This is a genomic window from Ignavibacteriales bacterium, from assembly GCA_016709155.1.
GTDB lineage: Bacteria > Bacteroidota > Ignavibacteria > Ignavibacteriales > Ignavibacteriaceae > JADJEI01.
The window spans coordinates 403700-519042 of record JADJEI010000001.1; the positions used below are offsets into that span (position 1 = coordinate 403700).

Consider the following 115343-nt stretch of genomic DNA (forward strand, 5'->3'; position numbering starts at 1 on the left):
CACATCTGATATTGAAAGATCGGGATAACCATTTTCGAAGAACCATGGATTCCAGAACCAATTCAGGTTTCTACCGGAAACTTCATTGAATGTATGAAAGAAATCATATGGTATTGGATGCTTACCATGCCAGCGGTTTATATACTCTTTATAAACTTCACCAAATTTTTCTTTACCAAGCATTTTACGAAGAATATCGTATGAAATACCTGGACGCGAATATGCTTGTGTTCTGTAAGTGTTTCCATGAGTTTGATTCGAGGGGGTGACAAGCGGAAGTTCCATTTCATCACCTGCAAAATTTTCATAGCTTCTAACATTCCAGCCGCGCGGAGAATTACCTTCCACCATCCTTTCTTGAATATCAAATGGAATAAATACCGCCATACCTTCATCCATCCATGCATATTTTCGCTCATTGATTCCCATGTAGAAAGGAAAGTACTGATGTGCAAGTTCGTGAGATGTAACTCCAAATGTGCCGGCAAGGGAATTTGTAGATCCATTATTTACAATCATCGGGAATTCCATTCCGCCTGCGCCGTTAAAAACTGTTTGACTTGGAAATGGAAATGGTACACCCGGTAATTCTTTCGAATAATATTCAAGCGATTTCATTGCGAAATATGCAACATCTTTAAAATCTTTTGAAGATGGATTATAAGCTGCAGTAATATAAATTCTTCTTTTAGTTTTGTCATCAACAACAAGACTAAGTGCATCCCACTGATAATGATCACTAATACCAAATGCGAAGTCTGTCACTCCCTGTGCTTTGAAATTCCACATATTCGTAGAACTGGATGAATTAAAAATATTTCCTTCTTTCAAATCCTTTTCAGTTACAATACGAATTACAGAATCACTTTGATGAGCCTTGTTAAATAAGTTAAAATATTTTTCATTCAAGACTTGATTTGCATTTTGAAGTTCACCGGTAGCCCAAATTCCAAAATTATTTGGGACAGTGATGTTTACATCAAAATTGCAAAAATCATTATACATTTCGTGCTGACCTGTGTAGTCAATCATATCCCAGCCATCAATATCATCATAGACAGAAACCTGAGGGTACCAATAAGCAATAAAGTAAGAAGTAGAATCATATTTACCCATGCGAGGGTTTTGCCCGGCAGGAATTTGCACCTCCCATTGTATTTTTATTTGATTACTTGAATTTGGATTTATCGGTTGTGAAAGCAGCACCGCTAAATTGGTTGAGGTATTTCGTACTGAGTCACGACTATTCCAATTAATATTTTTATTATTTATTTGAAACGCTTTCAAAATAACACCATCCGTAATAGAAGCTTCTTCAAGCGTGAAATCTCTTGCGCTTTCTTTTTTATTCATATTTTGATAGAGCCTTATTACAAATCGCTTGAGTGTATCGGGACTATTATTGTAATATGTAATTTCTTCTTCCCCCTTTAGCATTCCTGTAGTAGGATCGAACTTTGCATTGATTTTATAATCAGATGAATTCTGCCAATAACTTTCCCCGGGCTTTCCATCAAATGAGCGTGTGTTTTTGCTGTAAGCATCAAGAATATTTCTTGGGATATAAAATGAGGACTGAGCTGAGGCTGATCCAATTAATAAAATTGATATCAGAACAAAAGAAAAATATTTGAACATGATTTCTCCAGGATAAGATTGTTAAAGATTGTTTTAATCGTCATTGAATAGACTTGTTGATGATTCAGACTTAAACTTTTTTCTGCCAAACCTTTTATATGCTAATTCTGTTACTTCCCTGCCGCGCGGTGTACGGTTTATAAATCCTTGCTGAATCAGAAATGGTTCATAGACTTCTTCAATAGTGCCGGCATCTTCATTAACTGCAACCGAAAGTGTGTTTAGCCCAACGGGTCCGCCGTTGTATTTTTCCATAATTGTAAGAATAATTTCTTTATCCATTTCATCAAGACCAAATTCATCAACTTCGAGAGCAGCGAGTGCAGTTTTAGAAATTTCTATATCAATTGTATCCTTGTTCTCAAAATCAGCAAAGTCACGCGTTCGTCTTAAAAGTCTGTTTGCAATTCGAGGAGTTCCTCTTGAACGCTTGGCAATTTCGACAGCGGCAGCGGCATCAATTTTAATATTTAGAATTTTTGCGGAACGATTCACAATTCCTGTTAAAGTTTCTGAATCATAATAATCTAATCTAAACTTGATACCGAACCGATCACGCAAGGGAGAGGTAAGCATTCCTGCACGGGTTGTTGCACCAACGAGTGTGTATTTCGGTAAACTGATTTGTACTGTTCGTGCATTCGGTCCGCTGTCAATCATAATGTCAAGTTTATAATCTTCCATAGCAGAATAAAGATACTCTTCCACTACAGGGCTTAAGCGATGTATCTCATCTATAAATAATACCGAGTGCTCTTCAAGATTTGTCAATATGCCGGCGAGGTCTCCGGGCTTTTCCATCACGGGACCGGAAGTTACTTTGCATTTTACTCCGAGTTCATTTGCAATAATATTTGCAAGTGTTGTTTTGCCTAATCCCGGAGGTCCGGTTAATAAAACATGATCAAGCGCATCGTTGCGTTTGGAGGCTGCGGAGATAAATACATTAAGGTTGGAGGTGATTTTTGATTGCCCCATAAAATCCTTTAGGAATAAAGGGCGCAATGTTGTTTCGATTATTTTTTCTTCCGGCAGAGGTTCCGGTTGTGTCGAATTAGATTTTCTCATTAAAAATTATGTGACTAATTGTTTATTCTTAAACTTAAATTTATTTAAAACTAATACCATTAAAATCATTGCAGCGACCATCATTGCGGCGATTAACACAGTTATCATCGGTGTTAATTTTTCTCCGAAGAGAACAAATAATCCCGGGTTCCATGCGCTTCCATAAAGTATCATTAAATGAACTACATAAATTAACAAAGTATTTCGACCAAGAAGAATAAATATTTTTGGGATGTTTTCTATTTTGATTGAGATTAGTGAAACTATTCCCGTTAATAAAAGTACAAATCCCATTCGAAATGTAATCGTACTAAGAGTTTCATTCCATGGATGAATATTCCCGACAGGGTAGGGTATCAGATCATTTAAAACAAACGCAATTAACATAAAAACTGCGGCGGCAGTTGAAACGATATAACTGAAACGGGTAGTTTTAAATACCAAAGGATGATTAGCAAGATAACTTCCGAGCACCCCCCCGCAAATAACATAACCCGCCCAGGGAAATAACGGAAATAACGAACCGGTTTTGCTGTAAAAATATGCGGCTATGGGTTCGGGAAAATAATTCAACCAATTTATATCTTCTGTAAATATTGATAGAATAAAAAAAGCCGAGCCAATCATTCCAAAAAAATAGTAATCATTCAATTTTAGTTTTTCAGTTATAAAAGCAAGTATTAAAATGAACAATAACCCGAAGCCGATAAGTTGAAGAACATCAATGGAAATAAAAATATTCCAGCTTTTAGCAGTCACTTCAGAAAAATCTACTATTGTGTAGGTGGGATATTTAAGCAGGTAGCCAAGGCTGACAAGAAGCAGCACCCGTTTAAATCCTTTTTCAACTCTCGGGTTTTTGAAATAAGAAGATTTGTTCAATCTAAACAAATATGTAAAAACACTTCCTGCAGTGAAAAGAAAAATCGGAGCAGTCATACCGCGCATAAATAACCAGACAGCATATACAGGAGAATCTAAATCGCGAAAGGAATTTCCCAAGAGCGCGTCAACCGTGTGCCCTTGAACCATTTGAAGTACGGCAAAAGTGCGTAATAAATCAATAAATATTATTCGATGTTTTTTTTCGGTATGCGTCATTTACATTAATTAAACTTTGCCGTTTGAACGTTTGAAATTACTCAATTTGTTTTAATTATTAAAAAAAGAACTCTCTGAAAAATTGGATTCAACTTTCAGAAGTTTCTAAATGAAGTTGCTTGTCAAATTCCATTTAACCTGGCAAAACTAGTCTTTGATAGATTACAACTTTAAGGGAAATATGGCGCATGTTTTATCGGGTACACCTAATTTCTCTTTAAAATTGCTAACTATTATTTCATTTTTTATAAATCCCTTTATTTTTTTTAAAAAAACCCCCTTTTTTTTAAAAAATCCCTTCTTTTTTTTAAAAAACCCCTCAATTTTTTAAAAAATAACCTTTTTTTTTTAAAAAAATACCATTTTTTTTAAAAAAATATCCATTTTTTAAAAAAAAAAATTTTTTTTTTAAAAAAAAAAATTTTTTTATAAAAAAAAACTTATTTTTTTTTCCTATCAAAAATCACTATCACATTATTTTCGCTTCCTATCAGATCATTTTTGCGAACTATCACATTATTTTCGCTTCCTATCAGATCATTTTCGCGAACTATCACATTATTTTTGCTCACTATCACTTTATTTTACCTCACTATCAAATGGATGTTAGAAAAATAAAGTGATAACTTACATAAATAATTAGATGGGAAGGAAAAATTATCTGACATTTTATAAAAATTAAGAGATGGGAAGTAAAATCAATTAGATAGTTTATGGAAAAATTTCGATAGTGTAGGGAAAGCGATTAGAGACAGTCAAAAAAAAAGTGACCCCGTAAATAACCGGGGTCACTTTTATTAAAGTTAGATGAAAAAAAGATTATTTATCTTTATTTTCGTCATCAACAACTTCGTAAGAAGCATCCTGAACATTTTCCTTCTCGTCTTTTTTAGAAGCTTCAGTCTGCGGTTCTGCCTGCGGACTTCCTTGCGGCTGCCCCCCGGGTTGAGAGTATAACTGCGAAGCTATTTCATTCCAAACCTTATTTAGCGATTCAGTAGCAGCCTTAATTTGTTCGGAGTTATTAGAAGCTAAAGAATCTTCTACTTTTTTAATTTCAGTTTCAAGTCTTGATTTATTATCAGGAGAAATTTTATCTTTCATTTCTTCAATCTGCTTTTTGGTTTGGAATACCAAACTATCTGCCTGATTACGAATCTCAACCGCTTCCTTTTTAGTTTTATCTTCAGCAGCATGTTCTTTAGCATCGTTTTTCATTTTCTCAACTTCATCTTTATTCAAACCGCTCGAAGAAGTAATTCTAATACTTTGCTCTTTACTTGTTGCCTTATCCTTTGCAGCAACATGTAAAATACCGTTTGCATCAATATCAAAAGTAACTTCAATCTGAGGTACCCCCCTTGGAGCAGGCGGAATTCCGTCGAGATGAAATCTTCCGAGAGTTCTGTTATCGGCAGCCATAGCGCGTTCTCCTTGAAGCACATTTATTTCTACCGATGGCTGACTATCAGAGGCAGTTGAGAATATTTCACTCTTCTTTGTTGGTATAGTTGTGTTTGCCTCGATTAACCTTGTCATCATTCCACCCAAAGTTTCGATTCCCAATGCGAGTGGAGTAACATCAAGGAGCAGCACATCTTTTATATCACCGGCTAACACCCCACCCTGGATTGCAGCACCAACAGCAACCACTTCATCGGGGTTTACACCTTTGTGTGGTTCTCTTCCGAATAAATTTTTAACCAATTCCTGAACCATTGGAATTCTGGTTGAACCGCCGACAAGAATAACTTCGCTAATCTGATCCCTGCTTACGCCTGAATCTTTAATAGCCTGTTCGCAAGGTATTTTCGTCCTTTGAACTAAAGTGTCAATCAGTTGTTCAAATTTTGAACGTGAAATATTAAGATTTAAATGCTTAGGTCCATCCTGAGTTGCAGTGATGAACGGCAGATTGACATCTGTGGACATTGAAGAAGATAATTCAATCTTTGCTTTCTCGGCAGCTTCTTTTAATCTTTGAAGCGCCATAGGATCTTTTTTAAGATCAATCCCCTCCTGCTTTCTGAATTCTTCTGCAAGATAATCTATAAGTTGCTGATCAAAATCATCACCACCGAGATGAGTATCGCCATTAGTTGACTTAACTTCGAACACACCTTCACCAAGCTGGAGAATAGAAATATCGAACGTACCCCCGCCTAAATCATAAACCGCTACAATTTCATCTTTATTTTTTTTATCCAATCCATAAGCAAGAGCAGCAGCAGTTGGCTCGTTAATAATTCTTCTAACTTTTAATCCGGCAATTTCTCCCGCATCCTTTGTAGCTTGTCTTTGAGAATCATTAAAGTAAGCCGGAACAGTGATCACAGCTTCTGTAACTTCCTGCCCAAGATAATCTTCAGCAGTCTTTTTCATTTTTTGAAGAATCATTGAACTGATTTCAGGAGGTGAATAAACTCTATCTAAAATTCTAACTCGTGCAGAATTATTATCGCCAGCTACAACCTCGTAGGGTATTTCACTTTTTTCTCTGTCTACTTCTTGAATAACCCTGCCCATAAATCTTTTGATAGAAAAGATTGTATTCTTTGGATTGGTTATCGCTTGTCTTTTTGCAGGCTGTCCAACTAATCTTTCGCCCGATTTTGTAAAAGCAACAACTGAAGGAGTAGTTCTGCCGCCTTCTGAGTTTGGTATTACTACCGGATCGTTACCTTCCATTACTGCTACGCAGGAATTAGTTGTGCCTAAGTCAATTCCAATTATTTTTCCCATTAGTTAATTCTCCTTTTTCTATAATTTATTTTATTATGTTTAGTTATTTGCTGTTCAATTATTCATTTGACTAAGAAAGATGTCAATTTAAACCTCCCAAATTTCTATTTTTGGGTGAATGAAATTCTATGGTTTTCTTTGAATACTTTGCACTCTAAAAGTGATTTAATTTAATCGAATACTTTTGACTGTGTTCGATTATTACAATCAGTGTGCCATAAGAGAAGTTGTAAAATCAACAAATTTTCAATACTTGCGAATTTTAGTCTAAATTTTAGTCGGCAATTATGGCAAGCTAAGTTGAAATCTGGCACAGAAAGCTGAAAGAAACAGCGAATTGACAACTTAAAACAAAATAAAATATAGAGGCTGCTTTGTTTGAAATACAAAAATTTGATATAAAATTAGAGACCGAAAAATCGGCAGAAATTTTATTTATACAGAAGAAATTGATTCCACAAATTCATACCTGATGAATCGAGAATTTTATCCACCCGATGGCACGGTTGTGCTTGCCGAAAAACAATCTAAGGGAAGGGGTCGCAAAGATCGCGCATGGCACAGCCTAAAAGATGTTAATTTAACTTTTTCAATTTTATTGAAGGACAATAAATACCTTAGAACCAATTTCAATCTGATAAACTTTAGTGCTGCTCTATCTGTTGCAATCTCAATAGAAAATTTATACCAGCTTAAACCTGAATTAAAATGGCCTAATGACGTATTAATAGATAGCAAAAAAGTTTCTGGAATCTTGATCGAATCTGCAAGCAAAGGCGATAAAGTCGAGCGGATAGTAATTGGCATAGGACTAAATGTTAATCAAAATATTTTTCAAGGGACGTATAACATTCCACCAACATCTTTAAAATTAGAATTGAACAGGCATATTGATCGGGAAATTCTTCTTGCTGAATTACTCAATCATTTTGAAAATCTCCTTCATAAAACTAAAGTAAAACCCGAATGGATTTTAAATGAATGGAGGAACCGCTGCAGAATGATTGGGGAAAGAATCACAATCATTGAAGGCGAAAAAACTATAACAGGTATATTTGATGATGTTGATGATGATGGATTTCTGATCCTGCGTCGGGGAACTCAAACTCAAAAAATATTTGCCGGAGATGTATCAGCAGCATGATTTTAACGTGCGATATTGGAAATAGCAGAATAAAATTTGGATCTTTTATTGGCGACGAGCTTATTGATTTTCGGGCATATCATAAAATTGAAGATTCAATTAAATTTATTCTTGAGGTGCAGCCTGCTGTTATTGCAATTTCTTCGGTCGCATCTTTTAAATTAAATCAGCTTATAAATGCCGTTAAACCAAAATTTTTATCGAACATTTTTTTTGTTGATAGACATCAACACTTTAATTTAATTATAAATTACAACTCTGCTGCCACACTTGGAATAGACAGAATATGTTCTGCAGAAGGAGCAATCTATCTGCTTCAAAAAGACAAACATTTAAATCAGATATTTGAGAATGATTTTATAATGACAATTGATTTTGGCACAGCAACGACTATTAATCTTGTTAAATTCCCAAATGTTTTTGAAGGCGGCTTAATTATGCCCGGTATGAAATTGATGAGTGAGTCACTTTACAAGCGGACCGAGCAATTACCCGAAATAAAAATTGCAATAACTAACTCAGTAATCGGTAAAACAACGGAAGAAAATATTAATAGTGGAATAATAAATTCTACGGTCGGATTAATTGAAAGAGTAATTCGCAAAATTAAAGATGAATTTAAAGCTGATGTTAAAAAAATATTTATTACGGGTGGAAATGCAAAATTGGTACAGGACAATTTAGATTTCGAATATGAATATTCTGAAGGCTTGGTACTTTATGGAATAAAATCAATTTACGATTTGAACTTAAAAAAAAATTAGAGCTTTAATAATAAATTATCTATTAAACGGGTCTGTCCAATTTTACAGGCAATGAGGATTAAATATTCAGCCCCCTCACATAGGTATTCAGCATCGTTAAAAGTATCTGCCTCTACAATTTTTACATAATTTAATTGAGAAGTTGGAACCGAAGAAATTAACTTTATCATTTCCTCAATCAATTTAAGCGAATTATGTTCACCACGCTCGACTTTACTCTTCACAAGATTCAAGGCTTGCGATAACACAAGAGCATCTTTTCGTTCAGCAGTTGATAAATAAACATTTCTCGAACTCATTGCCAATCCATCAGGTTCACGAACAATTGGGCAGACAATAATTTGCGTATCAAATTTTAAATCGCTAACCATTTTTTTTATTACCGCAGCTTGTTGTGCATCCTTTCTGCCCGAAGAACGCATAATCTGGCTGTACAATATGAAATAGAATTGACACAACAGTTGTGACACCGCGAAAATGTGTCGGACGAAATTCCCCCTCCAAAATTTGTGTCAATGGTCCAACTTCAATAAAGGAAGAAAAACCCGAAGGATAAATTTCATTTACATCAGGATAAAAAAGATAATCAACTTCCAACTTTTCAAGAAGTTTAGAATCCCGGTTAATGTCGCGTGGATATTTCGATAAATCTTCTGTGGGAGAAAACTGAGTTGGATTGACAAAGATAGAAACGAACGTTACATCGCATTTTTTTTTTGATTCTCGAATTAAGGATAGATGACCCTCATGCAGGTAGCCCATCGTAGGAACAAAACCGATGCTTTTGTTCGCAACTTTTAGTGATCTAGCTATTTTTCTAATCTCCGAAGAAGTAGAAAGAGTTTCGATTATAGCCTCAAGTCATATTTTCAAGCAGCGAAAAAATTTTTTCTTTCAGATCTTTTCTATGACAGATCAGATCTACAAAACCTTTTTCCAGCAGAAACTCGGATCGTTGAAAACCATCAGGCAAATCTTTGCCAATCGTTTGCTTAATTACTCGTGGTCCGGCAAAACCAATTAAGGCTTTAGGCTCAGCAATATTAATATCGCCAAGCATAGCATAACTTGCAGTTGTTCCGCCAGTTGTTGGGTCTGTTAACACTGAGATATAAGGAATACCTTTAGCAGCTAATCTTGTTAACCGTGCACTGGTTTTAGCTAATTGCATAAGAGAATATGCCCCCTCCATCATTCGTGCGCCGCCGCTTGCCGAAACAAGTATAAGGGGAATTTCACTTTTAAATGACTTATCAATTAGTCTTGCTATTTTTTCGCCAACTACTGCTCCCATACTTCCACCGATAAATGCAAAATCCATTACACCCAAACAAACTTCCATATTATTTAATTTGCCGACACCCGTCCGAATCGCATCAAACATTCCCGTCTTTTTTATGGTAGCAGCAACTCTTTCATTATATTTTTTAGTGTCAGAAAAATTTAATGGATCGGCTGATCTCATTTTTTTATCCATTTCTTTAAAGCTGGATTTGTCGAGAAGTATATTTATGTATTCAGCACTGCCGATTCTAAAATGATAATCACACTTTGTACAAGTCCAAAGATTCAATTCTAATTGTTTCTTATGAATGATCTCGCCGCAGCCAGCGCACTTCTCCCACATTCCATCGGGGGCATCCTTTTTGTGAGAGTCAGGCGAAATATTTTGTTTCGATCGTTTGAACCAGGGCATGCTTAGCTGCCTTTCTGTACATCTGCATAAATCGTAAGGATTTTCTGCGGTTCTGAAGGGTCATTAGTTGTGATGGTAATTGTTCTGCTCATTTTACCCAAACGGTCCGTCGTATCAAGTTCTACTTTCAGGCTTCCTTTTTCCCCCGGGGCTAATTTTTCACTGCTTACCAACGCCGCAGTGCAGCCACAAGAAGTTTTGATATTCTTAATCAGCAAATCACCCGTTCCAAAATTTGCAATTTTAAAAGTGTACTCAACTTTTTTCCCTTCTTGTACAGCTCCAAAATCATGCTCGGTTTCCGGAACAACAAATTTTGCTTGCAGTTCAGATTTTGCGTCTCCGGTTTTGACATTGCCAACAAATGTTAATTTCATTTCAGGAATATCGAGGTCGTTACTTTGAATGTAAACAAACTTGGTTTGCTTTCCGATTCTTCCTTTTGAATTGAAACTTACTAAAAGATTTGTGGACTCACCCGGAGCTAATAAGCTTTTTTCAGGGCTGGCGGCTGTGCATCCGCAAGAGGCTCTTACATGAGCAATATTCAAAGTATCCCATCCCGCATTTGTAATTATAAATGTATGAGAAACTATTTCGCCCTGAATTATATCTCCAAAATCATATTCGATTGGGGTAACTGTAATTTTAGGGCCTATTGATTGCGAGTATAAAAAAGAAATTGAAAGAATAACAAACAGTAAAATATTTCTTAACATTTTTAATTCCCTTTTATTAAAAAATTTCTAAAATAATTTGGCTCAAGGCTATCTATATCAAGCGACATAAATTTTTCGCCAAAAGCCTTGCACCACTTTGCAACATAAAGCGCATCCGGGGCGCAGACATTTTTTTTATTTGCTGAAGAATAAATCTGAACATTTCCGAAAATCAATTCTTCCTTAAAATTTACAAGTTCATTTAAAGGTAGAATTTTTAATCCGTGTGTAAATATAAAACTCCTGTCTTTAATTTGAAACTGTGCAAAATAGACCTCGTCCTTATTTACTTTATTTGCTATAGAAAATTGAGTGCCTTCAGGAAGATAATCTGATAACTGAAGTGCAATGGCTTCAAATGTCGGAACAGGTACGATCGGAATTGAAAGAGCTGTCGAAATTCCTTTTGCTGCCGCCAATCCAATTCTTAATCCTGTGAAAGAACCGGGACCGGCTGAAACAGCCAAGCATGACACATCTTCTAATTCGAGTGCTGCTTGCTTCATCACAAAATCAATCAGGGCGAATAATTTTTCTGAATGAGAATGGACGAGTTCTATTTTTGCTTCAAAATATTTTGAAGAGGAGAAATAGACGCATACACTGCAAATTTTATCTGAAGTCTCTATTGCCAATATTGGTTTTGAATTTATCATAGCTTACTAAACTCAAATTCTCTTGAAAAATCTTCATTCACCCTGATCGAAATTTCAGTCCTTTTCTTTGGAAGAAGATTTGGAAATAAACTGCCCCATTCAATCAACACAACTGAATTTTCCGCTGTGATATAATCATTAAAACCAATTTCGATCAATTCGTTTTCTTTATTTATTCTGTAAAAATCAAAGTGATAGAAATTAAACCTGGCAGTATATTCATTTACAATTGCGAAGGTGGGGCTACTGACATTTTGAACACCAAAACATTTTAGAAGATGCTTGATGAAGAAAGTTTTCCCGCTTCCAAGTTCACCATTTAATACTACTACCTCTGAATCTGAAATATTTTCAGAATAACTTTTTGCCAACTCAATAGTTTCCATTTCCGACCGACAAACATGCTTTGAGGGAAACTCAACCACCTATTTCGGCTCCATCGTTATAACAGGAAGAATCATTTCTTCCATTGATATTCCGCCGTGTTGAAAAGTATCTTTGTACATTCCAAGATATTTATGATAATCAGTAGGATAAACAAAATAAAAATCTTCCTTTGCAATAATATAATTAATGGTAACACCCCTATCGGGCAGTTTGTATTCGGAAGCATTTTTAATAAACATTGCATGCTTCTCATCAACTTTCAGGTTTCTGCCATATTTAAATCTTAAATTAGCAAGTGCTTCTCTATCGCCTAATACTTTAGCACCGCGCAATGAACGAATGCTCCCGTGATCGGTGGTTACAACAATGCGGCAATTTTTTAATTTTGCTAATGACTTGAAAATTCCAAGCAGCGAAGAATGCATAAACCAACTATTGGTCAAAGAACGATAAGCTGGTTCATCCGGAGCAATTTCTTTTAAGAGATCAGAATCAGATCTTCCATGCGCAATCATATCAAGAAAATTAACAACTACCGTTGTAAGATGCGTATTCTGATACGAAAGGATATCCTGTTCAAAATTTCTTCCAACTTCCGGATCAATTATTTTAATATACTTCAAATCATTTTTTAATTTGATTCTTTTTCTGTCAATCAACCTTTGAAGTAGTTCGCGCTCATGCTGATTCATGCTTCTTTCATCATCAGCCGAGGCGTGATAAATGTCGGGATAATATTTATCAATATCCGATGGAAACATACCTGCAAAGAGTGCGTTACGGGAGTAGGGGGTTGCAGTCGGAAGAATTGAATAGTAATAATCCTTTTCAATTTTAAATAGGTCAATAAGACTTTTTTCCATCACTAACCACTGGTCAAGACGTAAACAATCGAGCACAAAATAAAAGACAGAGTAATCCTGCTTCTGCACCAAATTTAGAACATAGTTTGAAGTAATCTCTGTTGTAAGCAAAGGTCTTTCAGAACTATCTATGTTGTTGACCCACCCTTTGTAGTTCTTCTCCACATATTTTGAAAACTCTTTGTTCGCCTCTTTCTTTTGATCGAACAATGTTTGTTTCAATCCAATGTCAGGATGAAGATCCAATTCAATATCCCAGTCAACCATTTTCAGGTAAAGGTCATTCCATTCAGCAAAATCCATCGGGTTAGTTAACGCCTGCGAAATCTCATTGAAATCCTGCAAGTAATCTTTGGTAACATATTCACCGGTGATTTTTTTCCCTTCCAGAATCTTTTTGCAAACAAGCAAAACCTGGCTTGGGTTTACGGGTTTTGTAAGATAGTCAGTAATCTTACCGCCGATCGCTTCATTCATCAAAGATTCTTCTTCGCTCTTGGTAACCATTACCACTGGAATGTTTGCGTTGATATCTTTTATTCTGCTTAATGTTTCGAGTCCCCCCATCCCTGCCATCATTTCATCCAGAAAAATAAGGTCATAATCATTTTTCCTAACCGAATTGATCGCATCTTCACCATTAGTAACCGTATCAACTTCGTAACCTTTTTCGGAAAGGAAAATTATATGTGAACGTAGAAGTTCAATTTCATCATCAACCCAAAGCAATTTTTTTTGCGGCATTTATTTATCCATTCTGTTTCTAATTAAAAAATAAGGACTACTGAATTGAAATCGTCACATCCAGACCGGCTTCGTTTGTAGTGGTGGGTGGAATTCTGGCTGCTCCTTCCGGTTCAACTGTCGAACGCTTGTAAAAGATTGAAAGTGTAACTTTTGAACTGATCGTGTATTTAATGCGCGGTTCAATCGTTACTCTTGTTGTACCGTCCTGCGGAATTCCTTCTTCAGAAAAAGTATCCATCTCATAGCGAACAGTTGAATTAACTGCGCTTGTATATGAGAAACTAAACTCGATATCGTTCTTTAAAGCAACGCCAAACAAAGGAAGTTCGAATCCTGACTTTGTGTAGCCTGCCGTTATTCCGATATCTTTTGTAAATGTCTCTGTGATATTTCTTGTTGTTACGCCAAGATCATAAATCGCTTTTGTCGAAAATTTTATGCTGCTGGTTAGATTCCTCCCCATAACTCCCCGAATGTAAAATTTAATCCAACCAATGGTGAGAATCCATAATCAATTTTTTGAGATTGGATTTCCTGAATTCCATCAGGATTTATTTTCCAGCCTTCCGAATATCCGGAGGTGTAGGCATGTGTCAGCGAAACTTTAGTAGCAAAGTTTTTGAAAACGCTTAGCTTTTCTAATCCATCCCAGGTTAATGACCAGTTTGGACGCGGAACATATTTTGCCACCTCCTTCAAGAAGCCAAGATTCGAGAAAATAGGAAGACTCTCCATTCCTTTTAAAAATGCAACGGATAGATCTTCGCTCTGGTTTGAAGATAGTGGATTATAATTTTCTGCAACTTTCTTTATACCGCTTTTGAATACCGAGAACACAAGCACAGGCGGGAAGGATAAAAATGAGCGGCTTATCGAGCCTGTTGAAGTTATATTATTAATTGATGCATTTCCAAAATCATCAGTAGAAAGCGAAGTGTTTTTATTCAGCGACCAGCCAACCTGCCAGTTCAAATCTATTTTTGCCCCTTCCCACAACGGACGGGAAGTTTTGAATGTAAAATTATTTTTCTGTGAAAATACATCGCTCAGGTTACCGTGCGGTGCTCGAGGACCAACATCACTGCTAAGCCCGAGCATAAATAAACGAGCCGGTCCGCGATCATATTTATAACTGAATCCCCAGAAATTTCCAAAACCACTGCCTGCAGATTTTATTCCGGATTTTGAAAGACTATTATCCGAAGAAAAATTCATAGTAAAAGTTTCATAATCAAATAACAAAAACTTTGCAACACTGCGAAGAAATAGTAGTGCATTCGTTAATGATGATTTCTTCGGCAAGCCAATTGTAGTAGAATCAATTTCTGCAAACTCTTCATCGAGTTCTAATTCAGAATCTTCCAGATCAATTTCGGTAGAATCTTGTTCCAAAGTTTTACCTTCATTTTCAAGACTTCTCATTATTGCTTCTTCCAGATTTCTGTTCCTGCCTCTTTTATTGCTTTGCTGTGTTTGAGTTTTAATTTGATTTTTTATTTGCTCCTGCTGCTCTAAAATAGTTTGTTGTTCTTCAAGTGATTCCTGGAACAATGGCTCCGTTAATGCCTTCCACCTTAAAGTAACTCCAACTGAAGTGCGGCTCGAATTGCCTGCGCTACGCCCCAAATCAACCTGGCGGAAATCATTATTCCATCTGTATGTTGCGTTGTATGTGGCAGATGAAATTGTAAAGTACTTATTAATATCCCAAAGCGATGGCATTTTGGGAGTTGATTTTAAATCGAAGGATTGAGTATATGAATAGTCGTTACCAAATCCTGTCTGACCAAAAATATCTTTCCATATTTCTTTTTCAGGTCTATCATTGCCAAGTATATCTGTTTCTAAAAATGCAAGTGAAGAATTTATCGTAACATTGTACGAAGTTGAAAGATTCAAAATACCGGCTTCGGTAAGTTTCCAATTGAATTGGAACCCCCTCGTAGCCGTAAAATCTCTCGAAACAATTGGATCAGTAACTGCAGTGCCTTGCGGTCTTGTTACGTTTACGCTTCTGTTTCTCTTAGCTGTTAAACTTGCTGTAAATGACTGTGGCGTGTAATAAACTTTTGCACCTTTGTAATCAGTCAATAACGAAACTATACTGCCAATAAATGGAATGTTTGCCGGTTGAAAGAAATAATCAGAGCTGAAAGTAATTCCATAATTCATACTTGCATTCCATATCCAATTTTTACTTGAGAGGACAGTTGGACTTCTTGAAAAACTCTTATTAAAATTGAATCCAAAAGTCAAAGCATTGAATGAATCTCTGATATACCACGCTTTCGTTGGGAATTTTATTTTAATATTTGATAACGACCAGCTATCGGAAATATTTAGTGTTTGAGTTTCTGAGATTAAGTCTTCCGGCTTTTTTGTGGTTAGTAATGTTGTATCGCCCTGACTTTCTTGCAGACGTTTTGCAGCTTCATCAACCCGAACATCGGTGCCCGGAATAAACAGCGGCTTACCAAGTGATTCGTTGTGGGAGTAATTTAATTTCAAATTACTTTCCGGCAAACTTATCGGCAGCAATTTCAGAATATTCAATTCAGTTGCCACGCCCCAGTTTTTCTGCTCCACCCTGCTGCCAAATCTATCAGCCAGCTTGTGAAAGTATGGGTTAGTCTGACTCATATTCGCATTAACAGAAAGAAGGTCGGCGAATTTTATACCTGTATTAAAGCTATATGCCCAGCCGGGAGAATCATCTGCTCCAATGACTCTCAACTCGTTCACCCATACCTCGCCACTCACGTTTCCGGTATTATTCGGGTTGTTAGTATTAAATATTCCAACTGTTAAAAACTTCACCGAAGTAAGTGATGGGTTTCCTTTAACAGAATAAAGATGACCGATCTTTCCATCAACCGGAACGCTATAAATAAAGTTTATCGAATCTCCCCGCGCCTGTTTAATCGCTGTCAGCTCACTAAATTTTATACTTATTTCATTCCAATCAGGGCGAACAGGCTGCCTATATTCGTAGTAGTTGTTCGTATCGCCGCCAAATCTGAAATAAACTTCAGAAGAATAATTAAGTGAATCTGTTGAAGACACAGAACCCGGTGCAGTATTCATATCGCCGTGAATGAATAACTTCATTTCGGAATAATTAAATACATCCAAAGGTTTAAATAAATATTTAACCCCTTCCCTCTTTTGTCCATCTTCTAAATTTGTAAGAATGAGATTTAGAGATTGTTCATTCGCAAGAATGTTTTCATCGGGTCTCGTTCTATCACGCTCTCTGCTGATACCCGGAGGAATTGTGTAATTCGGATTATCTTCAAAACTTATTGTCGAAATTGCAAGCACAGTGTCTTCGGGAATTAATTTCTGCCACTGACTTCCAACAAGATTAAATTCTGCAAGCCGGAAATGAACCATATCGCTTACACCAGAGACAAACATTCTTATCGTCTCAACATTTGATAAACTTGGACTTCCGACAATTAAAGAAGTATCTTTTAACGGCACGCGGAAAAGATACCAGCCGGCTTCTGTTAATCCCCCACCCTGGATAAATGGATTGCTTGCGGCAGAAGTATCAAGTGGTACTTCGTATCTGAAATAACTGTTCGCCAAATCTACACTTCCGTTTTTATTCAAATCTTCTGTATCCGGGATTCGTCCAATATCTGTAAGCTGCGCATTCCCTTGCGTTCCATTAATACTGAAATAATCAAATAATGTTGGTGTTCCTGACTTCACGAAAACGAAATTGTCTCCGGCAGGATCAGATTTATCACTGCCGTAAGTGGTTCGTTCTACATCGTCAAATAGACCATCTAAGCCCCGGTCTTCATCCTGATAATTTATAAATACATCATTAATGTTTTCAGTGTTCAATGTGTTGTTTGGAATTACATCCTCGCTTATCAAACCAAGATCAATATAAAGTTTGGCATCCGGCGGAGCATTTTGAATTTTCATCCAGAATTCAATAAACTCCACATTCTCTTCAATAAGATTATTTGCAGTTGAAGATAAAATCCTTTGCATACCCCCCCAGCTTTTCGTTGGAGTTGATAAATCAGGGCTGTAGTTATATGTTCCGGGAGTATCAGGCATAAAGACATAATCCATAACTGTAACCTGCTGATCAGATGTAGCAACTTGCTTTCTATCTCCGAAAATTTCTTTAACCTCCACATCAGACGGAGTGACAGTAAACCAAAAACTTTTGCCTTTGTGGATCATTTTATCCGCTCTGCTAAACCCTAACAGGTTCGAAAGAGAGTCAGGGGCACTTAGATCTTTCCAGCCGGTGTAACCAACTCCAATTGGAATTGTTCGCTTGGCGCCTTCGAAGTCATCTATGTAAGCAATGCTTTGCCCGTTGTCAGTACTTATTGTACTTTTCTTTGTATTAGGGTCAGGATTAATGTAAGCATATTCTCCAGCGAGAGTAAATGTTGACATCTCCCGAGTTGAAATTATTTTATCAAGAAGCTTGGTAATAATTGGTAAATCGCCCGACGTAGAAAAATCAACTCCATAAATTGTGTTGCTCAGCGGCTCTTCACCAATTCTGACTTTATCACTCAATGTTTGCTGATTCAAATTCAAAATAGAAAAACCAAGTTTTGTCTTTTGAGAAAAATCGAAAATACCCCGCGCACCAAGCAAAGTTTTTGAAGCAAGCTGAAATAAATCATTCTGTTCATAAGTGACTTTTAGGTTTGCGCCCGGCACCAATGCTGCGTCATTTTTAATTGTTAGCTGTCCGATATTGTAATCTACAGAGTAATCAACATTGGGAGTTAGTTCCCTTCCATCTAAGAGTACTCGGACAGAATTTTCAACAATATTAAATCCAAGTTGATAAATTGAAGTAGCATCACCGGTACTTTTCCCTGTCATCACCCATTTGTCTTTTATCTTTTCCTGCTGAGCAAAAGTTTTTGTGGTATCATAAATCTGCTGGAAATTTAGTGAGTCGGGAATGCTTGCAGGCAAGTCTCTTCCGAAAGGCTGCAGCACCGGAAAAATTATTTCGCCCGTTGTTGGAAGGATTGTTATGCTTGGCAAATAATCAAAAACGTTATCGCCAATATTTCCGGGCGTTGGCTGCTTGCTCTTATCAAGAATATCTAAACCGAAAGCATTAAGCAATCTAACCGCGCCATCTGGAGTTGGAAGATCTGTCACAGGATCTTGCCCTTCAAGTTCATATTTAATATTGAATTCAAAACCATCCTCCTTAATATTTCTCGCTCCGAGAGGATAAATATTTCTTAATTGAAGTTTCCACGCAGTTTTGAATTGTGGTTGAAGGTTTTTTGGTTTAATAAGTTTCAGAACAATTTTCTGAGAAGTATCTGCAGCAGTTGTAGTGATAAAATCACCATAGAAAAAGTCATCTCCACTGCTCGGTGAAAGTCCATCATAACGATAGGCAACTGCAATAATATCCTGTTCATTAATCGTTGAGTTAAAAGTGATATAACCCGTTTCGCGATGCAGAGTATAATCTACCCCTTCTGTCAATAAAAGGAACCTGCCTGTCTCCTCCTGCCCGGGGATTGGATTTGAAAGATCTTCTCTTAAATTATCAGAGTATGAGCCTGCTGTATCAATCGGGCTCAAGTTAATGTACGCATTTGCAAATCTAATCCTGTGTGTAGAGGGGGGTGGGACTTCCATAATACTGATTAAAAATATTTAATACCGGATCGGCATAAATCGTGTCGAGAAAATAGTGATTAGTTGAATACTCGTAAGGTCGAATAGCAAATTCAGTTGCTGTACTTCCGCCGCTTACTTCAACTTCTTTAATTTCACCTTTCTTTTGTGAAGCGATAGTAGTTAATGAAAGCGGACCCATTTTAAATTGTGCTTTAATACCAAACAGAGCTTCACCACCGCCAACCAATGGAGATGTTTGCAGTGAAACGTTTCCAGCCTCTATACTTTGAATTATTTCATCTTCGTACCCGGTGTATTTTATCTTTAGTTGGTTTTCATATTCGAAAGTTCGCTCGGTGTTCCAATCCGCACTGATATTAAGCTTATCGCCGATTGTACCATTAACACTGATCTGTACTTGCTGTTTAAAGTCAGGTTCATTGCGTGTGTTGCCAAGACTCGAAGCAGTAACCCCTTCGGTAGTTTCGTTTCGCCATGCACCGTGTATTTGCACGCTGCCTCCAATCTTCAAACTAATTTTTGGAGGTCCAAAAATACTTAACACACCAACACTCGGAAGTGGAATTTCAAAATCTGTAATATCCTTTATTACATCGCTTAGACTTTTTGTACCTTCTGTAAGTTGATATTCATACCCTATCGTTTCCCACATTTCCCGTTCACGAGTATCAAGACGAAGCTTGATGTATTCTTCAATCGGAAGAGTTAATAATATTTTAGAGGGCTTCCCGGCAATTTCTTCTTTTATCGTTACAAACTTCCCGGTGGAATCAATTTCGATTTTTCTTATGCGCTGATTTGCCTTCGCAAAAAAACTCGACTGCTTTTTTATATTCAACTGTGTGTAGGGAACGTCTTCACGAACATAGTGAAAATATTTTAACCGATTTGTGGAATCAAGTGCCATCGAATCAACTTTAACGGTGTCAAGATTTGTTTTCAGCGAATCGCCTAAATTAATAGTTGAGTCTGTTTTAGATAAGAGTGAGTCGGGTGTTATTTTATCTGTTGAATCTGGCGGGAATAAGAAATCCCCCTTCTTAAAAATAATAGAAAGCGGATTCTCATCTTTAGGTAGAATACTGCCAGTCTGATTTGAGTCTGAGATTTTCAAACCAGATTGAGATTCGGAAACAGGTTTGTCTTGAGTTATGAATTGAAAACATGCCTGAAACCAAATAGATTCATCTACTTGAGATATATGAGGAGAATTAAAACCTAAATTAATACCCGCAAAAAACAGAACGCTTGAAACCCCTGCAATGCGGAAAATCTCCCATAATAATTTTTTCATTCTATCGCTGATGAAGAATACCTTAGAATTAATTAACAAATTTCGTAGAAACTATCTATAACTACTCCTTTAATAATTATGAAAATATTGGCTGAAAAAGTAGACTGAATAAATGAAGGTAATTTTTTTTCACTTAATTTTTACCGCTTAATGTTTCATACGGATTTCTTTTGGAAATTTTTAATATTCGGTTTGTCAATCTTCATGGAAAGTTTATTTTTCAGTGAACGTAATTAATTAAAATTACTTCCAATTATTAAATTATTAATATGATAGAAAGAACCTGAAATGAAATTATCAAATACATTGCTGCTGACCATCGTACTTTCAATAAAATTATTATATCCTCAATCTGATAGCAGCGAAAAAATAAAAACATACTTTGACGTTGCTGATAAAATTGTAAGAACGACCTTGAACGAACAGCCCGGTTACCAATGGCTTGATGAGCTATGTAAAATTGGTCCGCGTCTGAGCGGTTCAAATAATTCATTAACAGCAATACATTGGGCGGATGAAAAGATGCAGTCACTCGGCTTCGACAAAGTTTGGATTCAGCCCGTTATGGTGCCGCATTGGGAAAGGGGCGATATTGAAAAGGCTGTAATCACCGAATCAAATTATTTTTTAGGAAGAGAGCTGCGGGTAATTGCTCTCGGCGGAAGCGTTGGAACAGATGAGGATGGGGTAACCGCAGAAGTTCTTGAAGTTAAAAATTTTGATGAGTTAAAACAAAAAAAAGAATTAGCTAAAGGGAAAATTATTTTTTTCAGTCGTCCGCTCGATATGGGATTGATAAATACATTTGCCGGCTATGGCGGTGCAGTTGATCAGCGCAGCAGAGGTGCAATTGAAGCTGCAAAGTATGGAGCAATTGGAATAATCATCCGCTCGGTTACAACCAGGCACGATAACGTACCCCATACCGGAGTAATGCACTACGTTGATAGTCTTCCTAAAATTCCTTCGGTTGCGGCGGGATATATTGATGCAGACTTTCTCAGTGATGCTCTGAAAAATGATCCTCACTTAAAAATTACTATCAAATTAAATTGTAAAACATTGCCGGAAGAGCGGTCATATAATCTTATTGGCGAAATTACCGGAAGCGAATTTCCGAATGAAGTAATCGTGGTTGGCGGACACTTTGACAGTTGGGATCAAGGCACAGGTGCACACGATGACGGTGCCGGATGCGTGCAATCAATGGAGGTGGTTTACTTATTAAAGAAATTAAACATCCAACCGAAACGTACAATTCGTTGCGTACTTTTTATTAATGAAGAGAACGGTTCACGCGGCGGAATTGAGTACGGCGCTTACTCCGATTCATCCAGTGAAAAACATATTGCAGCTATCGAATCCGATAGAGGTGGATTTACTCCTGTTGGATTTGATGTTGACTCGGATTCCTTAACACTATTAAAAATTCAAAGCTGGCTTCCTGTTTTGAAAAAAGCATCAATTGAATGGATAGAGAAAGGCGGCAGCGGAGTTGATGTATCGCATATTAAAAATGCCGATGCATTAATCGGTTATGTCCCTGATGACCAACGTTACTTTGATTTTCATCATTCAGCCAATGATGTGTATGAAGCTGTCAACCCGCGCGAACTCGAACTTGGTTCGGCGGCAATAACAATACTCGCTTATCTTTTAAGTGAAGAAGGGCTTTAAATAGCTGAACAAAGTCAAGTCTCACGCTTTCCAAACAAAAAATCACACAAAGCCATCACTTTGTGAAAAGAACGACAAATAAAGTATTTACAAAAACAAGTTAAACACCCCGGCTTACAATTGATCTCTCCTTAGGTCTAGGGAGTGGTCATTTAGTATTGGCTGGTTATGTGTTAATTACTTTTTATTTGATTAACAAAGTTTTCAATGTCAAATAATTTATGACCTTCAAACACAGTTAAAATATCAATAGATTTTTTCTTAATTAAATAAACTATTCTATAATTTTTGTATAAAATTTCCCTTATTTGACTTATTGATAATTCGGGGACTATTCTTCCTTTTTCTGGAAATTCTATTAAGTCTTCAACGAGTGAAATTAGCTTGTCAGTTAATTTAAATGCAGCATTAGGATTATCTTGAGAGATGAAATCTTCAATTTCTTGAATATTAAGAAGTGATTCTTTTGCCCAAGTAATTTTCATTTTTATTTTTTAACTCTGTGTTTTGCCAATTCATTTCTTAATTGAGAAGTAGATAAAACTTCTCCCTTTTCTGAATTAGCTAGTCCTCTTGAAATTGAATCAATAAATAGTTTGGATTCTCGAAGTTCATCAAATTCTTCTGGCGACACTAAAACTCCAGCTGGTTTTCCATTTTGTGTAATAATTAATGAATTTTTACGAGTTTGTAAATCCTTTAAATATTTTGCTAAACTAGCTTTAAATTGTCCTACTGGAATTATGTCACTTGACACTGATATATTTCTCATTTTATGCCTTTCTTTTTGCCTAAATTTAGGCTCTAATTTAATGCTGAATTACGACTTAAACAAGAACATTATTTAACACATAACGGTTTTGTCTATAGAAAAGAAAGTCCCCGCTAAAAACATACGGGATAAACAATAGAAAACAATTTGCCCCTGGATTATAATTCCTATTTTCTGCCTGTCCCTTTGGGAACTTCGGTCTCACGGGCAAGACCAATTGATTATTTTTATTTTGTTAATTAAAAAATCTGCAATAGCCATCACTTTGTGAAAAGAACGACAAATAATATATTTAAATAAACAAGCGCACCATTTTGGGTTTACACTAATCGCTCAAGTAGAGTGAGCCTGCTCCAATGGGGTTCATTAGCATTTGCTGGTTATGTGCTTTTGATATTTAGGGCATCTGTTTCTAATAAAGAATATATTGCACTGTCTAAGTACTTGCCTTTATATAGATAATCTTCTTTAAAATGAGCTTCTTTTTTGAATCCAAATTTTTCTAAGATTTTAATTGAACTTTCATTTTGTGGATTAACATTACCTTCTATGCTATGCAATCCAAATTCTCCAAATCCAAATTCTAATACCCTGACCATCGCTTCTGACATCAACCCTTTTCGCCAATATTCAGGCTTTAATGCATATCCTATTTCTGCTCTGACTCCTTGCCTATTTAACCGCCAATATCCAATGTACCCAATTACTTCAAGAGTATTTTTTTTTCGAATAATCCAATTTATACCTGATTTATCCTTATAAGCTTGTATTATTTCATTTATCATTTTCTTAGAATCTTCAACTGTCTTATGACAATCCTTATCTAAATATTGCATAACTCTTATATCTGAACGAATTTTAAATATTTCATTTACGACGGTAATTGTAAAATTTTGCAGAAAAAGGTTATTTGTTTCAAGGTTTGGGAATTGATTAAAAACATTATCATTTATTGCGAAATTCATTTTAACTTTTTTTTTAAGCACCTAACGATTTGTTATCCCGATTGAATCGAGACAAGTTATTAAAACACAATGGCAATGTCACAGTATAAATTATTTTTTTTAATCCCGCATTTAGCGGGGATAGATTTCCATTTCATTTTTACTTTAGTAAAAATATTCATTTATTTTCAAAAACTTCTACACCAAAATGACGAAATTACTATCCTCTTAAAATAGAGTATTATTCAACTGAAATTATCCCACGGGCTTGTTACTCTTTTTTTAAGAACTCTTTTTGAGCATTGGATTTTTATGCTCTTTCCTAAGATACTCGGGCTGTGATTATCCTTTTTTTTCGCACATGCATTATCAACGGGTTATCTATAATGGCTTGTTATGTTGATTCTTAAATTGTTTCCCAACTTTTCAAATATTCTTCAGCTGTAGCAATTGGAATTTTACTTTTCTTAAAATCAACTTTATTTCTAGTGAGTGTTAAATTAATTCCATTATTTACTGCTGTGAAATATTGAATTGCATCTTCAAAATCTGAGAAATCTGAGTTTAAAGATTGTTCAATAACTCTTTCATCTACTGGTAATATATTTATTAAAGTTTTCAATTTTCTCAAACTTTTAAGCGCGGATAAATTTGATGTATTTTTTTTAAGAAGATAATGTAGATTTGCAAAAACTATTGGTGAAGTAAAACCTATAATTTTTTGTTGATCAATTAACGTAAATAATTTTGCTGCAAAAATATAATTTGGTTCTCGTTTGGCAAGCAAATCTAATATTATATCAGAGTCAACAAATACTTTTTTCATTAAGAATATTTCTCTTCAAGATGTTTTCCATAAGTTTCTTTGATATTTATATTATCAGATAAATTTATAATTCCAGATAACTCTACTACATTTGGAGAAATTTCAATTTCATCTAAAAATTCTTTATTCGAGATTAGATTAAAATAATTTTCAACAATTCCAGAAAGGCTTTGTTTGTTTTTCTTTGCGTATTTTTTGGCTTTCTCAATTGCTCTTTTGTTTAATTTAAGAGTTAATTTAGTATTCATTTCAAACCTTTATTTTTACGTATATTTTATATTTTAAAATACGTACAATAATTCCATAATTCAAATGGTTTTTTTGGCAATATCACGGCGTGTTATCCCGATAGTGTCGAGACAAGCTGTTAAAACACAATGGCAATGCCACCGAATAAATTATTTTGTTATACATCCCCCGGGTAGCAGCCTGGTGCTTTAATGCCCGCCTGGTCCCGCAGAGCGGGAATCCGGGTGCTGATGTATTTTTTATTAGTGGAATTGAAATAAACATTTTTTATTTCAATTACCCCGTTCAATAGAGTATTATTCAACTGAAATTATCCCACCGGGCTTGTTACTCCTTTTTTAAGAACTCTTTTTGAGCATTGGATTTTATGCTCTTTCCTAAAATCTCTTCCACTCTCCTTTCTTTTCAATCTATATTCACAAAGTGGTGGTCGTCAATATTGGCTTTTTATATAGCGTCTTTATCTTAAAAATCTATTGCTCAAGATTTCTTGAATATTTCTTCTTCCATCAATTACTGAATGTATATAAATTAAGTTGCCTTCAATTTCGTATATAATACGGTAAGGTTTATAGAGAATCTCTAAATAACTTTTAATTCCGGTTGGTCTCAGTTCAGGTGGAATGTGTCCTCTCTCTGGAAATTTTTCTAGCTTTAAGCAAGTTTCTTCTAAAGCATCTAAAAGTCTATTTGCTGATTGAATACTATCATTTATTGAAGCATAAATAAATATTTCTTTGAGATCTAACTTGGCTTGAGGATCTATTATAACTTTATACTTCATAGTCATTGAATAGATTTCAATTCATTGCGAAGATTGGCAAATGTTTCTTGAATTCCTTTCGCCTCTTTATTCTTATCACGAGTCATAGCAAGTAATCTAAGCATAGCCATAGTTTCTTGAGTTTTTTCATAAACTTTTATGTCTTGAACAATTACCTTTGCCTCACCGTTCTGGGTAATAACAAAAGTTTTTTGTTCTTTATTGATTTTCTCAATCAAATTAGCCGCATTGGCTTTCAGATAACTGATTGATTTTACTGATTCGCTTAATTTCATATCGTAGTCCTTTTTTAGACCAAATATAGTCTATAACATTATTTATATCAAACTAATTTTAGCCATATAACGAAGTGTTATCCCGACTTGTCGGGACAAGCTATTAAAACCCAACACAGCAATTATTTTTATTTATGGCAAAGCTATCATTAAGTGAAAAGAACTTTTTTGGCAATCCGTAACAACGGATTGAATAATATTTTTATATCCCCCTGCCTGTCGCGTTTTGCGGGGACTTTGTACTTATTAAAGAGGTTAGGTGTTGACTTACATCCTTTTTTCAACACCATTTAAAAAAGCATTTGAGACACGAAATATTTCTTCCGTGTAATCAATCATTATTTGTTTCTGTCTTGGTCGCCTACTTCGATTAGGTTGTGTAAAATCAACATCCATTTCGTGAGCAATTTGATTCCTTGCATAAAATATTTCTTCAAGTTTTTTAAGTCTGTTGAAATTTCATGAGTCGGTATATCAAAACTGGCGGCTACCTTTAATAGTTGTTCTTTCGATTGCAAACTAGCCGAACATATTGAATTAACTAAATCTTGAATAAGTATAATCTGCGGCTGTTGGGTTGCAAATAACTTTGATAAGAATTTTAAGTCTAATTCATCAGTTTTTTTCAATCTCTTTTCTATGTATGATTCGAACATTTTTTGAGCTCCTTCATTCTTCTCGATAATAAGACCAAGCGAATCTTTAACTAGTTGTTTAACCATTGAATCCAACCCGGATGAGGAAAATATTAACATTGCTCTAATTTGGTTTTGTTCAACATCTGTTGGAGCTCCTTTTGCACCTCTAGTTGTTCGTATTGTTTCAAATGTATCCAAGAAAGAAGATGCCGCTTCGTGAGCACCACATAAAATATAATAGGATGATAGAAGATATTGGTTTGAAGGTTTTATAGGATAATGATTAAATCTGCTCATCGTTATATCTTTTTTATTTCGATATCTTTTGTATTTGGTGGTAATGGGTAATGACCAGCATACCCAGGATAACCAGGATAGCCGGGGTAACCAGGATAACCAGGATAACCAGGATATCCTCGATAAGGATGGAAAAATTGTTGGAATAACCTATTCTTATTATAAATGGTGCCTAAATACTCACCTTCAGTATTAACTACATCATCGTCTCCCCAAGGTAACCAACCAATCCAATTGCCATTTGGATCAAAAACAAATTTGCCTTTTTTGAATGCTATCCATCCACCCGATGAATTATGTAAAAATTGTATATTCATAAATTTATCTTATGCTTATTTCTTATGCAACCTAACGGCGTGTTATGTAAAAACACAACACCACCGTATAAATTATTTAAAGATTTCCATTTCATTTTTACTTTAGTAAAAATATTCATTTATTTTCAAAAACTTCTACACCCAAAATGACGAATCTTTTACCATCAATAAATTGGGTTTACTCAAGATCAACCTTTTTGATATTATCAGGTTATCACTTTTTAATATTTTTTTGGTCCAATATGCAAACATTATTTTTATAGAAAATATTTTCTCCTTAAATCCCTGTGTACTATTGACTCTTTCCTTTTTTAAGCGGTTATGCTACTTTCTCTTTTAATTTTTCGTCTTCAACTGTGATAGAAGGTTCCTTGAATATTTCTTCAAATGCATTCAAAAATTCTTTTGACTTTCTAAATTCTTTAAATAGTGGCCATTCCATATACTCGCTTTTTCCAATTCTACCACGACTTCCAATTACTCGCATAATCTGAGTGGCTTCAGTATAATTATCTAATATAACAGCTTCAGCCAATTTTAAGTTGTCATTGCATATACTCCAATCTTCCGCTTTAATAATTTCCTTTGCCTTTTTATCTTCACCACTCCATTTATATGCTAAAGCTTTATTAACTATGAAGACACGACGAACCATTTCATCTGAATATTTTTTTAATACATTTGTAGAGAATTCTAAAATAATTTTCGTTAGCTCATAATCTTCAGCATATAAAATATTATAACCTATTTCAATTAATGTGTTATCCGCTTCCTCTAAATTATCAGGATGTAATTTGTGCCAAATAACTTGATTTAATTTTACTCCCATTTCTAACAAAATTTTATAGGCATTATTGAAGTAATCAATAGTTGCTTTCAATTCGTCGCCAACCTTAAACTTCTTTTCAAAAGTTACCAAATTGCTTGAGCAAACTGATAAATATTGGCTTGATACCACACCGTTAGAATGAGTGTATAAATTTCTTCTTTCAGTTAATTCAATGAAGCTAGGCCAGATATCGAGTTCCTTTTTTAACGGAATCCCCAGTTTATTTTCTAACCATTTAATTTGATCTGAGTGACTAGTTCTTAAAACTGATTCAACTTCTTTTTCAATTATAAAATCTTTAGCATCATTGATAGTATTAAATTCCAAAATTTTATTGAATGGGATATTCTTATCAGTGGAGTTTAATATTTCAGACTTATTTTCCAGCATTACCTTTATTAATTGACCAAGGAATGAGTCATAAATACTAACTAGCGATGTAATTGAGCTTTGTAAAATTGTTTTTTCGGCTAATTCGGCTTTTTGTTTACTTTCAATTAATTTCACGAACTCGCGATAGTTTTCAATATCAATTTGAAAAGATTTCTTTTTGTCTTTATTTGATTTATGTGGTTTGGTTTTTGTTTTCAGAAATGTTTGAAGATTTTTTTCACATTTGTTGATATTACGGTTAACCACCTTCAAAACATCTGGGAATGCAATTTTCATACTTTCCAAATGATTAAGAAATAAAAAAATAATTATTCTATACGGACTAATTTTGGGTGGTTCAATTTTTTTTTCTTTTTTCTTTTCCCATTGATTACCTTTTAATGATGTAGCATAACGACTTTGTTGCTAAGCCGACGCCCAAAACAACAATGCCAATTTTGTTAATTAAAATTTATGTTTATAAAAATATTTTACTATTGTACTCAATTGAATAAGTTAGCCGAAGCGGAGAACCTAAGATTAAAATTTGAAAAATGCCGAGTGCGAAAACGCTGTCGCCTTGAGTCCACAATAATGGCGTTGCTATAAAGTTTTTATTTAATGAACTGTTTTTCTTTTCTTGGTAATGTAATGACTAAAGAATTAGCTAAAAATTTTTCAATAAAATTTACTGCTAAAATAACACATATAGTGTCATTACTTTTATTTAGGGCATTACACAAATGCTGTAAATTTTGTGATAATTCGGAAATTGTAAAAAATTCTTTTGGTTTCATAAAGTTTTACTTATTGAAATATTCCATTTCTCAAATGGAAATTTTATTCCACGTAAATATCCAAGTTTTCTTTTCAACAACTTGATACTAGGATTAACGTGGAATATTGCAAATAAATCTTGTTCACATACTGATAAATAATTTTTTCCACAAGATTTACATATTTGCACTTTTGTTGTTATTTCGATAATGTCAGTAGAATATTTTATATAGTAAACTTTATACTCAAAATCGCTCCATATTCTTTTTCTATAACCAATAGTGAGATTGGAATCCGATATTTTTTCTTTACCACAAAGTGGGCAAATATTATTATTTACATTTTCCAAGACCGATTCCTTAAAATGTATTTCATCTTCATAAGAGCAACCTAAAACCCACAAAAATCTAATAAAAAAATAAAGAGACAAGAAAAAAATAGAAAACTTAAGTATGGAAGTAGAAATATTCTCTGGATTTGATAATCCAGCCACGAGTAAAAGTAAAAATGGGCTAATTAAAACGAAAGCTAATATTTGATTATTGTTTAAATTCATATTCATATTTAAAACCATATAACGGCGTGTTATCCCGATAGAATCGGGACAAGTTATTAAAACACAATGGCAATGCCACTGAATAAATTATTTTATTAACCCCGCCTTTAGCGGGGAAAGATTTCCATTTCATTTTTTTTAATCGTTACAAAGTTAAAAGAACGACAAATAAAATATTTACACAAACAAGCAAAATACTTTGGGCTTATACTTACTCCTCAACTTCAAACATGAGTTCATTAGCACCGCTGGTTATATTGCGTTTTTAATTTTTGTATTTAATAGCAATTGCTTTAATATATCTTTTATCTACTGATGTATATAATTTTCCAATTGGAACAATAACACTTCCTTCAGATTCTTCGCCTAAAATTATTATTGCATCTGCACCAATTTCTTTTGCTTTTTCTTTTAGTTTTAAAACGGCTTCTTCTTGATTACTGAAAATACCTTTTTTTACTTGAAGTGATAATTCACCAAGCTCAACAAAATCTTTTTCAACTAGTTTGTTTCTAAGAACTTCAACAGAATTACTGGGCGGAAAAGTATCTTCACTATATTTCATAAAATTTACACTTGGGGAACAAGCAGAAAGAAATATTGTTGATATCACTATTAAATACAGAATTATTTTCATTTTTCTTCCACTTCTATTATCTCTTTATTGAATACTTCTAAGGGTTCTGAATCAAGATATAAATATTCAGAAGCGTCAGGATATATTTTTTCTGAATCTTGTATTTTTTTGTCTCGATTCTATCTTCTCAGTAATATAATTTTTTGCAATTGTAAAAAGCGCAGACTCAAGTTCGTAATTATTATGTTGAGCACGTAAACTTCCATCTTCTCTACCAGTAAGTCTAACTTCAATAGATTTTATATCAACATTTTTATCTATTGTTTTTGGTGTGTCCTTAACTAAGAGAGTAAAATTCATTTGGAAATAATCACCTAATGGAAGAATTTCCCGTTGGGTTAAAAACTTTAAGTATTTCATCTTTGCACCTCTTTTATAGTAAGGAATATAACTATTAAGTATTTTATCTCTAAATCAGCAAAAAAGAAAAAGAAGAGAGTTGTTAAAACTATCTGCTCTTTTACAGATAAAATAGTGTAATTAAAAACTCTCATTTTAGTTTTTACTAATTTGTTTAATTTCTTTCCTATTTTCCATTTTCACAAAAACATCCTCATTTGTTTGGTTTAACTTATTAACTGCTTTCGCCAATGTCAAATAAATCTTAAAACTTTTTTAATTATTTTTTTTTAACAAGCGCGGCAAAATCCTCCTATTTAGAGTATTTAATATAGAGCCAAATAATTTTTCTTTAAATACAGAATGATTTTCACATACGCTCCTATTATACACCTATTGCTTACCTATTATACTCCTATTATACTCTGGTCTTTGACTCCAAATAAAAACCCCGCCTATTTATTGAGCGGGGTTATTAAATAAACCAATCGAATATTATTGGAGAATTATTTGATTAAGATCATCTTTCTTGTCTGACTAAAACTACCAGCCTTAATTTGATAAAAATAAATTCCTGAAATTGATACATTGTTAACTGTAAATTGAACTTCGTATTTGCCTGGTTTTTCTTCATTAACAAGTGCGGCAACTTCATTTCCCAAAACATCAAAGACTTTTAGTCAAAGTTTGCCAACTGCCAAAGCTCAGGGTGACAGTGCCAACTGATTTTTGTGCTTGGGTTAAATGGATTGGGGTAGTTCTGCTCAAGTGCAAATTCAGTCGGCAGAATATTTTCTGTTTTGTCATCAATTGTTGTAGCAATTTCATTAACTTCTCCGGGAGAACCGTGCCCAACTGAAGCTCCCCAATTCTCTGCACTTGAATTATCCAGCAAAGGGTTTTTTAAGGATAAAGTTGCGCCTGTTCCATCAGGAGCAGTTACCCAGGGGGATTGATCATCATAAGTAAGTGCATCAACCAACTCAGCATTGTTGTTGAACAAGCGAATGAGTTCGCCATCATTGTTCAGGCTAAAAGAAAAATTACCAAAATAATTTTCTACATCAGGAAAAAGTGTTTTGAATGCTGCGGTATCTTTACAAAGTATAACAAAGTCATTCGGTTGAATTAAAGTTCCATTTGGTAAATAAAAAATATGAGCATCGTCATCATCTTTAAAAAACCAACCGCTTAAATCAATAGTAGAATTATTTGTGTTTGTAATTTCAACCCAATCTTCAGGATCAAAATCGGGTGCACTGTTATAATTTATTTCATTGATAACAATTGAGCCGGCAAGTGTTGTATCTGATTCAAATATTGCCGTAACATTTATATCACCGGTTAACGTAATAACTGCAGTGGAAGAATCAGCGCCTGTCAAACCAGTCCATCCAATAAAATGAAAACCAGGTTCTGCTTCAGCCTTAAGTGTAATTGGAACGTCTTTAAAATAAATTCCAGTCCATGGATAATTATCAACTTTTAATTTGTTTACCACAATCTTCCCCTGCCCTTGCGGTGTAATATTTAAGTTAATGTTAGCAAGTCCGCTAAGGTTAAAATAATCAACGTAAAAATTTCTAAGCGGATCAAGCCTGTTTTGCGCAAAGAAGATTAAGTCATCAACAAAACCATTCCACTCAGATGGAGATTGATTCCATCTTGTTTTATGAAATGGAATTTCATTTTCAATAACAGATTTAAATTTATTAATTCTTGAAGTAACTGTATCAGCGATAAAAAGTGAATTAGAATAATCAGCGAATTGATTAATAAATTCGTATTTGAACTCCTGATTTGGCAAAAGTTTTCTTAAAATTAAAGTTGACCAGGGTGGGTTAGGCCATGGCGGTCCATTAGGTTCTGTTGCAAATTCCAGAGTGTTATGCTGATATGCATTATCGTCGTATAATCCAAAACCAAAATCAGTATCAGATAAAATCCACTGCCAGATTCCATCGGGAGTTCGAGGCTGCCAGTATTTAATATTGCTTCCCGGCCAATCAGTATTTGCAAAGTAAATTTCCGAAACTTCATACTTAATAAAATTATCAACTTCCATTTGAGTTTTTATGTAATCATAATTTGATTGATTGGTGAAGTTATGAGTTTCAATGTAGTCAATCATATCAAAATAACTATTCGGATCGCCGGCAATCGGATCCCAGCCGTCAAGCTGCAGCAGATCAATATTATTCGGATCAACACCGGGGTGGTGGGCTGAAATATAATTCTCATTTATTTTTTCGCGAATGTTTTGAATGCCCCAGTATTCACCGTTGATAAACAAGACTGCCGGTCTATAAGCGAGAATGTCAAGTTCCGTATCCTCCATCAGCGAAAGAGTCATTCCATCGCGCATCATAGTTTTTTCCCAATCCTGTCCGGCATTTCGTAAAATAAACTCTTGAAACTTATCAATATTAATATTTGAAAAAAGCTGATAGTTAATTTCACTTGCGCCATAAACATCACGAAAATTTACAGCGAGTGATTTTTGATCATATCCGCGGCTCCACCCACCATAAATTTTTATACCGGCATCAAGCGTAAAGGCAGCAGTATTATTTGTTTCGAACAATTCTATATGTGCAGGCTTTTCCCAATCCTGCCAGAAGTTTGCACCGAAATAAGGGAAATCAGCTTCGGCGCTGTCACCAAAAACGTAAATGCCAAAATCATTATCCCACAAATTTTCCGGGTTAGTTGAAATTGAAACCACGGGCAAAGTTGATCGCTCATTAATAAGAAAAGTATTAGTTACTGCCGGGCTTTGTATTAATCCGGTTTTGAAAGTACGCGCACGAACAACTGATGTTTGGTTAACACTTATTGATGTTGTAAAAATATCAGATAAAGCAGTAGGCATCGAGCCATCAGTGGTATAATGAATTTCTGCTCCAATGGTTGAGGTGGATAAAGTTAAAGAAACACCACCGGCATAAAATCCGCCTTGTGAAGAAAACTGGGGTGGTGCAGCGACTTCATTGAATTCAGTAGTAGTATTTGCGGAAGCAGGTGTTGGCTCTTCAAAGTAGTACCAGCTTGATGCACCGTCAGGTTTTCTTCCGAATGAAATATTTGTTTGTAGATTAACTGCAGAGCGTGAGTCTATTAAACTCCCGGATTGGTTAAGTAAATAAATTGATTCACCGCTGCTAGTGATTTTAAAATTAGTATGAAGATTTTCTCCGGGTGATACTCTATTTTTTCCTGAAGCAAAAATAATGAGGTAATTATGGGAAGCAAGATTAACATCGGGGAAAGTCCACTCTGTCGAATCATCTGACAGATAGTAACCAAACAGATTCACAGAAGATGAAGAAGAATTATAAATTTCAATCCAGTCATTATATTCTCCGTCTTCATCCTGCAACCCATTCGAGTTGGCAGACACAAACTCGTTTATCAAAACGTTTTGTGCAATTGACTGATGTTGAATTAACAACAAAGCAATTAGTAATAATATTTTTTTAATGATGTTCATCTCCGTTTTTTCCATATAAATAACAATTCGTATGCCAATGAAATTAGTTAAAATTTACAAGTAATCTTATTAATATTTAAAGTCTTAAGTAAGAATAGAAATTTTTGATAAAGTTCTTACAATGCCGCAAATGAATTTAAAGATCTCCTAGTGAGGGCCGGCCTTTTTGCCACCAAGTCACAAAGACACTAAGAAATCACAAAGTGCGTAACATCAGCTACAATAATAAAATTCTTGAAATTATAAGAGGGGACTCAAGATAAATTATCCCGTTGTTATTTATAAGTTAACTAAAGAATCAGCGTTACATAATTTCAATTTAAAAATAATTTTTCAGAAGTCTCTATAATGAATTAACAACCTCCCCCAAAAGTTTAATCGCTTGTTGTATTTGGTCATCAGAAATGTAAGGCGCCGGACCAAATCTTAATGAATTTCCACGAAAGTCAGTTAGCACTCCCCTTTGGTTTAGTCCGGTACAAATATCAGATGCGCGTTTGGATGTAAAGACTAAAAAGCCCGCAATATTTTTTAGATCAATATTTTTATTTCGGGAAATAATTCTCTCATTTAGATTCAGCTCGTCAAATTTCCCGGCGAGTAAATTTATTTGATGCTGACTAACCTCTCGTAAAAACCCGGGTGTTAAATTCATCTTTTCAAAAAAAGAAAAAACTTCAGCAGCACGATAATTACTCGTGGGGTCATAAGTAGCTCCCGCGAATAAATCACCACCGGAACCGTAAATAACTTCATTACTATTTTTTTTGTGAGCGAGTGCTGTAAACTCGCTGAACCAACCTGTAATCACCGGACGCAATTCGCAGTCTTTCGGAAATCTCAGAAAGCAATTGCCCTCACCAAGCTGACAATATTTGTACCCCCCACCAATAATAAATGCGCTCTCCAGTCTATGTTCTTTAATTGAAAAAGGAATAACATTTAAAGCGTGGTAAGCGTCAACAAGGAGATAAATATTTTTGCTTTTACAAAAATCCGCAAGCTCGCTTAGATTCGGCAATATAACACCTGATTGGAAAAACACTGCGGATAAAATAACAGCAGCAGTTCTATCATCACATTTATTCATTAAGAGTTCAACCACATTTGGGGATTTGGAATCAACTTTTACAATCTCAATTTTTTCTTCAGTTAATCTATCAAGTTGTCTGCGAATGGTATGAAACTCACCGTCCGTAGTAATCAACTTTGGTTTTTGTTTCAAAGGAAGTGCCGAGAGAAATCTTATCAATAGTTCATGCGTATTGGAAGCAAGTGTAATGAAACCGGAATTATCATTTAATAATTTTTGATAACCACGTTTAACCTCTTCTGCTTTAGCAAAAGCTTTTTCCCATTTATCGTCAATAAGCAAAGCAGCGTCTTCCCAGGCTTGTTTTTGCGCTTCGAAAGCACAGTCAGGCCAGGCTTGATGAGAATGACCGGTAAATAAAAGTCTTTCGCTCACGTTAAATTTTTTATAATAATCAGCAAGTTTGTTTTGTGAATTAAAAATATCACTTAATGAAAAATTCATCTGCTGAAATCCTTTCTGATTGACCAAAGCATTGGAAAGAATCTAATTGATAGAGTTGCCATCAGGTAATTTACACCATCTGAACCGCCGGTTCCCTGTTTAGTACCAATAGTTCGCTCAACCATTTTGACATGGCGGTATCGCCATTCCTGAATTCCTTCATCAAGGTCAAGAAGCAGTTCGCAGAGTTGAGCAATATTGTGATCGTCTTTGTAAATGTTAATTAGAAGAGATTCAATATCAGGGTCGTTATTTTTGTTTGAAGAATTATTAATAGCAGCTTCGGTAATTGGATATTTATTTATTTTCAGAAACTGAAGAAATACCTGCCATAAGGAAGGGGCACGAAATCTTTTTTCGAGTTTAATTCTCGCCGGGGAATTTTCTTCGAACCTTTGTAATATTTTTTCATTTTTCTGACCGAGCATAAATTCAAGTTCGCGGAATTGGAATGATTGAAATCCACTTGCCGATTCGAGCCTATCGCGGAAAGTTAAAAATTCAAGCGGAGTCATAGTTTCAAGTATATCGGTCTGATGCACTAAAACTTTTAAGATAGTCAAAATGCGTTTTAAAGTATGGAGTGAACGCGGCAGATCATTTTCAAGCATTAAAAATTTTAAGTGGTCAAGCTCGTGCAAAATTTGTTTAAACCACAATTCATAAGTCTGATGAATAATAATGAAAAGCATCTCGTCGTGGTCAAGCCCTTCCGATTTTAATTTTTGAATATTTAACAATTCTTCCAATTGCAAATAACTTGAATAAGTCAGCGGCATATTTTCTCCATTTACTTTAGATTTGTTTTATTTATGTTCAGCAGATCGTCGTAATTATGAATTTTGAATTTAATTCTAAATTAAGCTTTAATTATTGAGTAAAAAATAATTCCCATCTTTAAATAATTCTTCTTGCTTAATATTTTTTTTCTATCTAATTTTAATCAGACAATTTTATCTGATTATAATTATATAAAAATTATTCTAAAAAAATCATAAGGAAAAATAGATGGAAAAAATAATAAATCACCTGGCTTATATTTCGCTTGCAACAGTGTTTACCTTCTTTTTAAGCGCTTGCGGAGATTCCGGAAATGATGAAGCAGCAAACTTTAACAAAACAAAAACAGTTACCACGAACCCAAATGGTTTAACTGATTTCGAAATGGAAAATGGAATTGGACCGGTAAAACAAAAACTAGAGCTCGGAGCAATTGATCCGGCATTAGTTAAAAAAGGAGAAACTATCTTCACTCAAAAATGTGCCTCTTGCCATAAACTTGATGAGAAATATGTTGGACCGGCACAGCGCGATGTAATCAAGCGAAGGACTCCAGAGTACATCATTAATATGATGACCAATCCGGAGGAGATGTACAAAAAACATCCTGAAGCTAAAAAACTCTTAACTCAATATTTAACTCAGATGCCAAATCAAAATCTAACATTTGATGAAGCGCGTTCAGTGCTCGAATATTTTCGAGAAGTCGGTAAATAATAAACACAATAATCAATTAAAAAGAGGTTCAAAATGAACAATCTAAATCTTAAAAAATGGTTAGTAATTGGGGCTTCATTTATTGCAGTCGCTGTTATTTATTTTGGCTGCCAGCAGTCCAAAGATGTAGTTAGCGGCGATGTTGCCGCGCAGGTCTATGTTGCTCCAGGTTCTTATGATGAATTTTATTTATTTGCCTCCGGCGGATTTAGCGGACAAATTGCAGTGTATGGTTTACCCTCGGGACGACATTTCAAAACCATTTCTGTTTTTTCGCAGAACCCGGAAACTGGTTATGGATATTCCGAAGAAACAAAAGCAATGCTGAACACTTCATACGGATTTAATCCTTGGGATGATGCCCACCACCCTGAATTTTCTATGACGGATGGAGTGCCAGACGGAAGATTTATTTTTATTAATGCCAATAATACTCCCCGGGTTGCCCGTATTGATTTATCAACTTTTGAAACAAAAGAAATCATCGAAATACCAAACTCCGCCGGTAACCATGCATCACCCTTTGTTACTGAAAATACTGAGTACATCGTTGCTTCCACTAGATTTAGTGTACCAATTCCAAACGCTGATGTACCAATTGCTTCTTACAAAGAAAACTTTAAAGGCACTATCAGCTTCATCCACCTCGACCCAAAAACTGAGATGATGAATCTTGCTTTTCAAATTTTAGTTCCGGGATTCAACTATGATCTTGCTCATGCCGGCAAAGGTCCATCTCACGATTGGGCATTCTTTACAAGCTACAACTCAGAAGGAGCGAATACTTTACTCGAAATCAACGCTTCACAAAACGATAAAGATTTTGTTGCAGCAGTAAATTGGAAGCTTGCTGAACAGTACGTTAAAGAAGGTAAGGCTAAAACTTATTCAGCGGAGTATTACAGAAATTACTACGATGATAATAAGCATCTCGCTATCAGTACAAAAAATAACGAGGTAAAAGTTCTCGATCCTAAAGACTGTCCGGGTATGATTTTTTATCTCCCCACCCCAAAATCGCCGCACGGAGTTGACGTTGATCCGACCGGAGAATACATTGTTGCAGGCGGAAAACTTGCTACCGTAATTCCGGTTCATTCTTTTACTAAATTCTTAAAAGCAATTGAAGAGAAAAAATTTGACGGAGAAATAAATGGAATTCCTATTTTACAGTATGATGCAGTAGTTGCAGGTGAAGTTAAAGATCCGGGGCTCGGTCCACTTCACACAGAGTTTGATGGGAAGGGCTACGCTTATACTTCAGCTTTCATTTCTTCAGAAATTGTGAAATGGAAAATTGGGACATGGGAAGTTGTTGATCGAATACCCGTTTATTATTCAATCGGTCACTTGTGCATTCCCGGCGGCGATAGCAAAAGCCCTTGGGGTAAATACGTAATCGCACTTAACAAAATTACTAAAGATAGATATTTACCAACCGGACCGGAGATATGTCAATCAGCTCAATTGATTGATATTAGCGGCGACAAAATGAAATTACTGCTTGACTTCCCCACTGTTGGCGAACCGCATTATGCCCAGGCAATTCCTTCTGAACTTCTTATGAAGAACAGTAAGAAATTCTATAAAATTGAAGAGAATCAAAATCCATATAAAACAGGAAGCGAAAAAGATTCCCGGGTTGAAAGAAATGGTAAAGATGTACATATTTATTTAACAGCTATGAGAAGTCATTTCAGCCCTGATAATATTGAAGGTATTAAAGTTGGTGATAATGTTTATTTTCACGTAACAAATCTTGAACAGGATTGGGACATCCCGCACGGTTTCGCTGTAAAGGGACTGAACAATTCTGAATTATTAGTTATGCCGGGTGAGACAAAAACTATTTTATGGAAACCAACTAAGTTTGGTATTTATCCATTCTATTGCACAGATTTCTGTTCAGCTCTTCACCAGGAAATGCAAGGTTATGTCAGAGTTTCACCGGAAAATTCAAATGTACAATTATCTTATTGACTTGGAAATACAGAAAAAAAAATAATTGGCTAAATATGATGGAAACAAAAAAGGAAATACTAAGAGACGCTATCGCTTTTCAACAAAACTCTATCGTAAGCCGGCAAATAATTAAAAAGCCAAACGGCAATGTTACTTTATTTGCTTTCGATAAAGATGAGTCTCTTAGTGAACATACATCGCCCTTCGAAGCATTAGTTAGTATTGTTGAAGGTAGTATGAAAATAACCATCGGTGGAAATCCATTTACAGTGGAGGAGGGGGAAATACTTCTCCTTCCTCCTGATATTCCACACGGTTTAATTGCCCTGCAAAAAACAAAAATGCTCCTGACGATGATTAAATAATCTGAAGGAAATTAAAAATGAACTCGCTCTCAAAAAAAATATTGCTGTTTGCTTCGCTTATGCTTGTGCTGACATATTTTTTCCCCTTGTGGAATATAAATCTCGAAGCTCCGCAGTATCCTGAAGGAATTGGCTTAAGAATTTGGTTAGATCAAATAACCGGATTAAAAGAAAATGATTTACAAAATATTAACGGCTTAAATCACTACATCGGTATGGCAAAAATAAATCCCGATGATATTCCTGAATTAAAAATTATGCCGTATGCAATCGGATTTATGATTTTGTTCGGTTTGTTTAATGCACTTAAGGGAAATAATAAATCTGTCATTGCGTGGCTAATATTATTCATAATTCTTGGAGTGATCGGTCTGTATGATTTTTATATGTGGGAATATAATTATGGACATAATCTTGATCTAACAGCCCCAATAAAAGTTCCGGGAATGACTTATCAAACCCCCATTATTAGGCTCGAAACAACTGCTGAACATAACCGCCATTTCGCTTCCGGCTATGTCGGCTTATATTATTTTTGCTTCTATTATTTTTACTGTGATTGCTTTGTTCATTAATTCAAAAAATATAAAACAGGCGGGGGCAGTAAAGTGAAGATAAGATTCTTTATCTCTGCTTTCCTGTTGATGTTTATAATCCAAGGCTGCTCGCCTGAAATTGAACCGATAAATTATGGAAAGGATGCCTGCGAATATTGTAAGATGAACATCACAGACAATAAATTTGCCGCCGAAATTGTTTCAATGAAAAGTAAAGTTTATAAGTTTGATTCCATTGAATGCCTATTCGCTTTTGAATATGAAAAGATGATTGATAAAAATGAAATTCATTCCGAATGGGTTTGCGACTTTTCTGATCCAGGAAAGTTGATTGAATTGCGGAAAGCATTTTACTTGCACAATGATGATTTAAGAAGTCCGATGGGACTGAATGTGCTTTGTCTTTCCTCAAAAGAAAAATTGGAAGAGATCAAAAATAGTAACGGTGGAACTGAACTTACCTTTACAGAATTAAAAACACTCGCTGAAGAAGATTTATAAAATGAATTGCAATGCCCCTTCATAAAAAAATATTGCTTATCTTTTTAATTACTTTTGGTTTAACAAATTTTTCCCTCCCCCAAACTCATATTTACGTCGAAAAAAATTCTACGATCAATTCCATCGGAAAGGCTCTCTCATTAGCTAAGGATGGCGACGAAATAATTGTTAAAAGTGGTATTTACTATGAGTCCGGCATTGTAATTAATAAATCAATAAAATTGACAGGTAAAGATCTGCCTGTAATTTCAGGCGATAAAAAAAATGAAATTTTTACTATTACCAGCGACAACGTTACCATCACAGGATTCACGATTAAAAATGCCGGTGTAAATTATTTAAAGGAAAATGCAGCAATCCGTTTAAGCAATGTTCGAAATTGTAGGATTGAAAAAAATATATTCGTGAATAATTTTTTTGGAATCTATTTATCAAAGTCCTCGAACATCCTGATTAAAAATAATAAGATATCTTCAAATGGAAAATCCGAAACAAGTTCGGGAAATGGCATCCATTTGTGGTACAGCGAATCTGTTTCAATCATCGGGAATGAGATCGAAGGGCATCGTGACGGAATTTATTTTGAGTTCTCAAAACATTGTTTCGTTAAAAATAATTACAGCAAAAAAAATCTGCGGTATGGATTGCATTTCATGTTCTCCGATAGCTGCAGTTATATTGAAAATACTTTTGAGAATAACGGCGCCGGTGTAGCTGTGATGTACACAAAAAATATTTCAATGCTTGGTAATCGGTTTATCAACAATTGGGGAGCAGCTTCTTTTGGTGTTTTATTAAAAGATTTGACTGATTGTCTTATTGCGAAAAATATTTTTGACAAAAATACAAACGGTTTGTATCTCGAAGGGTGCAGCAGAATAACAATTGAGCATAATGATTTTATTCAGAATGGGTGGGCTTTGAAGTTAATGGCAAATTCGCAGGATAATTTTTTCTTTGAAAATAATTTTATCGCCAATTCATTTGATGTACTTACGAATAGCTCACAAAATTTTAATTTGTTCAAAAGGAATTATTGGAGCAATTATAACGGTTACGATCTGGACAAAAATGGAATTGGCGATGAGCCTTATCGCCCTGTAAAAATGTTCTCCGTACTTGTCGAGCGTCAACAGGCTGCATTGATTCTTGTCCACAGCCTTTTCATTGATCTGCTTGATATTGCAGAAAGTGTTGTGCCATCATTAACCCCGATTGACTTAGCTGACAAACAACCACTGATGAAGCAAAGATCATGATCACTATTTCGAATCTAATCAAATCGTATAACAACCTCGAAGTGTTAAAAGGAATCAATGCCGAAATATCTAAAGGCAAAGTTACAGCAGTTGTAGGTCCCAATGGATCCGGAAAAACTACGATCATTAAAATTATTCTTGGACTTGTAAAACCCGATTTTGGAGATGTTGCAATCAATAGGGAAAAAATCAACGGAGATTATCATTACAAAAGCAACATTGGTTATATGCCGCAGATTGCAAGCTATCCTGAAAACCTCACTGTTGTTGAAGTAATTAATATGGTCAAAGATTTCAGGAATTGTAAAGATAATCCTGAGGAAAAATTAATTACCGAGTTTGGTTTAAATGGCGAACTGAATAAAGCAATCAGAACTCTTTCTGGTGGTAATAAACAAAAACTTAGCGCAGTAATTGCACTGATGTTCAATCCGGGTATTTTAATTTTTGATGAACCAACTGCCGGGCTTGATCCAATTGCAAGCAGCAGATTTAAAGAGATTGTGCTTGCAAAAAAAAGGGAGGGTAAGTCAATTATTCTAACTTCTCATATAATGAGTGAAATTGAAGAGCTTGCTGATGAAATTATTTTTCTGCTCGACGGCAAAATTTATTATCAAGGCTCTGTACTGAATTTACTTTTGGAAAAAGGTGAGACTCGACTTGAAAAAGCTGTTGCTGGAATTTTACAGGAAAGTGCATCATGGAATTAGTATTTAAAATTTTGAAGTTTGAATTCAATAATGTTTTCAGAAGTAAATGGATAATATTCTTTTTCGCATTTTTCTTCATGACATCCTATGCGTTATTTTCTTTCGAGAATAACACACAAAAAGCTTTGCTCAGCTTGTTTAACCTCACTGCTTATCTTGTTCCTCTAATCAGTTTAATTTTCGGGACAATGTATTTCTACAATTCAAAAGAATATATTGAAATGATCTTGTGTCAACCGATTAAAAGAAGCTCCTTGTTCATTGGATTATTCCTTGGCACTACTCTCCCCCTTTCTATTGGATTTATTTCAGGCGTCCTGATTCCATTTATTATGTTTTCAGATTTCAAGAGCGGTATTGGTTTGTTATCGCTTCTCCTGCTGATTGGAATGCTGCTCACTTTTAATTCAATTGCAGTTGCTTTTTTCATTTCGATAAAACTTACTGATAAAGTAAAAGGATTAAGTCTCTCAATATTTTTCTGGCTCGTAACAGCAATATTATTTGACGGGTTTCTGCTTTTGATTGCTTACTTATTGGAGGATTATCCTGTAGAAAAATTTATGCTCGGATTAATACTAATTAATCCAATTGATCTCTCGAGAACTTTATTTATTCTTAATTTTGATATCTCTGCTTTGATGGGTTACACAGGTGCACTATTCAAAAGTTTTTTCGGCAGCTCACTTGGAACAATCGTTTCTTTTACGTCATTGTTACTCTGGATAATAATACCCACCTTATTAGGACTTCGAAGTTTCAATAAAAAAGATTTTTAAAACAACTATCGCAGCAAAATCATTTTCTTAGACTCCGAATAATTGCCTGCCCTAAGTGTGTAAAAATAAATACCGCTTGCTAATTGAAAATTACTTGTCGTAGATTGAAAATCAACTTCATATCTTCCTGCAGGTCTGTATTCATTAACCAACGTGGCTATTTCATTACCAAGCACATCATAAATCTTTAACGTTTGCCAACTGCCCATTGAGGACTGCCAACTGATTTTCGTACTCGGGTTAAAAGGATTGGGATAATTCTGAAACAAAATAAAATCAAGCGGTGAATAATTTTCTGCAACTTCAACCGTTGAATCAATGTCAGCTTTATATTTTAAAATGATACCTCTGTGATCGTATGTGGAATCATAATCGTAATCACCATTATCGCCGACAGCAAAACCGTGAAGTGAGTCTGTAAACACTACATCGTACACGGTAAAAGTATCAACAGTTCCAGTTGTAATCCATGTTTTACCTGAATCATTCGAGAAAATAAATTGCTCTTGTGGTCCCAAAGTTCCCCACCCTTCATAATCAGTTCTAAATGAAAGACCGGTACAGACGCCAAAAAATCCCGGCTCAGTGTAAGTCCAATTTTCTCCACCATCGGTAGTTCTTGCAATGCCGGTTCCAAATTCAAAATCACCGCCAACACCAACGATGGTCGCCGAATCTATAAATTCTAACTCCCTCAGTGGTTCTGGTCCCATAGGAATAGCAAGCCAGGTTTTACCGGAATCTTTAGTGCTCCAAATTACTCCGACTAAATCATGTGCACCTCCTGATGCAAATCCATATTGAGGAGAAAAAAAAATAAAACTTGTAACAGGTAATGTGGAATAAAGACTGCTGTCAAATCGCGGAATATTCCAGGTTAGCCCGCCGTCAGTAGTTCCAAAAAATGTTGAAGGATTTCCACTCCCACCAACCCATCCATTTAAAGAATCAATAAAATAAACCGTTTGTAAAAAAGCATTTTCTACAGGAAAAACTTCTGTCTGCCACAAATTGCCGCCATTAGTTGTTTTATGGAGATAGCTCCCGTAAGGATCTGAAAGTTTTGAAGAGACTGCCCATCCGAGACTGTCATTCAGAAAAAATATTGACCGAATTGTCTCAAGCACACCAAGATCTTGCTGTTGCCAATCTGCCCCTCCATTAGTCGTTTGAAGAACTACACCTGAATCTCCGGCTGCCCAGCAAGTAAGGCTATCAACACAGAAAAGTGAATTCAATTGTACAGTAGTCGGGCTTGAATTATAAACCCATTTGCCCTGGCTAAATGTATTAGTCATTGGAATAACTAAAATTAGAAGTAAGAATACTATTAAATTTTTTTTCATCTTGGTATTAACTGTATGTAATCTCTTAAAATCTTTTAATAAATATACTACAAATTAAAATATCAGAACTAACAAACACAAATTATGATTTAACTCCACTAACAATCCCTCTTAAAGAACGCATTTTTTTTTGTTGAAACTATTCATTTATTCTTTTAATTCTTCAAGTAAGCTTTATCAAACACGAAGGATTATTATCTCCGTCGTATAATAATCTTCATAGTCAATCAATATCAACTAATTATTCGATTTATATCTGACTCATGAGCTTTTTTATATTTAAAATAAATATCTTTTTTTATAATTTATTATTAAGTTGTACCGCATCATGTAATTAAATTTTTTTCCCATACATAAAAATTTTTTTTTAATTAATCATCAATCATCTCAACAACAAGAAAGGCTATCGAATGACAAAGTATAACTCTACTCTTCGAAGCGCAGTTTCCCTTTTTGTTCTTCTTTTTGTTTTCTCTTTTTCTGCTGCAATGGGTCAGTCATTAATTTCATTTCCTTCTGAAATTAAATCACCCGTTGCAATGTCAGTATCAGTTCCGCTAAGAGATTTACCTCCAGACGCCATACCATTCAATTCACCATGGTTGGACGGAATAATCCCAGTTCGCGAAACAAGCACTAATCAAATCTTCGGATATACCGAGGATGGAGTATTGCAGGATTTTAATGGGCAATTCAATCCGGCAGACATCACAGTAAACTTTGATGGTGTTAGTGCACAAGGTTACGCACCCCCTGATCCAAGCGGTGATGTTGGACCTAATCACTATGTTCAAATGGTGAACGTTCGCTATCAGGTTTGGAACAAGTCCGGTGTCTCACTACTCGGACCATTAAACATTAATACTATTTGGAGCGGCTTACCAGGTCCCTGGTCAGGCTCAAATGACGGAGATCCAATAGTGCTTTATGATGAGACCGCCGATAGATGGCTGCTAACACAATTTGCACTGCCAAATTATCCTTCCGCCCCCTTCTATCAGATGATAGCGGTTTCTACAACGGGCGACCCTACCGGTTCATATTACCTTTACGCTTATGAATTTTCTTCAATGCCGGACTATCCTAAATTCGGCGTTTGGGGCGACGGCTATTATATGTCAGCTAATCGTTTCGCTTCAGGATCAGGACAATATCAAGGTACTTTAGCTGCTGCTTTTGATAGAACAAAAATGTTAGCCGGCTTACCTGCAACGATGATACTTTTTAATAATGGAACAAGCACCGGTTCATTACTTCCATCAGATTGTGATGGTACATTACCTCCAGACGGAACTCCAAATTATTTTATTGAAGCTTACGGCGGTTCAGGCGGTACAAATCATCTTGAAGTATTTCAGTTTCATGCTGATTGGGTTACCCCTGGTAATTCTACCTTTACAGGACCAACCTTAATTTCTGTTACTTCATACAGCCAACCCGGAAGAGCTCCTCAATTAGGAACTACTACTACTCTGGATATGCTGTCTGACAGAATGATGAACCGCTTGCAATACAGAAACTTCGGCGATCATGAATCAATGGTTGCTTGTCTTTCAGTTAATGCAGGTTCCGGACGTGCCGGAATGAGGTGGTGGGAACTGCGCGATACGGGCGCCGGTTGGAATTTATACCAGGAAGGCACTTACGCTCCTGCCGATGATGTTTACAGATGGATGGGTAGTATTGCAATGGATGGTAACGGCAATATTGGCTTAGGCTATTCCGCATCAAGTTCTTTGATTCATCCTCAGATTAGATATACTGGAAGATTAGACGGTGATCCACTTGGCGTTATGACAGTTACAGAGGGAACTATTATTGCGGGTAATGGCTCCCAAACAGGTTTGACCAGGTGGGGTGATTACAGTCAGATAGGTGTTGATCCTAATGACAATTCTTTCTGGTACACCAATATGTACATCCCCTCTAACGGACAATTCAACTGGAAATCAAGAATTGCCGGATTTACTTTTGGTGCAGGCTGCGATGTTGGCTATCCTTCTAACCCATCCCCTTCGGATGGCACTACAGAAGTATCAATTAACCTCGCACAATTAACATGGCAGAATGGTGTGAACACAAATACTAATGAACTTTACTTCGGTACAAATGCTTCAAGTTTGCCTTTAGTACAATCGGGTGCTCTATCAACAAGCTGGAATATTACCTCCCTGCCATTAGAGTATAACACTAATTACTATTGGTATGTTAAAGAGATTGGCGATACTTGCAGTGTTTCAGGACCAATTTATAGCTTCAAAACAGAACCCGATCCAGGATTGGATCTTTCCTTCTCCGATAATTTTGATACATACACTGCAGGTCAGATGTTAGCTTGTCAAAATCCTGTTGATTGGACAACCTGGTCAGAAGACCCTTGCAATGTAACTGAGGATTCTAAAATTTCAAATGCACAATCTTTCAGCGCACCTAATTCATTTGTTGTTGTACAAAACAATGATGAAGTTCATCCAATGGGTGATTTAACTTATGGAAAATATTCAATCAGTTTCCGCATGTATTTAGCCACTGGGAAAAATGGTTATTTCAATACGCTATCCGGTTTCACAGGCGGTGCATACGAATGGGCAATGGAATGTTACTTCAACGCGGGTGGTCAAGGCAGCTTAAATGCCGGCGGAACAGGTGTTGCTGCTTTTACATTCCCTTACAACTATATGGAATCTTGTTGAATTAATTGTTGATCTTGATACTGATTTAGCCGAATTCAAATTTAACGACGTTTCAATTCATACCTGGGCATGGACAGCCGGTGCTACTGGTTCAGGTGGTCAATTGCAATTAGCCGGAAACGATTTCTTTGGTGCAACGGCACAGGATCAAATGTATGTTGACGATTATACATTCGTTGATCTGAACGCAGTTCCTGTTGAACTAACATCCTTCAATGCTAATGCTTTTGAAGATAATGTTGAACTTAGCTGGATAACTGCTACTGAAATCAACAACCAGATGTTTGAGATTGAAAGAAAATCTGCTGATGGTCAGTTCAGAACTATAGGTTATATGAATGGTCATGGAACTACTACCGAACAGCAGACATATTCTTATGTTGATCAAAAATTAGTTTCTGGTAAATACATTTATAGATTAAAGCAAATTGATTTCGACGGCAGATTTGAATATTCAAATGAAGTTGAAGTTGAAGTTTTAGGACCTGTTGAGTACTCACTCGATCAGAATTATCCTAATCCTTTCAATCCATCAACATCAATAAAATATTCTGTTGCTCAGGACGGATTTGTTACTCTTGATGTATTTAACTTACTCGGTGAAAAAGTTGCATCACTTATTAACAGTAATGTTAAGGCAGGTAGATACGAACTTACTTTTGACGCAAGTCAACTTGCAAGCGGTATCTATGTTTATAAAATTGTTGCCGGCAATTTCACTTCCAGCAAAAAGATGATTTTATTGAAGTAACATTCAATAAGATTTACTCCTAATGAAAAAGGCAGTCTTTACAGGCTGCCTTTTTTATTTAGTCGATCTTTATTTGTCATTTCCATGAAAACGGGACTCCGATACAGACTTGATTGAGACAACTCTTATGGAATGAGTGAAAAAAATATAGCAGCATACGAATCATTTATTTTTTGTCTACTTGTCCAAATGCATTTGATTCTTTACAAACTTTCCGTTTCAAATTTTATAATGGTTTAATTAATTTGCATTCAGTCGGGATTGAAATCAAAGGAAGCACCGAGCTTTGAATAATCATACTTAATTCTTCCAATAACCGTTTTTTCACAAAGTGTTGATGCACTATCAACCCAATAGAACGAATTGGGACAGGAAACGCCAATGACTTCAGCCGATCTTTGTCTTCTTTCTGCAAATCAATAGTAGCCATATAAGGCAAAAGCGTAATTCCTTTATATGACTTGGTAAATCGTATCAAGCTATCAATGGAACCCGCTCTAAATTCAAAGTTGGTTAAATTTTCAGAATATTTTTTTGATAAATTACAAATTTTTCTTACCTGTGTTCGCAAACAGTGACCCTCTTCCAAAAGTATGAGATGGCTATAATCCATATTTGTTAAATTTATATGTGATTTATCGTGCCGATCATTAAAGCAATCAAATAACATAAATTGTTCATTGTATAAAATATATTCTTTTAACTCCGGGTCTTCCAAAGGTATTGCCGCAATTCCGATATCCAAACTTCTGTTTTTCAGAGACTTCTGAATATCAAGAGTTGTCATTTCCTGTACAACAATCTTTACTTTAGAAAATTTATTTACAAACTCTGATAAAAATAATGGTAACAAATACGGAGCTACAGTTGGTATTATTCCAATTTTAAATTCGCCTGTTATTTCTCCTTTCAACTCTTGCACCTTATTTTCCAAAGTCCTGATTTCTTTAGTAATAACCTGGAGATGCTTAATTATTTCTTCCCCTTCTTTTGTAATTAATACAGGTTTAGTTTTTCTATCAAAAATTTTTATCCCTATCTCTTCCTCAAATTTCAAAATCATAGTACTCAAGGTTGATTGAGTAATAAAGCATTTCGATGCTGCCTTTTCAAAATGCTTTGATTCGGCTACTGCAAGTATATATTGTAATTGTTGTAAATTCATAGATCTAAAATACAATGAACATCTACAATATCAATCCTTCTATCTATAATATAGTTTTTATAAATAGTAAAAGCAGTATATTTTTTGCTGTAAGTAATTTAAAATAAATGAAAGGGATAAGAAATGAGCGAATCAAACGAAAGCAAATGTCCATATCACAACGGTCAAAATGATATGAAGACCTCTGGCGGCACTTCCAATAAAGATTGGTGGCCCAATAGATTAAACTTAAATATTCTTCGTCAACATTCTTCTTTATCCACCCCAATGGATGATGGTTTTAATTATGCCGAAGAGTTTAAAAAACTAGATTTGAAAGCAATTAAAAAGGACATTTTTGATTTAATGACAACTTCGCAAGATTGGTGGCCCGCCGATTATGGTCATTATGGTCCTTTGTTCATACGTATGGCTTGGCATAGTGCAGGAACATATCGCATTTCAGACGGTCGTGGCGGGGCTTCGAGAGGTAATCAGCGGTTTGCACCTGTAAATAGCTGGCCCGATAATGCCAACCTTGATAAAGCACGTTTCTTGCTTTGGCCTATTAAAAAGAAGTACGGTAAAAAAATCTCCTGGGCAGATTTGATTATCCTTGCAGGTAACTGTGCATTAGAATCAATGGGCTTTAAAACTTTTGGATTTGCGGGCGGACGCGAAGATATTTGGGAACCTGAAGAAGATACTAATTGGGGAATTGAAAAGGAATGGCTTGGAGATAAACGTTATTCCGGTGAACGCGAATTAGATAATCCTTTAGCTGCCGTGCAAATGGGATTAATCTATGTAAACCCACAGGGACCTAACGGAGAACCAAATGTTCTTGCATCAGCTAAAGACATTCGTGAAACTTTTGCGCGTATGGCTATGAATGATGAGGAGACAGTAGCTCTTGTTGCCGGCGGACATACTTTTGGAAAATGTCACGGCGCAGGCGATGCCGCACTTGTTGGTCCGGAACCAGAAGCAGCTAATATTGAAGAACAAGGTTTGGGCTGGAAAAGTACTTTCGGTTCCGGCAAAGGTGGGGATACTATTACCAGTGGAATTGAAGGCGCCTGGACACCCACCCCAACAAAATGGGACAACAGCTACTTTGAAACTTTATTCGGTTATGAATGGAATTTACAAAAAAGTCCTGCAGGTGCCTGGCAATGGGTAGCCGTAGGTGCTAAAGCCGCCACTCTTGTTCCTGATGCACACGATCCAAATAAACGCCACGCTCCAATGATGACCACTGCCGACCTTGCTTTAAGAATGGATCCTATTTACGAACCAATCTCAAGACGTTTTCTTGAAAACCCGGATCAGTTTGCAACCGCATTCGCGAAAGCCTGGTATAAATTAACTCATCGAGATATGGGTCCACGTTCTCGTTGCTTAGGGCCTGAAGTTCCTCAAGAAGAATTGATATGGCAAGACCCTATTCCAGCACCTGCCAATAAATTAATCAATGAAAAAGATATCGCGGCATTAAAAAGTAAAATTTTAAATTCGGGTTTAAGTGTATCTCAATTAGTCTCTACGGCTTGGGCTTCAGCTTCTACTTTTAGAGGATCAGATAGACGGGGGGGTGCGAATGGTGCTCGTATTCGTTTTGCTCCTCAAATCAATTGGGAGGTAAACAACCCTAAAGAATTGAAGATAGTCTTAAAAAAATTGGAAGCCATTCAAAACGAATTTAATAGTTCACCGTCCTCAGGCAAGGCAGTTTCTATGGCAGATTTAATCGTTCTTGGAGGCTGTGCTGCAATTGAAAAAGCAGCTAAAGATGCCGGACAAAATATAACTGTTCCTTTTACTCCAGGTAGAGGCGACGCAGCTTTAGAACAAACTGATGTAAATTCATTTGCTGTTCTTGAACCAATAGCAGATGCATTCCGTAATTACTCAAAAGAAAATACTGGAGTTTGTGCTGAACATCTGTTGATTGATAAAGCCCAACTACTTACTCTCTCGGCTCCGGAAATGACCGTACTTGTGGGAGGAATGAGAGCACTGAAAACTAACTTTGACGGCTCTAAACAAGGTCTGTTTACAGAACACCCTGAAACTCTGTCGAATGATTTCTTTGTAAACTTACTGGACTCTGGTATAACTTGGAAGGCAGCATCCGAAGAGGGTAAATTTTTTGAAGGTTATGATCGTAAAACAGGAAAGCAAAAAATGGACAGCCACACGTGTAGATCTTATTTTTGGTTCGAGCTCTGAACTAAGAGCAATAGCCGAAGTTTATGCAAGCTCAGACAGCAAAGAAAAATTTGTAAAAGATTTCGTAGCTGCCTGGAATAAAGTAATGAACCTTGACCGATTTGATTTGGCATAATAAAATCTTTATTCAAATTATGGACTACTCTAACTTGTAAGTAAAAATACAATAGGCTGTCTTAAAAACACAAATTTGAGGCAGCCTTTTTTATTATCAGTGTTAATTCGATCAATTAAATCCTCGTCTGCTCCTATGGGATTCTATTCTTTGCCTCTTCTTCATTCAGGCAAAATTTATTAATTGTAATATTTTTTTATAATACCGTAACTTTTACAAGCGCATTTGTAACTTTTTTACCGATGCAGATTTTCAAATTTATTTTTTCTTTGTTTTTAGCAAAATTTTCGGGGGGGGTCACTGACATAATTATTGCTTGTAAATAATTCGTTATCTTGAAATTATGGAGTGCAATTTTGGTTACGGGTATTTCCCGCCGTTTAATTTTCACTCCTTATTTTTCTTAAATGTGTTTTTTAATGGAGGCGCTTATATGGTTCGCTTGCTCAGTTATTTAACTTTTGCTCTATTTCTTCTCATTACTTCACTCTCCTGCGATAGCAGTGAGCCTCCTCCTATCGTTCCGCCGCCGCCGCCTCCCCCGGACTACCGTAAGATTACTCTTGCTGTTGAAGATGTGAGCTATACTGAAGCCTGGATAAATATTAAAACTGACAGTATAAACTTTCCTGCAAGTATCACTCTACTTAAAAACACTAATGAGGAAAAATTTGTTTTGCTTAACAGCGACACAACCGTTTATGTTGACTCTCTGCAGCCAAATGTGAATTATACTTTTCAGGCTGTGCTGACAGGGGACACCATAAAAAGTGATACAGTAAAAGCAAAAACATTAGAACCAACAAGCCACAATTTTACGTGGGAGAGTTGGGAGTTTGGCACACACAGCAGCAGTGCACTTTATGATGTTGCCATAATAGACGAGAACAACATCTGGGCAGTTGGTGAGATTTATATGAACGACTCTTTGGGTAATCCTGACTCCAAAAGATATAATTCCGCAATTTGGAACGGTAATGAATGGGATGTGAAAAGAATACCCTATAATTATCAGGGAACGGAATTTATTCATCCAATTCAATCTGTCTTTGCATTTAGCGCAAATGATATTTGGTATTTAATGATAATGAGATTTCATTGGGGGAGGAAGACAAATTATTATGCCAGGACAATTCAAATCAAACTCTTTGGCGCCATTATCATGATGAACAAAATCTGGGGAACAAGCAGCGAGGATTTATATGTAGTGGGCAACGCAGGCAACATAGCACATTACGAAAACGGATTGTGGACAGAAATAGAAAGCGGAACAGATTTAGACTTAACAGATATTTATGGAGACAGTGAAGGTAACCTTTATGCTGCAGGAGTAAACATAGCAGAAATAAAGGGAGTGGTAGTTAAAGGAGACCAAAGCGGCAACTGGAGTGTTATGATTGAAGGAGATATAATAGATGAGAGTGAGCTGTTCGATAAGCTTTATGGATCACTCACTTCAATCTGGGCAGATGATAACAACACAATCTATACCGGAGGCAACCTGCTTTATCAATTCAAGGGCAATCAATGGGATTATGTGAGGAGCTTACCAGAGAACTTTCTCGGAGGTAACCCAGGCACATTTTACAGAGGATTCATTAATTCGATACGAGGAAATTTATCAAATGATTGGATAATCGCTGGGGACAGAAACACATTAAAACATTTTAACGGTGTTGACTGGGCTCAGCTTGGATTGCCTTATGACCCAGGCAGTGGTATTAAATGGAGCAGAATTGAAATCAAGAGTGATATAGCGGTAGCGGTAGGTGATGAAGGAATTAAAGCTAAGATAATGTTATTAAAACGATAATATTTTTATCAAGAATTGAGCTTAATTGATTATTTAATCATTTATAAAAAAAAACGAGGACAAAAATGAAACATATTTTACCAACACTATTTATAGTTCTTTTTATGATGCTTTTGTACGGATTGACATTAGAAACTGAAGCTCAATCTCAATGTCCACAAATGACTGATGTATTAGATCATGCCTGGCAAAAAAGTGGCACATCTCACATCCCAGTAAAAGTCGGAAGCGGAGATGAATTTGGAATAGTACACGATTCTCCATTTTTTGTTAAAGTAGATAATTATCCACCCATAGCAGCATTCCCAATTTATGTTGCTAGTAACTGCACCCAAGATTTGGTTTGGTATATGGCGTTTGACACTGAGCACATCGCTAATGAAGGCCCAATTCCATATATCATTTATAATCATGTGGACTACCCAAAATGGGTTAATAAATATCACGATGTTTGGACGTTTGACGAAAACGGTGAAGGCTGGCATGTACAAATACAACCGCCTTCAAGTACAGTATATATTGGCGATGGAGGTGCAGATTTTGTAATGAACTTTGATGGTTCTGAGTCTGATATTTTTTCTACCGGGGAATGGAGCGATTTTGTTACGGAACCGGAAATTTATTCTCCTGATGTTTTTGAAGTTTTCATAGAAGGTCCTGAAGCAATTGAACTAAATAACACTGCAACTTACACAGCAAATGTTTTTGGAGGCGTTGCGAAGGCATACCAATTTAACTGGAGATGGCATGAAGTAGATTCTGAGACTTGGTATAGTCAGGTATCCGGTCCCAATGATTATTTTTTTATAGATATACCCGGTATTTCCGATTTATATTTTTATTTTTATGGTAGTGCAGAATATGGTGATGATTATCAGGTAGGTTTCACCATGTCAAGTTCAAATGATATTGAATTGATAGTTGATGTAGTGGACTACAATAATAATAGTGTTTCTAAAAGCATAATTATCCATCCAGGGAAAGAAGTTACATTTTCCAATGATATCGAAAACACTGAAGATTATGGTAGGTTAATTCTAGATGAAAATAAAGAAAATTTTTTGGTTTCAGGAGAAACCATTGCTTTAACTCTTGATGATCAAAATGATCGTGTCATCAGAACCAATGAACTTCCCTTCATTATTGATTTTCAATTAACAAGTAAAACGGAAAAACATAAGTTCTGGGAGTTAGGTAGCCCCGCAGCTACAGATGATGTACTTAATCACTCTTTCGCGGTAGATTTGAATACTCCCTCAACTCTTAGTTCAAACTTCACTTCAACCGAACCAGCCAATATCAAAAACCTATTAGAAGGCATAGCCATCAGCGGCGGGCAAGTTCAACTTAGGGACCCCTGGTTCTACTACAAAGATCAGAATGATAACTGGTTCCAATCAGACATATTCAAATTTTATAACTCACCATTCTATATTTTCAATACAACCATAAATACTTATGGCGGCATCTTCTTAGATCAAAGCGGTCCACCATTATGGAACCCGCCCTACTACTCCGTAAAAGTAGATGAAGAACAAACCATTCCAATAAACGGAGTTAACCATAAATTTTATTTTATGAACTGGACAGGGACAGACGTGCAATTTGAGGATGCAAACAGTAACGAAACAGGTGTAGTTTTTGGTACTGCCAATGCTTCAGCGCAAGCCGTGCTTAAAGGCACGCAGCTTTCAGATTACATTTACACTTACTCGCAAAACGGGCAGAGAAAATTTATTAGAACTCCGGATGGTTATCTGCACACTTTTTATGCAAGTATGGAGGGGGTTTGGTATGAGCGCAGTACAGATACCGGGCAAAACTGGGAATTGCTTCATTCTGAATATCCCCCGATTAATAATGTGGTATTCAAAAACCCTTCAATGTCATTTTACAATGCTCCTGTTGTTCACGAAGTATTGGCTTACGCAGTTGATTACCTCGACCCGCTTGAGCCAAATAAAAATGATGTTGTTTGTATAAGAAACTTTGTTGATGGCGTCACCTCTCAATACGCAGCCGAGATATCAACCACTGATCCATTAAATTCGACTTATGTTTATTCCAACCCGGTAGTTGCTTGTGCCCAAAATGGAAACACCTTGGTTGTTTGGCAAACTATAAAAGACGGAGTCGGGAAAAAATTACAATATGCATACGGTTATTGGAACTCTAATGGAGTCTGGCAGCTTTACGACACGGGTAATATTTCTAACTCTGCTTTAGGTTCTTATAACCCAACACTATGTGCTTCACTCACTGCTGATCCTATAACGTTTCATTTAGCCTGGAATGAAGGAAACGATGTTTACTATGAAAAGTTAACTTCAGGCTCATTCAACCAACTTGTGACTTCAACTAAACAATTGGTTTCAAGTGGAAGCGGTTATCTGTACAATTTCAAACCTTCAATAATTGAATTCAATGACATTCCGAAGATTAGCTGGATTGGTTCAAGATATATGGAACAACAGAATCAAAGCACCCTTGAATATAAAACTATCCTAAAACATCTTGATAACAATACGTATAACAGATTTGGTCATCATATAAACTCCGTAAGTCTTGAACGGAATGAACATTCAAATTATGTGCTGGGATGGAGCCAATTTGATTCACGCTCGAATAAATTTGTAACCAGCGAAAATAATTTGTCTCAAATATTTAATTTCGGAATTACAGGTGATTATCTAAAAATAGGTAACGGCAATGATCTGGATAATATGTATGGAATGATCTACGATGCCGGATCATTACCATATAAATTTACTCAATCAAATTCGATTAATGATATTATGAACCCGATGAATAAAATTACATCACTTTCAATAAACACAGGCAGGGAAGGGGTTGTCTATATTGATACAGCACAATTCTATTTTGCAATTGGCGATATTGTGATTGATAATCAAACAATAGATTTTGTTGAAATACCGGATTCTGTAACTATTGAAAGCAAAGAAATTCTAAATCAATATTTCACAAGTAATTCTTTTCAAGTAACGGATAATTCCCCCTTTTATTATACAGTTCAATACGGTACAACAGATTCTCTAACCGCATATAACTTGCTGGGTGAAAATGAGTATATCAATTTCAAAGTTGAATTGATTGACGATGTTACCGATGAAATAATCGGGCAGTTTGATGATGTTGTTTTCAGTAAAACAAATCTTGAACTGTATGATAATATTTCATATCGGGTAAATACTGAGGGAATAGGAAACAGAACAGTCAGATTGAAACTTGTAACTGACAACAATTTTAACCCTGAATATTCCATTTCTCAAATGCTATCAGACGAAAATGTTTTAGGAAAACAAATTCCAACCGAAATAATTTACAAAGGTAGTTTAAAGGTTGACTTGTACGAACTTTCCCAAAACTACCCCAACCCTTTCAATCCTTCAACAACAATTAAATATCAAATTCCTAATGCCGGAAACGTAACTCTAAAAGTTTTCGACATCCTCGGAAGAGAAGTAACTACACTTGTTGATGAATTTAAGAATGAAGGCAGGTATGAAGTAAACTTCAACGCAAGCAAACTTGCAAGCGGAGTTTATATCTACTCAATAAAATCAAATGATTTTACTGCTTCAAAAAAACTTTTGCTTTTGAAATAATTTTTCCTTCCTATTTCCTCCCCTTTTATAAAGGGGAGGATTAAGGAGGGGTTCAAATAACTAACAATCAACCAAACACAAATGGAGGCACCCAATGGCTTCAACTTCTGAAACAGGTCACGCAAAAAACACAGCTAACTTTGAAGACCTTATTTCCTTCTGCACCGGTTACGGCGCAAGCTACAACCCCAACAAAGCATCAATTAAACTGCCCGCTCTAAATACGCTCTTCACAAACGCCAAAAACTCACTCGATACCCTTACCGCTGCAACACCTGCCTATACCAATGCGGTAAACGCCCGTGAAATTGCCTTCGAGCCACTCAGCAGGCTCGTAACTCGCATTATCAACTCACTTGACTCCAGCGATGTGCCTGCACAAACAGTCGCAGATGCTAAATCCTACGCAAGAAAAATTCAAGGCAAGCGTGCAAAACCAAAACAGCAGGACGATCCCAACACCCCCGAAGACGAAAGCCAGAACAGCATCTCTGCTTCGCAAATGAGTTATGACAATCGTATTTTCAATTTCAACAAACTCATACAACTATTAGCCGCACAACCGGCTTATGCTCCAAACGAAGTTGACCTGACTACCGTTTCACTAACTGCACTATACACCTCCCTTAACACTCTAAACACAACAGTAGTAAATACATTCACACCAATCAGCAACGCCCGCATTGCAAGAGACACAATACTCTACACCCAAACCACTGGATTAGTTGACATAGCAGCAGACGTGAAAAAATACGTAAAAAGTGTTTTCGGAGCCACAAGCCCGCAATACAAACAAATCAGCGGCATCAAATTCAAAAGACCAAAATCATAAAAAACGATTGCTAAAAATCCAGCCATCCAATTAAAACGAGGCTGTCTCAAAAGTCTAATTTTGTCAGTCTGAACTTGTCGAAAACTGGCTTTATGTAGTGAATTCACACTTCGACGGGCTCAGTGTGACAGTAAAAATTACTGTTGAGACAGCCTCGTTAGATTTAATCCGGCAAACAGGAAAATTCACCCGGAAAGAAGAAAAATACTCCCGCCGAAATGAAAACATCACCCGCCAGAAAGAAAATCCTACCCGCCGAAAGGAAAATGTCATCCGCTGAAAGAAAAATATCATCCGCCAAAAAGAAAATGATACCCGCCAATTGGTAAAATACGTCCGCTAAAAGGAAAAATACACCCACCAAAGTCGAAATCAAACCCATCGGAAGGAAAATATCACACGCCAAAAGCTAAAACACTTCACTTTTTACGAAAGTCAAACCTTCTAAAATAATCACAAGTTGAAAAAAATGATTTTATTTTAAGTTTTAGTAGCAGCTTTAGACACAATTAAAGAAGCTCTAACCCGTTCTTTCTATTTTATAAATTTCATCACCGCATCTGCACAATTTTTTCCATCAATTGCAGAAGAAACAATTCCTCCGGCATAACCTGCACCCTCCCCGCAGGGAAATAATCCTTCAATCTCAATGTGCATAAATGTTTCTTTGTCCCTCGGAATTCTGATTGGAGAACTTGTCCTCGTTTCGGCAGCAATGAGTTGTGCTTCTTCAGTGTAATAACCTTTCATTTTTTTATCGAAGATCAGCAACGCTTTTGATAATCCTTGCACTATAAATTCTGGCAGCGCTTCGTGAAGCGGTGCAGAAATTACTCCCGGAATGTAAGATGTTCCAGGCAGATTTGCAGATATTTTATTATTAATGAAATCTGTTACCCGCTGTGCTGGTGCAGTTTGTGTACCACCCCCAAGTTTAAAAGCAAGCTGCTCAATTTCCATTTGCAGATTTAGCCCTGAAAATGGAAAATGATTCTCATATTTCTTCCAGTCTTTTTCACCGACTGAAACAACAATTCCAGAATTCGCAAACGGTGAGTCACGCCGTGAAAGCGACATACCGTTGACAACAATTTCACTCGGAGCAGTTGCAGCAGGAACAACAATTCCGCCCGGGCACATACAAAATGAATACACTCCCCTACCATTTACGTCACAAGTTGTGTTATAACTTGCTGCAGGTAAATTTTCACTTCTGATGTTTGAATGATACATAATTTCATCTATCAAAGGCTGGGGGTGCTCAATTCGAACTCCCATCGCAAAAGGTTTTGGTTCAATCTTAATATTTTTTTTGTGAAGAAGATAATAAATATCTCTTGCAGAATGCCCCGTTGCAAGAATAACAGCATCACCCGAAAACACTTCGCTATCATTCGCAACAACACCAATAATTCTTTTTTCTTTTAAAATAAAATCAGTAACACGCGAATTGAAATGAACCTCACCGCCGCAATTGATAATTGTATCTCTTACAGTCTGAACTATTTTCGGGAGATTATTAGAACCGATATGTGGATGAGCATCAACCAAAATATCCTGCGAGGCTCCGTGCTGCACAAGAATATTCAAAATCTTTTTAATATCACCACGCTTTGTAGATCGTGTATAAAGTTTGCCGTCGCTGTAAGTACCCGCTCCCCCTTCTCCAAAGCAATAATTAGAATCGGGATTAACAATATGATCCTGCTGAATAGCTTTTAAGTCTCGTCTTCTTGATTGGACATCTTTACCTCGTTCAAAAATTATAGGTTTAATTCCAAGTTCAATAAGACGAAGAGCGGCAAACATTCCTCCGGGACCGGAACCGACAATAATTATTCTCTTATTTCCTTTTACAGGTTTATAAAGGATATTTCTTTCAACTATCTGCGGCTGTTCGTTGATATAAACATCACACAATAATTTAAAAACGGGCTGATATCTTCTTGCATCAATTGACCTGCGCAGGGGGATGATGGATGTAACATCGCTTGTTTCAATTTTTAACTCCCTGCCAGCCGCCGACTTAATTGCCATTAAGTCATTTATTTTATCAGGAGAAATTATAAGTTCAATTTGTTTTTTCATTTTACCTTGTCCTCTATTTAGGAGGAATTAAAAATAATTAAAGCATTGATTTAGTAGCGCCGCCATCAACTTGAATTGTTGTGCCGGTTAAATAACTTGCTTGTTTAGAAGCAAGAAAAGCCACAAGTGAAGCTATTTCATCCGGAGTTCCGAGGCGATTCATAGGATTTTGCTTTGCCATTTCAACAAGAATTTCTTCATGAGATTTTCCTGAATCTTTTGCACGAACTACTGCAAGTTCGTACAAGCGATGGGTCAAAGTCATTCCCGGGGCAACATTATTGACCGTAATATTATGGCGTGCTACTTCATTACTAAGCGTCTTAGCAAAGCCGATCAAACCGCTTCGCAATGAATTTGAAAGCATTAGTTTTTCAACCGGCTGTTTTACAGAAATCGAAGTGATGTTGACTATCCTCCCCCATTCACTTTTAATCATTGAAGGAAGAACGAACCTGGAAAATCTAACAGCACTCATCAAAACCTGATTATAGGCATCTTCCCAATCGCTCTCATTCAGTTCATCGAAAAACCCGGGTACAGGTCCACCGCAATTGTTTATTAATATTTCAATCGGTCCGAGTTTCTCGGTAACGGTTTTAACAGTGCTCTCAATATCTTTAGGATTATTTAATTCACAGACAAGCCAGAATGGTTCTTTACCGAATTTATTTTTCATCTCAGTGCAAGTTTGTTCTAACTTTTCTTTTGAACGTGAACAGATTGCAACATTGCATCCTTCAGCCATTAATGCTGCTGCAGCAGCTCTACCTATACCTTGACTTGCGGCGGTTACCAGAGCAGTTTTATTTTGAATACCATAATCCATAATCACCTTCTAAGATCAAAAGAATTTTATTTTATTTCTGAAACAATCTTTGCTGTATCAAGCGCAATCACAAGTTCCTCATTCGTGGGAATGCGTAGAACTTTAACACGTGAATTATCAGTTGAAATCACCTCCCTTTTTTCCTCATTCTTCAGTTCATCTATTTCAATTCCAAGGAATTCAAGATCTTTGCAGACTTCGGCACGCACTTCGGGGGAGTTCTCGCCAATACCACCGGTAAACACAAATGCATCGAGCCCTCCCATTGCCGCAGCATAGGCACCAAGGTATTTTTTAATTTTATAGCAAAAAATATCAAAGGCATATTTAGACCGCTTCTGGTCATCCTTCATTGCCGCAAGAATTTCCCGCATATCGCTGCTCTCGCCGCTTATTCCAATTAATCCACTGTGTTTATTCAGAAGGGTACCAGCTTCACTAAGCGTTAAACCTTCTTTGCTCATTATGTAAAGGATCAGGGAAGGATCGAGATCACCGCTTCTTGTTCCCATGAGCAATCCCTCAAGGGGGGTGAAGCCCATTGTGGTATCAATTGATTTGCCGTGGTGAACTGCAGACATACTGCAGCCATTGCCAAGATGGGCAGTCACAATTTTCAAATCTTCTATTGGTTTTGCAAGGATTCGAGCAGCCATTTGCGAAACATACAAGTGGGAAGTTCCGTGAAATCCATAACGTCTGATTTTATATTTTTTATAAAGTTCATACGGAATTCCGTAGAGGTAGGCTTTCGGCGGCATTTTAACATGGAATGCTGTATCAAATACACCCACTTGCGGTGTATCGGGGAGAGTTCTGCTTACCGCCTGTATTCCTTTTATGTTAGCTGGATTGTGGAGCGGCGCTAACTCAATATTATCGTGAAGTACTTTCATAACTTCATCATTAATCAAAACCGAATCTGAAAATGTCTCACCCCCATGAACAACACGATGCCCAACTGCTTCTATGTCGGACTTCTGCTCAATAACACCGTGATTCTTACTAAGCATTACACCTAAAACGTATTCAACGGCAATTGTGTGGTCAAGAATTTCACCAACGATTTTAATTTCATCGTCATTATATCTTTTGTGTGATAGCACTGCACCCGTCATTCCGATTCTATCTACTAATCCCTTCGCTAAAGCAATTTTTTGTTCCGTATCTATAAATTGATACTTAATTGAAGAACTACCGCAGTTTAAAACTAAGATTTTCATTTTTTCATTTCTCTTTATTAAAAATTATTTGTTGAATATTCATGTGATCAGGAAATAATTTTCCCGTTCTCATCGTATTTGTAAAATCCCTCATTTGTTTTTTTACCAAGTTTTCTTTCACGTACTAATTTACGAAGCACAGGGCAGGCTCTGTATCGGGGTTCACCAAGAGTTTTCCAAAGTGTTTCCATCCAGGCGAGTACTTCATCGAGTCCCATCATATCTGCCATTTCCAATGGACCGTTCTGAAAATTATATCCTAATTTCATTGCAGTATCAATATCTTTTGCAGTTGCTACACCCTCCATTAAAATATACATTGCTTCATTGAGTAGAGGAACTATAGCACGGGTAGTTACAAACCCGGGATACTCGTAAACTTCAACAGGTGTTTTCCCGATTCGTGCAGCAAAGATTTTTACTTTCTCCACTGTTTTATTTGATGTATGAAGTGATTTTACCAATTCGACCAATGGAATTTTGGGCACTGGATTTAAGAAGTGCATACCTATCACCTGATCGTTTCTGGAAATTGACCCGGCAAGTTTTGTTAAGCTAAGCGTGGAAGTATTTGAAACAAATATAGTTTCTTTCTTTACCTGCTTATCAAGCTCAATAAATATTTTTTTCTTTAATTCAAAATCTTCTTCAACTGCTTCAATAATCAGATCGCAGTTTATTGATTTATCAAGTTTAGTTTCCCACTTAACCCTTCCATTAATTGCGCGCTTTTCAGAATTAGTCATTGCCCATCGCTTTATTTCATGGTCAATTGATTCAAAGAAATTTTTCTTAGCTCTGTCGAGTGATTTACTATCTTTCTCAATGATGATTACTTCAATTCCGGCAGCCGCAATGGTTTGTGCTATACCCCTGCCCATAATTCCCGCGCCAATGATTGCGACATTATTTATTCTTTCTGAGTCTTCATTCGAATTTGTTTTTTCGAGTAAGTCTTCAAGCTTTAATTTTTCTTCCTTCATATTTCACCTTGTTTTTTGATCCATTTTTTGTTTTAATAAATTTTGAATATCCGATAAATCTTTTTGATCAACTGTAAGATCTAATGAAACTTTATCATTATCCCGTTTAACTTTTATACTATTTAAAATCTCTTTTATCCTTCCATTGACATTTTTGGGGGAATAATTACTTATTGCCGAACGAATAGCAACGGAGAATAAAAATGCATCTTTCTCATTTGACAATTCCCATATCGAAGCAAACTCTGCACCTGATTCGAATGAGCCAGAAAGTGAAATACTCTTAATCGAACTAAACATTTCTCTTGCAACTTCACTTCCACCTGAATTAGCTAATTGGCTTATTAAAATCGAAGCATAACTACCTTTATCTGTAACCATCCAATAATATTTTTTCTTTTGAATATTATTTATAGCAGTCATCATTTCACCATTTTCTTTAATTGATTTAAAAACATCAGAAGTAATTGAGGCAATTGTTTCGTGATTGTTAACAATAAGAAGCAGCGACTTATTTGCAATATAATATTCTGCGGAGGGGTTACTTTCTTTAAAATATATTTTTTTTGTGTTGCTAAGATATGAACTAAAACTACTTTCAAAATAGTTTTTAATCTTATCAATATTTTTATCGAAACGAATGATAAAAAGATTATTGCCTATCCAGGAAGTAGCGACATAAACTTCAGCAATACCATCGTCCATTCCAATGCCGGTGGCGGATTCAAATTCACTTAGCCAGTTTTGTTTTTGGTAACCGTCTAATGATTTTTTAAAATACCCCTGCCATAAATCAGTTCGACCTAATTGATTTAGGTCCATAAACAAAACAAATTCGGATCCGTGGGGAATGTAATTAAAGGCTTCCAGTTGTTCATTGGTAAGCGATTCAGGCTGATCTTCATTATTACAACCAAAACAAAAAATTAGAGCTAAAGTTGAAAATATAATCCCCGAAAACTTCATCTTAAAAATCTTTTTTTCTAAATAAATAAATCGTAAATCCTAACATTAAAATTAAAAACAAAAACGATGTCAAAACAGGTTGATAGTCTGTGATTCCTTGACCGGTAGAAACATTATACAAAATATTTCCCATCAGCTCAGAAATTTTTGGGATACAATAATAAAGCACATCTATTGCTGTTCGTGCAATTTCATTTTCGATCATTGGTTTAAATTGTGTTCTGCCGGCTAAAAGTAATGGGCTCAGAATTATAAGAACAAAGTATGCAATCATCATTCCAGGTATAGAACTTTTTGTCATCACCCCAAATAATATTATGATTGAGTACAGAACGGCAAAAGCAAAAGTAATTATTAGGGCAGAGAGCAAGAATGAAAAATCCCAATAAGAAAATTTTAAAGAAATGATCAGCCAAACACCGAGTATTAGCAATAAAATATTTATAAAAACAACGAGCACTCCCCCAAGGTATTTTCCAATAATTAATTGATCGCGAGAAATCGGTTTGGATAATAGTAAATCAATATTTCCTTTTTCAAGCATGGTGGGGATAAAACTTGAGCTGGCAAAAATAGAGAGAAGAATGCACAAACCTGCCAGCGGAGATATAACAAGAAATTCTAATGAAGAAATAATTTCTTTCATTGAACCAGAGCCTCCTGCTTTGTTGATTGAACCAATCAACATATCTACATTTAATATGCTGTAAGTTCCAATCATTATCAGCAGCACCAAAACAGTAACTATCAAAAAAAATATAAAGACCTTACGCGCAAATGCTTCTCTTATTGTGGCGAGCGAGACTATCCAAATATTTTTCATTTCGATATTCCTTCTTCCGACTCTTTTATCACAGAGATAAACATATCTTCGAGAGAGGTCCGAAGCGGTTTAATTTCTTTAATTAATATTTGTCTACTCCGGAGTTCATCAATTAAAATATTTAACTCAATTAGCGATGAAACACGTACCGATATTAACCCTTCCTTTTGCTTTTTTATTTGCAAACCCGAAATATCTGACTGAAAATTTCCACCACTGAAGTTGTCGAGCATTATTTCATATTCTTCTTTTCTTTCAGTCAATTCCTTAACTGTACCATCGCGCAAAAGCTGTCCACGATTAAGAATCCCAACTCTATCCGTTATTAATTCAACCTCTGAAAGCAGATGACTATTAAGGAAAATAGTTTTCTGCCTGTTTTTTAATTCCACAAGCAAGTCTCGAATTTCTTTTCTACCAATTGGATCAACGCCATCAGTTGGTTCATCTAAAAAAATAAGATCGGGATCGTTAACAAGCGCTTGGGCAAGTCCTAAACGCTGCATCATACCTTTAGAATAAGATTTGATTTTTGTTTTTTTCCATTGTAAAAGTTTTACCAGTTCAAGAAGTTCATCTATTTTTTTTTCAAGTTCTACCCCATCCTTTCCGCTTAAGCGTCCGAAATATTTTAGCACTTGATAACCTGTTAAATAGGATGGGTATTTATGATTTTCCGGGAGATAGCCTACTCTGTTTTTAAAATGATAATTATGGGGATCACTCCCTAGTATAACTGCGCTGCCTGAAGTTTGAAAAGTGATTCCAAGCAATATTTTTACAAGTGTTGTTTTGCCGGCGCCATTAGGACCGAGAAGACCGAATATTTTTCCTCTTTCCACACTAAGTGACAATTCTTGTAAAGCATTTACTTTGCTTTTGCCATAATTCGAGCTGTAAATTTTAGATAGTAAAGTTGTTTCGACCGCATTCATAGATTATTTATTGTTTATAAAGACAAAATTTTGCTTATCAAATTTACGGATTTTTAGCTTGAAGATAATTTAAATTGTGAGAAACAATATTTGAACTTTATATTGAAAGGTAATATAAAATTTTGATTTTGATATTAATAAATTGTTAAGCTGACAAATAGTTATTAATTTTACATTAGTAATAACCTTGAATAATTTTTTGCGGGCGTAACTCAGTTGGTAGAGTGTCAGCTTCCCAAGCTGAATGTCGCGGGTTCGAATCCCGTCGCCCGCTCAAGATAATTTTTTGGAAAGTTGACGTAAATATTTCATATTTGTAACACAAATTTTCAAGATAAATATCAAGAAAATTTGGGCGCTTAGCTCAGCTGGTTTAGAGCATCTGCCTTACAAGCAGAGGGTCCGGGGTTCGAATCCCTGAGCGCCCACATAAAAATTATCCCACATTAAAGTGGGATTTTTTATTCTACTATTAACATCTCAATTCTTAATCTAAAGACTACTGTATTAATTCTGATCGAATTTTAATTTTAGATTTTCATAATCTTCAGGCCTGTTTAGATTAAAAAATAATTCATCTTTATAGAAAAGTAATTTTTCAGGATGAATAATTTCTGCATCCACACTTTTTAAGAAACAATGGAATGACTTATCACTCATTTCATTGTTTGAGATAAATTTTTCAATTTCCTTTAAAATCTTTTTTGAGTAGCGTCCAACCAATGGCTGATGATAACCTGCAGTTTCACAAAATTTTATCGGTTTATCACTTTTGTATTCGATAATGTATTCAATCATTTCTTTGCTCATTAAAGGAACATCACATGAAATAATAAAATTTTGTTCGGTTTTTGAGTTAAGTAATCCTGAATGAATTCCGGCGAGTGGTCCTTTCCATTTGTAAATATCTTTATATAAAGGAAGGTTGAGAAATTTGTATTCATCAGGCGTGTTTGTGATTATTATTACTTCAGAAAAAATTGATTTCAACAAATCAACAATACGCTCGATGATGCTTCGATTTCCTAATTCCAAAAAAGATTTGTTCACTCCCATTCGAGAGCTTTTGCCGCCGGCAAGAATTACTCCGGTTATATCAAAATACATTTCACTATTTCTTCATTTTGCAGTTTAAGTTTATTTTCTTTCAACAATTCATTCACTTCAGCATAAGTTTTTCTTTGCTTGAATTCAATCGGCACACCAAGCTTAGGTGAGATGTAATCAATCAAATCTTTATAAAGATTGAAAGTCTCAATCGGTGAAATCATCGTGGAAATTTCAACATAAATTTTTTGCTGCGATGATAATTGTGTTGAATAAAAAGATATTTTTTCATCCTGTAGAATTATCTCTTTCACATTGCGGTCAGAGTTGCAGCATGCGAATAAAAATAAAATTAGGGCTAAAGCGAAAAAATTAAGCAGTCTATTCATTTCAGTAATATTGATTTACTTTTAAATCAAATATATGGAAATTTAAAATGACGAACTTATTTTAAGAAATGTGAAATTGCATTGAGACTTTTTTAAAATGTTACATTGATTAAATAAACCCCACCCAATATTACCAGCACACCACAAATTTTCTTTATCCATAAAATTGCTTTCGACTCTTCAGTCCAGTTTAAGTATTGCTGAACTTTTTTTGATAAAGTTCCGGCTCCAACAATTACTGAGCAATGACCGATACCAAAAGCTAACAACAACAATGAGGCAGATGCAAAATTTGTTTGTGCAGTTTGAAATACGATACCAAGTACAGGTGCCATATAAGCAAACGTGCAAGGTCCAAGCGCAATTCCAAAAAGTAATCCAAGGATTAGTGCAGCTAATAATCCTTTAGATTTTGTTTGTCTTAATGCTGAGTTGTTCCAATCAAACTTTATAATATCTAAAAGATAAAGTCCAACAAGAAAGAAAATTCCTGCAACAAGGTAATTTCCCGTTGATCCGACATCACCCATTAATCTTCCGAGTGACGCTGTGATGATTCCAATTGCAGCAATTGTAATAAGTATACCAACTGAAAAAATCAGTGAGATATAAAATGTTCTACTAAGTGCAATTTTACCTTGCGAACTTATAAACCCAACAACAAGTGGAATGCTTGATAAATGACAGGGCGAAAGCAGAATAGACAAAACTCCCCATCCGAATGATGCCATCAATGCTATCCAATAGTTTTCGTACAGGGCGTTACTTAGTACTGTGAATATTTCTTCAATCATATAATTAACTTTTCTTCGGTTTTAATCCTTTGCCTTGCAAAATTTTATCTATCTCTGCTTCAGGATAGAATCCTTCATGTCGATGAAACTCTTTTCCATTTGCATCAAGAAAAACCTGGGTGGGAATCAATTTAATACCATATTGAGTTGCATACTTTTTTTGATCTTCCTTCCAAACATCATAAAAAATTACTTTAACCTGATCACCATATTTTTCTTCAATTGATTTCATAACAGGCTGCATTTGCTTACAGGGGATGCAATTGACTGATCCAAGTTCGACAAACGTAACTTTAAAAGTGCCAGCCTGATTAATAATATTTTCGTTACTGCTGTTTTTATTATTATCACTTGTAGTAAAAGAAAAATATAAAACAGCAACAGCTATTAATCCAATTATTGAAAAGTATTTCATTTAAGCCTCCTTTAACCAGCTAATAAGTTGGTCGTCTTTAGGTATTATTCCAAAACTTTTAACTTTTTCATTTATAATTAGTCCGGGTGTCATCATTATACCGTAGTTCACCATTTCCTGAATGTCTGTTACTTTTTCTACCGTTGCATCAATCTGATTAGCTGCAACTAAATCCCTGACTTTTGCTTCAAGAGTTTGGCACTTCTTGCAACCTGTACCAAGAACTTTTACCGAAATCATTTTATTCTCCGTCTAAAATTTTTAATGAATTTGCAATTGTATCATTTACAGTTGCCTGCTTCATATAACGTGCGACCTGCATTGCTTCAACAATTTCTTCGTTTGATATTCCATTTTGCTTTGCCATTTTAGACCACATTTGGGTGCAAGTATCACTGCCCAAAGCACTTGCAACTCCAATACCAACAAGCATTTTATACTTATTGGGTACTTTCTGATATTTTTCATTCTCAAAGATGAGAGCTTTTTCTTGCATCTGATTCTCAGCAAACTCAGGTGCAAAATGTTTTAGTAATTCCATAGGTGTTTTGTTGTTCATAATATGTCTTTTATTATTGGTTATTATTTTAAATGCTTCGTCAATTAGCGAAATAATTATAGACTATTTCTTACACTTTATTAAATGTCTATTAACAGATTTTAGATTAATTCTATCCTCATCAATTTTGTCTAAATCCCCTATCCAAAAATCAAGTGAAGTTAAAATGGCAATAACCCGTGCATCATTTGCACTGCGATTTATATAATAATTAGTCCATCTTCCTTCCTTTTTCTCAACAATAAAGCCAGCTTTTTTCAATAGATTTAAGTGTTGCGAAACTGTTGATGCCGCTAAATTGAGAATACTCATAATTTCACAACCACAGAGCGGTCGAGATTGAAGCATTTTAATAATTCTAAGCCGGTTTTTGTCGGATAGTACTTTGAAGATATTTGATGATTCTTCCATTTATTCTATTTCGTTATATACCGAAATATATGGAAGGAAGAATTGTACTCAAAATAATTTTTAAACTATATTTTTTACTTCACACTTATCACATTCAAATTGCAGTGTTGTATGATTGATTTCATATTTATCGTGCAGATTTTTTTCAATCTGTTTTTGAATTTCTGTTGTTCTACTAACAATCATATCTTCAACTTCAATGTGTGCCTCAAAATGCGTGTCGTTATCGTTTAGCTTCCACAGATGAATATGGTGAATATTTTTTACGCCCTTTATCGATTCAACTAAAAGCTTCAATTCATTTAACTCAATACCTTCTGGCGCAGACATCATAACAATTTCAAGAGATTCCTTAACTATCTCATAAGTTTCTTTTAAGATGTAAAGAGAAATAAGAATTGTTAACAGCGGATCAATCCAGTAAATTTTGTAAAAGATTATAAATACAGCTCCGATAATTACGGCGAGTGAAGAGACTGCATCACTGAGAAGATGAAAATAGGCTGCGCGAATATTGAGATTACCTTCAGAACCTTTTTTCAAAAGCAGTGTTCCTGCCACATTTGCAATCAAACCTAAAGCCGCAACAATCAACATTAAGCTTCCGGTAATTGGTGAAGGATTATAAAACCGTTCAATCGCTTCTTTAATTAAAAAGAAACTAATAATGATGAGCGTGCTTGCATTTATAATTGCCGCAATAATTTCAGCACGTTTTAAACCAAAAGTATATTTGAATGTTTTTGGTTTTTTGCTCAACCTCATTGCAATGTAAGTAATGATAATTGCAATGCCATCACTAAAGTTGTGTAATGCATCTGATATCAATGACAAACTTCCCGAAATAAAACCGCCGATGACTTCTGCTATTGTTATGAAAAAATTCAGAGCCATAGTTATGAACAGATTTTTCTCTGAAGTTTCATGACCGCTATTATGTGAGTGATTGTGTGACATAATTTATCCTTTATTTATTTAGTCATTGCGAATGTAGCGCAGTGAAGTAAAACAATCTTAACATAATTTGCAATAGATTGCTTCGTCCCGACTAAGTTCGTCGGGACGCGCAATGCCTTACACAAATTTATTTAGCAGCACAATCAATACAAACGTGCTTGCCATCTTTAATTCTTCCATATCCTTCGACTGTCATTTCGCCGCACTCTTCGCAAACGAATCCGTTAAAGCTGTCTTTGTGTGGTTCAAGTTTGTAATCAAACACATCAGAAATTTTTACTAACATTTCTGCTGGTGCATTCATCACTTTATTAATTAATGGATCGACAACTTCTGCCGGAACTTTGCTTGCCGGAATTCCTTTTTCTCTGTACTCTTTGAAAAAGTCGGTTTGTTTATTTGCAAGCATTGCTTCCGCAGTTGGAGTAACACGAACTGCTTTTCCTGTTGCTTTGTTAACAACTGTTACAGCCCATTTACCTTTGTGTGTTTTTTTGATGTTGCCTTTTCCGAAAGTTGTACCCATTATTACTTGCAGTCCGTCTGCATAGCAAGTAGCACAATGATCTTCACCAAGATCAACGAACGCAATAATTTGTCCGTCTTGTGCTCTATCAACACCAAGTTTATTCATTGCTGCTGCGCCTACTCTTAAGCCCATTGGCATAGCGGGGCATTTGTGTCCGTGAAATTTTTGTCCGAACTCTAACCATTCTTGTGGATTTGTCATTTTAGTAACTCCTTATTTTGTTATGACTTTATGTTAATTATGTTTCTTCTTTTAGTCTTGTCATACTCGCGAAAGCGGGTATCCACTGTTTTATAGATTCCTGCTTCCGCAGGAATGACAAACTCAATTAGTTAAAAAATATTTGAAATTGTAATTCACCTAAATATTTATTTTCAGCAGTCGAAAACTGCGTTTTAAAATCAGTCATCAGCTTTGTTTTATCCGTAAAGTAATAATTCATACCTGCGCCGTACCATTCATTACCTGTCGTTTCTGAATTTAGGTCAGAATATTTTTCTATAAATCCAGTTAATTGTAGATCAGAAATAAGATACAACGTTGCTAAACCATAATACCCCCAGGCTCTATCTTTGTTGATATTTGCTTGAATATATTCTGATTGAAAACCAAAAGATTTGTAAATCATTTGATATTCAAATCCAAAACGAAAATCTTTTCCGGTAATTTGGTCATTCGCATCGTAAATAGTATTCATCGTTATTGAATTTGCATAACGATAAGCTCCGGAGACTCCGACTTCAATCAACGTATTATCATTTTTAATCAGATTTAATTGAGCGCGGGAAGTATAAAGTAAATCCAAGTCTTTATTCTTTCCCGGCGATTCAAGATTTGCGTTGAAAATACCCAAGCTTAAGTTTAACGGGATGTGGTTAGGTTGAAAAGTAAACTGAACACCAATTTGCCTTGCCATAGATGTTGTACCATGTACCAAAGCGTTTACTACTAATGCTCGTTCCAAAACCGGAATCATATAATCTGGCTGCATTCTTTGTAAAATAAAATCCGGCACAAATCTTCCGGCGCGAAGTGAACCAAAGTTATTAAACTTCACATCTGCAAAAGCATCCTGCAGCATTACCGATTCATCTTTGAACGAACGATATACCATTTGAATTTTGTACGATACATTTTCTAATGAAGGCACGTTTCCATCAACCCAAAGTTTTGCTCTGCGAATCATAAAATCATTTGTATTTTCAAAATCAGTTGTAACTTTTGTTTGGATGTAGCCGTGTAATTTTGGTTCAGCATTTTGTGCAAAGGTTGAACTGAATGAAAAAATAATTATTACATAGAGTATCAAAAATAATCTTCTGTTTGTCATACTCGCGAAAGCGAGTATCCATTTCCTTGCAGCCCAATTTGCAAATAACCAAGACATAGATTCCCGTTTTCGCGGGAATGACATTGCAGAAATTCTTCTCACAACACACCCCAAATCATTTTAACTGCAATTCCTAAAAGCACTACAGCATAAACTTGTTTTACCATTTTAGGTTTTGCTTTGCCGGACATAAACATTGCTCCAAGCTGCGATGCGATGATGACTGCAACTACGACTAAAATTGTTAGCGTCCAGTTCATTTCACCTTCAGCAGCGTGTCCTAAGTATCCGCTGAAAGAAGAGAACGTAACAACAAAAGCGGTTGTAGCTGCTGCTGCTTTTGTCTTGTAGCCCATCCACATTAAAATTGGAGCGATAATAAATCCGCCGCCGATTCCGAGCAATCCACCTGCAAAACCCGCAAAAGCTCCAACTCCACTTCCAATCAATGAACGCTTCTTCAATGGCATTACTTCTTCTGGTTCTTTTTGATTTGAAGCCCAAAGAGTTCTAACAGCGGCAACTACAACTGCAATTGCAAACAAAATCATCAATGGTTTTTCCGGAACGAACTTAGAAGTGTATGCACCGATAGGGGAAAAGATTAATGCAGCGATAGCCATAGCTGCGCCTCCTTTCCAATCCACTAATTTTTTTCTGGAGAAAGGAATTAGTGCAAGAAGTGTGTTTAAACCATTTAATAAAAGTCCAAGCGGAATTGCAACTTCTTTCATAGGAAACCCAGCCCACTTTAGAACCGGCACGTAAACCATTCCTCCGCCAAGACCAAGCATCGCAAAAACGAACGACACTATAAAAATTATTATTGATACAATTAGATATAACATATTATTTCTCTTTTAATTTTCTCTTGTCATTGCGAATCCCACCCTGCCACCGCAGGCAGGTTTAGTGGGTGAAGCAATCTATTTTATCTTTGGAGATTGCTTCGTTCCTCGCGATGACTATCTTGATTTATCCAATATTTGGTAAATGAATTATAACTTCTTCCTTTGTTCTTTCTGAACAAGAAATACAAACTTTCTTTCCGTCCTTTACACGTAAGTATCTTTCAAAAACATACTCGCCGCAGACTTCGCATTTTGCTTTATTGAAAGAACCTTTGACGGGTGTGTATTTGAAATCTTCTAAGATAGTTACATTAAATAATTCTTCGTTAGAAGCATTAAGAACAATATCAATAATATCTTTTCTTACTTCTTCGGGAATTTCCGAAGGTTCAATCCCCTGCTTGCGGTATTTGAAAAATTCGTGCGGAGCAAGTTTATCTTGAAATTCATTTTTCAGAAATATTCTTACCGCATCTTTTTTACCCGGATACCAAAAGATTGCAGCTACTTTTCCATAGTTCAATCTTTCAATCATTCCTTTACCGAATGTTGCGCCGGTTGAGGACATAATTCCGTCCTGCATACAACCTTGTGGATGACCAACTCCCATCTCAGAAAACACGTGCATCTGATGATCCAAACTTTTTTTGACACCTAATTTTTCCATTGCCAAGGTTCCCATTCTATAACCGATTGGCATAAACGGGCAGCGATGTCCGTGAAATTCAAAAGTCCAATCTGGTAATTGAAACATAATAATCTCCTAATGTAATTTTTCTGTGTGATCTATTATTGAATTATTTATGACAGCTTGAACAGCTTCATCAATATTTTTTATATCCGTTACAACCGGTTTAATTTTAAGTTGAAGCATACTTTGATAAGCACCATTTCCCATTCCACGTGCGAGTAAAATCTGGCAGTCTTTAATTGCTTCTGCCATACTGATATGTTTGGAATGTGAATGTTCATCAAATCCGTGCTGTCCATCTGAATGATGATGTTCTTCCTGCACAAAATTATTATGACCAAGCTTTTCACGCCGTTCTCTTTTTACAACGTTACCGTTTTCAACAAACAGCACTTCATAATATTTTGCTCTACCGAAATGCTGACTGATTGTTACTCCGTCATCTGTTACTAATGCAATGTTGATGTTTTTGTTTTCCATTTAGATTTCCTTTTATTAAGTAAACGATTACTCACTTATATTGATTAAAAATTTTTATTTCTTTTCTAATGCTCTTTTTATTAAACCAATCATACGTTCACAGAATTTTTCTTGCTTTGTAACTCCGGGTTCCAGTATCATTTCAATGTTTAGAGAAATTGGAATTCCCATATAAAGAGTGGCGACATTTTCAACATTAAGCGATTTATCCCAAACCCCTTCATTCATTCCTTGCTTTATAATTCTGCTTATATATTCTTTTTGAGTAAGAAGGATTTCCCGCAAACCTTTCTTTAGTTGTGAATCATTCATATGAGCTGCTTCAGAGAAAAGAAGTATTGTTACACCCTTGTTTTCAATAAGATATTTTATGTGTGTGCAAAGGAACTTAAATAATTTCTGTTCTGCACTAAGAGTAGATGAGTAAGTGATCTCCTCCTGATCTTTTATAAGTTCATTTTTGACATCAGCAAGAATAGAAAGCATTATTTCTTTCTTAGATGAAAAATGACGAAAAAGCGCACCTTCTGTAACTCCAATCTTTGAAGCAAGATTTCGGGTAGAAAGCTTACCAATTCCTTCGGAGGAAATAATTCCCAAAACAGCTTTCTTAATCTGTCCTTGTCTTGTTTCTGTATCTAATCTTTCTGCTGCCATTTTAATCCCTTTAAATAAATAAGTAAACACTCACTTACTAAAATACATCTTTTAATTTAATTGTCAAGTCTTTTTTAAAATAATTTTGTGAATAATTAAAGCGATATATAGTATTTGCTTCTTTCGATAGACATTCGAATGGCAAGTATTTGAAATTTCAGCTTACCAAAAGATTTTTACTCATCCCAGAAATACATTTTAGCTTCTGTTGATTGAGAATGAGTACTTTGGATTTCTCTCAATGTTTTTCTTAACTGTGAATTATCTTTTATCTTAATATATCTGGCTGTTTCCCTTGCAACTAAAAGTTTTGGATAGAAAGATGTTTTATTCAACTCATGGATATCTTTGGCAACGATGTTAATAATATCATCATATTTACCGCGAGGCATTATTGTTTCCGCAATTCCTAATCTTAACATTGCTCTGAATTCATCTGTCGGCAAGTAACCATTAAAATGGTAGTATGAATTTCCGTTTTGATCTAAGAAGTAAAAAGATGGCGTCCAGTAAGCACCAAGTGTTTTTCTTGCTTCCCTCTCTTTTATCAGATCAAGTTTAAGAAGAACAAACCACTCATTCATTTCATCAATAACATTTTGATCTTTATATGTGGTGGCATTCATTTTTTTACAACCACCACAATTATCCATTTCACATTGAAGAAGAATTGGCTTGTGTGATTTTAATGATTCTTCTTTTGCTTGTTCAAGATTATTTAACCAATTCATTTTATACCTTTTTAATAAATTAATGATATTCAGTCAATGCGAACGAAGTGAAGCATTCTATCAGACTACTTCTATTCACTTACGACAGTAATTGCTGTATCAGCTTTTATGTTATCAGTAACCGGGCAGCGGCTTTCAGTCTCTTTTAACCAAGATTCTTTTTCTTCTTCGGTTGCGCCGGGCATATCAGCATTTACTGTTACAACTATGTTTTGAAATCCCGCACGCTCTTCAAATGAACAGCCGAGAAAAGTACAAGGATTTATCACTCCTTCAATCTTTACTTTTATACTATTCAGTTTCAATCCTTTTTGCCGTGCAATTTCGTGTCCGGTAACATTTAAGCAACCGGCAAGGGACATTAACAAAACTTGAATCGGAGATGGACCTTCATCAGTTCCGCCCATTCCTTTTGGCTCATCGATAATCAATTTGAATTTACCGGCTTGAATATTCATCTTTGTCGGATTTTCACTTTCACCGGTTATTAGAACTTTCATTTCTCTTTTTTGTGTGCTCAATTTTTATCCTTTTGTTATATAATCTAAAATATAGTTAACTATTTCGTTTACTTTCTCTTCCGTAACCGGAGTTTTGCCCTTCACAATTTCAAAATCTGTTGTGTTTATATGTTTGTAATTTGTACTGCCTCTTAGTTTCAAAGTTTCTTCAGCGCAGTTTATCGGGCAGCCATCAAGCACTACTATGTTTGAATATTCCCCTTTGGATTTTTCAGCGAACTTTTCATCAACTGAAAACCTTGCAAGACATAACATTTTTGCCTTACCACTCTGCATCAATTTACGCGCAACTAAATCTGAATATGAACCCGTATTTGATGCACCAGAACAAGCTACAATACCTATTTGTCCTTCTGTTATTTTTTATCCTCATTATATTCACTTCTTTATAATTACAAAGTATAAACGTAAGGTTTACCAAACTCATTCATAAATTTGTTGAAGTTAGTTTTAACTTGCTCAACATTATCATTTTTAATTCCTTCTTTCCAAGCATTTACAATTTCTTCCACCGGTGTAAAGAGTTCATCGAATTTTGGATCATCCTTTTTTTGCTGGTATGATTTTACTTTACTGGTCATTCTGTCAACCATTTCAAGATGATTTTTTGCGCCGTCAACATTTCCAGCAGAGAACATATCCATTGCATTTTTTATTTCGGCTCTCCACATAAACATTACATCCGTCAAATCAGTCCGTCCGTTATTTCTGTGCATCTTCCCAAATGTCATACAATAAAAAGGACAGTATTTTTGTGCAAGACGGTATTCTTTCTTTTCAATTCTTTCACGGATTACATTCGTATTATCCATCAAATCTTCCAAATAAGTTTTCCACTGCGGATCATTTGCATATTCAGCCGGTGGATTGTCTGAATATTTTTCAGATAGAATTTTTAATTCCGCTTCGAGTTCATCAATGTTCTTAATGAATTTTTGCTGGTCGAATGAATCCATATTTCGCAGCATACCGCAAGTCATTACAGCTTTTTTATGCCACGGGGCAATTTCCTCATCAAATGATTTTGTTTGTGAATATAGAAAACTGCTTATTGTTAATACGAACAAAACGAAAAAGAACTTTTTGTTGAACATTTTATTTCTCCTTTTAATTTTTCAGTGAAACTCCGTGTTTTCTCAGTGGCTCTCTGTGTAACTTCTTTTTTATTACACGGAGAAACATAGAGTATTCACAGAGGGTGATCAATTTATTTTAACTTTTCTCTTTTCAAAAATGTAATACAGCGCTGGTAGAAAGAGGAATACCAGCAGCAAACCAAATACTAATCCTCCGATTACAGCAATAGCCATTGGCTTTAACAATTCTGTTCCTTCGCCAATGCTTAACGCAAGTGGAAGTAAACCGATTATTCCAACAATGTCCGTCATCAAAATTGGTCGGAGACGAACAACTGCCGCTTTTTGAATTGCGTCTATCAAACTCATTCCTTGTTCACGAAGCTGGTCGATAAATGTTATCAGAATAACGCCTTGATTAATTTCTATTCCGGCAAGCATGATAAAACCAATCATCACCGTTACGCCAACTGGTTGATCGGTAAGATACAACGCATACGAAACACCGATCAGCGAAAGCGGAACACGTATAAGTATAATGAACGGCTTTAAAAATCTTCAAAGTTTATTACAAGAACCACGTAGGCAAAAAACATTGCTATCAAAAGAATGATAATCATCGTATTGAAATTTTCACTTAGCATCTGCGACTGTCCGCCGTAATTAATTTTATAACCAGCCGGAAGCGAAAATGTAGAAAGCATTTTCTCAACATCTGCAGTTGCTTCTCCGACAGTTTTACCGGAAACATTTGCCGTCGCTTTAATTACTCTGTTCTGATCTTTCCTATCTATTTCCAAAGGACCGGAACGTTGCTCAACTTTTGCAATTGTGTTTAATCGTATCTTACTTCCGTTGTTCGGATAGATTGAAAGATTCTCAACATTGCTAATACTTTTAATATCTGTCTCATCAACAACAATTCGTATCGGATAGTAATAACCTTTCTCTTTGAACTGAGTTGGAACATTCCCATCAATACTTGATTTAATTGTGGACGCAACTTGATTAACGCTTAATCCTTGATCAATCGCTTTTGTTCTATCAACAAAAATCTGATACTCCGGTTTTGTAATATCGATTGAAACATCAATACCGGTAAGCCCATCAACTTGTTTTAGCAAACCGGAAACACGAGTTGCGTTATCATAAATATTTTCAATAGGTTCGCTTCGTGGAGCGATAACTTCAATTTCAATATCAAAATCGCCGGTTTGCTTAATTCCTTTCAGCTTTGTGTGAAATGTTTTCATCTTTAAGCCGGGAAACTTTACATTCTGTTGAACAAGCGGAGTTAGGTTTTCAACATATTCATCTGTCGTCATTGTTCGCTTTGAAGGATTAACAAGTTGAATATTTACTTCGCCTTCATTCGCAATTTCATAAGTTACAAGTCCCCAGATCTTACCGCCGGAAAGAGAGGAATATTTTTCAATGTAAGGCTGGTCTTTTACAAATTTTTCGAGTTGTAAAATTACTTTATGCGTTTCTTCCATCGAAGAACCGGTAGGCATTTTTATTTTGATTGTAATTAATCCGTCATCTGCTTTTGGTAAAAATTCAGAACCAATTTTGCCTAAGAATATTATTCCAACATAAAATAATCCAAGAGTAACAAGAACAACAATCCACCTAAATTTTAATGACAATTTTAGCAGAGGCTTATAAGGTTTGATGATAAGCTGGATAAATCCATCAGCAAGTTTTGAGATAATTCCTTTTTTAATTTGAACCGGTTTCCCTTCCTTAAACAGTAAAGAAGTAAGTGTTGGTGTTAATGTTAAAGCAACAATAAGCGAGAGTACAATCGTAATTGCAACTGTTAATATTGGAATGGAAGAAACAAAGCGATAAAAGTTAAAGTTGCCGTTAAAACTGCGCCGCTTACCTGCTCTGCACCTTTTTGTACCGGATTAAGTTCTTCCGGTTCTTCTTCTTGAATACGTGTGATGTTTTCAAGCACAACAATACAGTTATCGAGCAGAACAGTAATCGCGACAACTAAACCGCCAAGAGTAAAAATGTTGATTGAAAAATTCAGTAATTGCATAAAAAAGAATGTTCCGAGCAGTGTAACCGGAAGCGTAAGTGAAACTATCAAAACTCTTTTCCAGCCGGTTAAGAAAAATGCCGTAATAATTATAACAAGCAATGCTGCAATTAAAGCTGCATCACGAACACCGGCAACTGCTGCACGAATGTAATCAGCTTGATCATAAATGATATCAAGATTTACGGATGGAGGAATTACAGTTTTTAACTCTTGCAATTTTTTTGCAACCAGGTCAGATACTTCTATTGTATTAGCGCCAGTTTGCTTGAATACAGAAAGTTTAACACCTTCTGTTTGATTTAATTTATTTTTTATTCGTTGGACAGCATAACCGTCTTTAACATCTGCAACATCTTTAAGGAGTACTAATCCTTCGTTCTTACCTTTTGAGATAATCAGATTTTCAATTTCATTTACATTAGAAAATTCTCCATTTGTTCTTACAATGTAATCTCTTCTTGCGGATGTAACTCTTCCGCCAAGCAGTTCCATATTTTCATCTTTCAAACGTTGAGCAACTTTATCAACCGATAAACCGTAGCCTTGTAGTTTTACCGGATTGATATGAATACGAATTTCTCTTTTCAATCCGCCGGTAATTTCTGTCCCGGCAGTTCCTTCAATGGAAGTGAAATGATCTTGCAATTCATTCTCAACATACGTCCTCAGTTTTGTTAAATCCATTTGATCGGAAGTAATCAGCAAATCCATAACCGGCAATTGCGAAGGATCAGCTTTGAATACGAGAGGTTCTTCAGCATCTCGGGGTAAAAACTTTCTTACTTGTCCAAGTTTAGAAAGAACATCTTGATAGGCAATATCACGGTTAGCATTGTATGTAAAGTAAACTTGAAGTGCGTAAAGACCTTCAGTGCATTGCGTTTCCATATAATCAAGATCATCAACGGTTGCAACCTTGCGTTCGATTACTGTTGCGATGTTGTCTTCAATTTCTTCCGGTGTGGCTCCGCGCCACGTTACATAAACTTTTATCATTGGATAAGTAATATCCGGTAAAAGATTTGTTGCAAGCTGCGTGTATCCGAGGATACCAACCACAACAATGGCAAACATTAGTATAATAACTGTTGCCGGTCTTTTTATTGCTGAAGTTGAGAGTTTCACTTTTTCTTCCCGTCTTTATTCATTTCTTTCGGTTTTTGAACCATCACCTTTATTCCATCTTTCAAAAGTTCTTGTCCCATCACAACAATTTTTTCTCCTTGAACCAATCCAGAAATGACTTCTGTAAATTTATCGTTTGAAATTCCCGTTGTAACAATTCTTTGATGCGCAACTGTATCTTTAATAACGTAAACTATCTTTTCATCTTTTTGATTAACAATAAAAACGTCATTCAGAACGGTAATAGTTTTCTCTTTTTTATCAGTAATCAATTCAAGTTCAGCCATCATTCCCGGAGTAATATCTTTTGAGCCGTTTGTAAGTTTCAATTCGACTGGAAAATTTCTTGTTACCGGATCAATCTGCTGATACTTCAATGTTACTCTTGCTGCAAATTCTTTTTCGGGGAATGAATTGAACTTTACTTTCAACTTATCGCCTAATTTTATTTTAGAAAATAAATCTTCAGACACAGAAGTTTTAATGATAAGCGAATTGAAATCAACTATAGTAAATAGATTTTGTTTTGCAGAAACAGCACTTCCAGCTTCAATAAACTTTTGTGTAATAGTTCCACTTAAAGGAGAAATTACCGGAACACCAAGAAATAATTTTTCCGCATACTCCAATTCTTTCTTCGCTTGTTCAAGCTGCGAGTTTAATTGTGCATACTCTGGACTTGCGTCAGATACTTGTTCAAGTTGTGATTTTAATATTTCTACCTTGCTTTTTGATTGAGACACAAGTGATGTTCTTTCTTGTGTTCCGATGATTGCAAGTAGTTTATCTTTCCGCACAAAAACATTTTCGCTCACATTCAGTTTCTCTATGTAACCATCTGTCGGCGCTAAAACTGTTGTCATTATTTTAGCTTCAACAGTTCCGGTAAGATTAATTGATTTTGTAATTGAAGCAAGTTTTACTTCTTCAACTTTTACAAGCGGTGCTTTTGGTTTTGGCTTGTCTGTTTTTTCTTCTTTCGAACATCCGACTATCAGAACAGCCAAAATGGCAACTGATATAAATACTTTTGCTTTCATAAAATTTATTTCCGTTATTTTTATCTCTATTGTCATTGCGAGCAAGTCTTCGAGCGAAGCAATCTACCACACGAAAGATTGCTTCGCCCCGATAAATCAGGACTCGCAATGACAGTAATTAATTAAATGGTATTTCATCGCTTCCAATATTGTAATTCAACTCAGCAATGGTTGTTAACAAATCAATAACAATCTGATTGTAGTTAAGCTTAGCAGTTGTTAAAATCGTTTCCGCATCAAGCACATCAAGACTGCTGCCTTTACCGATATTGTATTTCATATTTGATGTTGTCAAACTTTCTTCTGCAAGTTTTACAATTTTCTGATTACCGCTCAACCGGCTTTTAATATCCTCCAGCTTTACCAGATTATTTTTAATATTTAATTCAAGCTGTTGAAGAGTCCCATTTTCATTTTCTTGCAAAGCCTCGATTCTAATCTTTGCCTGTTCAACTTTCTCTTTAAAATTTGAACCTCGAAAAAATGGAAGAGAGTAAGAAACAGTAACGCCGATATTCCAGTTAAAATTTCCCATTGGAATTTCGCCGTCCTCTACATTCGTAATGCCAAAAGCATATAGATTTGGATAGTATTCTTTGTTTAACAAATCTGATTCTCTGCTTCTCAATTCTTTTTGTGTTCTGATATTTTCCAGATCGGGATGCTGGGCAGCTAACAAACTTTTAAGCTCATCGATATTGTAAGTCTTACCTGAATATTGATTCCATAATTCGTCAATATTATCAACCACACCGAATGAATCACCAAGGAAATTACCGCATCGTGCATTGATATTATTCTTCTGTACATCAAGTTGATTCTTTGCTTTCACGAGTTCATCAAGTGCAACCTCAATCTGAACCTGAGCTTTGATAACGTCAAGGTTGGAAACTTTTCCAATGCCATACAGTGCTTCAGCATTTTTAAGATGTTCTCTCAACTGTGCAATTGCTTCCTCCTGAATTTGAACAGTGTGGTTTGCTTTCAATAATTCCAAATAACTTTTAGTGATTGAATAAGAAAGTACCAGACGTAATTTTCTCCCAAAGTTTTTATCGATATTTACTGACTCATCAACATACTCCTTCTGAAGTGAATTCTTGTCCCAATCATAGATAAGCTGATTGATTCTGAAATCAGCGTAAATATCATTTAAAGAATTTCCAAGCAGTTTTTGTTTATTTGGAAGAAGATATTTCCATCGGGAAATGTTCAAATCAAAAAATATCTGTGGTTGATAATCTTTGGCGAGATAATCAATTTGCTTCAAACTTGCTTCGATGTTCTTATCGTTAGCTCTGAGCTGTGGATTATTTTGGAATGCAATGTTTACAAGCTCCTCTAATTTATAAATCTTATCAGTCTGTGCGAATGCTTTTGAAGAAATTAAAAGCAAAAGCATAAAGCCGAATAAAATCAATTTACTTTTCATTTTTTAGCTTCCTCAATTCGTTTAGAAAAAGCCTGATATACTTGTTTTGCCCTCGACCTATCAATTGCTTTTGTTTTCAGATATTTCAAATTCTCAGTTGTCATATCAAGTTTAGAAAATGGAATCCCAAGAATAGCCTCATTAGGCTTTGCATCAGTAGCATCACGGCAGCCGTAACAGCCAAAACTCATATTTATTTTTTGAGATTTAAATGGAAGGACAACCGAATCAACACAAACTGCTTGCAAAATACTTGTGCTCATATCTAACCTTCCGCCATCTTCATTAAGATAAGCGAGAGCAATCCACATAAGTTTTTCAACTTCATCTTCAATTACAATTACATCGGGATTTTCTTCCCAATCTTTTAATGGCATAGCAACAACAGCTTCATATTTACCTTGTTCAATGTGCGGCATATCATTCATTACATTTACTGCCGAATTTTTATCTCTAAAAATTCCATATCCTTGAAGCATCGTTCCATCTTCTAAATTTTTAGGTAACGGCTTAAATCCCAAAGCTGCAGCAGCGGCGGGACAGGAAATACCATCCTTAGTTAGAATTAATTTTTCTCCATTACGCGCACGCATTACTAACTGACAAAGTCTATGATCATCAGCTTTTGGAATCCCGTTTTGTGAATAGGTCTCATAAAATTTTATTCCTACCGGCTCATATTCTAAACCAACTGAATCCTTTAATGTTTCTGCAATCTTTTCAAATTTCGTTTTCATATTATTCCCACTAAGTATTCTGTGATTACTAATAAAGTATATTTTATTTTGTAAATCTATTTAACCTTTATAACCATTTAAGAACATTGTTAAATGTTCCAACATTTTTTCATCATATTCGATTTTATAAAGCAATTCATTATTTTTATTCAGCACGAGAACCGATGGTGCAAAAAAAGTTTCATACTTTAGTTGCAGTTCGTTGTGCTCATAAGAATCAACAATCCAGTAATCCAAATTGTTTATCATTCTCCTTTACAAAATTCAGAATATCAATTAATTGATTCTTACACATCTCAAGCGTGCAGTAGCAAGACATTGATGCACTGAAAAAAAGTATCTTTGTTTTGTTTGATGAGAAGAATTTCTCATCAGCATAATTATAAAAAGTATTTGAGAAGTGGAGATACCACTGGTTGAATAGGACTAAAGCTGAATCTTTTGAAATGTTCGAAATTGTGTTTTCATAATCACTGAAATGCTTCTTCAGACTATCAAATTGATTAATTGAAGTTTGATATTTACTCTCAAACTCAACTTTATCATAACTCTGGGAAAGTAAATCTCTTAGTTTGATTAAATCATTATCAGCATCTGAGCTTTTATTAGAAAGATCAATAAAATACTGTGCTGATGTCTTCTCAATTGATTCATATACCTGAGCAGAAGCAGTAATCGAAACTGTAATTACAATGAGGATAACTAGATAAAATTTTAACAACATAAAATCTCACCTAAGAGATTAATTAATTTTTTTATGGACAAATATCTGGAGCTTTCATAGTTCCTTCTTCAACTTTTCCGAAATACTTTTTTTGTAACCAAAGTGCAACATTAACAAGAGCTATTAAAACTGGTACTTCTACAAGCGGACCGATGACTGCTGCGAATGCTTCACCACTATTGATTCCAAATACAGCTATTGCAACTGCTATTGCTAGTTCAAAATTATTACTAGCTGCAGTGAATGATAACGTTGCAGTTTTACTGTAATCAGCACCAATTTTTTTGCCCATATAAAATGAAACAAAAAACATTATCACAAAATAAATGAGTAATGGAATTGCAATTCTTACAACATCCAATGGAAGTTGAACAATATATTCTCCTTTTAATGAGAACATTACAACGATTGTAAAGAGCAAAGCAATAAGAGTTATTGGACTGATTCTTGGAATAAATTTCTTTTCGTACCATTCTTTTGATTTTAATTTTAGTGCTACAAAGCGGGTTAACATTCCAGCCAAAAATGGAATACCAAGATAGATGAAAACACTTTCTGCAATTTGCCCGATAGTTATATCTACAGCAAAAGTTTTTAATCCAAGCCAGGATGGTAGAACGGTTAAAAATAAATAAGCATAAATTGAAAAGAATAAAACCTGGAAGATTGAATTGAATGCTACCAATCCTGCTGCATATTCTGTATCGCCTTTTGCAAGTTCATTCCAGACTATAACCATAGCAATACATCGCGCAAGCCCGATCATTATTAGTCCAGCCATATATTCCGGATAATCCTGTAAAAAGATTATTGCAAGAACAAACATTAATATCGGGCCGATAATCCAGTTTTGCACAAGAGAAAGTGAAAGCACTTTAACATTTCTAAAAACATCAGGTAATTCTTCGTACTTAACTTTTGCAAGCGGTGGATACATCATTAGAATTAATCCGATTGCAATAGGAATATTTGTTGTGCCTGATTGAAATGAATTCCAGAAATCAACTACGGAAGGGAAAAGGTATCCGGAGAACACTCCAATAAACATCGCAAGAAAAATCCACAGTGTTAAATAGCGATCTAAGAATGAAAGTTTTTTTGTTAATGAACTCATCAAAATCCTCTAAAATATTTTCTTATTGTCATCAAATTTTTTATTAACAAAGTATATTATCGCTGAAAATAAAATTGCAGCAGGAATTATAACGAGCCATTTATTTAATCCTAGCTGAAGAAAAATATTTCCATTTATCTCTGTAGATAAAAAAGTTGCTTTAACTGGTTTTATAGTTAATGCATAGATCAAAATTCCAAGTGCCGTTCCAAATAAGGCAATTATAGCTTCTTTTTTACCTTCACCAATTCTTGCTGCCATTGTGCCGGGACAGTAACCAAGGATTCCCATTCCTGTTCCGAATATCAATCCGCCAACAAGCTTGCCCCATTCTAAATTTTTAGGAACGACTTTTAATAAGCCGAAATCACCTAAAAGATAAAACAGTATCATTGAAGAGATGACGGCTGTTACAAATTTTAGAATCTTAAAATCTTTTAAGAGCAGCATTCCCTAACGCGAGGATATTTTGTAACACCGGTTTTGTTAGAATAAAACCAAATAAAATCCTACGATTAACCCAAATAGAATATTAATTAGCATCATCCTGCCTCCAAGTTTAGGATAAAATTTTGCAGTTATGATTCCAGCGGCAAAAAATGAAGCGCCTGCAACAATACTTCAAGTGAAAGTGTGCCCATCCTTGCAAGATATTTCCAGTTGTACAGCCACCAGCTAATGCTGCACCATAACCTAATAGGATACTTCCAACAACACAAACAAAATCTCTTTTATAACACTTTTTGTGTACTTTTCCAGACTGCAGAATGTTTTCGGGGAATAAGTTCCTATAATTTAGAGGGTGTATCCATTCAAACCTATTAAAATAAAAAATTCATAAACGTTTCTTTTATCGGATTTTCAGAGAATCCACCCAAAAGGTTTCCGAACAATGCAGCTATGTATCCAAATCCTGCTGTAATACCGAACGGGTAATTTCGATCTGCAATTGCAGCAAAAATAAAATACGTTGCAACTGATAGAAGTGAGACTAAAATTCCTCCTGTAAACCAATGCCACTCTTTTGAGTTATCAACTTTCATAGAGAACTCCAACAAAAAAATAATTTAATAAATTAGATTAAATAAAAAGCCTACTATAATTATTCCAAGTCCGACAACTCCAACAAAAACTCCTATCAATTGAATCTTGAGAACTTTTTTAAGGATAATTGTTTCGGGTAATGACAAACCGATCACGCTCATCATAAATGCCAGGACTGTTCCTAATGAAGCTCCTTTTTCTAAAAGTGCTTGCACAATGGGAATTATTCCGGCTGCGTTTGAATACATTGGAATACCAATCAAAACTGAAAGAGGAACTGACCACCCTGCAGATTTACCCATTAAGGAAGCCATAAAATTTTCCGGTACATAACCGTGAATGCCTGCACCAACTGCAATTCCCAAAACAATGTAGATCCAAACTTTTACAACAATTTCTTTTACTGCTGTTATTCCTAATTCAATTCTCTCTTCGAATGGAATTTTTTCTTCTATAAATTCTACTTGCTTAGCCTTTGTTTCATAAACCCAACCTTCAACAAATCTCTCCAGATTTAATCTTCCGATTACATATCCAGCAGTTATCGCAATCAACAAACCTGTTGCTGCATATAACAAAGCAGTTTTCCATCCGAACAGTCCAAAAAGTAAAACAAGTGCAACTTCATTTATCATTGGTGCTGCAATTAAAAATGAAAATGTGACGCCAAGAGGAACACCACTTTGAACAAAACCGAGAAACAAAGGAATTGCTGAACAAGAACAAAATGGTGTAACAACACCTAATGAACTTGCTAAAACATTTCCGGCAAATAATGATTTTCCGCCAAGCATTTTTCTTGTTCGCTCTGGCGAGAAATATGAGCGTATTATGCCAACTCCAAAGACAACTAGTATAAGCAGCATCAATACTTTTGGAACTTCAAAAATGAAAAACCAAATTGCATTTGTTAGATGTGTGTTTTTTTCTAAACCAATAATTAAATAAACTAAAAAATCTGTAATTGTGTTAAGATTTAGATAAAGCAGTATCCAAACTATTAGAAAAGATGAGAGAAGTAATATTTTATTTTTCATTTTGTATTCAAGATCATATTTAAATTGTTTAATTGATGTTTTCCTGAATCCAATGGATTAAAGTTGATTTAGTTGGAAGTTTTCCACTCGAAATCATTTTACCATTTATCTCAAGCCCGGGTGTTGATAAAATTCCGGTTTTCATTATCTCTTGAAGATCAGTAACCTTCTCAATTGAAGCATCAAAATTATTTTCTTGAATTACTTCCGTGCACATTGCTTCGAGTCTTTTGCAATTTGCACAACCACTGCCATAAACTTTTATAATATTCATTATTTCTCCTTCAAATTATCTTGATAAAAATTGTTAAACTCCTTTTTGATTTCATCTCTTACTCGCCGATAAACAGGCATCACTTCTTCTTCACTTCCAACTGCATCAGCCGGATCATCAAATCCGATGTGTAATCGATGCTTTACATTACCAATAAAAACTGGACAAGTTTCTTTTGCATTATCACAAACCGTAATTACATAATCAAAAGATTGTGAAAGATATTTATCAACATTTTCGGCTATTCCATCACTTATATCTATCCCAATTTCCTGCATTGCTTTTACTGCAAAAGGATTTACTTTTTCTGCCGGTTTTGTACCCGCAGAATAGACTTCCAGATTTTTATCAAATGATTTTAAAAATCCTTCTGCCATCTGACTGCGGCAGGAATTTCCGGTACAGAGAATTAATATTCTTTTCTTCATTTATATTCCTTTATTTCGTTAAATATCGAATTGTTATATAAAAATTTTTTATCTCGAGCAAACTTCACTACGATCTACTTTCTGAACTTTTTGTTTATCTGATAAAATTACCTGATCGTCGGAAATCCAGAAATCAAGAGTTGAAATGACTGATGATATTCTTGAATCGGATGGACGTGGATTAATCATATAATTTACCCACTTACCATCCTTCTGTTCAATTATAAAGCCCACTTCTTTAAGGATACTAAGATGTTTCGATACTGTTGATGCCGCAAGTTTTAGAACATCAGTAATCTCACAAACACAAAGAGATTTACTTTGAAGCATTTTGAGTATTCTTAGTCTATTTGGATCAGAAAGGGCTTTAAATATTTTGGTATCAATTTTTGTCATAATTCATTTCGTTATATGTCGAAATATAAACAAGCCTGGGATAATAACCAAGCTTTCTATCATCTGCTTTAATATTTTTAACTTTATCTATCTATGAATAAGAGCAATCTATTAAAGGCGACGCCAATTACGAGTTGTTTTTGTGCAGTTAAAAAATCATTTAATTAAAAGGAGAAAAAAATGATATGCTAATTAAATTATTTTCAGATAAAGCAAAGGATCTTGGCGCAACAGATGCTGAACTTGCTGAGACTTATGCTTGTGCTTCTCAACTTGCGGCGAATAATGTCTTTTATAGATTCAGGCATTTTACTAAAGAATCTAATTCTGTTTATCAGACTATGCCTGCAGGATTAAGGATGAATGTGATGATGAGTCCCGTTCCCGGAAAAGAATTTTTTGAATTGATGAGTCTCGTTATCTCTGCTGTGAATGGCTGTGAAAGCTGTGTTAATTCACACGAAGAATCAGTGCGAAAACTTGGATCAAGTGATTCGCGAATATTTGATTCGATAAGGTTGGCTTCGGTGATACGCGGTTTATCGCTTATGCTCAGATAATCGGATCAAAATAATATTAATAGATAGAATATTATAAAAAAGTCCCGCCTAAAAAGCGGGACTTTTTGGTTAAGTAATTTTTAGAAATGAACTATGAGTTTTCCGAACAAGAACCTTCCGCTGAACCCCATTTGAACTGCATCCCACAATCCACCGGATTCAGTTTCAGTATCCTGCTGGGTTGGATAAATATCAAAAAGATTTGCCCCACCCACAAGTAAAGTAAGATTGTCAGTGAAGTCATAACTTAAACTTGCATCGGTAGTAAGTTTCGCCTCGTAAATATCTTCGGTATCGAGCCAATCAATCAAAGTGATTTCGCCAAAGTAAATCATTCTTACAGAAGCATTAAATTTATCTCTGCTATAATCAATTGCGAAAGAAAGTTTTGTTTCCGGTGCTGAAGCCAATAGAAATGCCTGCTCTCTTCTTCCAAAGTATATGTCCTCTTTCCCCGCAAGTTTGGAGCTTGTTTTAATAGTTCCAAGTTCCATATTATTAAAATTACCAGCGAAGGAAAATTTTAGGTTATTTTCATCAAAAGAATTTTGATACGATAGGATCACATCAACGCCGGTAGTTTTTGTATCAAGCGCATTTGTAAAAAATTGAGCTGCTCCAACTCCTAACAACTGCAAGTCAGTGCCAATATCGGGATCAGTATCTTCAAACGCTCCCGTGAGTACAATTCGATCTTCGATTTTTACATAATATCCATCAACCGTTGCTGTAAATCCTTCAAAGGGAGAGGCTGTAAAACCAAGACTTCCATTAAGTGCAGTTTCCTCTTTTAGATTCGGAATACCAAGTGCACGCGTAATAGGGCTATTGTTTTTTGCGATCAACTTGTCAATCGGTACGCCGGAAACAAAATCGGTAAAGGTCGAATTAAAATAAATCTGAGCAAGGGAGGGAGCGCGGAAACCTGTACCGAATGAGCCGCGCAAAGCAAAGTCATCGGTTACTTTAATTCTTGTGGCAATTTTTCCATCAAGTGTATTACCGAAATCCGAATAGGTCTCATAACGACCTGCCGCGTTAATCATCCAGCTATCAGTTATGTCAAGCTCAAAATCAGCATAGGCACCAAGGTTGGTGCGATATTCATCAACCACGTTATCAGGTCTGAATCCAGGAAAACCTTGAGAACCGCCCGGTCTGCCGAGCACATCAACCGGAACTACTCTGCCATCAATTACAGAATCAATCACACCATAATTTTTCCATGAACCATCTTCACCTGCGAAGATCTCATAATTGTCAATTCTGTATTCAAGACCGAATGCGATATTCATTCCCTTTAAAACGTTATCAATGAATCTTGTAAAATCTAAGGAGGTAGTATTTTGCATTAACTGAAAACCACCGGCATCAAATCTTGTTGGAGATTTTTCAAGCAATGAAGCATTTAATGTTCCATCCACATAATAATGAAAACGATTTACGCCAAGTGTATTATTAAAATCAAGGTGCCATTTATCCACTTCAGTTTGTACACCTGCTGACACGGAATGATCTCTGATCGTTGATTGAATTCTTGGGTCAAAACCATTTGGATAAATAGCTGGAATATTTCTTTCGCTATCAGGGTCACGCGTCCAGGCGAAAGCATCTGTCTGCCTGTGATTTATTCCGCCGAAAAGATAGAGCGTTGTTTGCTCATTTATAGAATAACGCGAATTAATAAAAGTATTAAAATTATTTAAAGAAGCATCCCCAAATTGTTTTCGGTAAATTGATACAACATTTGGATCAGCCGGGCGATTTGTTTTTCCCTTTCGGAGGTAATCAAGTGTAAGGTTAACAAATCCATTTTCGCCCAAGGCAAAACCGTAATTACCATTCATCTGAAATTCCTCACCGTCGTAATCACGATCAGTTCTGTATTTGGCTTGATGAAAACCGGAACTTATGCTTCCGGTAAATTTGTTCAAACTTGATCGAAGTACAACGTTTATAACTCCGGCTATCGCATCTGAGCCGTATTGAGCTGATGCACCATCCCGAAGAATTTCAATTCTTTCGATTGCAGAAATTGGAATAGAGTTTAGATCTGTTCCTGTATTCCCCCTTCCACGAGTTCCGAAAATATTAATCAGAGATGATTGATGTCTTCGTTTTCCGTTTAATAAAACAAGTGTTTGATCCGGTCCCAAGCCGCGTAAAGTTGCCGGATCAATGTGATCGCTTCCATCTGCACCGGATTGTCTATTGGAGTTAAAGGATGGGGCTGTGTATTGTAAAACTTGATTTACATCAAACTGTCCAACTCGTTCCGAAAGTTCCTGCATATCAAGTACATCAATTGGAACGGGAGATTCGGTGATTGATCGGTTCAAACTTCTTGAACCAACAACAAAAATTTCCTGAAACTCAATTCCCTCGTCGAGAATAACATCTATGTTTGTTACTCCGGCTGGCGCTACCTCTTTAGTCTGAAATCCTACATAACTAAATACTATAACAGCATCGAGTGAATTGTAACCAAGCGAGTAACGACCATCATTATCTGTAGCCGTACCGTTTGAAGTCCCCTTTTCAATTATATTTACCCCTATTAGTACTTCACCTTTTGCATCAGTTACTTTTCCTTTTACTACATAATTTTGTGAGTAAGAAAATGTGGAAAAGAAAATCATACTGAGCACAACAAAGCAAAAAGTATAAATTCTCATGGACACTCCTTTTATTATGAATGAGAAATAGTTAAAACAGATTTACTTCTGTTCGGTTAAATCTACTCAACACTTTGCAAAGTAGCAATTATTTATTAGTAGGAAATTATCTGATATTTTCTCCACCGAAGGCAAAGTAGTTGTGAAATTAATTTACTTTCGATTCCTAATTTGAAATAGGAAGTAGAAAGATTCAGTTTTATTTTGACAAATATTTTTTAGAAAATTTGAGGACAGAATGAAATGTTTCATCTTCTTTTTAACGGCTTGCTTATTCATTTCAAATTTGAATTCACAGGACAATAAAACTGCCTTTATAAATGGTAAAATTTTTACAGTCAACGAAAACCAGCCTTTGGCAGAATCAGTCATTTCTGAAAATGGAAAAATAATTTTCGTCGGCAGTAACATTGAAGCGAACTCATTCATAGATGATAAAACAACAGTGATTGATTTACACGGCAGGTTGATGCTTCCTGGTTTCAACGATGCTCATCTTCATTTTATATCAGGGGGATTCTATTTGCTTGGGATTGATTTACGCCCGGCAAAAAGTTTGTCTGAATTTAAAGATATACTACGTAAATACATTTCAAAAAATGAAGGTGGATGGATTACCGGCGGCAGATGGGATCACGAAAACTGGATGGAAAAAAATTTACCCAAAAAAGAAGATCTCGATTCGTTCTCACAAACCACCCCCATATTTGTTAGTAGAATTGATGGTCATGTCGGATTGGCAAATTCATTCGCTCTAAAGCTTGCGGGAATTACAAGCAAGTCTGAGAATCCCGAAGGAGGAATAATAGATAAAGATACTGTGACAGGTGAGCCGACGGGAATTTTAAAAGACAATGCAATGGATCTGATTTTTAAAATTATTCCAGAAAAAACAATTGAAGAAAATTCGGAAGCTTTGGTCCGCTCATTGGAGGAAGCAAAACGACTCGGAATAACAAGTGTAAACGATATAACTGAAAAAAATCAAGTTGAAGTTTACCAAAAATTTGACGAGCTGAAGAAACTTACCTGTCGCGTTTATTCAATATATCCTATAAATTATTATGAAGAATTGATTACCGAAGGAATCCAGATTGGAAGCGGAAATAATTTTTTAATGCGTGGTGGATTAAAAGCATTTTCTGACGGTTCTCTCGGCGCAAGTACTGCATGGTTCTTTGAACATTATCAGCAGGATACTACTGTATTTGGTTTACCAAACGACATTGTTTTAAATGGCAAATTGGCAGAATGGGCAATTGATGCTGACGCAAACAAACTTCAACTATGTACTCACGCAATTGGCGACAAAGCCAACTCTTTCATGCTGAATCTTTACGAAAAGATTGCTGAAAAAAATCCGTTGTGGGATAGAAGATTCAGAATTGAACATGCTCAACATCTTCAGGAAGTTGATATTCACCGTTTCGCGAAGCTTGGAGTGATTGCTTCAGTTCAACCCTACCATTGCATTGATGATGGTGTGTGGGCTGAAAAACGAATTGGAAAAGAAAGACTAAAGTTTACACACGCTTACAGAACTTTTCTTGACGACGGAGTAACTCTTGCTTTTGGAACGGACTGGCCTGTTGCACCTCTCAATCCATTGCTTGGGATTTATGCAGCTGTAACACGAAGTACAGTGGACGGGCAAAACCCAGGGGGATGGATTCCTGAACAAAAAATTTCTGTCGAAGAAGCAATAAAATGTTATACTTTAAACAGTGCGTACGCATCGTTTCAGGAAAAGATTAAAGGAAGTATTGAAGTTGGAAAACTTGCTGACTTAATTATTTTAAGTGATGATATTCTAACCATAGATCCAGTAAAGATTAAAGAAGCTAAAGTTGAAATGACAATTTTTAATGGGGAGATTATTTACCAGAACACTTTACCCAAAATGGAGAGATGAGGCATTCTTTAAAGGTAAGAATTGCTATGTCTCTATCTGTAAAGAAAATTTATACTGCTTGTCTGAAATTACCGACAAGCAGGATTTGCTCTGAATATATTTGATAAAACTGCATCCATTTCAATTATTTTCTTTGGCACATTATTGGGAAGGATAGATAAAAATTATTTATAAAAAAAGGAGCAATTATGAAATCGTTCAAATATTTGTTTTCACTCTTACTTCTGATGGTTGCATTTTCAGCATCAGCACAGACAGTTTACTTCTGCGAAGGAGTAGATGATGACGGTTATCCTGAAGGAGAGGCAAGCACTTTCACAATTCCAAGTGATGGCGGTTATCTTTATGTATTAACCAGATTACCGTATGAATGTGGAACTGATGAGATTGTACTTGATATCTACACAGTTGATTATGACGGTTATGAAACTTTTTCTACAACACTTTACATGGATGTTGAGAGTAACTGGGCATGGTTTTGGAAAAAGGTCACTTTCTATGATTCAGGCACATATAAAGTTTATGTTTATGATGGCGATGATAATTTCTTAGCCTCTGGAAAAGTTAAAATAACTTTCTAAATTTTTCCAACTCTGTCGAAGAAAGCCGTCACATTTTCGTGTCGGCTTTTTTCATTTTAAAGAGAACACTAACCCAATCCACTCATCCAGTTGAAGTTTATCGACCAGTTGAAATCCAAGTGAGTAATATTTATCGGTAATCTCAGCTTCATCTGTTATCAATAACCCTGATAGAATTAATTTTCCATTATTAGAAATTCTTTCTCTGATATCATCTGCAATTTCAATTAGAATATTTTTTTGAATATTTGCAGCGATTAAATCGAAATTCTTTTCGTGCACAGATTTTAATTCGCATTGTCGAACATCAATTTTATGAGCAAGATTGTTTAACACACAATTTTCTTTACCATTTATAAAACACCACTCATCTGTATCTATTGCAATTGCATTTGCTGCCCCAAGCTTTACTGCTGCAATTGCCAGCACGGCGGTTCCTGATCCAACATCTAAAAATGTGCTTTCTTTATTTACATACTCTTGCAGAAAGGTCAAAACAATTTTTGTTGTTTGATGTTCCCCCGTTCCGAAAGACATTTTAGGATCGAGTGTAATTACAATTTCATTTGCTATTGTTTCATATTCCCGAAATGTTGGTTTGATAACTATCCTATCTGTAACTTTAATCACCTGGATGGATTTTTCCCACTCTTCATTCCAGTTTTTCATTGGTAACAAATTTTCCTCGACTGAATAATTCCTAATAATATTTTCAGCCGTTAAAGAATGAAGTTGTAATTCTATTTCTGATTTGCCAACATTTGAATTTGTATGAGCAAAAACTTTAATACAGTTTACTTCCTCGTTAATACCATCTATGTTTAGTTCCCACATGACACCACTGACAATCTCAGGAAGAAATGGTTCGGTTGTAATTAAAAATTCTTTGTAATATTTCATAAAATTATTTTTATTTAGTTGAAGTAAGAATTGTGCAAATCGAGTCAATGTATTTTCGTGCATTGGTTGATCCATCAATATAATTTTGAATGTTGATTGAAAAGGCAATCAAATGACCGCTCGCATTTGTCAGATACCCCGAGAGCGCACTCACTCCAGCGAGTGTCCCGGTCTTAGCGTGAACATTCTTTTCAGCAGAAGAATTTAACATTCTTGTTTTTAATGTTCCATCCACCCCTGCAAGTGGAAGTGATTCAAAAATTATTTTAAAGATTTCAGGTTCATATTTGTAAATATAAACCAGAAGCCGCACCAACAGCTTACTTGAAATTAAATTATAACGAGACAAGCCCGAGCCGTCCACAATTCGATAATCCTGCCTTGAAAGTCCTATTAAAGATATCAGACTATCAACTTTGGTAAGCCCTTTTTTATTATTGGCAGGTTTGGATGATAGTGAGGCAAGCGCATAAATCAGCATTTCGGCAGATAAGTTATCAGAATATTTTAACAGGAAATGACAGACATCTTTAATGCTGCGATTGATTGTAAGAACTGAATCGCCCGGAATGTTTGAATATGATTTAATCAGATCGCCCTCGAACTGAATTCCATTTTTTAAAAGATTCTCCTTCAGTAAAGTTAGAAAAAAGAATTCAGGTTTGGTGATATTTAATCGCTTGGATTCTTCAATTGAAATAGGACCGGAAATATTTTTGTTATAATTAATTGTGAATTCATTTTTATCGGCTAACCAGTTTCGATTAATTGATATGTCAGTTTCACCCTGGCTGCCAATCGCTTTTACATTTACAAAATCTGTTTTAGGGAAAAGTGAAAATGAAATTTGTCCATCAGAAAGCTTTGCACTTATTGAAATGGAATTTGAATTAATATTCAAAGCGCTTAAATGAGGCGTATCGAACGAAGGCTCGTCATCCCACTGCCAGCCGCTGCCCCAATAAACAGAATCCTTGATTGAGCAATCTGCAATTATATCGCCTTCTATTCTTTTTATCCCAAGAAGATTCAGCTTATCAGAAAAGTTTTGGAGATCATCCAAACTAAAAAGCGGATCAAGCCCCGCTTGAACTATTACAGAGCCAAACAGTACTGAATCTATTATACTGCCGTTGATTAGTAGAGTAGTATTGAAGGAATAATCTGTCCCAAGAAATTTAAGCGCAGCGGCAGTGGTGAGTAGTTTTAAGTTTGAAGCCGGAAGAAAAAGCAGCTCGTTATTTTTTTGATAGACTGTTTTATTATCAGTCAAATCGAAAATATCAATTGATATCTGTGATGAGTTAAAAAAATTATTTTCATCTAACACTGCATCAATTTTATTCTGAACTTTAGATTTATATTCTGATAATTGTGAGAATGATTCAACAGAAAATAAAATGATTAAAAGCAGAAGAAAATTTTTCAGCAATTTTAATTCACTATTAATTAGAAAAGATGTCTTACTCGAAATTCAGCGCCAATTTTTTCTTCGACAATCTGTTTCGCTTTTTCAATATCAACTTGTTCAATATCCACAACAGTCATAATTACTTTTTCGACGTAAGCCTTTGCGCCTTTAGCAAATGAAATCATCTCGTTAAAAAGTCTGGTTTCCACTTGCATAATTTCAGAGTACTGACGCGGATCAAAACTATTTAAGCTGATGGATACGACATCAATTACATTTTTCATTTCCGGCAGAATATTTCTTTTGTTGATGAAGCTGCCGTGTCCATTTGTGTCAAGACGAGTTCTTCCCCCCTTCTCTTTCACGTAACGACCGACTTCACGAACGACATTCCATATAACAGTTGGTTCACCGAATCCACAAAAAACAATTTCTTTAAATCTTTTTGGATCACCGATTTCGCTGATGTAAACACCAGCATCCGGCTCATCCTCCTTCGCCAGCTTTAGATTATAGCCTTCAATTAAGGGGTTCACTTTTCTTTTGCAAAATGTGCAGTTAGCATCACATCTGTTTGTAACATTCACATACAAAGATTCCCCAAGCTGATAAGTGTGAACATTCTCAGACTTACTTCCAATGCCAAACAACTTAAACGTATTCAACAACGTAATTTTTGAAATGTCACTAAGTGAAACCCCTAACACTTCGGCAAACTTTTCAGCAACGTGCCGAACAAATGCAGGTTCATTTCTTTTTCCACGATATGGGATTGGTGAAAGGAAGGGTGAATCTGTTTCTGTTAAAATATGATTCATGTCCAGCCTGGCCAGAATTTCACGAAGATGTTCTGATTTTTTAAAAGTAATATTTCCGGTAAATGAAATAAAATGCCCCATACTTATAAGCTCGTTTGCATTTTCAAGTGTGCTATTGTAGCAGTGAAATTGTGCACGCAGCCCCGAATTACAATAAGAACGAATCACTTCCATCATATCGGCATCAGCATCACGATTATGAACAATGATTGGTTTGTCAATTTCAATTGCAAATTCAATTTGATCTTTAAAAGCTTGTATTTGTTTTTCCTTTGGAGAATAATTATAAAAATAATCCAATCCGATTTCACCAACAGCTACAACTTTCTTGTGAGATGCAAGTTCTTTTAGTTTACCGATGTTTTCTTTCTGCCAGTTTTTTGTTTCGTGGGGATGAACGCCAACAGCAGCAAAAATATTTTCATACTTATCGGCGAGTTCAACAGCCTTTTTAGATGTTTCAAGATCAGTGCCCGGAACAATAATATAATCCACATCAGCTTGTTTAGCTCGTTCAAGAATAAAATCAATATCGCCGTCAAAATTTGGATAGAAAAGATGTGCATGTGTATCAACGAACATAAGAACCCCTTCCATTTATAATATTAGTCATCATAGGTTTTAATTTTTCCAATACAAAAATCAGAAATTTAATTCCATACTCAAAGAGAAATTTCGGATTGGCTGAAGATTTCCGATCAACTCTATATAGTTGTAATTAAGAAGATTGTTTGCAATAAAATTAATTTTTAACGGTAATGATAACCTATTAAAATCAAATCCGGCATTCAAATCAAGTAAGAAAACTTCTACACGTTTATCAGCATCCTGAACTATAAACTTTAACTCCTCATCTATTTCTTCCACACGACTCCAATATCTAAAGCTCATTCCGAAATTATAATTTGAAAAATTGTATTGTGCAGATGAAATCAGCGAATGACGAGGACGATACTTCAAGGACTTATTTAGATTAAGATCTCTCGCCCACAGATAAGTATATCCGAAAGTTAGAATTATTTTTTTATCAAAGAGTAAAACTTCAGAAGTAATCTCACTGCCTTGAATACGAGCGCGAGTCACGTTGTTAAAAAATATTAATCCGTCGGAAGGATCAACTGAAGGTTCAATAAAATCAAAAAGTTCATTATTAAAAATCGCTCCATCCAAAGACCACTCCTCAAATGGCATGTATTTTACTCCCGCTTCAATAAATAAATTACTTTCCGGTTTAATGTTCAAATTGGGTTTGACAGTTATTCCACTGGTGGATGTTGACGTAAAGACTTCTGCAAGTGATGGAGCCCTGAAGCCCCATCCTGCAGAACTTCTCAAAAATATTTTATCGGTAACTTTAAAATTAAATCCTACTTTAGGGGCAAAGGACGAGAAGTCGGAAAGTCCTTCTATTTTAGTAATATCATACCTTATACCTGCTGTTGATTTTAGATTTTCTATTAAGTTAAAATCAAGCTGAGAATAAGCTCCGATTGAATAAGAATTTCGATCACCAAAAATATTAGAATTAACTTTTGAAGAAATCAGTTCGACTCCGGAAACATTTATGAAATCATCGCTGATAAAATTCGTCAATTGGACTTCGCCTCTAAAGATATCCGAATTGGACTCATTCATAACATCTGAATTATCATTCCAGATATTTAAGTAATAACTAAGTTTAGTTTCGATAATTATTTTTTCAGTTAAGGCAGTTTTTAAAAGCAAAGCCGTTAAATATCTATTTGTCTCGGTGCGTTCATCTTGTGAATCATCAGGCGGAACAAGAGCGTTTGAAGAATTTTTCCAATATAAAAAACTACCGCTTCTTTTGTTCAAAGAATTAAATAGTAATTTGATTGAAGTGAGCGGTGAGAAGGAATACTGAATTTTTGCAAATCCAATATATTTATGATAGAAACCGCTTTGCTTATAGCCTTCGCTTTCAAGTCGTGTAATAGCAGCATTAAACGAAAGCGATTTTAGCTTTTCACTATGTGAAATCGTAAGTCCATTAAACGTTCGTAAATCATCACTCCACTTCCATTCATCGTAAAATGGTTTGTCATAAAATCCTGCAAATGCTTTCACAAAAGTTGAAGGTGTTTCGGCAATTGGTTTAGTAATTACATTCACAACCCCTCCAATAGCGGTTGAGCCGTATAATGAACTTGCCGCCCCCTTAATGATTTCAATTTTTTCAGTGCTGTTAAGCGGCAATAATTCCCAGATTGTTTCTCCTGTGTCACCGGTATAAAAAGGAATACCATCAAGCGCAAGCAGGACCCGCGAGCCGGCACCACGGCTGTAACCACTTGATCCTCTAATACTAATCTGATCTTCGGTCATATTTATTCCGGATACATATCGAAGAGCATCCTCAAGATTAGAAATATTTTTTGCCTGTAAAAAATTCGCTTCGATAATATTTGAACTAACGGTAAGTTCATTTTTTTTCTGTTCATATTTACCGGCGGTAACAATAACATCTTCAGTTGGTACTGCTTCGGGAAGAAGCGTTAAATTCAATGTTATATTGTGATTTGTGATCTCAATAGTTGAAGTGGACTTAGCATAACCGATATAAGAAAATTTTAGGCTGTATTGACCGGGAGAAAGATTTTCAAATTTATACATGCCTTCTTGATCTGTCGTTGTTCCTTTGTTTAATTCAACTATAATTATATTGACTTGTGACAAAGGCTGAATGTTCAGATCTGTTACTTTCCCGCTAATCGAAAAACTTTGCGAATATATGCCTGGATTAAAAAGTAAAATCAATAAAACTGCAAAAGTAATTCTCATAACATAGTAAAGTTTTTCAGACAGTTAATTTCCGCCAGGCGGCTGGGGGGGTAGATTATCAAAATCACATTTAATATTTATGTTAGTAACGAGTTGTCCTTGTGGGATTATTAATTTACCCGGATTTGCAGAATCGCCTTCAGCATAATAAATTCCTGCCACCACCCAATCTTTTCTATCAAAAGAGACTTCTTCTGAAAATGATTGTGCAACGCAAACATAAGAATATTCACCAGCTGGAATTAATCCACCAACAGGTACAAAACCTTGTCAGCAACTGAATCAAGCGGATCGCGGAACACAACTATATGAGTGCGTTTTGCGCTATCAGGCCAAGCACCAACAAATACGACTGCTCCGCTAAATCCTTCAGGCTGCGAGGAATCAGAATCGATTGCTGGCTCGATTCCACCCCCACAGCCACAAAGGATAATTACAATATAAAATGCGGCAGCAAGAACTCTGTGAAGTTTGTTCAAACCACCTCACCTATCAAATTAAATTTTTCTTTTAAATTTGAAAATAATGCACCTAAATTTTTCAATTCATCAGAAGAGATAACTGCAACCAAACCTATTCCGCAATTAAAAACTTTGTGCATTTCTTCATTAGAAATATTTGCAGTTTGCTGAATAAGATTAAAGATTGCAGGCATTTCCCAGGTGCGCCAGTGAATTAACAGATCCAAACCTTTGGGAATTATTCGCTTTGTGTTTCCAATGATTCCACCACCGGTAATGTGTGATAATCCTTTTATATCAACGGAATTTTTTAATGTTGATATTAAAGCCAGATAGGATTTGTGAACTTTTAGAAGTTCATCGCCAAGTGTGTTGTTAAGTTCAGGAATAAAATCTTTTACATTAAATTTTTCAAGTAAAACTTTTCTTGCAAGTGAGTATCCATTTGTATGTAATCCATGTGATGGAAATCCAATTAGTAAATCTCCTTTTTGAATTCTCTTTCCATCAATAATTTTTGATTTATCAACAACTCCAACAATTGTACCTGAAACATCAAAATCATTTTCTTGATACAATCCGGGCATCTCGGCAGTTTCGCCGCCTATCAATGCACATTCATTTTCTTTGCAAGCGATTGAAAATCCTTTAACAACATCAGCAGCTTTATCTGGATTTAATTTTCCTGTTGCATAATAATCCAAAAAGAAAAGTGGTTTGGCGCCACAAACAGCAATATCATTTACACAGTGATTAACTAAATCCTGACCAATAGTATCAAACTTACTCATATCAACAGCAACTTTAAGTTTTGTTCCAACTCCATCAACAGACGAAACTAAAACAGGTTTTTCAAAACCAGAAAAATCTGGCTCGTAAAAAGCACCAAACATTCCGATATCAGTTAAAACACTTTTATTAAATGTAGATTTAGCGTAACCTTTAATTTTATCAACAGTTTTTTCTCCTGCTTCAATATCAACTCCGGCAGCTTTATATGTTTGATCCAAAATTATCTCTCGATTTTCATTTAAAGTGGATTAAAATTTCACAAAAAAATTTACGACTTATCTAACATTATTACAATTTAGATTTAGTTATTCTTCAGCTTCTATATTAACAAATTGATTTTTATTCAATCGATAATCTATAAATGCAGTTGGATTTTTTTTGTTATTAAAAAATCAACAGTGCAAAAACTTGTTTCAGAATTCCAAAATTTTCATTTATCAAAATATTAGAATTATATATTTTTTGATGTACGCAACTAATATTTTATTCTATTATTTGTTGATACTAAGTAATATCTGATATATTTTTAAACATTACTTAACAAGTATTATTTAGAAAATATGAGAACCAGCAGTTTATTTAGCAAAGAACAAGATTACTCACTCAGAATTACAGCTTATTTAGCCTCACTCGAAAATGGGCAAATTATTAATGTTAATAGACTTTCAAAAAATCTTTATATCTCAAAAATTTTTGCAGCACGAATTATCCATAAACTAAAAAATGCAAATATCACTGGCTCTGTTCAAGGAAAGTATGGCGGAGTTTATTTAAAAGCCAAGCCAAAAGAGATTTCTATTTGGGATGTTTTAAATGCAGTAGGGTTTAATACAAGATTAAATGATTGTATGAATGATCATTTTACCTGCGAGCTAATGTTCGGATGTAAGTTTCATAATTTTTTTTTAGTGCAAGAAAATGTTCTTGTAACAAAATTAAAAGAGCAAAAAATTTCTGATTATGTATTTCAACAATTTAAATAACATTATTCTTTAAACATTTAAAGAGGTTAGAATATGGATGTCTTAACTCTTTCCAGATTGCAGTTTGCAATTGTAACTGTATATCACTTTTTCTTCGTCCCAATTACTCTTGGTCTTTCTATTGCAGTTGCGATTATGCAAACAGCATACTATCGTACAGGCAATGAAAGTTATAAAAAAATGACAAAGTTTTGGGGAAAACTTTTCTTAATAAATTTTGCTATTGGTGTTGCTACCGGTATTGTTCAAGAGTTTCAGTTCGGTATGAACTGGTCACAGTATTCAAGATTTATGGGAGATATATTTGGTGCTCCTTTAGCAATCGAAGCACTGTTAGCATTTTTTATGGAATCAACATTTTTAGGAATCTGGGTTTTTGGCTGGGATCGAATTCCAAAAAAAATGCACTTAGCTTCAATCTGGTTAGTAGCAATCGGCTCTAATCTTTCTGCAATATGGATTTTAGCGGCTAACTCTTTTATGCAGCAACCGGTTGGATATGCTGTGCGAAATGGTCGTGCAGAGATGACTGACTTTTTTGCACTGATAACAAACGGACATCTTTGGGTTCAATTTCCTCACGTATTTTTTGGTGCTGTTGCAACCGCAGGATTTTTAATATTATCAATCAGCGCATATCATCTTGTAAAAAAAGAAAAACACGATGTGTTTAAAAAATCATTTAAGTTTGGTGCAGCTTATGCTTTGCTTGGGTCATTATTGGTTATTCTTGTTGGTCACACGCAGGCTCAGTATATGGTTAAAGTGCAACCGATGAAAATGGCTGCTGCAGAAGCTTTGTGGGAAACTGAAAATCCTGCCTCAATGTCTTTATTTACTTTTGGTTATGAAGCAAATCGTAAAGATATCTTTGCAATTAAAATTCCGGGTGGATTAAGTTTTTTAGCTTACAATAAATTTGAAGGTGAAGTAAAAGGGATCAATCAATTACAAAAAGAAACCGAAGAAAAATTTGGTACTGGAAATTATGTTCCGCCAATTGCAATTTCTTACTGGACTTTTAGAATTATGGTCGGGACAGGATTTTTAATGTTGTTAATTGCTGCACTTTCTCTCTTAAAAGCTTATAAACAAAATTATGAGTTCAACCCTCTATTCTATAAAATTGTTTTTTGGTCAATGCTGCTTCCAGTAATTGCAAACACTACAGGTTGGTTGTTTACAGAAATTGCAAGACAGCCGTGGACAGTTTTCGGTTTATTTACAACTGCTAATTCAGTATCAAACACAGTTTCTGCAGGCGAAGTTTTATTCTCACTAATTGCTTACACTGCAATTTATGCAGTTCTTATGGTGATTATGATTTCGCTGATGAAAAAATTTGCTACAAGAAATGTTAATGAAATTGAGATTGAAGATCACGAAGCAGTTGAAGACAAAATTTTTAGTAAAGCATAGGAGATAACAATGGACTTAAATATTATTTGGTTTATACTAATCGGTGTGCTCTTTGTCGGATTTTTCTTTTTAGAAGGATTTGATTACGGAGTCGGAATTCTCTTACCATTTATAGGTAAAGAAGACAGAGAACGTCGCGCAATAATAAATTCTATCGGCACTTTTTGGGATGGTAATGAAGTTTGGATGCTAACTGCAGGCGGCGCAATGTTTGCAGCTTTTCCAAATTGGTATGCAACATTGTTTAGTGGATTTTATCTTGCACTTGTTGTGATGCTCTTAGCTTTAATTGCTCGCGGAGTTGCATTTGAATACAGAAGTAAAAAAGATGATCCTGTTTGGCGTAACCGATGGGATTGGGTAATCTTTGTAGGGAGTTTTGTTCCTGCATTACTTTGGGGTGTTGCAATATCAAACATTATACGTGGTGTTCCAATAGATGCAAATATGAATTATACAGGAAACTTTTTTACACTCCTTAATCCATATTCATTAGTTGGTGGATTAACTTCAGTAGCTCTATTTACATTACACGGATCTATTTTTCTATCACTAAAATTAACTGATAATCTTTTAGATAGAGCAAGAAACATTGCTGGAAAACTCTGGCTGCCTGCAACACTATTACTATTTGCTTATGTTATTTTTGGATACTTTGATACAGATATGTTTTCAAAACTTGGTGTTAATCCCGGTGTTGTTCCAATTATAGCTGGCATTGCTATTCTTATAGTTGGATATCTTTTAAAGATAAAAAAAGAAGGCTGGGCTTTTGTAATGACAGGAATTACAATTGCATTTTCAACCATTACAGTTTTTATGGGATTGTTTCCAAGAGTAATGGTATCAAGCACAAACAATGATTATAGTTTAACAATTTACAATGCTTCTTCAAGTCCATATACATTACAAGTTATGAGTATTGTTGCTTTAATATTTGTACCAATTGTTTTGGCTTATCAAGCATGGTCATATTGGGTTTTTAGAAAACGAGTTTCTACAAAATCTAAACTTGAGTACTAAACATAATTTCTATTATTAAAGAGGTTGTCACAAAACTCTCATTTTGTCAGTCTGAATATTATGACTTAGTCAAGCTGTTTTTAATAATTCTGGATTAATAGATTTAAAGTTTTCTGTATAAGCAATTCCAGAATTAATAACAGCACAAGTTATTTTTAACAGTTTATTTTCAATGTTGTTTAGAATAAGTCTATTGTTTTTCCCTTCTGCTTGTTTACGAAGGAAATATTTCTTAAAATTTTGATTATGTGTTCTTACAGATAATGCAGCAAGATAAAGAAGTTTTCTAAGTTTAGCCGGACCACACATTCGTGATCTTGGCGGTTTATGCAGTGATGTTCCGCTAATCTGTTCGTAAGGACATATTCCAGAATAAGCAGCAATATGCTTGTAGTTTAGTTGTTCAGTAAATCCTTTTGTAAGAACAAGAAGATTTGCAGCTAAAAGTAATCCAACACCAGGAACAGACTTAGCAAGAGAAATGTTGTTCTTGAATGAATCGTCTTTATCAACTAAGGTTTTAATTTCCTGATCTATCTGTTTGATATGTTCTTTGAGTTTACTGATAGTTTGCTCGTATATCTGGTTAGCCAGAGGAGTTTGGTAGTATTTGTGCTTTAGAGTCTTAAGAGCATTTACATTAGCAATCATCTGAACACTAAGGTGTTCACGAGTAGTTAAAAGCACCTGTGTTTGCTCTATAATCTCATTTATAGGCTTCCAGATGGGAAGTTTATCAGAATACCTGTAAGCATATTCTGCTATGGATAGAGCATCAACAAAGTCGTTCTTTCTTGGTGAATCTTTAGTCTTGTTCTTTATCTTGTGCGGAGCTTCAATGGAAATGGTAAATCCTTTTGAAGCTAAGAAGTAAGAGATGTTTTCAGAATAAACACCTGTTGCTTCCATACAAATGATGGCATCAGATTGTTTAATGTTATTATTAGAGAGCAAAGTTAAAAACTCATTAGAGCCATCAATGTTATTTGAGAACTTTTGTGTTGAGAAAACAAGATTATCAGGACTGGTAATGCAGCTGGCAGAAAAGTCATCTGCCGAAATATCAAAGCCGATGAAATATTTTGTTGTTTGCATTGTTCTTTTTTATAAAACACCAAAGTGGTACGAGCTTACTCCATTTTAATAATCTTAAATACGGAAATATTATTTAGCTTTAACCACCAAAGAGCCGGGTCTTAATCAGACTTTAGTTTTAACTTGAGCGTGCCATAGACTTACTCGGCTCTTTGGGTATTTTATTTAATCCTTATTTTGTTATTAAATGTTTTATATTAAAATAAAATAAATTACACACTAAGTCTAATGGAGCTTGTCGAAGACTGATGGCAATACCATAGTCAATTCACACTTCGATGGCGTTGCGACTCCGTGTGGCATTAAAAATTACTTTTGAGACAGCCTCTTTTTTAATTTTTATTGTAGCTACAATAAACGATAAGAGAAAAGAAATGAAAAAAATAATTTTATCATCGATAAATGTAGTTGAGGATATAATATACTCAGTAGTTGCATTGATTTTAATAGCAAGTTCTTTTCTTTTGATATACAATGAAATACTGACATTCCCACAAGTTTTTCAAGAAGCCAACCAATTAAAAGTGCTTATAGAGATTATTTCTAAAACACTGTTGCTAGTTATGGTTCTGGAAATTTTATATACCGTGCGTATAACAATGCGAGATCACATTCTTTGTGCAGAACCATTTTTAATTGTTGGTTTGATTGCTGCTATACGAAGAATCCTAATTATAAGTGTTGAAACTGCCTATTATCAGGAAAGAATAAATACATATATGCTTGAAATAAGTGTGTTATCAATTATGATCTTAATTTTTGTTGTTTCTATTGTTCTGCTAAAAAAGTACAAGGTTTAAGTATTATATGATCTTAAATAGTAACTTTTTTATAACAACACTTATATAATGAATTTTAGCAAAGAACTTTTTAGTGAAATTAAACCAGTTAGAATAAATTTTATTCTTGTTATTTTTTTTGGATTACTCGCCGCTGTAACAACAATTCTACTCGCACTGTCTTTAAGCAAAATTATTAATGGAGTTTTTTTATCGCAGCAAACATTACAAGATGTTTCTACGTTAATAATAATTTTTATAATTCTTGCTTTCCTAAAATCAATCCTAATTTGGAGCCAGCAATTCTTTTCTACAAGCCTTGTTACATTTGTAAAAAAATCTTTTCGAAAAAAAATATTATTAAAAATTGAAGAGATTGGACTGCTAAAACTAAAATCAGAAAGAACCGGCGAACTTGTAAACACTTTATTAAATGGAGTTGATAAACTTGAAGATTATTTTTCAAAGTTTCTCCCTCAAATGTTTTTATCGATCTTTATACCAATTATAATTTTAATTTTTGTTTTTCCACTCGATTGGCTGACCGCCATTGTATTTATAGTTACTGCTCCAATTATTCCAATTTTTATGTTTCTTATCGGTTCAATTGCAGAAAAGATGAACAGGAAGCAGTGGCAAACTTTAAGCAGGATGAGTGCTTACTTTCTTGACGTTTTACAAGGATTAACTACTCTAAAAATATTTAACCGTATCAATGATACAATCAAAAAGATCGATGATATTTCTAATCAATTTAGAATTAAAACTCTCAATGTTTTAAAGATTGCATTTCTTTCTGCTTTGGTTCTCGAAGTAACTGCAACAATCAGTGTAGCTGTTGTCGCTGTTGAAATCGGGTTGAGACTTTTAAACGGCAACTTTGTTTTTTCTGATGCGCTGTTCATTTTAATTATTGCACCGGAGTTTTATTTACCGTTAAGAATTTTAGGTACAACATATCATGCCAGAATGGAAGGCATTGCAGCGTTTGAGAGAATTAATGATGTACTGAATTATAAATCATCTAAATCCAATTTTGTTAGCAATGCAAATGTTGAATGTAATTTTAATATTAAAGATTCTATTTCTTTAAATAATATTTCTTACACATATACTGATAGAGAAATAAAAGCTTTAGATAATGTTTCTTTAACTATCGAGACTAATAAAGTAACTGCAATTGTTGGAGCATCAGGCTCAGGTAAAACTACTTTAATGAATATCCTGTTAAGATTTTTCAATCCAACTGATGGTAATATTTTTATTGGAGAAACAGATTTACAATTTGTTAAAGAAGAATACTGGAGAAATAATCTTTCATGGCTTCCACAAAATCCACATCTCTTTTCAAAAACGATTCTTGAGAATTTACAAATTGCAAAACAACAAGCATCATTTGATGAGGTTTTAAATGCTGCAAAGAGTGCCCGCATCCACGAATTTATTTTAAAACTTGCAAATGGATATAACACTTTAGTTGGTGAAAATGGAGCAAAGTTAAGCGGCGGAGAAATCCAAAGAATAGCTTTAGCACGAGCTTATTTGCGTAACGCTCCCCTTCTATTTGTTGATGAGCCAACTGCAAATTTAGATCCTATTGTTGAAGATGAAATTGTAAAAGATATGCACAAACTTTTTTACGGTAAAACTGTTTTTATTATTGCACATCGTTTAAATACTATTGTTAAAGCTGATAAAATAATTGTAATGAGAGATGGAAGAATCGAAGAATTAGGTAATCACAATGAGTTATTATTAAGAAACGGTTACTATAAAAAACTACTTGATGCTCACGGTGAAATGATATGATAAAAATATTTATCAAAATTGTTTCACTTGGAAAAGAATATAAATTATGGATGCTGCTTGCAGCACTGTTAGGATTTTTTACTGTTGGAAGCGGAATTGGATTGATGATGACATCATCTTACCTGATTGCAAAAGCTGCTTTACAAACTCCAATCTATCAATTACAGGTTGCAATAGTTGGAGTAAGATTTTTTGGAATATCTCGCGGCATTTTTAGATATTTAGAAAGATATATCTCACACAACGTTACATTTAAACTACTTGTAAAATTTAGAGTCTGGTTTTTCAAATCTTTAATTCCACTTGTACCATCCAAAACAATTGATCTTTCGAGCGGGGATTTGCTTTCAAGATCTATTGAAGATATTGAAAGTATCGAACACATTTTTGTCAGAGTGATTTCGCCGCCCTTTATTTTTGTCGCAACTTCTGTATTGATGTTTGGGCTGCTTAGTATTTTCAGTTTAACTTACTCGCTGATATTTATATTTATGTTCTTTACTTCTGCAATGGGAATTCCATTACTAACTTTTTTATTAAGCAATAAAACAGGCAAAGAAATTATTTCACTTAAATCTAAGTTGAAGGAATTTTCTATTGATAACATTCAAGGTCTATCAGAATTAATATTTTATAATCAAAAGAAAATTTGATAAACGATTTTGATCTTCTGAATAATAAACTGATAAAAGCTGAAACCAGAATGAATAACATTCAATCGTTACACGAAAGTTTAACCGGTTTGATGATGAACTTAACTGTAATTGTAATGTTACTTACAGCAATTCCGGATGTTACAAATGGAATTCTTGAAGGTGTTTACTTATCCGTAATCTCAATTGGAATTATGGCGTCGTTCGAAGCGGTTGCACAAATTCCACAAGCATTTCAATATCTTGGAAAGAGCACAGAAGCGGGAAATAGATTATTTAAAATTACTGAGACGAGTAACCAACGGCTTGACCAAAATACTGTAACTGAATTTCCTTCGGATTATAATTTAAGATTAGATAATATTTCATTTTCTTATAACACCAAGACCAATGCACTTGCAAATATTTCCTTTTCAGTTAATCCCGGAGAAAAAGTTGCAATTGTTGGTGCAAGTGGTGCTGGTAAATCTACACTTGTAAACATCTTAACCAAACTATGGGATTATAATTCTGGTGATATTTTTCTTGGTAGCCTAAACTATAAAAATATTTCTGATGACAGAATTAGAAATATTATTTCTGTTGTACCGCAAAAAGTCCATTTATTTACCGGAACAATAAAAGAAAATCTTCTAGTCGCAAAACCTGATGCAACAGATGATGAACTTATGCTTGCATTATCCAAAGTTAATCTTGAAACACTTGTAAATAGTTTACCTGAAAAGTTAAATACAAATATCGGTGAGCTTGGTAAAAAATTAAGTGGTGGAGAAAGTAAGCGTTTAACAATTGCAAGAGCATTATTAAAGGATTCACAAATAATAATATTTGATGAAATAAATTCTCACGTTGATAATCTGACAGAAAAAAAAATTCTCGAAACAGTTTCAAAAATTCCAAAAGACAAATCAATTTTATTTATAACACATCGAATTGTACAAATGGAAATGTTTGATAGAATTATTGTTTTCTCAAACGGAAAGATTGTTGAAAGTGGCTTGCACCAGGAATTATTAGAACAAGACGGTTATTATAAAAAACTAATTGATTTTCAGAATCAAAAAATTACTGATACTGATTTGAGGTTAACTTTAAATTAATTTTTGAAAAGTTATAATCGTATTTATTATTATGAAGTATAAAACAATAAAATTTATTTAAGTGCTTGTGTTTTAGAAATAAAATTCTCAGGCATTTGTACTGCAACAACTCTTCCTTTAGCAGTAACCACTCCGTTTGCCGAAACTGTTATTTCGGAAATAACTTTTCTTCCTTTCTGCTCTATGATCTTACCGCGCAGTTCTAATTCTGGTCCGAGCGGAGTTGGTTTTAAATATTCAACTTGCAGTGAAGCCGTAACAAAACGAAAAGGCGGCAAAGTATCGAACTCTCTTCCTTCAGCTTTGTATGCAGCTAAAGCTCCGGTTCCTGTTCCGTGGCAATCAATTAATGATGCAATCAATCCACCATAAACATAACCGGAATTGCAGTATGATATTCTTTTGGAGTGAAGTGTGCAACAGTTTCATCACCATCCCAAAAGCTTTTTATTTGATGACCGTGTTCATTATTTCTTCCACAGCCGTAACAATAACTCAACTCATCTGGATAGTAATCTTGAATTGGTTTAGTATTCACTTAATCACCTTAATTTTAGATTCCTTTTTTTATCAATACAAATAAATGACTTGTTGTCGGTTTATTCTTAATTTCTTTTATGATTTTTAATTCAGCTTTATCAGCTAAATCTTTAAGACCACCGTTGCGGACATAATTTTTATAATTTCTGTAATGATCAATTCCGGCAGCAAACTCGACAACTTCATTCAGTGCACTCCAGAATCCATTTGGTCGTGGGACAAGATAATCGCCAATGATAATTTTATCGGCAATTTGAGATAATTCTTTTAGAAGATTGATTCTATCTTCTTCATTTACTTCGTGAATGACATAAGTCATCACTGCATAATCGAAATGAAAATTTTGAGAGATTAGAGTAGAAAAATTTGTGTGAAGAAATGAAATTCTTTCGTTTGGATTCTTGGAAAGGGTCTGATTTGCTTTATCAATATTTTTTTTAGATAAATCTATTCCAACTACTTTAGCAGATTTATCCGCAACAGTAAAAGGAAATCTACCCGTGCCGCAGCCAATATCAATTACTGTAAAGTTTGGTTCAATAATCTTTTTTATCTCGCTAAATAATCTATCCTGATTTGGAGCGATAAATTTATCGTAAAACCAGCCATCGTACCAATGATTTTTATTCTGTGTCATAAATTATCTGATAGGTTGCAGACTGTTGTTATTTTAATTGAAAAATATATCAGTGTTTCTTTCTGCTTTCTCCTTGGTTTTTCGTGTAAGAAACTGGAGTAGTTACACCGAGAACCACAGAGAAAGATCACAATTTAGTGAACAAGTTCTTGTTCGCTTAATTCTTTTTTAAGATTATTAATGTAATCAGCCGCACTGAGCGCAGCGATAGTTCCATCTGCAACAGCAGTTGTAACCTGGCGATATTTTTTATGGATTGAATCACCGGCGGCAAAACTCCACGAACATTTGTTTTCATATCTTTATCAACAACAATTTCTTTCCACTCATTTAATTCAACTATTCCTTCCAACGATTCCGTATTTGGTACGTAACCGATAAAAATAAAAGCGCCATCAATTTTTATCTCAGTAATTTCTTGTGTTGATTGATTTTGAATTTTTATTGATTCAAGTTTTTCATCACCAATAAACTCAATAATCTTTGATTCCATTATGAATTGAATTTTCTCATTTTTCTTGGCTTCATCAACATAATGCTCTAATGCCTGGAAGTTATCAAACTGATGAACAATGGTAATTTTAGATGCATATTTTGTAAGAGAAACTGCTTCTTCTAAAGCAGAATTACCCCCACCAACAACAATAATTTCTTTATCTTGAAAGAAATCACCATCACAAGTTGCACAATATGAAATACCTTTGCCTTTAAAATTATCTTCTCCAAAAGCGCCAATCATTCGTGATTTTCCGCCAGTTGAAATAATGACTGAATTTGATGTGTAAACATCTTTGTTGTTGACAGTAACTTTTTTTCTACACCATTCAACTCTAGTGATGTAATCTTTATGTTTGATTTGATAACACATCCAAACTTTTGTGCTTGTGTTTTCATTGCTCTTGCAAGTTCATATCCGCTTATATTTTCTACACCGGGATAATTTGCAATCTCGTGAGTAAGCACCATTTGTCCCCCAACAGCGCCTTCATTTAAAATCAAAGTTTTAACTTTTGCACGTGAAAGATAAATCCCAGCGGTTAATCCGGCAGCTCCTGCACCAATAACTATTACATCAAAATGATTATCCATAATTTTATCCAAGTTTACATTATAAAGATGACATCTTTTTATAAAGATGACATCTTTTAATTACAAAAGAAATTTATTTACCAAAATGTTCATCGAGAATCGCTGTAACCTGCTCTCTTGATTGAATACTGCTTGTAGCTTTAACAACTTTTCCGTTTTTATAATAAATTGTAAATGGTATGCCTTGAAAACTCCTGCACTCAGAAAGATTTCTAATTACTTTTGCATCCGGCAAATCAAATTCCATATCAACAAACTTTACGTTCTTATATTCACTTTCAAGTTCTTCCATTACTTCATAAACTGGTATGCACATTGGTCCCATTCTTCCGCAGCAAACCATTACGTTTTCATTATTCTTAATTAATTCAGAATGTTCTTTTCTGAAAGCAGATGTTTTAAATTTGTTCTTAACATTTTTATCCTTTTTGATTTTTATTTTTAATTAATCTTCAACAACGCCAAGAATATCGGACCGTTGTAATATCCTGTATTCTTTACCATTCATTTCAATTTCATCTCCACCGTATTTAGCAAACAAGACTTTATTACCCTCTTTAATTTTTTCTTTAAGGTCTTCATCAGTTCCTACTGCAATCACGGTTCCAACACGAGGTTTTTCTTTAGCAGTATCTGGTATAATTAATCCGGAAGAAGTTTTTTCTTCGGCTGGCATTGGTTCAAGTAAAACACGGTCGTCTAAAGGTTTAATTTTCATTTTAACTCCATTAATTTTTTATGTTTAACATTTGGTTGATTTTATTTCTATCGAAACCTACTATTGCTTTATTGTTTATTAAAATAACAGGCACGCCCATTTGTCCGGTTCTGCGCATCATATCTCTGGCGGCAGACTGATCACGGGAAACGTCAACATCAGTAAATCGAATATTTTTTCTCTGAAATATCTTTTGCCTGATTACAAAAACTACAGGTGGGTGTAGAGAATACAATTACTTTGGGTTGTGTCCATATTTAACTTCTTAAAATTTATTTTTGTTGCAAGTATGATGAAGAGTTAATAAAATAGATTCATAATTTATCTGTCCTATTAATCTATCTTGATTTGGTAAAATGAATGCATCATAAAACCAGCCATCGTACAGGAGATTTTTATTCCTATTCATCGTTTCAAAATCCTATAGCGTAAAATATCAACCCAATCGTTAATCCAATTACAAAGTTGAATACTTTTAGTTTGATTGAATCTTTAAGTGAATATGAAAGCATCGGCAGCATTCCATGCCCATCTTGAACAATAGAACTTGTTAACAAAACAGAAAATGGAATTAATCCTTGTGCAAAAAGAGTAACAAATATCAAATGCGGACCAGATTCCGGTATCAATCCAACTAAAGCACCAACAATCAGAAAGACAATTTTGTATTGCGAGGTAAACTGTTCGAGATGCAAATAGTGAAGACCAAACTCAACGATAGCTAAAGCACCGAATGTCCAAAGTGCAGTTTTCCACAGATGCTTTTTAATTATGTGTCCAAAAATATGTTCTTTAAGATAATGTGTAAATCCACCTTCCATAGGATGAGTAATCATCTCCTTGCAATTTTCGCAAGTAGGGATTTTATATTTCCTAACAATAAAATCTATAAGCCAACCGCTGAATATTCCGATAACAAAAAGAATGGCAAAGAGAATTAAAGCATCCTTTGGAAACATAGCAAGCATCACAAACGCCTCATCGCCTGAAACGGCTATCATAGCGCCAGCAAGTGCACCAAAGCTTATCAATCCGTGGATGTAAAGTGAAACATTTGTAAATCCGCCGATACAACCGGGCACTGTTCCAATTAACGATGCTAAAATGTACTGCCTAAACTGTTTTGCATTCTTAAAGAATAATTCAAGTTTCTCTTTGGTTAACACATTTAGTAAATCAACAGCAATCATCATTACTGCAGCAAGTAACGAAATCTGGGTTGACTCTTTTAGTATTTTTAAAATTATATCCATTAAAGTTTCTTAATTTTTATCTTTCTATTAATTAGATGTAAGAAGTTCTTGTTGGTTACTCCTAAAAAGATTTTTAGTTAGTAAACCTGGGTATAATAAATCACTCTGATTTTGAGGAAGCATTTGGCCGGAAGTTAAATTCATTAGGACACATTTTTGAGTCGCTGTAAAAGAGAGTTTTCCGTTAACAATGATTTCGGCTTTTAGTATAAAAACACCGTGCGAATAACTTTGCAATAACATTTTACCAACCGGTCTATCAAAAAGTTTTATCTGCTTTTTATATTTTATTTCGCTCGAAGTTACAACAGGGTAGAAATTTATAGCCAGCAGTTTTTCTAAAGGATATATTTTGGTAAGTAATTCTATACGCATATCTTCTAGCCAGCGTATATAAACTACGTTATTTACGTGTCCGGCAACATCAATATCATAAGTTTTAACTTCAATATTTATTTCGATACTTATGATTTTATTATAAGTCTCCATCTCTTTTAAGGTAATAATATTGCTGCTGCAATAACCGTTTTCCATAAACCCGTTTTATCTCCTTCAGCAGATTGAGTTACATTAAATGTTTTTACAATTTTTCCGGACATCTTAAATTCCTGCTCCCTTTCATTCCAATCAGATTCAGGATTAAAGTCTACACCTAATGTAGTAGCAAGC

General features: G+C 35.1%; 112 protein-coding genes, 2 tRNA genes and 10 pseudogenes (2 of these 124 running past the window's edge). 30 read left to right on the plus strand and 94 right to left on the minus strand.

The window, feature by feature from the left end; translation table 11 throughout:
* From IPH11_02075 to dnaK, 4 genes are all read right to left on the minus strand, one after another.
* Positions 1 to 1638, minus strand: partial view of a M1 family metallopeptidase gene (locus tag IPH11_02075; protein MBK6912506.1) — the 5' portion only. The gene continues 252 nt to the left of window position 1, outside the view; the window shows 1638 of its 1890 coding nt (coding positions 1-1638); it begins with the start codon at positions 1636 to 1638; its stop codon lies off the left edge, out of view.
* Between the two features lie 33 nt (positions 1639 to 1671).
* Entirely contained in the window at positions 1672 to 2706 is a 1035-nt protein-coding gene (ruvB, locus tag IPH11_02080) for a Holliday junction branch migration DNA helicase RuvB (protein MBK6912507.1), read from the minus strand.
* A 6-nt stretch (positions 2707 to 2712) separates the two neighbouring features.
* Positions 2713 to 3807, minus strand: coding sequence for a DUF1624 domain-containing protein (locus IPH11_02085; GenBank protein ID MBK6912508.1), 1095 nt, complete (start codon positions 3805 to 3807; stop codon positions 2713 to 2715).
* A gap of 819 nt (positions 3808 to 4626) precedes the next feature.
* On the minus strand, positions 4627 to 6549 hold the full coding sequence (gene dnaK, locus IPH11_02090; GenBank protein ID MBK6912509.1) for a molecular chaperone DnaK: 1923 nt from the start codon (positions 6547 to 6549) through the stop codon (positions 4627 to 4629).
* A gap of 374 nt (positions 6550 to 6923) precedes the next feature.
* Here dnaK and IPH11_02095 point away from each other — a divergent pair.
* Positions 6924 to 7693: pseudogene (locus tag IPH11_02095) on the plus strand (biotin--[acetyl-CoA-carboxylase] ligase).
* Complete coding sequence (locus IPH11_02100) at positions 7690 to 8457, plus strand: type III pantothenate kinase (protein MBK6912510.1); 768 nt, start codon at positions 7690 to 7692, stop codon at positions 8455 to 8457. Before IPH11_02095 ends, IPH11_02100 begins: the two are co-directional and overlap by 4 nt.
* Here IPH11_02100 and IPH11_02105 read toward each other — a convergent pair.
* From IPH11_02105 to IPH11_02145, 9 genes and pseudogenes are all read right to left on the minus strand, one after another.
* Positions 8454 to 9306 (minus strand): annotated as a pseudogene (locus IPH11_02105) (pantoate--beta-alanine ligase). The gene IPH11_02100 and the pseudogene IPH11_02105 overlap by 4 nt on opposite strands.
* Positions 9307 to 9313: 7 nt before the next feature.
* Complete coding sequence (locus IPH11_02110; protein MBK6912511.1) at positions 9314 to 10153, minus strand: acetyl-CoA carboxylase carboxyltransferase subunit beta; 840 nt, start codon at positions 10151 to 10153, stop codon at positions 9314 to 9316.
* A 2-nt stretch (positions 10154 to 10155) separates the two neighbouring features.
* Complete coding sequence (locus IPH11_02115; protein MBK6912512.1) at positions 10156 to 10872, minus strand: DUF1573 domain-containing protein; 717 nt, start codon at positions 10870 to 10872, stop codon at positions 10156 to 10158.
* Positions 10873 to 10874: 2 nt separating this feature from the next.
* Positions 10875 to 11528, minus strand: coding sequence for a tRNA (adenosine(37)-N6)-threonylcarbamoyltransferase complex dimerization subunit type 1 TsaB (gene tsaB / locus IPH11_02120; protein ID MBK6912513.1), 654 nt, complete (start codon positions 11526 to 11528; stop codon positions 10875 to 10877).
* Complete coding sequence (gene tsaE / locus IPH11_02125; GenBank protein ID MBK6912514.1) at positions 11525 to 11914, minus strand: tRNA (adenosine(37)-N6)-threonylcarbamoyltransferase complex ATPase subunit type 1 TsaE; 390 nt, start codon at positions 11912 to 11914, stop codon at positions 11525 to 11527. Before tsaE ends, tsaB begins: the two co-directional genes overlap by 4 nt.
* A gap of 39 nt (positions 11915 to 11953) precedes the next feature.
* On the minus strand, positions 11954 to 13522 hold the full coding sequence (locus IPH11_02130; protein ID MBK6912515.1) for a bifunctional response regulator/alkaline phosphatase family protein: 1569 nt from the start codon (positions 13520 to 13522) through the stop codon (positions 11954 to 11956).
* Positions 13523 to 13559: 37 nt separating this feature from the next.
* Positions 13560 to 13988: a hypothetical protein gene (locus IPH11_02135; protein MBK6912516.1), complete on the minus strand. Its 429-nt coding sequence runs from the start codon at positions 13986 to 13988 to the stop codon at positions 13560 to 13562.
* Positions 13973 to 19120, minus strand: a complete 5148-nt coding sequence (gene sprA, locus IPH11_02140) for a cell surface protein SprA (protein ID MBK6912517.1) — start codon at positions 19118 to 19120, stop codon at positions 13973 to 13975. The genes IPH11_02135 and sprA overlap by 16 nt, the downstream gene beginning before the upstream one ends.
* A gap of 22 nt (positions 19121 to 19142) precedes the next feature.
* The gene (locus IPH11_02145; GenBank protein ID MBK6912518.1) at positions 19143 to 20474 is read right to left on the minus strand and encodes a hypothetical protein; all 1332 of its coding nucleotides are present in this window, start codon (positions 20472 to 20474) and stop codon (positions 19143 to 19145) included.
* Positions 20475 to 20762: 288 nt separating this feature from the next.
* On the opposite strand from IPH11_02145, the gene IPH11_02150 reads away from it, so the two are divergent.
* Positions 20763 to 22151, plus strand: coding sequence for a M20/M25/M40 family metallo-hydrolase (locus IPH11_02150; GenBank protein MBK6912519.1), 1389 nt, complete (start codon positions 20763 to 20765; stop codon positions 22149 to 22151).
* Positions 22152 to 22324: 173 nt separating this feature from the next.
* Here the strand turns inward: IPH11_02150 and IPH11_02155 are convergent, their stop codons facing one another.
* The 19 genes from IPH11_02155 to IPH11_02245 form a co-directional block, all read right to left on the minus strand.
* Entirely contained in the window at positions 22325 to 22636 is a 312-nt protein-coding gene (locus IPH11_02155; protein ID MBK6912520.1) for a type II toxin-antitoxin system RelE/ParE family toxin, read from the minus strand.
* 2 nt (positions 22637 to 22638) lie between these two features.
* Positions 22639 to 22923 carry a type II toxin-antitoxin system Phd/YefM family antitoxin gene (locus IPH11_02160; GenBank protein ID MBK6912521.1) on the minus strand — a complete coding sequence of 95 codons (285 nt, stop codon included), beginning with the start codon at positions 22921 to 22923 and terminating at the stop codon, positions 22639 to 22641.
* Between the two features lie 380 nt (positions 22924 to 23303).
* Positions 23304 to 23888 (minus strand): GNAT family N-acetyltransferase, encoded by a 585-nt coding sequence (locus IPH11_02165; GenBank protein ID MBK6912522.1) that lies wholly within the window; start codon positions 23886 to 23888, stop codon positions 23304 to 23306.
* Positions 23889 to 24273: 385 nt separating this feature from the next.
* Positions 24274 to 24693: a PIN domain-containing protein gene (locus tag IPH11_02170; protein ID MBK6912523.1), complete on the minus strand. Its 420-nt coding sequence runs from the start codon at positions 24691 to 24693 to the stop codon at positions 24274 to 24276.
* Positions 24693 to 24941: a hypothetical protein gene (locus IPH11_02175; GenBank protein MBK6912524.1), complete on the minus strand. Its 249-nt coding sequence runs from the start codon at positions 24939 to 24941 to the stop codon at positions 24693 to 24695. Before IPH11_02175 ends, IPH11_02170 begins: the two co-directional genes overlap by 1 nt.
* 158 nt (positions 24942 to 25099) lie before the next feature.
* The gene (locus IPH11_02180; protein MBK6912525.1) at positions 25100 to 25246 is read right to left on the minus strand and encodes a hypothetical protein; all 147 of its coding nucleotides are present in this window, start codon (positions 25244 to 25246) and stop codon (positions 25100 to 25102) included.
* A gap of 156 nt (positions 25247 to 25402) precedes the next feature.
* Positions 25403 to 25726, minus strand: coding sequence for a type II toxin-antitoxin system RelE/ParE family toxin (locus IPH11_02185; protein MBK6912526.1), 324 nt, complete (start codon positions 25724 to 25726; stop codon positions 25403 to 25405).
* A 2-nt stretch (positions 25727 to 25728) separates the two neighbouring features.
* Positions 25729 to 26001: a type II toxin-antitoxin system Phd/YefM family antitoxin gene (locus IPH11_02190; GenBank protein MBK6912527.1), complete on the minus strand. Its 273-nt coding sequence runs from the start codon at positions 25999 to 26001 to the stop codon at positions 25729 to 25731.
* A 338-nt stretch (positions 26002 to 26339) separates the two neighbouring features.
* Complete coding sequence (locus IPH11_02195) at positions 26340 to 26936, minus strand: hypothetical protein (GenBank protein MBK6912528.1); 597 nt, start codon at positions 26934 to 26936, stop codon at positions 26340 to 26342.
* Between the two features lie 2 nt (positions 26937 to 26938).
* Complete coding sequence (locus tag IPH11_02200) at positions 26939 to 27253, minus strand: hypothetical protein (protein MBK6912529.1); 315 nt, start codon at positions 27251 to 27253, stop codon at positions 26939 to 26941.
* Between the two features lie 319 nt (positions 27254 to 27572).
* Complete coding sequence (locus tag IPH11_02205) at positions 27573 to 28751, minus strand: hypothetical protein (GenBank protein MBK6912530.1); 1179 nt, start codon at positions 28749 to 28751, stop codon at positions 27573 to 27575.
* 317 nt (positions 28752 to 29068) lie between these two features.
* Entirely contained in the window at positions 29069 to 29251 is a 183-nt protein-coding gene (locus IPH11_02210) for a hypothetical protein (GenBank protein MBK6912531.1), read from the minus strand.
* Positions 29248 to 29793, minus strand: a complete 546-nt coding sequence (locus tag IPH11_02215; GenBank protein ID MBK6912532.1) for a hypothetical protein — start codon at positions 29791 to 29793, stop codon at positions 29248 to 29250. The genes IPH11_02210 and IPH11_02215 overlap by 4 nt, the downstream gene beginning before the upstream one ends.
* Before the next feature lie 259 nt (positions 29794 to 30052).
* Positions 30053 to 30424 carry a hypothetical protein gene (locus IPH11_02220; GenBank protein MBK6912533.1) on the minus strand — a complete coding sequence of 124 codons (372 nt, stop codon included), beginning with the start codon at positions 30422 to 30424 and terminating at the stop codon, positions 30053 to 30055.
* Positions 30425 to 30499: 75 nt separating this feature from the next.
* Positions 30500 to 30784 (minus strand): hypothetical protein, encoded by a 285-nt coding sequence (locus IPH11_02225; protein ID MBK6912534.1) that lies wholly within the window; start codon positions 30782 to 30784, stop codon positions 30500 to 30502.
* 485 nt (positions 30785 to 31269) lie between these two features.
* Entirely contained in the window at positions 31270 to 31425 is a 156-nt protein-coding gene (locus IPH11_02230; protein ID MBK6912535.1) for a T9SS type A sorting domain-containing protein, read from the minus strand.
* Between the two features lie 14 nt (positions 31426 to 31439).
* Positions 31440 to 34253 (minus strand): CotH kinase family protein, encoded by a 2814-nt coding sequence (locus IPH11_02235; GenBank protein ID MBK6912536.1) that lies wholly within the window; start codon positions 34251 to 34253, stop codon positions 31440 to 31442.
* Between the two features lie 343 nt (positions 34254 to 34596).
* The gene (locus IPH11_02240; protein ID MBK6912537.1) at positions 34597 to 35790 is read right to left on the minus strand and encodes an aminotransferase class V-fold PLP-dependent enzyme; all 1194 of its coding nucleotides are present in this window, start codon (positions 35788 to 35790) and stop codon (positions 34597 to 34599) included.
* Complete coding sequence (locus IPH11_02245; GenBank protein MBK6912538.1) at positions 35787 to 36569, minus strand: tryptophan 2,3-dioxygenase; 783 nt, start codon at positions 36567 to 36569, stop codon at positions 35787 to 35789. The genes IPH11_02240 and IPH11_02245 overlap by 4 nt, the downstream gene beginning before the upstream one ends.
* Positions 36570 to 36798: 229 nt before the next feature.
* Here IPH11_02245 and IPH11_02250 point away from each other — a divergent pair, with 229 nt between their 5' ends.
* The 8 genes and pseudogenes from IPH11_02250 (at position 36799) to IPH11_02285 (ending at position 43423) form a co-directional block, all read left to right on the plus strand.
* Positions 36799 to 37287 carry a cytochrome c gene (locus IPH11_02250; GenBank protein MBK6912539.1) on the plus strand — a complete coding sequence of 163 codons (489 nt, stop codon included), beginning with the start codon at positions 36799 to 36801 and terminating at the stop codon, positions 37285 to 37287.
* A 33-nt stretch (positions 37288 to 37320) separates the two neighbouring features.
* Complete coding sequence (gene nosZ / locus IPH11_02255; protein MBK6912540.1) at positions 37321 to 39267, plus strand: Sec-dependent nitrous-oxide reductase; 1947 nt, start codon at positions 37321 to 37323, stop codon at positions 39265 to 39267.
* Positions 39268 to 39305: 38 nt separating this feature from the next.
* Positions 39306 to 39614, plus strand: a complete 309-nt coding sequence (locus tag IPH11_02260) for a cupin domain-containing protein (protein ID MBK6912541.1) — start codon at positions 39306 to 39308, stop codon at positions 39612 to 39614.
* Positions 39615 to 39631: 17 nt separating this feature from the next.
* Positions 39632 to 40226, plus strand: a pseudogene (locus IPH11_02265) (hypothetical protein).
* A complete protein-coding gene (locus tag IPH11_02270) occupies positions 40223 to 40672 on the plus strand; it encodes a nitrous oxide reductase accessory protein NosL (GenBank protein ID MBK6912542.1) in 450 nt (149 codons plus the stop codon). Before IPH11_02265 ends, IPH11_02270 begins: the two are co-directional and overlap by 4 nt.
* An 11-nt stretch (positions 40673 to 40683) precedes the next feature.
* Complete coding sequence (locus IPH11_02275; GenBank protein MBK6912543.1) at positions 40684 to 41931, plus strand: nitrous oxide reductase family maturation protein NosD; 1248 nt, start codon at positions 40684 to 40686, stop codon at positions 41929 to 41931.
* Positions 41928 to 42644, plus strand: coding sequence for an ABC transporter ATP-binding protein (locus IPH11_02280; GenBank protein MBK6912544.1), 717 nt, complete (start codon positions 41928 to 41930; stop codon positions 42642 to 42644). The genes IPH11_02275 and IPH11_02280 overlap by 4 nt, the downstream gene beginning before the upstream one ends.
* Positions 42635 to 43423, plus strand: coding sequence for an ABC transporter permease subunit (locus IPH11_02285; protein MBK6912545.1), 789 nt, complete (start codon positions 42635 to 42637; stop codon positions 43421 to 43423). The genes IPH11_02280 and IPH11_02285 overlap by 10 nt, the downstream gene beginning before the upstream one ends.
* Positions 43424 to 43428: 5 nt before the next feature.
* Here the strand turns inward: IPH11_02285 and IPH11_02290 are convergent, their stop codons facing one another.
* On the minus strand, positions 43429 to 44721 hold the full coding sequence (locus IPH11_02290) for a T9SS type A sorting domain-containing protein (GenBank protein MBK6912546.1): 1293 nt from the start codon (positions 44719 to 44721) through the stop codon (positions 43429 to 43431).
* Between the two features lie 458 nt (positions 44722 to 45179).
* Here IPH11_02290 and IPH11_02295 point away from each other — a divergent pair, with 458 nt between their 5' ends.
* Together IPH11_02295 and IPH11_02300 are read left to right on the plus strand one after the other, a co-directional pair.
* The gene (locus IPH11_02295; GenBank protein ID MBK6912547.1) at positions 45180 to 47462 is read left to right on the plus strand and encodes a hypothetical protein; all 2283 of its coding nucleotides are present in this window, start codon (positions 45180 to 45182) and stop codon (positions 47460 to 47462) included.
* Complete coding sequence (locus tag IPH11_02300) at positions 47401 to 48213, plus strand: T9SS type A sorting domain-containing protein (protein ID MBK6912548.1); 813 nt, start codon at positions 47401 to 47403, stop codon at positions 48211 to 48213. The genes IPH11_02295 and IPH11_02300 overlap by 62 nt, the downstream gene beginning before the upstream one ends.
* A 226-nt stretch (positions 48214 to 48439) precedes the next feature.
* Here IPH11_02300 and IPH11_02305 read toward each other — a convergent pair whose 3' ends face one another.
* On the minus strand, positions 48440 to 49378 hold the full coding sequence (locus tag IPH11_02305) for a LysR family transcriptional regulator (GenBank protein MBK6912549.1): 939 nt from the start codon (positions 49376 to 49378) through the stop codon (positions 48440 to 48442).
* A gap of 123 nt (positions 49379 to 49501) precedes the next feature.
* Here IPH11_02305 and katG point away from each other — a divergent pair.
* From katG to IPH11_02330, 5 genes and pseudogenes are all read left to right on the plus strand, one after another.
* Positions 49502 to 51704 (plus strand): annotated as a pseudogene (gene katG / locus IPH11_02310) (catalase/peroxidase HPI).
* A gap of 433 nt (positions 51705 to 52137) precedes the next feature.
* Entirely contained in the window at positions 52138 to 53517 is a 1380-nt protein-coding gene (locus tag IPH11_02315; GenBank protein ID MBK6912550.1) for a glucosyl transferase, read from the plus strand.
* 65 nt (positions 53518 to 53582) lie between these two features.
* Complete coding sequence (locus IPH11_02320) at positions 53583 to 57143, plus strand: T9SS type A sorting domain-containing protein (protein ID MBK6912551.1); 3561 nt, start codon at positions 53583 to 53585, stop codon at positions 57141 to 57143.
* 94 nt (positions 57144 to 57237) lie between these two features.
* Positions 57238 to 57975 (plus strand): hypothetical protein, encoded by a 738-nt coding sequence (locus tag IPH11_02325; GenBank protein MBK6912552.1) that lies wholly within the window; start codon positions 57238 to 57240, stop codon positions 57973 to 57975.
* A 124-nt stretch (positions 57976 to 58099) separates the two neighbouring features.
* On the plus strand, positions 58100 to 58255 hold the full coding sequence (locus IPH11_02330) for a hypothetical protein (GenBank protein ID MBK6912553.1): 156 nt from the start codon (positions 58100 to 58102) through the stop codon (positions 58253 to 58255).
* A 254-nt stretch (positions 58256 to 58509) separates the two neighbouring features.
* Here IPH11_02330 and IPH11_02335 read toward each other — a convergent pair whose 3' ends face one another.
* The 7 genes from IPH11_02335 to IPH11_02365 are packed head-to-tail and all read right to left on the minus strand — an operon-like array spanning position 58510 to position 65822.
* On the minus strand, positions 58510 to 60063 hold the full coding sequence (locus IPH11_02335; GenBank protein ID MBK6912554.1) for an FAD-binding protein: 1554 nt from the start codon (positions 60061 to 60063) through the stop codon (positions 58510 to 58512).
* Positions 60064 to 60100: 37 nt separating this feature from the next.
* The gene (locus IPH11_02340; GenBank protein MBK6912555.1) at positions 60101 to 60892 is read right to left on the minus strand and encodes an SDR family oxidoreductase; all 792 of its coding nucleotides are present in this window, start codon (positions 60890 to 60892) and stop codon (positions 60101 to 60103) included.
* Positions 60893 to 60918: 26 nt separating this feature from the next.
* Positions 60919 to 62115: an acetate kinase gene (locus IPH11_02345; protein ID MBK6912556.1), complete on the minus strand. Its 1197-nt coding sequence runs from the start codon at positions 62113 to 62115 to the stop codon at positions 60919 to 60921.
* A gap of 47 nt (positions 62116 to 62162) precedes the next feature.
* The gene (locus tag IPH11_02350) at positions 62163 to 63098 is read right to left on the minus strand and encodes an NAD-binding protein (protein MBK6912557.1); all 936 of its coding nucleotides are present in this window, start codon (positions 63096 to 63098) and stop codon (positions 62163 to 62165) included.
* Positions 63099 to 63101: 3 nt separating this feature from the next.
* Positions 63102 to 64064 (minus strand): hypothetical protein, encoded by a 963-nt coding sequence (locus IPH11_02355; protein MBK6912558.1) that lies wholly within the window; start codon positions 64062 to 64064, stop codon positions 63102 to 63104.
* Position 64065: 1 nt separating this feature from the next.
* Positions 64066 to 64887 (minus strand): ABC transporter permease subunit, encoded by an 822-nt coding sequence (locus tag IPH11_02360; GenBank protein MBK6912559.1) that lies wholly within the window; start codon positions 64885 to 64887, stop codon positions 64066 to 64068.
* Positions 64884 to 65822 carry an ABC transporter ATP-binding protein gene (locus IPH11_02365; GenBank protein MBK6912560.1) on the minus strand — a complete coding sequence of 313 codons (939 nt, stop codon included), beginning with the start codon at positions 65820 to 65822 and terminating at the stop codon, positions 64884 to 64886. The genes IPH11_02360 and IPH11_02365 overlap by 4 nt, the downstream gene beginning before the upstream one ends.
* Positions 65823 to 66023: 201 nt before the next feature.
* Here IPH11_02365 and IPH11_02370 point away from each other — a divergent pair.
* Together IPH11_02370 and IPH11_02375 are read left to right on the plus strand one after the other, a co-directional pair.
* Positions 66024 to 66096 (plus strand) — tRNA-Gly (locus IPH11_02370).
* Positions 66097 to 66175: 79 nt separating this feature from the next.
* Positions 66176 to 66250 (plus strand) — tRNA-Val (locus IPH11_02375).
* A 79-nt stretch (positions 66251 to 66329) separates the two neighbouring features.
* On the opposite strand, the gene IPH11_02380 is transcribed toward IPH11_02375, so the two are convergent.
* The 34 genes and pseudogenes from IPH11_02380 to IPH11_02545 all read right to left on the minus strand — a co-directional run bounded on the left by IPH11_02380 (position 66330) and on the right by IPH11_02545 (position 88664).
* Positions 66330 to 66929, minus strand: coding sequence for a molybdenum cofactor guanylyltransferase (locus IPH11_02380; GenBank protein ID MBK6912561.1), 600 nt, complete (start codon positions 66927 to 66929; stop codon positions 66330 to 66332).
* Entirely contained in the window at positions 66914 to 67258 is a 345-nt protein-coding gene (locus IPH11_02385) for a hypothetical protein (GenBank protein MBK6912562.1), read from the minus strand. Before IPH11_02385 ends, IPH11_02380 begins: the two co-directional genes overlap by 16 nt.
* 92 nt (positions 67259 to 67350) lie before the next feature.
* The gene (locus tag IPH11_02390; GenBank protein MBK6912563.1) at positions 67351 to 68052 is read right to left on the minus strand and encodes a cytochrome C biogenesis protein; all 702 of its coding nucleotides are present in this window, start codon (positions 68050 to 68052) and stop codon (positions 67351 to 67353) included.
* Positions 68053 to 68056: 4 nt separating this feature from the next.
* On the minus strand, positions 68057 to 68467 hold the full coding sequence (locus IPH11_02395; protein ID MBK6912564.1) for a thioredoxin family protein: 411 nt from the start codon (positions 68465 to 68467) through the stop codon (positions 68057 to 68059).
* Positions 68468 to 68707 carry a thioredoxin family protein gene (locus IPH11_02400; protein ID MBK6912565.1) on the minus strand — a complete coding sequence of 80 codons (240 nt, stop codon included), beginning with the start codon at positions 68705 to 68707 and terminating at the stop codon, positions 68468 to 68470.
* A 1-nt stretch (position 68708) separates the two neighbouring features.
* The gene (locus IPH11_02405) at positions 68709 to 69026 is read right to left on the minus strand and encodes a carboxymuconolactone decarboxylase family protein (protein ID MBK6912566.1); all 318 of its coding nucleotides are present in this window, start codon (positions 69024 to 69026) and stop codon (positions 68709 to 68711) included.
* A 63-nt stretch (positions 69027 to 69089) separates the two neighbouring features.
* Positions 69090 to 69437, minus strand: coding sequence for a winged helix-turn-helix transcriptional regulator (locus tag IPH11_02410; GenBank protein ID MBK6912567.1), 348 nt, complete (start codon positions 69435 to 69437; stop codon positions 69090 to 69092).
* A gap of 60 nt (positions 69438 to 69497) precedes the next feature.
* Positions 69498 to 70394, minus strand: a complete 897-nt coding sequence (locus IPH11_02415; protein ID MBK6912568.1) for a cation transporter — start codon at positions 70392 to 70394, stop codon at positions 69498 to 69500.
* Between the two features lie 127 nt (positions 70395 to 70521).
* A complete protein-coding gene (locus IPH11_02420) occupies positions 70522 to 71124 on the minus strand; it encodes a TraR/DksA C4-type zinc finger protein (protein MBK6912569.1) in 603 nt (200 codons plus the stop codon).
* Positions 71125 to 71251: 127 nt separating this feature from the next.
* Entirely contained in the window at positions 71252 to 72310 is a 1059-nt protein-coding gene (locus IPH11_02425) for a hypothetical protein (GenBank protein ID MBK6912570.1), read from the minus strand.
* Between the two features lie 41 nt (positions 72311 to 72351).
* Positions 72352 to 73101, minus strand: a complete 750-nt coding sequence (locus IPH11_02430) for a sulfite exporter TauE/SafE family protein (protein ID MBK6912571.1) — start codon at positions 73099 to 73101, stop codon at positions 72352 to 72354.
* 127 nt (positions 73102 to 73228) lie between these two features.
* The gene (locus tag IPH11_02435; protein ID MBK6912572.1) at positions 73229 to 73858 is read right to left on the minus strand and encodes a TraR/DksA C4-type zinc finger protein; all 630 of its coding nucleotides are present in this window, start codon (positions 73856 to 73858) and stop codon (positions 73229 to 73231) included.
* A 9-nt stretch (positions 73859 to 73867) separates the two neighbouring features.
* Positions 73868 to 74275: a NifB/NifX family molybdenum-iron cluster-binding protein gene (locus IPH11_02440; GenBank protein ID MBK6912573.1), complete on the minus strand. Its 408-nt coding sequence runs from the start codon at positions 74273 to 74275 to the stop codon at positions 73868 to 73870.
* Between the two features lie 54 nt (positions 74276 to 74329).
* Positions 74330 to 74932, minus strand: coding sequence for a TetR/AcrR family transcriptional regulator (locus tag IPH11_02445; GenBank protein ID MBK6912574.1), 603 nt, complete (start codon positions 74930 to 74932; stop codon positions 74330 to 74332).
* Positions 74933 to 75108: 176 nt separating this feature from the next.
* The gene (locus IPH11_02450) at positions 75109 to 75663 is read right to left on the minus strand and encodes a thioredoxin family protein (GenBank protein MBK6912575.1); all 555 of its coding nucleotides are present in this window, start codon (positions 75661 to 75663) and stop codon (positions 75109 to 75111) included.
* A 71-nt stretch (positions 75664 to 75734) separates the two neighbouring features.
* Positions 75735 to 76184, minus strand: coding sequence for an OsmC family protein (locus tag IPH11_02455; GenBank protein MBK6912576.1), 450 nt, complete (start codon positions 76182 to 76184; stop codon positions 75735 to 75737).
* A 3-nt stretch (positions 76185 to 76187) separates the two neighbouring features.
* A complete protein-coding gene (locus IPH11_02460; protein MBK6912577.1) occupies positions 76188 to 76544 on the minus strand; it encodes a putative zinc-binding protein in 357 nt (118 codons plus the stop codon).
* 32 nt (positions 76545 to 76576) lie between these two features.
* On the minus strand, positions 76577 to 77278 hold the full coding sequence (locus IPH11_02465; GenBank protein ID MBK6912578.1) for a hypothetical protein: 702 nt from the start codon (positions 77276 to 77278) through the stop codon (positions 76577 to 76579).
* Between the two features lie 108 nt (positions 77279 to 77386).
* The gene (locus tag IPH11_02470; GenBank protein ID MBK6912579.1) at positions 77387 to 77800 is read right to left on the minus strand and encodes an efflux RND transporter permease subunit; all 414 of its coding nucleotides are present in this window, start codon (positions 77798 to 77800) and stop codon (positions 77387 to 77389) included.
* 8 nt (positions 77801 to 77808) lie between these two features.
* The gene (locus IPH11_02475) at positions 77809 to 79095 is read right to left on the minus strand and encodes an efflux RND transporter permease subunit (protein MBK6912580.1); all 1287 of its coding nucleotides are present in this window, start codon (positions 79093 to 79095) and stop codon (positions 77809 to 77811) included.
* Positions 79083 to 80438 (minus strand): efflux RND transporter permease subunit, encoded by a 1356-nt coding sequence (locus tag IPH11_02480; GenBank protein MBK6912581.1) that lies wholly within the window; start codon positions 80436 to 80438, stop codon positions 79083 to 79085. The genes IPH11_02475 and IPH11_02480 overlap by 13 nt, the downstream gene beginning before the upstream one ends.
* Positions 80435 to 81478: an efflux RND transporter periplasmic adaptor subunit gene (locus IPH11_02485; protein ID MBK6912582.1), complete on the minus strand. Its 1044-nt coding sequence runs from the start codon at positions 81476 to 81478 to the stop codon at positions 80435 to 80437. The genes IPH11_02480 and IPH11_02485 overlap by 4 nt, the downstream gene beginning before the upstream one ends.
* Before the next feature lie 118 nt (positions 81479 to 81596).
* Positions 81597 to 82910: a TolC family protein gene (locus IPH11_02490; protein ID MBK6912583.1), complete on the minus strand. Its 1314-nt coding sequence runs from the start codon at positions 82908 to 82910 to the stop codon at positions 81597 to 81599.
* A complete protein-coding gene (locus IPH11_02495) occupies positions 82907 to 83647 on the minus strand; it encodes a DUF169 domain-containing protein (protein MBK6912584.1) in 741 nt (246 codons plus the stop codon). Before IPH11_02495 ends, IPH11_02490 begins: the two co-directional genes overlap by 4 nt.
* A gap of 60 nt (positions 83648 to 83707) precedes the next feature.
* Positions 83708 to 83896: a hypothetical protein gene (locus tag IPH11_02500; GenBank protein MBK6912585.1), complete on the minus strand. Its 189-nt coding sequence runs from the start codon at positions 83894 to 83896 to the stop codon at positions 83708 to 83710.
* Positions 83865 to 84371, minus strand: coding sequence for a hypothetical protein (locus IPH11_02505; protein MBK6912586.1), 507 nt, complete (start codon positions 84369 to 84371; stop codon positions 83865 to 83867). Before IPH11_02505 ends, IPH11_02500 begins: the two co-directional genes overlap by 32 nt.
* A 31-nt stretch (positions 84372 to 84402) precedes the next feature.
* Entirely contained in the window at positions 84403 to 85485 is a 1083-nt protein-coding gene (gene arsB / locus IPH11_02510; protein ID MBK6912587.1) for an ACR3 family arsenite efflux transporter, read from the minus strand.
* 9 nt (positions 85486 to 85494) lie between these two features.
* Positions 85495 to 86028: pseudogene (locus tag IPH11_02515) on the minus strand (YeeE/YedE family protein).
* Between the two features lie 6 nt (positions 86029 to 86034).
* Positions 86035 to 86320 (minus strand): annotated as a pseudogene (locus tag IPH11_02520) (YeeE/YedE family protein).
* A complete protein-coding gene (locus tag IPH11_02525; protein MBK6912588.1) occupies positions 86307 to 86528 on the minus strand; it encodes a hypothetical protein in 222 nt (73 codons plus the stop codon). Before IPH11_02525 ends, IPH11_02520 begins: the two are co-directional and overlap by 14 nt.
* A gap of 24 nt (positions 86529 to 86552) precedes the next feature.
* Positions 86553 to 87566, minus strand: coding sequence for a permease (locus IPH11_02530; GenBank protein MBK6912589.1), 1014 nt, complete (start codon positions 87564 to 87566; stop codon positions 86553 to 86555).
* A gap of 28 nt (positions 87567 to 87594) precedes the next feature.
* A complete protein-coding gene (locus tag IPH11_02535; GenBank protein MBK6912590.1) occupies positions 87595 to 87840 on the minus strand; it encodes a thioredoxin family protein in 246 nt (81 codons plus the stop codon).
* Positions 87840 to 88268, minus strand: a complete 429-nt coding sequence (locus IPH11_02540) for an arsenate reductase ArsC (protein ID MBK6912591.1) — start codon at positions 88266 to 88268, stop codon at positions 87840 to 87842. Before IPH11_02540 ends, IPH11_02535 begins: the two co-directional genes overlap by 1 nt.
* A 48-nt stretch (positions 88269 to 88316) precedes the next feature.
* Positions 88317 to 88664 carry a winged helix-turn-helix transcriptional regulator gene (locus tag IPH11_02545; GenBank protein ID MBK6912592.1) on the minus strand — a complete coding sequence of 116 codons (348 nt, stop codon included), beginning with the start codon at positions 88662 to 88664 and terminating at the stop codon, positions 88317 to 88319.
* A 185-nt stretch (positions 88665 to 88849) separates the two neighbouring features.
* On the opposite strand from IPH11_02545, the gene IPH11_02550 reads away from it, so the two are divergent.
* Positions 88850 to 89224, plus strand: a complete 375-nt coding sequence (locus IPH11_02550; GenBank protein ID MBK6912593.1) for a carboxymuconolactone decarboxylase family protein — start codon at positions 88850 to 88852, stop codon at positions 89222 to 89224.
* Between the two features lie 80 nt (positions 89225 to 89304).
* Here the strand turns inward: IPH11_02550 and IPH11_02555 are convergent, their stop codons facing one another.
* Positions 89305 to 91899: a TonB-dependent receptor gene (locus tag IPH11_02555; GenBank protein ID MBK6912594.1), complete on the minus strand. Its 2595-nt coding sequence runs from the start codon at positions 91897 to 91899 to the stop codon at positions 89305 to 89307.
* 238 nt (positions 91900 to 92137) lie between these two features.
* Here IPH11_02555 and IPH11_02560 point away from each other — a divergent pair, with 238 nt between their 5' ends.
* Entirely contained in the window at positions 92138 to 93811 is a 1674-nt protein-coding gene (locus IPH11_02560) for an amidohydrolase (GenBank protein ID MBK6912595.1), read from the plus strand.
* A 188-nt stretch (positions 93812 to 93999) separates the two neighbouring features.
* Positions 94000 to 94392: a hypothetical protein gene (locus IPH11_02565; protein ID MBK6912596.1), complete on the plus strand. Its 393-nt coding sequence runs from the start codon at positions 94000 to 94002 to the stop codon at positions 94390 to 94392.
* A gap of 51 nt (positions 94393 to 94443) precedes the next feature.
* Here IPH11_02565 and prmA read toward each other — a convergent pair whose 3' ends face one another.
* The 7 genes from prmA to IPH11_02600 form a co-directional block, all read right to left on the minus strand.
* The gene (prmA, locus tag IPH11_02570; protein ID MBK6912597.1) at positions 94444 to 95292 is read right to left on the minus strand and encodes a 50S ribosomal protein L11 methyltransferase; all 849 of its coding nucleotides are present in this window, start codon (positions 95290 to 95292) and stop codon (positions 94444 to 94446) included.
* A 10-nt stretch (positions 95293 to 95302) separates the two neighbouring features.
* The gene (dacB, locus tag IPH11_02575; protein ID MBK6912598.1) at positions 95303 to 96724 is read right to left on the minus strand and encodes a D-alanyl-D-alanine carboxypeptidase/D-alanyl-D-alanine-endopeptidase; all 1422 of its coding nucleotides are present in this window, start codon (positions 96722 to 96724) and stop codon (positions 95303 to 95305) included.
* 17 nt (positions 96725 to 96741) lie between these two features.
* Complete coding sequence (locus IPH11_02580; GenBank protein MBK6912599.1) at positions 96742 to 98103, minus strand: YchF/TatD family DNA exonuclease; 1362 nt, start codon at positions 98101 to 98103, stop codon at positions 96742 to 96744.
* A 60-nt stretch (positions 98104 to 98163) separates the two neighbouring features.
* Positions 98164 to 100323 carry a TonB-dependent receptor gene (locus IPH11_02585; protein ID MBK6912600.1) on the minus strand — a complete coding sequence of 720 codons (2160 nt, stop codon included), beginning with the start codon at positions 100321 to 100323 and terminating at the stop codon, positions 98164 to 98166.
* A gap of 24 nt (positions 100324 to 100347) precedes the next feature.
* Entirely contained in the window at positions 100348 to 100488 is a 141-nt protein-coding gene (locus IPH11_02590; protein ID MBK6912601.1) for a hypothetical protein, read from the minus strand.
* A 77-nt stretch (positions 100489 to 100565) separates the two neighbouring features.
* The gene (locus tag IPH11_02595) at positions 100566 to 100802 is read right to left on the minus strand and encodes a hypothetical protein (protein MBK6912602.1); all 237 of its coding nucleotides are present in this window, start codon (positions 100800 to 100802) and stop codon (positions 100566 to 100568) included.
* The gene (locus IPH11_02600) at positions 100799 to 101794 is read right to left on the minus strand and encodes a phosphoribosylformylglycinamidine cyclo-ligase (protein MBK6912603.1); all 996 of its coding nucleotides are present in this window, start codon (positions 101792 to 101794) and stop codon (positions 100799 to 100801) included. The genes IPH11_02595 and IPH11_02600 overlap by 4 nt, the downstream gene beginning before the upstream one ends.
* Positions 101795 to 102136: 342 nt before the next feature.
* On the opposite strand from IPH11_02600, the gene IPH11_02605 reads away from it, so the two are divergent.
* The 3 genes from IPH11_02605 to cydB are packed head-to-tail and all read left to right on the plus strand — an operon-like array spanning position 102137 to position 105001.
* Positions 102137 to 102559, plus strand: coding sequence for an Rrf2 family transcriptional regulator (locus tag IPH11_02605; protein ID MBK6912604.1), 423 nt, complete (start codon positions 102137 to 102139; stop codon positions 102557 to 102559).
* 33 nt (positions 102560 to 102592) lie between these two features.
* Complete coding sequence (locus IPH11_02610; GenBank protein MBK6912605.1) at positions 102593 to 103978, plus strand: cytochrome ubiquinol oxidase subunit I; 1386 nt, start codon at positions 102593 to 102595, stop codon at positions 103976 to 103978.
* Between the two features lie 9 nt (positions 103979 to 103987).
* On the plus strand, positions 103988 to 105001 hold the full coding sequence (cydB, locus tag IPH11_02615; protein ID MBK6912606.1) for a cytochrome d ubiquinol oxidase subunit II: 1014 nt from the start codon (positions 103988 to 103990) through the stop codon (positions 104999 to 105001).
* A gap of 69 nt (positions 105002 to 105070) precedes the next feature.
* Here the strand turns inward: cydB and IPH11_02620 are convergent, their stop codons facing one another.
* On the minus strand, positions 105071 to 106096 hold the full coding sequence (locus IPH11_02620) for an IS110 family transposase (protein MBK6912607.1): 1026 nt from the start codon (positions 106094 to 106096) through the stop codon (positions 105071 to 105073).
* 374 nt (positions 106097 to 106470) lie between these two features.
* Here IPH11_02620 and IPH11_02625 point away from each other — a divergent pair, with 374 nt between their 5' ends.
* The 4 genes from IPH11_02625 to IPH11_02640 are packed head-to-tail and all read left to right on the plus strand — an operon-like array spanning position 106471 to position 110437.
* A complete protein-coding gene (locus tag IPH11_02625) occupies positions 106471 to 106896 on the plus strand; it encodes a hypothetical protein (GenBank protein MBK6912608.1) in 426 nt (141 codons plus the stop codon).
* Between the two features lie 48 nt (positions 106897 to 106944).
* Positions 106945 to 108684, plus strand: coding sequence for a thiol reductant ABC exporter subunit CydD (gene cydD, locus IPH11_02630; GenBank protein ID MBK6912609.1), 1740 nt, complete (start codon positions 106945 to 106947; stop codon positions 108682 to 108684).
* Positions 108681 to 109337 (plus strand): hypothetical protein, encoded by a 657-nt coding sequence (locus tag IPH11_02635; protein MBK6912610.1) that lies wholly within the window; start codon positions 108681 to 108683, stop codon positions 109335 to 109337. Before cydD ends, IPH11_02635 begins: the two co-directional genes overlap by 4 nt.
* Positions 109334 to 110437 (plus strand): ATP-binding cassette domain-containing protein, encoded by a 1104-nt coding sequence (locus tag IPH11_02640; GenBank protein MBK6912611.1) that lies wholly within the window; start codon positions 109334 to 109336, stop codon positions 110435 to 110437. Before IPH11_02635 ends, IPH11_02640 begins: the two co-directional genes overlap by 4 nt.
* Positions 110438 to 110490: 53 nt before the next feature.
* On the opposite strand, the pseudogene IPH11_02645 reads toward IPH11_02640, so the two are convergent.
* The 10 genes and pseudogenes from IPH11_02645 to IPH11_02690 form a co-directional block, all read right to left on the minus strand.
* Positions 110491 to 110975: pseudogene (locus IPH11_02645) on the minus strand (PaaI family thioesterase).
* 15 nt (positions 110976 to 110990) lie between these two features.
* Positions 110991 to 111614, minus strand: coding sequence for a class I SAM-dependent methyltransferase (locus tag IPH11_02650; protein MBK6912612.1), 624 nt, complete (start codon positions 111612 to 111614; stop codon positions 110991 to 110993).
* A gap of 134 nt (positions 111615 to 111748) precedes the next feature.
* Positions 111749 to 112703: pseudogene (locus IPH11_02655) on the minus strand (FAD-dependent oxidoreductase).
* A gap of 73 nt (positions 112704 to 112776) precedes the next feature.
* Positions 112777 to 113120 (minus strand): annotated as a pseudogene (locus IPH11_02660) (thioredoxin family protein).
* Positions 113121 to 113148: 28 nt separating this feature from the next.
* Positions 113149 to 113421, minus strand: a complete 273-nt coding sequence (locus IPH11_02665; protein ID MBK6912613.1) for a co-chaperone GroES — start codon at positions 113419 to 113421, stop codon at positions 113149 to 113151.
* 10 nt (positions 113422 to 113431) lie between these two features.
* Positions 113432 to 113678, minus strand: a pseudogene (locus IPH11_02670) (glutaredoxin family protein).
* An 8-nt stretch (positions 113679 to 113686) separates the two neighbouring features.
* Entirely contained in the window at positions 113687 to 113830 is a 144-nt protein-coding gene (locus tag IPH11_02675) for a hypothetical protein (protein ID MBK6912614.1), read from the minus strand.
* Between the two features lie 4 nt (positions 113831 to 113834).
* Positions 113835 to 114674: an arsenic efflux protein gene (locus tag IPH11_02680; GenBank protein ID MBK6912615.1), complete on the minus strand. Its 840-nt coding sequence runs from the start codon at positions 114672 to 114674 to the stop codon at positions 113835 to 113837.
* Positions 114675 to 114701: 27 nt separating this feature from the next.
* Positions 114702 to 115208 (minus strand): acyl-CoA thioesterase, encoded by a 507-nt coding sequence (locus IPH11_02685; protein ID MBK6912616.1) that lies wholly within the window; start codon positions 115206 to 115208, stop codon positions 114702 to 114704.
* Positions 115169 to 115343, minus strand: partial view of an arginine decarboxylase, pyruvoyl-dependent gene (locus tag IPH11_02690; protein MBK6912617.1) — the 3' end only. Its footprint extends 371 nt past the window's final position; the window shows 175 of its 546 coding nt (coding positions 372-546); the start codon falls outside the window, past its right edge; its stop codon occupies positions 115169 to 115171. The genes IPH11_02685 and IPH11_02690 overlap by 40 nt, the downstream gene beginning before the upstream one ends.

What these genes read in the sequence shown, in the direction of transcription:
- IPH11_02340 (MBK6912555.1), bottom strand. Translation starts at nt 60,892, where the DNA reads ATGGATTATGGTATTCAAAATAAAACTGCTCTGGTAACCGCCGCAAGT.
- IPH11_02485 (MBK6912582.1), bottom strand. Translation starts at nt 81,478, where the DNA reads ATGAAAGCAAAAGTATTTATATCAGTTGCCATTTTGGCTGTTCTGATA.
- IPH11_02610 (MBK6912605.1), top strand. Translation starts at nt 102,593, where the DNA reads ATGGATGTCTTAACTCTTTCCAGATTGCAGTTTGCAATTGTAACTGTA.
- IPH11_02305 (MBK6912549.1), bottom strand. Translation starts at nt 49,378, where the DNA reads ATGAATTTACAACAATTACAATATATACTTGCAGTAGCCGAATCAAAG.
- IPH11_02130 (MBK6912515.1), bottom strand. Translation starts at nt 13,522, where the DNA reads ATGCCGCAAAAAAAATTGCTTTGGGTTGATGATGAAATTGAACTTCTA.
- IPH11_02110 (MBK6912511.1), bottom strand. Translation starts at nt 10,153, where the DNA reads ATGCCCTGGTTCAAACGATCGAAACAAAATATTTCGCCTGACTCTCAC.
- IPH11_02505 (MBK6912586.1), bottom strand. Translation starts at nt 84,371, where the DNA reads ATGTTGTTAAAATTTTATCTAGTTATCCTCATTGTAATTACAGTTTCG.
- IPH11_02585 (MBK6912600.1), bottom strand. Translation starts at nt 100,323, where the DNA reads ATGAGAATTACTTTTGCAGTTTTATTGATTTTACTTTTTAATCCAGGC.
- IPH11_02205 (MBK6912530.1), bottom strand. Translation starts at nt 28,751, where the DNA reads ATGAAAATTGCATTCCCAGATGTTTTGAAGGTGGTTAACCGTAATATC.
- IPH11_02300 (MBK6912548.1), top strand. Translation starts at nt 47,401, where the DNA reads ATGCCGGCGGAACAGGTGTTGCTGCTTTTACATTCCCTTACAACTATA.
- IPH11_02425 (MBK6912570.1), bottom strand. Translation starts at nt 72,310, where the DNA reads ATGTCTTGGTTATTTGCAAATTGGGCTGCAAGGAAATGGATACTCGCT.
- nosZ (MBK6912540.1), top strand. Translation starts at nt 37,321, where the DNA reads ATGAACAATCTAAATCTTAAAAAATGGTTAGTAATTGGGGCTTCATTT.
- IPH11_02400 (MBK6912565.1), bottom strand. Translation starts at nt 68,707, where the DNA reads ATGATTTCGGTAAAAGTTCTTGGTACAGGTTGCAAGAAGTGCCAAACT.
- IPH11_02295 (MBK6912547.1), top strand. Translation starts at nt 45,180, where the DNA reads ATGACAAAGTATAACTCTACTCTTCGAAGCGCAGTTTCCCTTTTTGTT.
- IPH11_02465 (MBK6912578.1), bottom strand. Translation starts at nt 77,278, where the DNA reads ATGTTCAACAAAAAGTTCTTTTTCGTTTTGTTCGTATTAACAATAAGC.
- IPH11_02390 (MBK6912563.1), bottom strand. Translation starts at nt 68,052, where the DNA reads ATGATTGAAGAAATATTCACAGTACTAAGTAACGCCCTGTACGAAAAC.
- IPH11_02395 (MBK6912564.1), bottom strand. Translation starts at nt 68,467, where the DNA reads ATGAAATACTTTTCAATAATTGGATTAATAGCTGTTGCTGTTTTATAT.
- IPH11_02290 (MBK6912546.1), bottom strand. Translation starts at nt 44,721, where the DNA reads ATGACTAATACATTTAGCCAGGGCAAATGGGTTTATAATTCAAGCCCG.
- cydB (MBK6912606.1), top strand. Translation starts at nt 103,988, where the DNA reads ATGGACTTAAATATTATTTGGTTTATACTAATCGGTGTGCTCTTTGTC.
- IPH11_02450 (MBK6912575.1), bottom strand. Translation starts at nt 75,663, where the DNA reads ATGAATTGGTTAAATAATCTTGAACAAGCAAAAGAAGAATCATTAAAA.
- IPH11_02565 (MBK6912596.1), top strand. Translation starts at nt 94,000, where the DNA reads ATGAAATCGTTCAAATATTTGTTTTCACTCTTACTTCTGATGGTTGCA.
- IPH11_02675 (MBK6912614.1), bottom strand. Translation starts at nt 113,830, where the DNA reads ATGAATAGGAATAAAAATCTCCTGTACGATGGCTGGTTTTATGATGCA.
- cydD (MBK6912609.1), top strand. Translation starts at nt 106,945, where the DNA reads ATGAATTTTAGCAAAGAACTTTTTAGTGAAATTAAACCAGTTAGAATA.
- IPH11_02200 (MBK6912529.1), bottom strand. Translation starts at nt 27,253, where the DNA reads ATGAATATACAATTTTTACATAATTCATCGGGTGGATGGATAGCATTC.
- IPH11_02405 (MBK6912566.1), bottom strand. Translation starts at nt 69,026, where the DNA reads ATGAACAACAAAACACCTATGGAATTACTAAAACATTTTGCACCTGAG.
- IPH11_02635 (MBK6912610.1), top strand. Translation starts at nt 108,681, where the DNA reads ATGATAAAAATATTTATCAAAATTGTTTCACTTGGAAAAGAATATAAA.
- tsaE (MBK6912514.1), bottom strand. Translation starts at nt 11,914, where the DNA reads ATGGAAACTATTGAGTTGGCAAAAAGTTATTCTGAAAATATTTCAGAT.
- IPH11_02275 (MBK6912543.1), top strand. Translation starts at nt 40,684, where the DNA reads ATGCCCCTTCATAAAAAAATATTGCTTATCTTTTTAATTACTTTTGGT.
- IPH11_02410 (MBK6912567.1), bottom strand. Translation starts at nt 69,437, where the DNA reads ATGGAAGAATCATCAAATATCTTCAAAGTACTATCCGACAAAAACCGG.
- tsaB (MBK6912513.1), bottom strand. Translation starts at nt 11,528, where the DNA reads ATGATAAATTCAAAACCAATATTGGCAATAGAGACTTCAGATAAAATT.
- IPH11_02535 (MBK6912590.1), bottom strand. Translation starts at nt 87,840, where the DNA reads ATGAATATTATAAAAGTTTATGGCAGTGGTTGTGCAAATTGCAAAAGA.
- IPH11_02355 (MBK6912558.1), bottom strand. Translation starts at nt 64,064, where the DNA reads ATGAAGTTTTCGGGGATTATATTTTCAACTTTAGCTCTAATTTTTTGT.
- IPH11_02620 (MBK6912607.1), bottom strand. Translation starts at nt 106,096, where the DNA reads ATGCAAACAACAAAATATTTCATCGGCTTTGATATTTCGGCAGATGAC.
- IPH11_02160 (MBK6912521.1), bottom strand. Translation starts at nt 22,923, where the DNA reads ATGAGAAATATATCAGTGTCAAGTGACATAATTCCAGTAGGACAATTT.
- IPH11_02215 (MBK6912532.1), bottom strand. Translation starts at nt 29,793, where the DNA reads ATGAATATGAATTTAAACAATAATCAAATATTAGCTTTCGTTTTAATT.
- IPH11_02155 (MBK6912520.1), bottom strand. Translation starts at nt 22,636, where the DNA reads ATGAAAATTACTTGGGCAAAAGAATCACTTCTTAATATTCAAGAAATT.
- IPH11_02680 (MBK6912615.1), bottom strand. Translation starts at nt 114,674, where the DNA reads ATGGATATAATTTTAAAAATACTAAAAGAGTCAACCCAGATTTCGTTA.
- IPH11_02170 (MBK6912523.1), bottom strand. Translation starts at nt 24,693, where the DNA reads ATGAAAAAAGTATTTGTTGACTCTGATATAATATTAGATTTGCTTGCC.
- IPH11_02245 (MBK6912538.1), bottom strand. Translation starts at nt 36,569, where the DNA reads ATGCCGCTGACTTATTCAAGTTATTTGCAATTGGAAGAATTGTTAAAT.
- IPH11_02435 (MBK6912572.1), bottom strand. Translation starts at nt 73,858, where the DNA reads ATGTTTCAATTACCAGATTGGACTTTTGAATTTCACGGACATCGCTGC.
- IPH11_02530 (MBK6912589.1), bottom strand. Translation starts at nt 87,566, where the DNA reads ATGAAAAATAAAATATTACTTCTCTCATCTTTTCTAATAGTTTGGATA.
- IPH11_02165 (MBK6912522.1), bottom strand. Translation starts at nt 23,888, where the DNA reads ATGAATTTCGCAATAAATGATAATGTTTTTAATCAATTCCCAAACCTT.
- IPH11_02500 (MBK6912585.1), bottom strand. Translation starts at nt 83,896, where the DNA reads ATGATAAACAATTTGGATTACTGGATTGTTGATTCTTATGAGCACAAC.
- IPH11_02185 (MBK6912526.1), bottom strand. Translation starts at nt 25,726, where the DNA reads ATGAAGTATAAAGTTATAATAGATCCTCAAGCCAAGTTAGATCTCAAA.
- IPH11_02350 (MBK6912557.1), bottom strand. Translation starts at nt 63,098, where the DNA reads ATGAAGGAAGAAAAATTAAAGCTTGAAGACTTACTCGAAAAAACAAAT.
- IPH11_02280 (MBK6912544.1), top strand. Translation starts at nt 41,928, where the DNA reads ATGATCACTATTTCGAATCTAATCAAATCGTATAACAACCTCGAAGTG.
- IPH11_02235 (MBK6912536.1), bottom strand. Translation starts at nt 34,253, where the DNA reads ATGAACATCATTAAAAAAATATTATTACTAATTGCTTTGTTGTTAATT.
- IPH11_02325 (MBK6912552.1), top strand. Translation starts at nt 57,238, where the DNA reads ATGGCTTCAACTTCTGAAACAGGTCACGCAAAAAACACAGCTAACTTT.
- IPH11_02650 (MBK6912612.1), bottom strand. Translation starts at nt 111,614, where the DNA reads ATGACACAGAATAAAAATCATTGGTACGATGGCTGGTTTTACGATAAA.
- arsB (MBK6912587.1), bottom strand. Translation starts at nt 85,485, where the DNA reads ATGAGTTCATTAACAAAAAAACTTTCATTCTTAGATCGCTATTTAACA.
- IPH11_02250 (MBK6912539.1), top strand. Translation starts at nt 36,799, where the DNA reads ATGGAAAAAATAATAAATCACCTGGCTTATATTTCGCTTGCAACAGTG.
- IPH11_02210 (MBK6912531.1), bottom strand. Translation starts at nt 29,251, where the DNA reads ATGAAACCAAAAGAATTTTTTACAATTTCCGAATTATCACAAAATTTA.
- IPH11_02285 (MBK6912545.1), top strand. Translation starts at nt 42,635, where the DNA reads ATGGAATTAGTATTTAAAATTTTGAAGTTTGAATTCAATAATGTTTTC.
- IPH11_02385 (MBK6912562.1), bottom strand. Translation starts at nt 67,258, where the DNA reads ATGAATAGACTGCTTAATTTTTTCGCTTTAGCCCTAATTTTATTTTTA.
- IPH11_02555 (MBK6912594.1), bottom strand. Translation starts at nt 91,899, where the DNA reads ATGAGAATTTATACTTTTTGCTTTGTTGTGCTCAGTATGATTTTCTTT.
- IPH11_02495 (MBK6912584.1), bottom strand. Translation starts at nt 83,647, where the DNA reads ATGAAAACGAAATTTGAAAAGATTGCAGAAACATTAAAGGATTCAGTT.
- IPH11_02605 (MBK6912604.1), top strand. Translation starts at nt 102,137, where the DNA reads ATGAGAACCAGCAGTTTATTTAGCAAAGAACAAGATTACTCACTCAGA.
- IPH11_02560 (MBK6912595.1), top strand. Translation starts at nt 92,138, where the DNA reads ATGAAATGTTTCATCTTCTTTTTAACGGCTTGCTTATTCATTTCAAAT.
- IPH11_02625 (MBK6912608.1), top strand. Translation starts at nt 106,471, where the DNA reads ATGAAAAAAATAATTTTATCATCGATAAATGTAGTTGAGGATATAATA.
- IPH11_02190 (MBK6912527.1), bottom strand. Translation starts at nt 26,001, where the DNA reads ATGAAATTAAGCGAATCAGTAAAATCAATCAGTTATCTGAAAGCCAAT.
- IPH11_02150 (MBK6912519.1), top strand. Translation starts at nt 20,763, where the DNA reads ATGAAATTATCAAATACATTGCTGCTGACCATCGTACTTTCAATAAAA.
- IPH11_02320 (MBK6912551.1), top strand. Translation starts at nt 53,583, where the DNA reads ATGAAACATATTTTACCAACACTATTTATAGTTCTTTTTATGATGCTT.
- IPH11_02335 (MBK6912554.1), bottom strand. Translation starts at nt 60,063, where the DNA reads ATGAAAAAACAAATTGAACTTATAATTTCTCCTGATAAAATAAATGAC.
- IPH11_02195 (MBK6912528.1), bottom strand. Translation starts at nt 26,936, where the DNA reads ATGAGCAGATTTAATCATTATCCTATAAAACCTTCAAACCAATATCTT.
- dnaK (MBK6912509.1), bottom strand. Translation starts at nt 6,549, where the DNA reads ATGGGAAAAATAATTGGAATTGACTTAGGCACAACTAATTCCTGCGTA.
- IPH11_02380 (MBK6912561.1), bottom strand. Translation starts at nt 66,929, where the DNA reads ATGTATTTTGATATAACCGGAGTAATTCTTGCCGGCGGCAAAAGCTCT.
- IPH11_02260 (MBK6912541.1), top strand. Translation starts at nt 39,306, where the DNA reads ATGGAAACAAAAAAGGAAATACTAAGAGACGCTATCGCTTTTCAACAA.
- IPH11_02175 (MBK6912524.1), bottom strand. Translation starts at nt 24,941, where the DNA reads ATGAATACTAAATTAACTCTTAAATTAAACAAAAGAGCAATTGAGAAA.
- IPH11_02100 (MBK6912510.1), top strand. Translation starts at nt 7,690, where the DNA reads ATGATTTTAACGTGCGATATTGGAAATAGCAGAATAAAATTTGGATCT.
- IPH11_02145 (MBK6912518.1), bottom strand. Translation starts at nt 20,474, where the DNA reads ATGAAAAAATTATTATGGGAGATTTTCCGCATTGCAGGGGTTTCAAGC.
- IPH11_02115 (MBK6912512.1), bottom strand. Translation starts at nt 10,872, where the DNA reads ATGTTAAGAAATATTTTACTGTTTGTTATTCTTTCAATTTCTTTTTTA.
- IPH11_02345 (MBK6912556.1), bottom strand. Translation starts at nt 62,115, where the DNA reads ATGAAAATCTTAGTTTTAAACTGCGGTAGTTCTTCAATTAAGTATCAA.
- IPH11_02360 (MBK6912559.1), bottom strand. Translation starts at nt 64,887, where the DNA reads ATGAAAAATATTTGGATAGTCTCGCTCGCCACAATAAGAGAAGCATTT.
- IPH11_02240 (MBK6912537.1), bottom strand. Translation starts at nt 35,790, where the DNA reads ATGAATTTTTCATTAAGTGATATTTTTAATTCACAAAACAAACTTGCT.
- IPH11_02365 (MBK6912560.1), bottom strand. Translation starts at nt 65,822, where the DNA reads ATGAATGCGGTCGAAACAACTTTACTATCTAAAATTTACAGCTCGAAT.
- IPH11_02540 (MBK6912591.1), bottom strand. Translation starts at nt 88,268, where the DNA reads ATGAAGAAAAGAATATTAATTCTCTGTACCGGAAATTCCTGCCGCAGT.
- IPH11_02580 (MBK6912599.1), bottom strand. Translation starts at nt 98,103, where the DNA reads ATGTTCGTTGATACACATGCACATCTTTTCTATCCAAATTTTGACGGC.
- IPH11_02440 (MBK6912573.1), bottom strand. Translation starts at nt 74,275, where the DNA reads ATGGAAAACAAAAACATCAACATTGCATTAGTAACAGATGACGGAGTA.
- IPH11_02085 (MBK6912508.1), bottom strand. Translation starts at nt 3,807, where the DNA reads ATGACGCATACCGAAAAAAAACATCGAATAATATTTATTGATTTATTA.
- IPH11_02220 (MBK6912533.1), bottom strand. Translation starts at nt 30,424, where the DNA reads ATGAAAATAATTCTGTATTTAATAGTGATATCAACAATATTTCTTTCT.
- IPH11_02225 (MBK6912534.1), bottom strand. Translation starts at nt 30,784, where the DNA reads ATGAAATACTTAAAGTTTTTAACCCAACGGGAAATTCTTCCATTAGGT.
- IPH11_02550 (MBK6912593.1), top strand. Translation starts at nt 88,850, where the DNA reads ATGCTAATTAAATTATTTTCAGATAAAGCAAAGGATCTTGGCGCAACA.
- IPH11_02665 (MBK6912613.1), bottom strand. Translation starts at nt 113,421, where the DNA reads ATGAAAATTAAACCTTTAGACGACCGTGTTTTACTTGAACCAATGCCA.
- IPH11_02545 (MBK6912592.1), bottom strand. Translation starts at nt 88,664, where the DNA reads ATGACAAAAATTGATACCAAAATATTTAAAGCCCTTTCTGATCCAAAT.
- IPH11_02685 (MBK6912616.1), bottom strand. Translation starts at nt 115,208, where the DNA reads ATGGAAAACGGTTATTGCAGCAGCAATATTATTACCTTAAAAGAGATG.
- IPH11_02525 (MBK6912588.1), bottom strand. Translation starts at nt 86,528, where the DNA reads ATGAAAGTTGATAACTCAAAAGAGTGGCATTGGTTTACAGGAGGAATT.
- prmA (MBK6912597.1), bottom strand. Translation starts at nt 95,292, where the DNA reads ATGAAATATTACAAAGAATTTTTAATTACAACCGAACCATTTCTTCCT.
- IPH11_02430 (MBK6912571.1), bottom strand. Translation starts at nt 73,101, where the DNA reads ATGTTATATCTAATTGTATCAATAATAATTTTTATAGTGTCGTTCGTT.
- ruvB (MBK6912507.1), bottom strand. Translation starts at nt 2,706, where the DNA reads ATGAGAAAATCTAATTCGACACAACCGGAACCTCTGCCGGAAGAAAAA.
- IPH11_02420 (MBK6912569.1), bottom strand. Translation starts at nt 71,124, where the DNA reads ATGACAAATCCACAAGAATGGTTAGAGTTCGGACAAAAATTTCACGGA.
- IPH11_02445 (MBK6912574.1), bottom strand. Translation starts at nt 74,932, where the DNA reads ATGGCAGCAGAAAGATTAGATACAGAAACAAGACAAGGACAGATTAAG.
- IPH11_02135 (MBK6912516.1), bottom strand. Translation starts at nt 13,988, where the DNA reads ATGGGGAGGAATCTAACCAGCAGCATAAAATTTTCGACAAAAGCGATT.
- IPH11_02315 (MBK6912550.1), top strand. Translation starts at nt 52,138, where the DNA reads ATGGTTCGCTTGCTCAGTTATTTAACTTTTGCTCTATTTCTTCTCATT.
- IPH11_02490 (MBK6912583.1), bottom strand. Translation starts at nt 82,910, where the DNA reads ATGAAAAGTAAATTGATTTTATTCGGCTTTATGCTTTTGCTTTTAATT.
- IPH11_02415 (MBK6912568.1), bottom strand. Translation starts at nt 70,394, where the DNA reads ATGTCACACAATCACTCACATAATAGCGGTCATGAAACTTCAGAGAAA.